Genomic DNA, 115,343 nt, shown 5'->3' on the forward strand with positions numbered 1-115,343 from the left:
ACTCCACCAACAAATCGGTTCATCTTCGTTAAACCAAGGGAATAGACCGTGTGTATATGCTTCAAATAAGGTAGAAGGGGAAAGATCTGCACCTATGCAAATAAAGCCATGTCCTTCTGGATCGGCTTCAATAGGATCTGGGAAAATATATTGTGATAAAGGCAGCGCTTGCATAGTTGCTAAAGTGAATAAGAATGATTCTAAATTAACGCAACTAGAGCGCGTTGACAATCTATTCTAAATTGTCAACGCAAGAGAATGTGGAGATTAGTTTAAATTATCGAGATATTTTTCAGCATCTAGTGCTGCCATACAGCCTGATCCTGCTGAAGTGATCGCTTGACGATAGATACTATCTGCTACATCACCAGCTGCAAATACACCTTCAATAGAAGCGGCTGTTGCATTGCCTGAAGTACCACTTTGAACTTGAATATATCCATCACGCAAGTTCAATTGGTTTTCAAACATGCTGGTATTTGGCTTGTGTCCAATTGCAACAAAGAGACCTTGAACTTGAATATCTTGAGTGCTTGCATCTTGTGTGGACTGAATTCGAACAGCAGTTACACCCGTTTTATCACCCAAAACTTCATCGACTTGATGATTCCAAATAATACTGATCTTACCTTCTTTCTCTTTTGCAAAAAGATGATCTTGTAAAATCTTTTCAGAACGCAAACTATCGCGACGGTGTACTAATGTGACGTGAGCAGCGATATTGGAAAGATACAGTGCTTCTTCAACGGCAGTATTACCACCACCAACCACCATGACATTTTGGTTTTTATAGAAGAAACCATCACAGGTTGCACAAGCACTTACACCTTGACCCATAAATGCAGTTTCAGATTCAAGACCTAAATATTGCGCAGTTGCCCCTGTTGCAATAATAAGAGCATCACACGTGTATTCTTCCATATCGCCTTTTAAGACAAATGGACGAGTTTTAAGATCTACTTCGTTGATGTGATCATAGACAATTTCTGTACCGAAACGTTCTGCATGAGCTTGCATACGCTCCATTAACACAGGACCAGTTAATCCTTCAGGGTCACCAGGCCAGTTATCAACTTCAGTGGTCGTTGTTAATTGACCACCTAATTGCAAGCCTGCAATCAGTGTCGGTTTAAGGTTGGCGCGCGCTGCATAAACTGCCGCGCTATAACCTGCAGGACCAGAACCCAAAATAATTAACCGTGAGTGACGAGCGCTCATTAAAGAACATCCTTTTTATATTGAAACTGTTAAAATTATACGTTAATCCACATCAAAGTGGGGTGGATAATATTGATAAACCTAATCGAATTGAGCTATATCATGGAGAGCATTTACTGATATTTCATCAATGTTTGCAACAACAATGGATGTTAACAACAACAGTAAACAATCGTGCATCTTTTTTGTAAGAACGAGTGCATAATATAAAACTTATTGATCAAGGTCAGTTAGACCTTAATCGATACCTACAAATAACAAATTGGGTTACAGGACTGTATATGGCTGCGGTGTCAAGTGTTTATGCACAACGCTTTTTAATGACATTATTTTTGATTTCTTTTGGCATTTATCTATTTCTTGCCACAGTAACCTACACACCTTTTGATCCAGGTTGGATGCATATTTCAAGTGATACGCAACAGGTCTCAAATGCAAGTGGTGTTGCAGGTGCTTGGATTGCAGATTTGTTATTCGGTTTTTTAGGGTGGGCAAGTTTGTTCATTCCTTTATTTCTATTTATCGAAGCAATTCAAGTATGGTGGCCTAGAAGTTTTTTAAATCGCCCATTCCGTTATGCAGCACAGTTCTTCTTGATTCTGTCCATTTCTAGTTTGTTGTATCTACATTGGAATGTCCCAGCAGATACTTTAGAAAATGCGGCAGGTGGTATCATTGGTTATGAGTTGGGTCAGAGCCTTTCTCAGCTTTTAACCATCTATGGCGCAACATTTTTTTTACTCACTTTTAGTATTTTATTATTCACTTTAGCTTTTGGTATTCAATGGAATAAAACTTGGGCAACATTAAAAAATACGCCAGCATATTTACAAGATTTGTTTTATAAAAATATACCTCAACACGAATCTGCTTATGATTTGACTGAACAATTAGTCCCAACAGAAACACCAACTATAAAGCAAAAAGCTCCACTCCAAGCGGCTGATTCAAATATTGTAGAGGCGAATGATGCATCCCAAAATACACAGCACAGCATTGCAGCTAAAACAGCATCGACAGACAATTCACATCATCAATTATTAGCCGAAAAACTATTTGCTGATGTTGTTGCCAAAGAGCAGCAAAGTGTTCAATCACAAGAAGTATTATCAACAGAAGATTTTGAGCAAACTTTAAAACAAGCACATCAACTTGCAGCCGATAGTCAGCGCTTAATTCAAACAGGTGAAGTATGGCGTGCATTACAACATGATGATGTGAGTCATAAACAAGAAATTGATGCACTTTTGCGAGCGGCAGATGATGCTATAAATCCTTCATCTCAATATGTACACTCAGCAACGGAAGTTTCTTCTGTAGCAGTGCAACGTCCTCATCAGAGTCCAGTCGATTGGAATGATGACCAAATATTCGATGAATTATTGGCTGCTGTTCCTAATAGTAAAACGGCTACGGATGTACATAAGCCATTTATTCAAGAACCGCGATCAACGGCTAGAAATGAAAGTGATGAAATTGACTATGATATTGAGTTAGATTCAATAGAAGTTCAATCTGTACCGCAAGCAACGGCAGTTCAGTCGCATCATACGATCAAAAACATGATCTCTGACGATAAGCAAAGTATTTTGGATGAAGGCTTTGATGAATTTGAAGATTTGTTAATTGAAGACAAACAACAGCAATCTGTATTGCAAACTCCGAGCTACGCGCAGTCTTCGGCTTTTGTAAAAGCACCTATTGAGATTGAAACGCCTAAAGAAAGTTTATCAAAAGAAGCATTTATTGAAGCATGGCAAGAAACTGCGGGTAAAATTGAAGAAAATTTTGATATCGAAGATGATTTTGATTTAGATGCGCCGTTAACAGATTCATTTGGTCGTCCAATGTCTCGTGCGATGCAAGTGGCTCAAAAACGTCGTGATTTACCAACTTTGCCAGGTTTAGAATTATTGGACAAGGTAGATCCGAATAAAAAGGTGAACTTTACAGCTGAACAATTAGCTCGTTTGTCTGAACTTCTAGAAATTAAATTACAAGAGTTTAACGTCAAAGCTCAAGTGATGGAGGCTCAACCTGGGCCTGTCGTGACACGTTTTGAACTAGATCTTGCACCGGGTGTAAAAGCATCTAAAGTGACCAATATTTCACGTGACTTAGCACGTTCAATGTCAATGGCATCTGTTCGTGTGGTTGAAGTGATTGCTGGAAAACCTTATATCGGCATTGAAGTCCCAAATAGCAGCCGTGAAATGGTTCGACTGATTGAGTTGTTAAAGACACCTGCATTTGAAGACCCAGCGGGTTTACTTTCGATGGCGATGGGGAAAGACATTTCAGGTAATCCTGTGATTACTGATTTGGGCAAAGCACCGCATATGTTAGTTGCGGGAACAACTGGTTCTGGTAAGTCAGTAGCTGTTAACTCAATGATTTTATCGATGTTGTTAAAATACACGCCTGATCAATTGCGTTTAATTCTAATCGACCCAAAACAGCTTGAATTAGCTAACTACAATGATATTCCACATTTATTAACACCTGTTGTTACAGATATGAAAGATGCTGTAAGCGCATTGAATTGGTGTGTCAATGAAATGGAGCGTCGTTATAAGCTAATGTCTTTTCTAAAAATTCGTAAATTGGCTGACTATAACCGCAAAGTGGAAGAAGCGATTGCCAATGGCGACGATTTGATTGATCCAACTTGGAAAGCCAGTGATTCAGTTGTAGGGGAGCGTGCACCACGATTAGCTCCTTTACCATCGATTGTGATTGTTGCTGATGAATTCGCTGACATGATTATGCAGGTTGGTAAAAAAGCTGAGGAGATGATTACTCGGCTTGCGCAGAAATCTCGTGCGGCAGGTATTCATTTACTACTTGCAACACAACGTCCATCAGTTGACGTCATCACAGGCTTGATTAAAGCGAATATCCCAACACGTGTTGCATTACGTGTAAACAGTAAGATTGACTCTCGAACGATTCTCGATGCAGGTGGAGCAGAAGACTTATTGGGGCATGGTGACATGCTATTCTTAGGGCCGGGTAAAATCGAGCCTGAGCGTGTGCATGGTGCTTTTATTAGTGATGATGAGGTGAACCGCATCTGTGACGCTTGGCGTGAACGTGGTGAACCAGATTATGTCGATGAAATCTTAACCCCATTTGATGAAGAACCAACTTCACGTGGTTTTGAAGATGGTGATGGTGACCCAAGTCGTGATGCACTTTATGATCAATGTGTTTCTTTTGTTTTAGAGACACGTAAGGCTTCAACTTCATCGTTACAACGTAAATTTAGTCTTGGCTATAACCGTGCGGCGCGTATCATTGATCAGATGGAAGAAAATGGGATCGTGAGCTCGATGGGAGCAAACGGTAAGCGCGATATTCTCGTTTAATAAGAATATTCCACTAATAAAGCCCCTCTTTAGGGGCTTTATTGTTATAGGTTTATCAATTTTATATAGTAATAATCACGTTTTTTATTTAAGCTTATTGTTTAAAAATTCAAGCTAAAGGGTGAGCCATGTTTGTTGCATTATGTACACTCATTTTTATTCATTTTTGTGCGCTTATCACTCCAGGACCTGATTTCTTCTTAGTTTCTCAAACCGCTGTCAGCCGTTCTCGTAAGGATGCGGTATTGGTTGCATTTGGTATCTGCTTGGGGGCGATGGTCTGGTCACTTTTAGCCTTGATGGGACTGAATATTATTTTTGAAAAGATGGCTTGGCTAAAACAAGGCCTTTTAGTCGCTGGTGGTTTATATTTATGTTGGTTGGGATACCAAATGCTTCGTTCAGCTTTTTCAAAAGGTGAGCAAAGTATCAAACAGATAGTATTACCTCAGTCGCCTTATTTGTTTTTTATGAAAGGTTTACTCACTAACTTATCGAATCCTAAAGCAGTGATTTATTTTGGTAGTGTATTTTCATTATTCTTAGCCAATCCTTTATTTGATCAGCATCACTCTTTGCTTTTTATTATTATTGCGATAGAAACCTTGCTATGGTTCTTAGTGGTAGCCTTTGTATTCTCATTACCTACATTTAGAACAGCATATCAAAATTTTGCAAAATGGATTGATGGTATTTCTGGTGGGATTTTTACCTTACTGGGCGTTTATTTGATTGGTAGTCGATAAAATAAAGAGATAAAAAAGCCTGCTTTAAGCAGGCTTTTTTATCTTAAGCAAATTTTGCTAAGACTTCTAAGAAACCATCTTTCTGACGTGGAAATTGAGCTATCACGTCATGAATACGCTGTCCTTCAGGATTAGTCGCATTTAAATCGCGACCATCAGCTAAAAATTTGGTAATCAAGCGCTCATAGTCGAAAGGGCGCATATGTTTGAACGCATGATAGAGTACATGGAAGTCAGCATTAACATCTGCTGGTGGAAGTTGGTTGAGGTAGGCAAAAACACGCTCATCTGACCATTCTTCATTGAAAGTTGCTGGCTGTGATAATGCCATGACAATCTCCTCAGTCTTAAAATAATAAAGGCAAAATACGGGACTGAATAATTAACAAAGCATGGCTTTGTTCAGTCGCAATGTATTTTGCCTTTATTTGCGAAAAATCGCTAATGAAAAAACTTCTATCGATCTTCAGGTAAATTGATATTCATTTCTAACATTTCGATATTTGCTTCTGAACGAACTTGCATTTGAATATGCTGTTCATCTACGCCACGAACGTAACGACTGACCACTTGCATGATTTCTTTTTTCATTTGGTCAATTTTGTCTTGGCTTAAGCGGCGGCCTAAACCTTGTTCAGATGCAACAATAACTTTTAAGCGATCTTTGGCAGTTTGTGCACTTGATGGTTTTTCATCACTGCTAAAAAGTTTACTCCAGAATCCTGCCATAATTACGCTCCAAATAGTCTAGCTAACCAACCTTTTGGCTGTACTGCAATGTGTCGATAAGGACGATCTTCGCCAAGGAAACGAGCGACTAAATCATCGTAGGCTTGACCAGCTTTTGCTTCGTCATAAAGTATAACAGGCTTACCTTCGTTCGATGCTTGAAGTACGCTTGGACACTCAGGAATAACACCCAAAGTCGGCACACGTAAAATATCTTTAGAAATATCATCAATCGTTAACATTTCTTGTTTGTCAGCACGTTCAGGGTTGAAACGTGTGATACAGAGATGTTTACGGATACGGCCTTCGTTGTGTTCAACTTTTTTAGTTTTACTATCAAGCATACCAATAATACGATCTGAGTCACGCACTGATGAAATCTCAGGGTTTGTCACAATGATTGCTTCATCAGCATGATACATTGCCAAGATCGCGCCACGCTCAATCCCCGCAGGTGAATCACAGATAATATAGTCAAACTCTTGAGCAAGTTCATCAATCACACGAGCAACGCCTTCATCACTCAAAGCATCTTTATCACGTGTTTGTGATGCAGGGAGAATGTACAAGTTTTCGATTTCTTTATCACGAATCAATGCTTGTTGTAAGCGAGCTTCATTATTGATGACATTGACAAAGTCATAAACGACACGGCGTTCACAGCCCATGATCAAATCGAGATTACGTAAACCTACATCGAAATCAATCACAACAGTTTTATGACCACGTAGGGCTAAACCTGTTGCAAAAGATGCGCTTGTTGTAGTTTTACCTACACCACCTTTGCCTGACGTTACGACAACAATTTTGGCCACCGAATCCACTCCTATTTATGGTCATACGGCCCTAAAAGGGCTTTTTGGGTGTTTAATAAGTTAAATTAAAACTGTAAGGCTTCAAATTCAAGCTCTTGCTTGTTATTTAAATAAATATGTACGGGTTTTTTGATCATATCTTTAGGAATATCATCTGCGACACAATATGTCCCTGCGATCGAGATTAACTCTGCTTCTAGTGAGTGACAAAAAATTCGAGCTGAAGTGTGCCCACCTGCACCTGCAATGACTCTACCACGAGCATTGCCATAAATGTGAATATTTCCAGACGCAATGACTTCAGAGCCACTATTCATACCCGCATTCAATATAATATCACCTTGATCCTGTACCAAACATTGTCCAGTACGCAAAATCTCATCATGATATGAGGTGATATGCGTAGTCGGTGTTTGTTTTTGTGGTGTTTGTATTTCTGGAGTTTCAGTATTTTTTTCAGGTGCTTGAGCAACGACTTGCTCTTTTGATGCTTTGATACGCTGTAATGGTTGATCAGCAGGCAGTACAGGAAATTGAATCGCCCGTGCTTCATCACCCAAGATACCATCAATCACCGCCATTGGTTGTAAACCAAGATCTATGAGTAGTTGAATTAATGCAATCAGCTCTTGTTCAACGGTACTGTCAATAATGACTAAAGTTCCAAGATAGGAACCTTCATTGAGGGTGCTTGTAAGTTGCTGGCGGATCGCATTATGGTCATTTGTGTCGAATGTTAATCGACTAAAATTCACCATTCTGCCCGTAATCCGTATATCAGCCATAATTTATCCTTAAGGGCTTTTTTAAGCACTCTATTGTGTTAAAGCATGTTGTAAATAAAAGCAAATGCTAGAACAAATTACAGGAATTCTCTAGCTAGATTGGTAAATTTTCTTGTAATCATTCTGCTTTTTTATCCAATTGATCATATTCATGCAAGGTTTGCTGCCATTGCTTGATTTTTACTTGTTTTCGTATGGCTGCGAGGCTCTCAAATACAACTGATTCAACCAATTCTTCTAAGTAGTGATTATCAATATTTAGCTCACTGACTTTTTCTGCGATCAATTGATAATTCTCATTTGGGTTGTGTGCAGAGCCTGCTGTAAAAGGTTCAATCAAACCAATACTAATATTTTCACCTAAACGTTGCCCAATAGTTTGAATCTGTTGTTCAATTCTTCCACCAACAAGAGGAATTAAACGTAATAACTGGGTCAGTTCAGGCGTATCTTCAATCGCTTGATTGACAATAATGCCTACTTTTTTCGTAATCATTGGTTGTTGTTCTTGCAATGTTTTTGCTAAGGATTCTTGTAGTAAAGAAGATAGCGCCACAGTAAACAATTGACGATGATGATCAACGAGATCATGAATAATTTTTTTATGACTCGAACTGGTTTCAAGCTCTTGTCGAACGCCATCTATGACCGAAATGACAACGCGATCAGAGAGTTCTTCCATGATGACACTATAGTAAAACGCTGCTTTAATACGAATGTTATCAGGTACAACCTTATACCCAAGCTCATGTAGGCGATATGCAATAATACCTGCGCGGAATAAACGTAGAAAACGTAAATGGGGAATAATCGCTAAGATTTCATACCAATGAATAAATGGAAAAAACCACCAACGAGCATGGTGTTTATTCACAATCGCAATTGCCCATCGCACGGCAAGTTCAGTGATTAAAAAAATAATAAACCATGCTTCGGTGATAATCACCCAAGGGTGTAAGTAACTACGATAAAACTCAAGCACATTAGGTAAATGGATTGTGTTAAAAAACCATTCGCCAATATTACTCATTAAAAAAAAGTTCATGCCTAAGCAGAACAAATTAAAAACAATAATAAACACCATGAAAATGTCATAAACAAGAAACAGTTTAAAAAACTTACTGTTTGGATTTACAAGGCTATATTTAGAGTTTTGTTTTGAGTCCTGCTGAGTCATGTGGTGAGTCAATTCCTAATGAGACTATTGATAATATTTAGATTTCATTTGTGAAATCAATTGGTCTTTCTCTGTCCAAATTTGGTCGACCCATTGCTGGAAACGTTCGCGGTAGATTGGATCATCTTCATAATTTCCACCAAGCACCCAATCTGGAATTTCTATTTTACGCAAATCTACAGCAATACGTGAGACATCACCTAACCAAAAATCACCATAATCTGGTGCACCATCAGGATAGACAATTGTCATATCAACCAAAGCATCAATCTTATCGCCTAAGATGTTTAAAGCCAATGCCAAGCCACCTGCTTTTGGCTTAAGTAAGTTTTGATAGGGTGATTGCTGTTTTGCTTGTTTTTCGGCAGTAAAGCGAGTGCCTTCAAGATAATTGAGTAGTGTAAAAGGCTGACTTAATAATTGTTCACAGGCTTTACGTGCTTCTAACATATCGCGATGTTTCAGTTCTGGGTTTTTAGCCACTTGTTCCTTTGAGTGACGTTTCATCATTGGGAAACCCAAAATCTTAAAGGCTTGCCCAACAAAAGGAATAAAGATGAGTTCCCACTTGGTAAAGAAGCGGGTGAGTGGCATACGTGTGAGACCAAAATATTGATTTACTGTGGTGTCCACCCAACTTTGATGATTACAAATCATCATATAACGACCTTGTAAATTCAGATCGAGCTTTTCATCAATACTAATTTCCCATTTAAGATTTGGTAAGACTTTTTCAATCAGTTGATTATTTATGCCAATCCAACTATTCGCCAACTGAATATTGGTTTCATCTACCTTTTTTGATTTTTTGAATAGCTTGGTGATACCTAATGTCAGGATAGGGGGCCCATGTAAAAAAGTACTTCCTGTGATCACAGAACCAACAGTAAGTCCTTTACTTACCCTTTCTAATAACGATGCTTTTTTATTTGTGGTAGACATAAATCAAACCTTGAGTGCTAATTTTCGATAAAACAATTCTTTTAACTATAAACAACAGATATTTAAATACAACTGTATATTTTTAAATGTTCACAATTTTCATATATTCCAGTACTTATAGATACAAAATCTGGGAAATTAAAATTTTTACCATAGAAGACTTAGATGATTACTTAATTTTTAATAATGTGATATATATCTCATAAGTGTGATTTTATGCAAAATAATAAACAGTGGAGAAAATGTGAGTATAAGATCAAGAAAAGTGCATCAAAATATTACAAAAATATAAATAAACTGTTTATTATTAACAAAATATCAATGGTCTGGCTTGATTTTATCATTCATTATTTGTTCAGACAACAAAATACATAGACAGGAGCTACGCAATGCGTGCATTAGTAATTTCAACATTAGTAGGGGCTGGATTGGTACTTTCTGGTTGCCAAACAATGAGTGGCCAAGGTAACGATATTGGTGGTGTTTCATACGACAAAGCTGCTTTAGGTGCTTTAATTGGTGCTGCTGCGGGTTATGGTGTATCTAAAGGTAATGCTAACTCATCATCTCAAAACAACCGTGCAATTGCAATTGGTGCGATTCTTGGTGGTGCAAGTGGTTTATATCTCGATAACAAAGAGAAAAAATTACGTGAGCAAATGGCAGGTACAGGTGTTGATGTAGGTCGTAATCCAGATGGTTCTGTTCAATTGATCATGCCGGGTAGCATTACATTTGATACCAATAAATCAAATATTAAACCTAACTTCTACGGCACTTTAAACAAAGTTGCACAAGTGTTGGCTGAAGATAACAAGAGTGCGATTCTTGTAACAGGTTATACAGATAATACAGGTAATGATTCAATCAACATTCCATTATCTCAAGCACGCGCTCAGTCAGTTAAAAATTATTTAGCTGGTCAAGGTGTTTCAGGTGGCCGTATTGATGCGCAAGGTTTAGGTTCTTCTAATCCAATCGCTTCAAATGCAACTGCTGCTGGTAAAGAACAAAACCGCCGTGTAGAAATTAGTATTTATGCAAAACAGTAATTATTACTGATTTAAAAGAACCACCTTCGGGTGGTTTTTTTATTGTGTCGAACAGCTTGCGACAAGCTATGGCGTGTTATTTGTATAAGGCATCATAATTTATACATATCCCAAGATTTACTATTGGGATTCTAAAACAGAGATGTCTATAATCATGCTCGAAAACGTGAGAGGTATTCCAAGATGTCATCTGCCAGTCAACTCAATGACAAGCAACTTGAAGCGATGAAATATGTTCAAGGGCCATTGTTGGTGCTTGCAGGTGCAGGTTCAGGTAAAACCTCCGTAATTACTCGAAAAGTTGCTTTCCTCGTACAGCAATGTGGTATTCCAGCACATCGTATTACTGCTATGACCTTTACCAATAAAGCTGCACGTGAGATGAAGGAGCGTGTCGGTAAATTATTGTCTCGTGAAGAAGCTAAAGGACTCTCAGTTTCGACTTTCCATACTTTTGGTCTGAATTTATTACGTTTAGAATTAAAAAACTTACCTCTTAAAGCCAACTTCTCGATTTTAGATGCAGACGACTGCAAACGAATTCTGATGGACTTAATGCAACGTGACAATTTATCAGGTGCAGAGAGTAAAGAACTCATCGCAAAAGCAATGAAAAAAATTTCAGATTGGAAAAATGATCTAGTCTTACCTGAGCAAGCCCATTCAACTTGTGAAACTGTTGATGATGTACAGTTGGCGCATTTGTATCAACTTTATGAACGTAACCTACGTGCCTATAATGCAGTCGATTTCGATGATTTGATTGTAATGCCTGCTCGCTTACTTCAAGAAAATGCTGAAGTCAGAGATAAATGGCAAAACCGTGTTCGCTATTTACTGGTAGATGAATATCAAGATACCAATACTGCACAATATACACTTGTAAAACTTCTCGTTGGTGTGATGGGGCAATTCACCGCAGTAGGTGATGATGATCAATCTATTTATGCATGGCGTGGTGCAAAGCCTGAGAATATGGCTTTATTAAAAGAAGATTTTCATAATTTAAAAGTCATCAAACTTGAGCAAAACTACCGTTCAACCAGCCGTATTCTAAAAGCAGCAAATGCTGTGATTGAAAACAATCCGCATATTTTCGATAAGAAATTGTGGAGTGACAAAGGGCATGGCGAAAATATTCGTGTGATCACGTGCCTAAATGATGATGATGAAGCTGAACGTGTTGTTAAAGATCTCATCACGCATAAATTGATGAATGGTAAAAATTGGAAAGACTATGCCATTTTATATCGTGGTAATTTCCAAGCACGTGTATTAGAAACGCAGCTACGTCAAATGCAAATCCCATATAAATTATCGGGTGGGCAATCGTTCTTTGCTCGTGCTGAGATTAAAGATGTGATGAGCTATTTACGCCTCATTATTAATCCTGAAGATGATAGTGCTTTCTTACGAATTATTAATACACCGAAGCGTGCAATTGGGCCTGTCACTTTAGAGAAACTCGGTTTATTCGCACAAGAGAATACCTTATCTTTGCTGACAGCATCTTCAGATCAGCGTTTGGCAATGGTCTTGCCGAAGAAGGCATCAACTCAATTGCATGAGTTTGCTGAATTTATCGCGACATTTACACGTGAATTACTCGACGATGATGAGCCAATGCCAAAGGTTCGTCAGATGATTAACGAAGCAGGTTATATCGATTATATCCGTGAACAGGCAGCGACGCCTGCTCAGGAAAAAACCAAGCTTGACAGTATTGAAAGCCTTTATAGCAGCATTCAAAATTTATTGAATCGCACTGATGATGTCGATGAGAAGAATATTGAAAGTGTGATTCGTAAACTGGTATTGCTCGATATGTTAGAGCAGCAGCAAGAAGAAGAAGACACGGATAAAGTGAACTTATTGACGCTACATGCTGCAAAAGGATTGGAATTTCCTTATGTGTATATGATTGGCTTGGAAGAAGAGCTATTACCACATAAAAACTCGATTGCTTCAGAAACCATTGAAGAAGAACGCCGTTTAATGTATGTGGGTATTACCCGTGCTCGACAAGGGCTTACCTTGACACTTGCTGAGCAGCGCAAAAACGGTGGTCAAATGCGTCAAATGACACCAAGCCGTTTCTTAGACGAATTACCACAAGATGATCTAGAGTGGCATGGTCGTAAAAAGAAACTCGCACCGAATGTTGATCCGAAAGAGCAAGCTCAGCAATATCTCGCGAATTTAAAAGCATTATTGAAACGTTAAGAAATAGTCAGTAGGAAGTTGTAATGAAAGTCCAAGTTAAAGTATTAGATGCTCGTTTAGGTCAAGAATGGGCATTGCCTTCATATGCCACAACGGGTTCAGCAGGTTTAGATTTACGTGCCTGTTTAGATACTGCAATTGATATTGCGGCTGGTGAAACGGTCTTAGTCAAAACAGGTCTAGCAATCTATATCGAAGATCCAAACTTTGCAGGTTTAATTTTACCGCGTTCAGGTCTTGGTCATAAACATGGTATTGTATTAGGAAACTTAGTCGGTTTAATTGATTCTGACTATCAAGGCGAGTTGATGATTTCGGTTTGGAATCGTGGGCAGAATACCTTCCATTTAGAGCCAGGTGAGCGTTTGGCTCAATACGTTTTAGTTCCTGTGGTACAAGCTGAATTTGAACAAGTGCAAGAATTTGTTGCGACTGAACGTGGTGCAGGTGGTTTTGGACATACAGGCCAACACTAATACTGCCTCCATTATCAATTTAAATGCAATGCTTTACTGAAAAGCGTTGCATTTGTCATATTGATTGTTCCCTAGATTTGTATTAAAAAGCAGCTGATGAATTACTTTAATTTTTCTGAACAAGGGTTAATTAATTTTTTAATAGTTCTGTTTTTTTTGAGTCAGCTAGTGATTATAAAAATAGGGGTTTACTGTGGATATAAAACATACATTTCCTCTGAATGTTTTTCGCGCTTATGATATCCGTGGAAAACTGAGCAACTTAACGCCTCATGTGATTCATTCAATTGCCTATGCTTTAGCACAACAATATAAAAATGCAGGACAAGATCGCGTTGTAATTGGCTATGATGCACGTCTAACCAGTCCGACTTATGCCAATATTATTCAACAAATTTTTCAAACACAGGGTTTAACAGTCACCAACATTGGATGTTGCTCATCGCCCATGATGTACTATATCGCGCGTGATTTTGGTGGGAACGGAATTATGGTGACTGCAAGCCATAACCCTAAATCAGATAATGGTATTAAATGGATTTTAAATGGTGAACCCCCAACGCCAGACGTGATTCAACAGGTTGGACAACTTGCACAAATTTCTTTGCCAAATGTTCAGCAAATGATTGATTCTGATCATGTGCTACATCAAATTGTGCCTTTGTATTGTTTGCAGTATCAGCAATCCTTATTAGATGATATTCAATTATCACGCCCTTTAAAAATTGTATTGGATGGTTTGCATGGATCAGCAGGTCGATGTGCAAAACTGGTTTTAGAAAAGTTAGGTTGTCAGGTCATTGCTTTACGTTGTGAAGCCAATGGGGATTTTCCTGATCATGCCCCAGATCCCTCACATGCTGAGCATTTAACAGATTTACAAGCAGCCATTATTTTAGAAAAAGCTGATCTAGGCATTGCTTTAGATGGTGATGGTGATCGCTTGGTGTTAGTCGATGAGCATGCCCATATTATTAGCCCAGACCGCTTATTGTCTTTATTCGCACAAATCTGTTTACAACAGCATCCACGTAAAGAAATTGTATTTGATGTGAAATGTTCTCAAATGGTGGCTGATACCGTACAACGTTTGAATGGACAAGCTAAAATGATTCGTACAGGAAGTAGTTTCTTGCGAACATATTTATCTCAGTCCAAAGGCAATGCGGTATTTGGTGGTGAATATGCAGGTCACTATGTCTTTAATGATGGTCGCGGTTTTGGTTATGACGATGGTCTATATGCAGCGCTAAGAGTCATGGAATACCTGACTCAATCAGACAAAGCAAACCTTTCTGCTTTATTAGCAATTTACCCTGAACGTTATTGTACTGAAGATACCTATATCAGCACCCATGATATAAACCCTAAACAAGTTTTAAATGATATTGAAATTCTAAGTCATCGTTTAGGCGCTCGTTTAAGTAAAATAGATGGGGTAAGGCTTGATTTTGACGATGGTTTTGGCATTATTCGAGCATCTAATACAGGTGAGTATTTCACGGTTCGTTTTGATGCAGATAATCCAAATCGATTACGTGAAATTCGCCAAGAATTTGTTTCTATGATGCAAGGTCAATATCCGCAAATTGCACAAGAACTCGCACAGGCTTAATAAGGAGAGGCGCATGTCACACGAGCATATCGGCATTGATAAAGCAAAAATTTTGATTGAAGCTTTGCCGTATATTCAACGTTTTGCAGGTAAAACGTTGGTTGTAAAATATGGTGGCAATGCAATGACTGATCCAGAGCTAGAAAGCTCTTTTGCTCGCGATATCGTGTTATTAAAAACAGTAGGTTTAAATCCAATCGTCGTACATGGTGGTGGTCCACAAGTTGATTCACTGCTTAAACGTTTAGGGCAAGAGTCTGATCGTATTGATGGGATGCGCGTCACCGATCAAGCCACGATGGAAGTGGTTGAAATGGTTCTCGGTGGTAGTGTTAATAAATCGATTGTCAATCTGATTAACCAACACGGCGGTCGTGCGATTGGTTTGACAGGTAAAGATGGTAATTTACTTCGTGCCCGTAAACTGCTTATGGAAAAACAAGAAGCTGATGGTTCAATTTCTCAAATTGATTTGGGTATGGTCGGTGAAGTGACTGGTGTTAAAACCGATGTACTGGAAATGTTTACTCAAGGGGATTTTATTCCTGTGATCGCACCATTAGGTGTGGATGAAGAAGGGAATACTTATAATATCAATGCTGATCTCGTCGCTGGAAAAGTTGCAGAAGCATTAGGCGCTGAGAAATTGATTCTTTTGACTAATATCACAGGCGTATTAGACGAAAATAAAAACTTATTAACTGGATTGAGTACACAAGAAGTAGATCGTTTAATTGAAACGGGTGTGATCTATGGCGGTATGATTCCTAAAGTCGGTTGTGCATTAGACGCGGTCAAAGGTGGTGTCGTGAGTGCACATATTGTAGATGGTCGTGTACCTCATGCAACATTATTAGAGATATTTACTGACCATGGCGTTGGTACATTGATTACCAATCGTGCGAAGCATTAATTTTTGAAAAGTTTGCACAACCTCATGGAATGTGTAAGATCACATATCTTGTGTATAGGTGTTTCTTTACTTTTCAAGGATGAATAGTAACAAAAATCTTTTGTTTGACTGACGGCACGTCCTTGATACCGCAGTCAAACGGGCTGCATCCATGCCGCCTCCGCGATAGTTAATAGATGTTGATATTGAATTTAAGTCATGATCTGTTCATCTTTTATTCATTGAAGTGTCATTGAAGCGATTTAAGGTAACTCTAGACATAAGGAGCTTTCATTATGCTAGAAAAATTAAATCATTATCGCCAGACATTAACTTCACCTTTACGTCAAAAGCCGTCACAAAACCAATTCCGTTTTGGGTGGGTGGATAATCTAAAAGAATTACAAGAAGTACAACGTTTTAGAGCAAATCAATTCTCTCATCAATTTGGTATCTCTTTTGAAGATGGGCTAGATCAAGATCTCTATGATTTTGGTTGTGAACATGCGGTGTTACGTGAAAAATGGACGGGTGAAATTGTTGCCTATACACGTCTTAAATTGTTTCAAGGTCATGAAATTGGGCAAAGTTATAGTGCTAAAGAGTTTGATGTCGTTCCAAACTTTTCACATTTGCCAAGTATCTTGGAAATAGGGCGGACGTGTGTACATCCGCAATTCCGTTCTGGAAAAGCTTTATCAATGCTATGGTTAAATTTAGTGCCAAAGGTACTATGGTCTATGCGTGCGAAGTATGTGATGGGATGCGTGAGTATTCATCTTGAAGATAACTTGGCGCGAGCTTATTACACCCATCGTCAAATTCAGCAATTGGCTGAGCATCAAATTATTGATATCCGTTCAAAACGTGCATTTGAACCTGAGAGACCAGAATATAGTTTCCCACAAGATGAACGGATGCCAAAATTATTTGATACATATCTAGGTATGCAATCTAAGCTCTCTAAACAAGCATTTTATGATGAAGATTTTAAATGTTTGGATTATTTTGTTTTCTTAGAAATTAACAAAATTGCCACTTCTTTTGTGATGAATAAAATGGTGCAGAGATAGTTATATCATTGTTAGGCTAATACTGAGCACATATTGAGATTTACAAGATGTCTGTACCTCATGCACAATAGACACAGATGTTAGATAGTTAGAAGATATGTGCCAGCTATTAGGAATGAATTGCGCGACTCCGACGGATATTACCTTTTCCTTTCGTGGATTTTCTCAACGAGCAGGGGTCACGTCTGATCATTGTGATGGCTTTGGTATCGCATTTTTTGAAGACAAAGCATGTCGTTTGTTTGTTGATAATCAATCTGCGGTTGAATCACCAATTGCAGATTTAGTTCGTAATTATCCTATTAAATCTCGTAATGTGATTGCACATATCCGAAAAGCAACACAAGGCAAAATTACGCTAGAAAATTCACATCCATTTCTACGTGAGTTATGGGGGCGACATTGGATTTTTGCGCATAACGGTGATCTACACGATTTTAATCCTCAGCTTAGTGGTCGCTTTGAACCTGTCGGTAATACAGACAGCGAACGTGCTTTTTGTTATTTATTAGATCAAATGGTTGAAGCATTCGGATATACAGAACCGTGTATAGAGAAAGTTTTTTCTCTATTAGAACGGATTTCACCTGAAATTGCTGAGCATGGTACGTTTAATTTTTGCCTATCCAATGGGCAAGCATTATTTAGTTATGCGACAACTAAACTGCATTGGTTAGTAAGAGAATATCCATTTCAACCTGCGCATTTAATTGATTTAGACGTCAAAGTAGATTTTAGCGAGGTAACAACACCTGAAGATCGTGTTGCTGTTATCACGACGGAACCACTCACACATAATGAATCATGGACTGCATATCAGCCAGGCGAAATGATTTTATTTCAGCACGGGAAACCCATTAAATATGCACTCACACGTGTTAAACGTCTCATTCGAGAAGCAGAAAATCCAAACCTAAAACGCGTGACGAGAGCGGATCAATATTAATAAGTATAATAAAAATTAATAGATGCTATATCATTTATTTATAGTATCTATTCTTAACTATTTATATTTTAATGAAATTATAATTATTTTTCTCGAATTGGTTAAAAAATACTTGAGTGTTTTAATCGGTTAAAATATTTAATTAAATATAAAACAACAGGTTAATTTATTTTATTGAAAATATTTGAAATCTGACAAAAATACTGTGTTTTTATTTAATTGTTTAGCCGATATTATGTCCTTATTCAATAAATCACATTGGTTTTAGGAATCGATATGGGCATGAAATGGTCTACCGAATATAATACAGGAATAGAGGTAATCGATGATCAACATCGACGTATTCTGGATTATATTAATGAAATCGCTGATTTAAAATATTCCCATGATCGTGTCAAAATGAAGAGTGTATTAGACAATATTATTGATTATACACAGTCGCATTTTACCTTTGAAGAAAGCTTGCAAGAAGAAGCAAATTATAAATATCGTGTGCCACATAAACGTGTGCATGATTTATTTATCAAAAAGATAGAGACTTATCGTGAACGTTTTGAATTAGGGCATGAAATTGATAAAGAATTGCATGAAGCACTTTCAAAATGGTTAATCAATCATATTCGGCATGATGATGCTGATTATGTAGGTGCTGTTAGAGAAAATATGGTTGGCATTATTAAAGAAAATGAAAAGAAAAAAGGCAAGAATTGGTTTTCTCGGTTCTTTGCTTGACAATAAAATAATAACAATAAGACCTCTTATGGTAGAAAAATAATAAGGTGAAGATGAGTAAAAAATAAGAGGTCAGATTTACATAATAATAACTAGGCGCGGCAAGTCATCTTTATGGTGATTTGCCTTTTTCTTTGGGTATCTTTTGTTTTGATTTTCAGACGTGACAAAGGCAAAATAGATTGAATATTTCATTGTAAGCTCCATAAAGAAGCACAATGAGTTCAAAGCTTTTTAAGGAATGCAGTATGCAGGACACAACTCTGTCACGCTGGCTTACACCAGTGATGGCGTTTTGCTTATCTTTTGTCATGATTGGCACATTAGCACCAACTGTGGGTATTCAAATTGATCGTCAATTTGATTTTTGGTTATTGTGGCTAGGAACCATGCTTTTATTAGCATTACCGATTGGTTTTCTTGAAATTGCCTTAGCGAAACGTTCACAGATGACCGCGTTACAAGCACTTTCTACTTTAACGCGTGATGCTGATGCTTCCCCGAAATGGCGTTTAGTAGGTTGGTTCGCTGTTGTTTTTGTTCCTTTCTTTGCAGGCAGTATGATAAATACCTCTGCTCACATTGTGACTGAGCAGCTTGCATTAAATCTTCCTGTTCAAATCCTTTTCGCTGTTTTTGCCGTTATAGCGCTTGGTTTATCTTTTATACCGCGCCAATTTTTAATTGGACTTACAACAATTGGAGTCATTGCTGCTTTTATTGGTGCAAATGTGATGGGAACTCAGTTAACGACTTGGCACTGGACAGGTATTGAGTTTAAAGAGTGGGGCAATGCTACAGTGCTTGCTTTAGTCGCAAGTGGTCTAGGTCTAGGATTGTATTGGCAAAGTAGTTTAGCGACAGTGAAGAAACAACAAGCGGTCACAAGTTCAGTCTTTCCGATCTGGGTCGCGCAGCTTATTGCTGTCATTGCATTTGGTTTCTTCTCTACCCAAGCGCAACTTCCAGCATTAGCGTGGGTTTTTGCTGCGATAATGTCTGCTGCATTATTGATCCAATTTGCTAAAGAGCAGTTAGCACAACGCCAACTTGCAATCATTATTCAATGGGGCATTATTCTCGCGGCAATTGCAGTTTGGGCTGTGCCACAAGTTGACCAAGTTTTTAATACTCTATTGATGATTTGGGGACTAGTGATTTGTTTGATTTATGCAGTTTTTGCAGGCTGGATTATGAAGATTAGCCATCTTCGTAAAGCTATGGGTTTTAGTAATGAATTATTTTATAACGTATGGCGTATTGCGGTACGTTTAGTTTTACCGCTTTCAATTTTGATTGCGATTGTCGCAGTTATTGGGCAAGTTTTATAATGGAACAGAAACAAGTTTGGGTTGCATTTGCGACACCTGAACAGCAATTTATGATTGCCGTTCCATTCAATGAAGGAATGACTGCACAACAAGCGATTGATGCAAGTGGTTTAGCAGAGCAGATAAAACTTCCAGAGATTTTAAATCTTGGGGTATTTGGTAGTAAGATTGAGATAGATACTGTTTTGCAAGTGGGTGATCGAGTAGAGATTTATCGTCCATTGACGATTAATCCTAAAGATATTCGACGCAAGCGTGCCGCAAAGAACCCTGTTGGGCGTTTTATTAAGGGTAATCGTTTTAGACCATCAACTTCATAAATAAAACCCCTCATGAATGATTCGGTGAGGGGTTTCTTTTTTGGAAACTATTTATAGTTTATAGTGGTGGCGCAGTCAGAATCGCTTCTTTTGATGCTGGTAAACCAGGTTGTGATTCGGGAATCGTATCTAAACCTTCTAGACGTTCTACATTACCATTCGCATCGAAATAAACTTTTAAGTGTTGACCACGCACTGCTGGTATTTTTGCTTTTTTCGCATAAGTCCCTGGGGTGTAGTTGTAGATATAGTCCCAACGTTGTGGATTTAATGGATCTGTAACAGTTGGACTACCCAGTAAGAAACGGACTTGCTGAAAGCTCATGCCGACTTGTACTTGTGATGCTTGTGCTTTAGTTAATGGTGTTCCCTGTGGAATATCGACTTTATAAACACCAAAGACTGAACAACCGCTAAGTACTGAAGTGACGAATAACGCCAGCATGATTTTTTGCATTTTGCTACACTATCCTGATAAATGATGATGCATTTGGTTCAAGGATAGATCATACTGCATCTAAACTCTATTGCCTATTCCAACTTAAGATTTGTTGAGAGACCTTTTTAAATGCCTATTTCCAATCAAGACTTACGCAAAGCTGGACTTAAAGTCACCCTTCCTCGTATTAAGATTTTGGAATTGTTAGAAAATTCAAAACAACATCATTTAAGTGCTGAAGATATTTATAAAACTTTGCTTGAACAAGGTGAAGATGTTGGTTTAGCAACCGTTTACCGAGTGTTAACACAATTTGAAGCGGCTGGCATTATCCAACGTCATCATTTTGAAAATAATCATTCAGTTTTTGAAATCATGCAAGAAGATCATCATGATCACCTTGTTTGCTTAAATTGCAACAAAGTTGTTGAATTTACGAATGATATTATTGAGAAAGAGCAGCATGCTGTTGCAGATCAGCATAATTTTGCCTTAACAGGTCATTCATTAAACTTATACGGTTATTGTAGTGATTCTGAATGCCAAGATGCTTATCGTAAAAAATGAGTTTGATTTAGTTAAAGCTTAGTACTTTACTAAAATTAAACAAATAAAAAGGAAGGTTCTAAAAAACCTTCCTTTTTTAATGTCTTAATTCGAATTATTGACCATCAAAGGTAATATTTCGGCTCGCACTCAATAACTGATCTGTACCTTCTTCTGAAAGTTTAATTGTGAGACGTAAGTCATTTGGCGAGTCAGCATGCTTCAGTGCATCTTTATACGTAATTTCACCTGCTTTGTATAAATCAAATAATGCTTGGTCAAAAGTCTGCATCCCCAATTCTCGAGAACGCTTCATGAGATCTTTGATTTCGTGTACTTCACCTTTGCGTATGTAGTCTGCCAAAAGTGGTGTATTAATCAGAATCTCAATTGCTGCGCGACGTGAATTACCATCTGGCGTTGGGATCAACTGTTGAGCAACCATCGCCTTGAGATTAAGTGATAAATCCATATGCAATTGAGGATGACGATCTGCTTCAAAGAAGTGGACAATGCGATCTAGTGCTTGGTTCGCATTATTTGCGTGTAGTGTTGCAAGTACTAAGTGACCTGTTTCCGCAAAAGCAATCGCATAGTCCATGGTTTCTCGAGAACGAATCTCACCAATCAAGATCACATCAGGTGCTTGGCGAAGCGTATTTTTTAATGCGACTTCAAATGAATCTGTATCAATCCCGACTTCACGTTGAGTGACAATACAACCCGCATGTTGATGTACGAATTCAATTGGGTCTTCAATGGTAATAATATGACCCTTTGAATTTTGGTTACGGTAACCAATCATCGAAGCTAATGAGGTTGATTTACCTGTACCTGTTGCGCCTACAAAGATAATGATACCGCGTTTGGTCATGGCGAGTTCTTTCAGCACGCTAGGGAGCTTGAGTTCATCCATGGTTGGAATAACAGTTTCAATACGACGTAAAACCATTCCAGGCATATCACGTTGTTGAAAGGCGCTTACACGGAAACGGGCTGTTTTCTCACGATTGACGATCGCAAAATTACACTCTCTTGTTTCAGCAAATTCTTTACGCTGCTTATCTGACATAATTGAATGAAGTAACTGACCAACGACTTCACCTGAGAGTTTAGACTTTGAAACAGGCACAATTTGACCGTTGATCTTCATTGATGGTTCAACATCTGCAGTGACAAATAAATCAGATGCACTTTGTTGAATCATTAAATTGAGTAAATCATTAAAGTCCATGATATTTCTCTAATCCGTTTATTATTATAGGAATGACTCAGGTTGTTTTGCTACGGTACGGGCAACTTGAGGACTAATAACACCTTTTGAAACCAAGGTCTTAAGACTTTGATCAAGTGTAGTCATACCGTAGTTTGCACCCGTTTGGATGGCAGAATACATCTGAGCTACTTTATTTTCACGTACAAGGTTACGAATTGCTGGAATTCCAATCATGATTTCATGTGCTGCAACACGACCACCGCCATTTTTCTTCAATAATGTTTGTGAAATAACGGCTTGTAGTGATTCAGAAAGCATGGCACGAACCATATCTTTTTCTTCGGCAGGGAATACGTCGATGACACGGTCAATTGTTTTCGCTGCAGAGGTCGTATGCAGTGTACCAAAAACCAAGTGACCCGTTTCCGCAGCAGTCAATGCCAGACGAATGGTTTCCAAATCACGCATCTCACCCACAAGGATAATGTCAGGGTCTTCACGCAGTGCTGAACGCAGTGCTTCATTGAAGCCATGTGTATCACGGTGCACTTCACGCTGGTTGATCAGGCATTTTTTAGATTGGTGTACAAATTCGATTGGGTCTTCAACCGTTAAAATGTGGTCATAGCGGTTTTCGTTGATATAGTCGATCATCGCAGCGAGCGTCGTTGATTTACCAGAACCCGTAGGTCCTGTGACCAAAACGATACCCCGTGGATAATCACAAATTTCTTTAAAAATTGAACCTAAACCAAGGTCTTCCATGGTTAAAACTTTAGATGGAATGGTACGGAATACCGCGCCAGCGCCACGGTTTTGGTTAAATGCGTTCACACGGAAACGTGCAATATTAGGCACTTCAAATGAAAAGTCAGTTTCTAGATCTTCTTCATAATCACGACGTTGTTTATCATTCATGATGTCATACACTAAGCGGTGTACATCTTTATGTTCTAGTGCTGGTAAATTAATACGACGGACTTCACCATCTACACGAATCATTGGTGGCATACCTGATGAAAGATGTAAGTCTGAAGCACCGTTTTTAACTGCAAATGCTAGTAATTCTGTAATATCCATGATTTCCCCGAAACAATCAAAATGCCTCACTCTTTTATAGAATAATATACGGCTTTCACTCTGTGTTACCAACATATTATAGAATGTGAGAGAAAAAAGATTTTGTAAGTGAGAACTGTGTCAATGAATAAATCTGAGCAATTCCGTCAATCTGTTTTAAATCAAATAGAGCAAGCTTGCCAGCAGGTGAAACGTGATCCTTCGACTGTACAATTGTTGGCTGTTTCAAAGACTCATCCGAGCCAAACCTTACGAGAAATGTATACTGTTGGTCAGCGTTGTTTTGGTGAAAATTATTTGCAAGAAGCCTTGACTAAAATTGATGAATTACAAGATTTAGATATTGAATGGCATTTTATTGGTCATGTACAACGCAATAAAACCAAGCATTTAGCAGAAACATTTGATTGGGTGCATGGAGTCGATCGCTTCATTATTGCAGAACGTTTATCCAAGCAACGTTTAGAAAATCAAAAACCGTTAAATATCTGTATTCAGGTAAATATTGATGGGCAAAATTCTAAAGATGGTTGCCAACCAAATGAGGTTTTAGAATTGGTTCACCAAATCAGTCAGCTTCCAAATATCCGTTTGCGTGGATTGATGGTGATTCCAGCACCTGAAAATCATGCCGCATTTGCTGATGCTAAAGTGCTATTTGAGCAAGTGAAAGCTCAACATGCACAGCCGCAAGACTGGGATACATTAAGTATGGGCATGTCTGCCGATCTCGAAGCTGCGATTGCAGCAGGTTCAACCATGGTTAGAGTAGGCACAGCATTGTTTGGTGCACGGGATTATTCAAATATTTCATAATGAGTTAATTACTTCTTTAGTTCAGAGAATAGAGAAGTAATTACAATTATATAAGATTTATACACTGTTGAAAAAAATGGCTTAATTTAGAATAATTCGTTGATCACTTATATGATGCTCATATTAAGCGATTAAAAATTATTTGCTCATAATGATAAGAACTCAATTTAGGGTTAATTTAAAATGAAAAAAATCTATTTCTTAATCTCATTTATTTTATGTTTATTTTTAGCTGCTTGCAGTAAAAAAGAAAGTGAAATCGTTACTGAGCAGAATGCTCAAGTTGCGGCAGATGAAAAACTGGGTACAAAATGGGGAGATGAAGTCACTTCACATGTGACTGAGGTGAATTTGACGCGTTTATCTGAACAGCCGATTGCTGAATCACAAGTCCGTTATGCTAATAAGCAATACCAAGGCAAAATGGTGAATAGTATTTCTTTGGCAGCAGGGAAAATTAGTTTTTCTGTTGTTAATGATAATAATCAAGAGCTTCCCTTATATAGAGATGGTCAAAATTATTATCTTTCAGGTAAAAATGGCCAGAGCTATCAATTAAAATATGAAAATCATACCGACAACACTTATGAAGTGGTTGCAAGTGTAGATGGTATGGATGTACTAAATGGAAGTACTGCTTCACGCAATAATTCTGGTTATGTATTACATCCGCACAGCGCAATTCAGATAGAAGGTTTCCGTAAGAGCGACTCCGCAGTGGCATCTTTTACTTTTAGTCAGCCTGAAGATGCTTATGCTGCAAATTCGGATCATGGTTCAATTCAAAATACAGGCATTATTGGAACAGCAATTTATCAACTTGAATCTCCTGATTCAAAAGATGACATAAAAGATTCATCTCAATATGCACTGCCACCTAAAGCCTTTCCTGCGGACAAAGAATAATTTAATAAATCAACAATATTGATGAATGTTTTGGTTGATTGAATCTATCCCACCACCTCAATCCGACTTGAACCTGATCCAATCGGTTGCACCTGAATCTGCACAGGAATACGCTCATGCATTTCTTGAATATGGGAAATTAAAATGACTTTACGCCCTTGGCTTTGCAGTTGGTCTAAGGCATTCATCACCATATGCAACGAAGAGGCATCCAGACTCCCAAAACCTTCATCAATAAACAGGGATTCGATTTTCATAGAACCAGAGGCCATATTGGCAATCGCCAAAGAAATCGCAAGGGCAGTCAGGAAAGACTCACCGCCAGACAGAGAGGCCACTGAACGAGTTTCTCCATCCATATCGTGGTCGATAATCGCCAAACTAAGTGAGTTATCCAAACGTTTTAAAGTATAACGCTGTGACAACATGCTGAGTTGTTGGTTGGCATATTCAAGCAGAATATCCAGATTATATTGCTGGGCTAAATCACGGAAATCCTTACCTTTGGAATCGCCAATTAAACTAGAAATCTTATTCCAACGGTGTTCCTGCTGCTGAATCTGTTGGATTTGATCTGCAAATTGTTTTTGTTTCGCTAAGTTTTGCTGATGCAATTCGATTTGAACTTTATATTGATCTCGTTGTTCAGCCAAAGTTTGCATATTTTCAATAAGTGTAGTGAGCTTAGAAATTAATATTTCAAATGCAATTTCAGGTTGATGTTCAAGGTGTTGTTTGAGTTGTTCTTGAACGGTTCTCATCCCTGCTTGTAGATCCGCATAAGTACGTTCAACTTTTAAAATATCTTGTTTTAATTGTTGTTCTTGCTCGTGAGAAATCGTACTTAGTTGTTCTAATATTGCATATGTAAAATCAGTATTTTGGTTTAACCATTGCTGAACATGGGTGGTCGCTTGCTCAGCTTGTTTTTGCAGTTGAGAGTTATGAGCAAGACATTCTTTTAGTACATTATTTGTAATTTCAAAATCTTGTCGGATTTGATCAAAACTTTGACGTGCATTTTTAAATTGCTTTTGTAGATGTTGTTGGTTTTGATCAAAATCGTCTAACCATTCATGTGGCTTTTCAACGGTATTTTGCGTGATTTCAAAAATAACTTGGATTGCAATATCGCTATTTTTTTTGCCTTCAATGGTTAAATTTTCAATATGCTTTGCAGCTGAATGAATTTTTTCCTGACCAAATTTAATTTGCTGTACACATTGTTGATGTTGTTGAGTGGTTTGATCGAGTTGTTTGTTCAGATCATTTCGCTGTTTTAATGTGAGCTGACGTTGTTGCAAGCAGTTTGAAACGTGTTCTGCGGCATTTAATGTAGATTGCATCCACATTTGTTTTTCTGTGTCATTCAACAAACTTACGATATGCTGAATATTTGATTCGGCTTGTTGAACATTCGATAAATGCTGCGTGGTTTGTTGAATCGATTGTACAAGCTCATGACGTCGCTTTTGAGCATTTCCATGTGAAGTTAAACAGTCTTCAAGCTGTTTTTGAGTTTGTTGAGTATGCTCTTTTTGAGCCTGAATGATTTGAGTTAACACATCATGATTTTTTGAAAAATCAAAGGTGATATGAAGCGTTATAAGTTGCTGTTCAAGCTCAGATAGAAGCTGTAGTCGTTGAGCTGTGAGAGTAGCCAGTTGTTTTGAATTGGCATCCATTGATGCTGTTTGCTGAGTGAATGTTGTTTGTAACTTTTGCCAAGTTTCAAACGCCACTTTTTCAAACTCAAGTGCTTGATGCTCTTGTTGTTCTTGTAGTTTCAATAACTCATCAGAAAAAGCTTCTTTTTCAGCATATGGGTGATGTTTGCTGCCACAAACTAAACAAGGTTCACCATCGACCAAATCCGCTCTCAGTTTTTCAATATTTTTAGTATTCAGTAAACGTTGCTGTTGCAAGATTTTTTGCAGTTGTTCACGTGTATTTTTTTGTTCTTGGTAATTCGTTTCGGCAGTTTTGAATTCAGTTTGAGTCTGTATAATTTGCTGATTTAGCGTATTTTCCCAGCTCGTTAATTTGCAATGTTCAGCATCAATCTGTTGAAAATTGTGCCATTGATGTTGAATCACATTGAATTGATTTAACTTTTGTACAAGCTGATCACGCTCGATGCCTAATGTTGTAATTTTTTGATTAAGTGCATCATCTTGACCGAATTGTATTGTTATTTCTTCAAGTTGTTTCTGTTTTGCCAAAAGTTGCTGATTGGCATGTTGCACATCACCATAATTTTTTTCAAATAGAGCGTAACTTTGAATAAAGCGTTGAATTTGAGAGATGTGTGCTGAAAGGGAATCATCCAAAGAACCAAAATGATTGGATGTTTCTAACTGCGCCGTATGTTGAGAAATACTGAGTTGTAATTGTTTAAGCTGATTTTGAACTAATTGTTCCTGATCAAGATGGGGAATCTGTTGATTCTCTAACTCTTTAATATCACTTTGAGCTTTACGAAGTTGCTCACCCAAAAGACGACGGTCAGCAATACGATCGCGTACCAATTTAATTTTGTCTTGATGTTGAGTCTCAAATTGTTGTAGTTGATTGTGCTCAGTATCTATTTTTTCAAAGGTAAATTTTTCAGTATTGTATTTCTGTTCAACTGTATTGAAATCTTGCTGTGCTTTGAGCAATTGATGTTGTAATTTGCCAAGATCAGCATTGAAATTCTTATGTTGAATGAAATATGGATGAATAGAAGCAAAGCGTTCAAGTTGGTGTAATTGTGCTTTTTGCGGGGCGAGTGCCTCTATATGTTGTTGTTGAAGGTGCAATTTTTGCTGACGATCTTGAATATCAGCTTCTAGTTTTTGTTTTTGCTCGAACCACTGTTGTTGTTGATTAAGCTGAACTTTGTCAGCTTCCAACTGTTGAACCTGTTGTTGTATCTGTTGGAATTGACTTTGTAATTCGGCAATTTCTTCATCAGAACGGATTTCAATATGACCTAACACATTTTCCAGTTGCTTGCGTTGGTTACTGATTTCACGGGTCTTTTCAAAAGCCAGTTGTCCAATTTTGGCAAAAATACTGGAATTGGTCAGATACTCGAGTAATTCACCACGTTCATTATCACGTGCCTTTAAAAAAGCGGTCACTTCGGACTGCGCCAACAGTACAGCACGAGTGAATTGCTCAAAACTCAGTTGAGTAATCTGTTGAATATGCGCTTCAACTGCTTTGGTTTTATCTGCAATCACCACGCCATCGGTCAGGCATTTGAGTGAGCGTTGTACACTTTGCAATTTGCCACTGGCATTTTCACGGGCACGTTTAATTTCCCAGCGTGCGAGGTAGTGTTTCTGATCTTGTGCCACAAAACACAGTTCGGCAAAACCATGCCCAGTTCCACGACGTAGAACCGTTAAAGGGGAGTTTGTGAGTAGTTCAGAACCATCGACATCTAACAGCTTGCCGTCACTTTCTTTAAGGCGGGGAATTTTATTAAATAACGCCAGACACATGGCATCTAAAATTGTAGATTTACCTGCACCCGTTTTTCCGACAATGGCAATCAGTCCTGCATTTGCTAAAGGCTCAGTTTCAAAATCAATAAAATGTTCACCTGCAAGCGATGCCAAATTTTTAAGTCGAATTGATAAAATTTTCACGGCAAATCCTTAAGCAGTTTGGTCATCTTCAAGTTTTTTCTGTGCTTCAGCAACGAGACTTAAAAAGTCTTTGGTCACTTCATCATCAGCGTGATAGCCCTTTTTCTCCCAAATTTGCTGAAATAGTTTTTCGGGTGTCGGAGGTTCTAAGCTAATACTCTGCTTGCTCTCTGCATTGCTTTCATTGGATAGATATTGTCTGGAAATGCGAACCAGTCGATAGCGATCTTTGGGCAATGCATCTTCAAATTGTTGTCGTAAATTGGGCTGTGGTGGCGTCGTGGTGTGATATTCGATATCGACATATTCACGTTGTTCAAGATTTTCGATCGGTTCATTTGGTAGATTGCGCAGACGTTGCATGACTACACTGAGTTCATCTTTAATTTTATGCAGTTGAATACTTCGGGGTATTGGCAAAGCTTCAAAGTTAAATGAATCTTCACTTTTTGTATGATCAATGGTGACTTCAACCACTTGATGTTTATAGTTGATTTCACTAAATGAAAGTGGAATGGGTGAGCCGCTATAACGAATATGGGGATGTTGTACTTTTTGTGGTTTATGCAGATGTCCAAGCGCTACATAATCAATACTGTCATCAAACAGCGTAGTCGAAAGCGCTTCTTCATTGCCAATAATAATGGGGCGTTCAGAATCCGAAGTTTCTCCACCTTGCATGTGGGCATGTGACATCAGGATTAGGGCTTGATCATCGGTTTTACGACGTTTGGCTTCCTCTATTAATTGTTGGTGTAGGTCGGCAATCGCATTTTGGCTATTGGTGGTGTGTTCATTAAAACCTGTGATTTCAGCTGAACGCAGGAATGGCAGGGCAATACACCATGCCACAATCTGTTTTTGTTGATCATAAATCGGCAAAATGAGACGTTCTAAATTAAGCGTTTTATCTTTGTTCCAACGAATCACACCGACTGTTTTGGCATTATATTTTTCTAATAAAGGTTCAACTTGTTCAATGCGATAACCTGAGTCATGATTGCCAGCAATCATTAAGGTTTGCATCTGTGGGGCAAGCTCATGGGCATCGGCAAGAAATTGATAGAGTTGTTTTTGTGCCTGTGAGCTCGGGTTGATTACATCAAAAACATCACCTGCGATGAATAATGCATGCGGCTGTTTGGCTTTGATCTGCTCAAGTAACCATGCCAAGAATTGTTCATGTTCGTAGTGGCGGGAATGATTATAAAAAAACTGCCCCAAATGCCAGTCAGACGTATGAAAAAAACGCACGGTCATAAATGAATCTAATGATGAAATGAATGAGAATAAGGTAGCACGGATTCAATCAAAAAGCAGAGCTTCGCTAAGTAGAAAATACCTACAAGATATGCCTTGATCATACTTAAACGATCAACTAGTTTGGTATCAAAGACATCATTATAAAATGAGGAAATAGAAAATGAGCTTAGGAAAAGTCAGCCGCGAAATTATTGATCATATTATGTTGATTGGCTTAGACCGAGTGGCAAAACGAAATGCCTTTGATAGTCATATGATTGCAGATTTATCTTTAGCTTTAACCGAATATGAAAATAATCCTAAACTACGTTGTGCTGTGATTTTTGCACATGGTGATCATTTCACGGCGGGTTTAGACCTTGTTGAATTACAACCCAAAATCCCTCAAGGAATTTTTAGTTTCGAAGAAGGTCAAATTAACCCTTGGGGTGTCGGTGGTCGGCATCGAACTAAACCTGTGATCGTAGCTGTGCAAGGGATTTGTTATACCGCTGGGGTCGAATTGATGTTGAATGCAGATGTCGTCGTCGCTAGCGAAGACACGATTTTTGGTCAGCTTGAAGTGCTACGTGGAATTATGCCTTTTGGTGGCGCAACCGTACGTTTTGTGCAGGCAGCAGGGTGGCAAAAAGCCATGCCATATTTATTGACAGGGAAAACCTTTGATACTCAGAAAGCCAATGAATTGAATCTCGTATCTGAAATTGTTGAAAAAGGTAAGCAGCTTGATCGCGCTATTGAGATTGCACAAGAAATTTGTATTGCTGCGCCACTTGCATTGCAAGCATTGTTGGCTTCAGCAACTGATGCGGTCACTCAGGGAGAGGTTTTTGCATTTCAGAATATGGACAGTTACCTTAAGCCATTATTTGCATCGCAAGATGCTCAAGAAGGCGTACGTGCCATGCTTGAGAAACGTCCACCACAGTTTAAAGGTCAATAAAAATAAACCGACAATTCATGTCATTGTGAATTGTCGGTAAATATTTCTAAAAATCAGAAGAAAGAAGTCGTGATCTGTTCCACTTCATTTGTTTCGTGAAACCAAATGAAAATAGATTCTGCCAATACATTTTGATTGAAAGCTTCTGGAAGAAAAATCAAATAATCACCGCAGCCATTGTGAGCGAAAGCAACTGCTTGTTCAGGGAAGCCATGCCATGTTCTTGCAAGTTTGGTTTCATGAACAATATGGTTGCATGTACGCATTTTTCTTTTTTGATCAGACTCATCAAAGAATGGAAAAAGTTGCCAATCATCTTCTGCAAGAAATAATTCACCACCATTTTCAATCATCATTTTATTTTTAAACGATGTAGGAAAAGTAAGATTCAATACTTGTTCAGCCGCAGTTATATACTGTTTGTCTATTGGGAATGGCATAACGATTTATCTTCGCTCAGGTTTATATTGTGATTGTATTCTTTTCAATGCATGAAATAGGTAGTGGTGTCTTTCTGGAGAGAGTCCAAGACCAAATGTGATAGGCTGATTTGCCTCAATGACAATTTGAGCTTGCTGTTTATTGGATGAGTTCGTTGAACGGTTTTCTCTAATTCGACTAACGTCATGCCAATTAAAGTATTTTGATTTTCCTATTCTGCCAATTCCAGTAAAAACACGTCCACCTTGTTGATTAATGGTGAGCTCGATTTTACCGAATAGCATCATCAGTGTAAGTGAACCAAAAATGATGGTTCCAATCAGAAAGGGGATACCAAATAAACTTTGTAAAAGGCTAAATTGTTGTTTTGCGATTTGAGTACCATAAATGCCACCCAATGAGCCACCAGACCAAATCAACATAAAGGGTACTAAAAAGAAGGCAATCGGGCTTCTTAGTGTTGCACCCAATTTTATTTCTTGCAGATTGTTTTTATACCAAGTACCACGTGGTGGTTGATTGATATCAAACGCATATGTTGGCGTATCAAAATTTTCAGAAACACGAAAAATATGATTGCAAACTTGGCATTTCCCCATATCCGTTTGGATATTGATATTTTCATTTACAACGTCAACCTGACAGTTTGGACATTTCATTTTTATAGTGCTTAACTTCCTTAGTTTTATGAATTTTAGTATAGCATTGTCATTTTGCATTCTCATCAATTTCATATCGAGCAAAGACGTGATGATCTAAATTCAGAAATAGCTTTGCCAATAACAGTTACAGCACCCAGTGGATGGTATGGCATCGGGCATTGCAATATACTGTCGTGAACACTTTTGTTTTAATAGGATAATATTCAATTGAAAGATTTTCTATTTTCCTAATAGTCTTAACTGAACACAGATGTGGATCGCATTGTGAACTTGAAAATTGAATTTCAATAGATATGACATGGTTTATATTCTGATTCTTTTATTTTTGAGCATTATAAAAAATAAAAACCGACGATTCGAGTGATGATAAATCGTCGGTCAAAATCTTTTTCAACGGCTTTGGCTGCTAACAAAGCCATTGTTAAAGATGGAGAGTCATAATGAAAGGTCACCGAAAAATATTGCGGATGCCGTGCAATGAACATTCGGTTGCTGCGACCTTGTACCCTATATAACGCTGCTAGGTGTGGATTGGTTGACATAAAAATGAAAAAAAAGTGAAAAAAATTTATAATTATTTTTGAAGTAGATTAGATTTGGTTTATTTACATGATTTCATTGCGTTTGTATTACCTTTGGTTTTTTATTGTGTGCTTGATTTCTAGCCTAATCGCTGGAGTCATCGCTGCAATTTTACCTAATAGCATTGGAGGAGTGCTTACAGCTATTCCTTATTTAATTGCAATGATTTTTGTTTTATTCAAATTTCTAAAAAAACAACATCGCGCACCAACCCTCTCGGAAAAGAAACGATTAAGCCTTGGATTTAGCCTCATTTTTTGGGGTTACAATGCATGTGGCTTACTTTTAGGATTGTTTATTTTTGCACGTAAAGATCCCGACGTTTGGCAAAATTTTATTTTATATTTCAAGCAACCCATGTTTTTAATTACTGTCGTTGCAATTTGGTTGATGATTGCAGCACCGTTATTTTTAATTACATATTGGTTTTATGGCGCACAAGCACAACGGATGGCGAACAAGATGTTTAAGGTATGAGTAAAGTTCACTTGTAATTCACCTGTATTCTGCTAAAACTTTTAATAAGATTCATTTTTGATAGATCAATCCATGAAAAAAATGACGGTATTGGTGACAGGTGCAAGTGGGTTTATTGGTTCTCATCTTTTACCTTTTCTATTGAAAAATAATTTTCAAGTGATTGCACTGACACGACAAAAAAATAAAGCTTCTTATGATTCAGATTTAACATGGGTGAATGATTTAGATGAAATCAAAGTCATTGAAATTAATTATGTGATCAATTTGGCTGGTGAAAATATTGGTCAAAAACGCTGGACTAATCAAAGAAAAAAACAACTGATACAAAGCCGAGTTGATATGACTGAACAGCTTTATCAATGGTTACAGCAAAAAAGTATTTTCCCCCAATGTATTATTTCTGGCTCAGCAATTGGCTATTATGGTATTGATCCTCAAGAGCATTGGGTGGATGTTTGTGATGAAAATATGCCTCCGCAAGCAATTTTTATGTCTGAACTTTGCCAAGCTTGGGAGCAAACTGCATTAAAATTTAATCAACAAAATACTAAAATTATCCGTTTAGGTGTTGTGTTTGGTAATGGTGGTATTTTGCCGCAGATGTTATTACCCATCAAATTAAATGTGATTGCCAAGATTGGATCAGGTCAGCAACCTATTGTTTGGATTCATATTCAAGATGTTTTAAGAGCAATCATTTTTTTACTTCAATTACAGGCTGATCAAAAAGTTTACAATTTAGTTGCTCCAGAACAAATCAATCAACAAGGTTTTGCTGATATTGCCGCACGAGTTTTGAAACGTAAACCTTTTATTACAATGCCTAAATGTGTGTTTGAATTAGCATTAGGCGAACAATCACAATTAATTTTAAATGGTCAATATGTAACGCCTCAGGCATTATGCAGTCATGGTTTTAAATTTCAGTATCCCAATTTAGAGCAAGCCTTAACTGAAGTTTTATTGGGTCACTAAATTTTGTTTCTTCAAACGACTTGGTGAATATGCACTTGGGTCAACAATTGGTGCTTGTTTTAAAATGAGTTGGCGTAACAATTGCGCTGAACCAGCCCCCATACATAGACCATTGCGGAAATGTCCGAAATTTGCCCATAAGTTGGCTATATCAGGCATTTCACCAATATAAGGAATGCCTTGAGGTGAACTAGGACGTAAACCTGCCCAACGGCTTACGATGGGGAATTGTTTTAACTCAGGAACCATATCTAAACATGCGCTTAAAATATCTTGCTGTGTTTGCTCATCCACAGCCGTACTAAAACCACAGTCAGCCATACTCGAACCACAGACAATATGACCATCTTGACGTGGAATGAGATACATCACACGGTTCATACACATAGTAGGCAACCAGTTTTCAGGTGTTTTGAACAGCAGCATTTGCCCCTGTATGGGATGCACAGGAATTTGTCGATGTATGTGTTCTTCCCAATATTGACTCCATGCACCTGAGGTTAGAACAACATGATCAGCATGAAAAACTTGACCATTTGAAGTTTGTATTCCGTGTACCGTTTTATTTTTAACAATCAGTTGATCAATCGAGCAGTGCTCAAAAAAACGAACGAAAGGATGCTGTTTAAGATAGCTGATGAGAGATTGTAATAAACGAGGATTACGTACATTCGACAGTTGTGGGAAATGAATGGCTTGTTGGAATTTTTCTGAAATATGAGGATTTACTGCTTCAAGTTGTTTGCGATTTAATAGGTCACATTGTTGCATTGGCTCATGATGAGTTGATGCGTAATTGAGTCCAACTTCAAAATCTTCTTGATCAAAAATCAACATACCTGTGTCGTGGATTTGAAAATCAATCCCCGTGATAGGCAGAAGTTTTTCATTCCACATTTGATACAGCGATTTACCGTATTGAGCAAGATGATTAACTTCTGGTGCATAACGCCACGGGTACATCGGGGAAAGAATTCCACCGCCTGCCCATGAGGCAGCCTGACCTGCTTGTTGTTGATCAAAAATATCAACAGAGCAACCTTGTTCAGCAAGTTCTAACGCTGACATCAAGCCGCTAATACCCGCACCAATAATGGCAATATGCATACTTTAGCCCAAGTTCAAGAAAATTAATCCTGAAATTTGATACTCGGAGACGTCATCCGCAACCTGCGTGGTATAAACAAGATAATGTTTTTGCAATAAAATTAAATAAATGCAAGAAATGAACAGGTTTTGCGGATGACAATGGTTTTGCCTACTTTTGTCGAAACAAAAGTAGGGCGAGCCTGAGCAAACCAAAGCGACTTAAGCTTTGGTATAGCGCAAGACGAAGTTGCTTATCCTGAAATTAAGATGAGAACTCAGCAAGACTCTGTTGTATATATTATCATATTAAAATCAATTAGATATTATCTCATCTCTTTGAGTTTACGCGCTGCTTCTTCGGCAAAATAGGTCCAAATACCATCTGCACCCGCACGACGGCAGCACATCAATGACTCTAAAATCACGCTTTCAGATAACCAACCATTTTGAATCGCCGCTGCAAGCATGGCGTATTCACCGCTGACTTGGTAGACAAAAGTCGGCACACCAAAAGTATCTTTCACTTCACGGACGACATCCAGATAAGGCATACCCGGTTTTACAATCACCATATCTGCACCTTCCTGAATATCAAGTGCAATTTCATGTAATGCCTCGGCACGATTGCCGACATCCATTTGATAATTATATTTATTTGCACCTTTTAAATTACTTGCTGAACCCACTGCATCACGGAAAGGACCGTAAAAGCTTGAAGCATATTTTGCTGAATACGCCATGATATTGGTATAGATAAAACCATTTTGTTCAAGTGCTTGGCGAATCGCACCAATGCGTCCATCCATCATATCACTAGGAGCAACAACATCAGCACCTGCTTGCGCATGACTTAAGGCTTGTTTGACTAGGCATTCAACCGTTTCATCATTTAAAACATAACCCGTTTCATCAATAATACCGTCTTGGCCATGAGTGGTATAAGGGTCAAGTGCGCCATCGGTAATCAATACCATTTCTGGTAATTCTTTTTTCAGTAAGCGGCAAGTGGCTTGAACCAAACCATTTTCATGCCATGCAGCTTCCGCCGTTAAACTTTTGTCTTCTTGTGGCGTTACTGGAAATAAAGCAAGCTTTGAAACACCGAGTTCGAGCAAATTTTCTGCTTTTTTGAGTAATAAATCAGCAGATAGACGCTGCACATTTGGCATGCTTGGAATATCTTGAGTTTGTTGTTGTCCTGGTAATACAAATACTGGATAAATCAAATGATTAGCTGTGAGTTGTGTTTCACTGACCATGGCACGAAGTTGGTCATTTTTACGGATACGGCGCATGCGAGTCGCGGGAAAAGCGGGACGATTGAACGTATAAGTCATAACAATCTCGATGTTCAGTATTACACTATAGGAATAATTGAAATATTTAAGTCATGCTAGGGAGAGCTTAGCGGCTAAGTTCAATTAAATATCCTCGCTATTGTAGCCCCATAATTTTAGATTTGTACAAAATAATGGGATGTTTATCGTTCCTTTGGATTTAGACAGCGTATGAATGATGTAAAGAAAAACTGGACAGGCAATATTCAGTTAGGTGCTAAAGCCGATCATGACGTGGTATTAAAGCAGCTTTGTAAAGCATTTAATTCTTCACCATTTTTTAAGCATTGTGGCATGAGCATGCGCGTTGTTGATGATCAAATTGAAGGTTATATCGAGATGCAGCCTGAGTTGGTCGGTAATGTAGCCTTCCAAATTTTGCATGGTGGTGTTGCTGCGACATTGCTGGATAGTATTGGTGGCGTGGTTGCAATGGAACAACTTTATCGCCGTGCAACCCCTGAAGATTTACCTGACACGATTAAGAAAGTATCGCGTTTAGCAACTGTAGATATGCGTGTTGATTATCTTGCTCCGGGTCGTGGTCAGTTTTTTACTGCACGTGCGGAAACATTACGCTTAGGACGTAAAGGCTGTACCATGCGTATGACGATGCTCAATGATGAAGCTAAACCAATTGCAACGGCAATTGCTTCTTACGCATTCTAAGTACAGTATTCGATATGAAAGCGTCTTTTGACGCTTTTTTATTGTTTAAATGAAAGTGAAGTAAAAATAATTATCAAAATATAAGAATTGAACGCATCAGTTATTTTTTTTATTCTCGTCATATGATTTTTTATCGTTAAAATGCGATTTAAATTTTTGTTTGTATTTTGATCTTAGGTTTTAACAATTGGTTAAGTTAAAAAAACTAGACTGATCTGCTGATTAAACCAAAAGTTAAAAATCCCTTTAATTTTCAGGAATAACATATGACTGACGCCCAAGCTAATCAACAAGATATTGCTGCTTATTCGGCATCAGATGATGCAATGAAAGCAAAACGTAAAAAGTTTTTAGGATTTTTCGCACTTATTCTTATCCTTGCAGCAATTTTGTATGCTATTTGGGCGTTGTTCTTTAATCATGCTGTCAGTACCGATAATGCTTATGTTGGTGCGGAAACGGCACAAATCACCTCAATGGTGAGTGGACAAGTCGCTGAAGTTTTGGTGAAAGATACCCAACAAGTTAAAAAGGGTGATGTTCTCGTTCGTGTAGATGAGCGTGACGCCAAAATCCAGTTGGCACAAGCACAAGCTGAATTGGCAAAAGCTCAACGCCAATACAAACAAAGCCAAGCGAATAGTAGCTCATTGAATTCTCAAGTTGTGGTTCGCAATGATGAAATTAATAGTGCACAAGCACAAGTAAGTAAAGCGCAAGCAGATTTTGATAAAGCGAACTTAGAATTAAAGCGTCGTAATGAACTTGCTGCTTCAGGAGCGATTTCTAAAGAGGAATTGAGCAAAGCGCAAAGTGCAGTATCGACGGCACAAGCAAGCTTAGATTTAGCTCAAGCGGGTTTAGCCCAAGCAACCTCAAGCCGTAAAGCCGCAGAAAGTACACTTGCTGCAAATGAAGCATTGATTCAAGGGGCAAATGAAGCATCAACACCTGATGTTTTGGTTGCAAAAGCCCATGTTGAGCAAGCTATGCTTGATTTAGAGCGTACTATTATTCGTGCGCCTGTTGATGGTGTGGTGACACGCAAGAATATTCAAATTGGACAACGTGTTGCACCAGGTACTGTGATGATGTCAGTAGTGCCTGTATCTGCGCTGTATGTCGACGCAAACTATAAAGAAAGTCAGCTTGCTAAAGTGAAAGCAGGACAGAAAGTAACGCTTCGTTCAGACCTGTATGGTGATGATGTAGTTTATCACGGTGTTGTTCAGGGATTTTCGGGTGGAACAGGAGCTGCTTTTGCTCTTATTCCCGCACAAAATGCGACAGGAAACTGGATTAAAGTAGTACAGCGTTTACCTGTACGTATTATGCTTGATCCAAAAGAACTTGCAGAACATCCATTGCGTGTAGGGTTGTCGATGCAAGCGGACATTGATCTCGCATCGAAGTAATCAGCCATGAAAACGCAGAATCCTTTTGCAGAACTTAGTGGCGGGCGATTACTGCTCGCCGCATTCGTCATTGCACTTTCTAACTTTATGGTGGTGCTTGATACCACCATTGCCAACGTTTCAGTCCCCCATATTACAGGGAACTTAGCTGTTTCTAGTTCACAAGGAACGTGGGTGATTACCTCTTATGCCGTTGCAGAAGCGATCTGTGTTCCACTCACAGGTTGGTTAGCTGGACGTTTTGGCACAGTTAGAGTTTTTGTCTTCGGGTTAATCGGCTTTACTATATTTTCATTTTTATGTGGTTTAGCAACTTCATTAGAAATGTTGGTATTTTTCCGTATTGGTCAAGGACTTTGTGGTGGTCCACTTATGCCACTCAGTCAAACCTTGTTAATGCGAATTTTCCCACCAGAAAAACATGCGCAAGCAATGGGGCTTTGGGCGATGACAACCGTCATTGGACCGATTTTAGGACCAATTTTAGGCGGACTTATTAGTGATAATCTATCATGGCATTGGATTTTCTTTATTAATATCCCTGTTGGAATTTTCTGTGTATTAGCGTCCATCCGCTTGTTGTCTGTAGCAGAAACTAAAACTGAGAAATTACGAATTGATGCAGTTGGTTTAGGTTTGTTAGTGCTTTGGATTGGTGCTTTACAATTGATGCTAGATCTTGGGCATGAACGAGATTGGTTTAACAGTACCAGTATTATTGTTTTGGCATTGACAGCAGTTGTTGGCTTTATTGTTTTCATGATTTGGGAACTCACAGAAAAGCATCCAGTGGTTAACCTGTATGTATTCCGTCATCGAGGTTTTGCCGTTTCTGTTTCAGCATTGGCATTTGGCTTCGGTGCATTCTTTGGCAGTATCGTTTTAATTCCGCAATGGTTGCAAATCAATTTGGGTTATACCGCCACGTGGGCAGGATATCTGACTGCAACTATGGGTTTTGGTAGTTTGACGATGTCGCCAATTGTTGCGAAGTTATCAACCAAATATGACCCAAGAGCATTGGCTAGTTTTGGGCTAGCATTGTTGGGTGTGGTTACGGTCATGCGAGCTTTTTGGGTTACAGATGCAGATTTTATGTCATTAGCATGGCCACAAATCTTACAAGGTTTTGCTGTACCATTTTTCTTTATTCCACTGTCAAATATTGCGATGGGTTCTGTCTTAGCTCAAGAAATGGCTTCTGCCGCAGGTCTAATGAATTTCTTGAGAACAATGGCAGGGGCGATTGGCGCTTCAATTGCAGTGACAATTTGGGATGATCACACGAAAGTAGCTCGTAGTGAAATGGTGAATAATTTGCACCCACAAGAAGTGCAAAATACGTTGCTTCAAAATGGTTTTTCACCTGATGCAACACTCGCCACGATTGCAAATTTAGTTGATAAAGAAGCGATTACGACTTCAGCTAATCATGTGTTTATGTTATTGGCAATTGTATTTATTTTTGCGAGTGCATTAATTTGGATGAGTCCAAAACCTAAAGTAATAACGGGTGGACCTGCACCACATTAATTTTGATAGATAATCAATTTTTCTTTAAAAAACTCGGATTGATTCATCCGAGTTTTTTATTTAAATCTGATATGAATGTCTATTCCGTCCAGTGGCTTTGTTGCACAAAGATTTGAAATGCAAAGCGTCCCTAATTGAGCCAAATTTAAGGCGTAACTTGGGTAAGGGGCGGCGTTTTATTTCTTCTCTTTTCATTTCTTTGTATCCCTGCGGTTTCAATTTTTCTTCAAGGATACACGTAGGGATACACGGCGAGCAATATTATATAAAGTTATGATCAGTTATATATAGGCAAGAAAAAAGGCTTAATCCCTTTAGAATCAAGCCTTTTTGTTTTAAAACTTGGCATATTTTGCCATGTTTTGTTAGGTATTTGGTGGAGATGGCGGGAGTTGAACCCGCGTCCGCCAGCACTACACTCGAGAATACTACATGCTTAGATATCGTCTATTGTTTTAACACCAAGCGACCCGACGAACAGGGTACAAGGTGCGATCCTCTAAGTTTGGTATAAAGCCCCGAGGCTTGACCTTATACGGACTTGTGTGCGTGCGCTTCGGTCGGGTTCACTGACCACAAGTATTCAGTGAAGCGGACAAGCTGCCCTTAGGCAGCTAGAGCGTAAGTTTCGTCGTTTGCGACTATTAAAATGCAAATTTTATTTACGAGAGAAAATGCGCTCTCGGCATGCATCTATGAGCTTCATCACCAGCGTCGAAGCCAATAACATCCCCATATATGAACGAACATCATAGCATAAATATTGAAAATTTAAATCTAAATTTACAGGCTTTGAGGTTTGTGGTTGAAAACTAATCTAATTGAAATCATAAATTAATAGCATATCTTTAAAGAATTAGCTTTTTAAGGTTTAGCTAAATTGGAACTTCAAAGAAGGAATATGCATTTATATCCCTTCATTAAAACAATTGCATATCACTTGGCAGCTTAGGTTAATGCCATCCACCACCTAAAGCCCGAATAATATCTACACTGGCAATCATTCGACTACCATGAAGCTGTGCAGCGAGTTGCTCTTGCTGCAAGATATTCCGATCCGATCCGATCCGATCCGATCCGAATCAATCACATCCAGATAGTTGATACTGCCTTCAAAATAACACAAATGTGAAAGCTGATTGGCATGTCGGGATGAACAAGTGCTTGACCATGTGCCTGTATGTACTGATACAGAATACATTGATCAGGCAGTTCATATACTGATTAAATCCTTATTTTACATTTTAAACTTTTTGGCGGTTTTGATTTGGGTGAGGGTGATACTGAAAGTCCTACTTTCGGCGGTTTTGGTTTAGGTGATGAACCTTAAAAGAATGTCTTTTCACTCTTAATGTATTTTTATGAAATAGAAAGCGATAAGTATTTTTATCGCCTTTTTACATTTTCAATACTAGTTATATACAGCGCTACAAATTTAAAGAAATATGAATATGCGAACATATTCAAACTGCTTAGTTTTGAGGATTTTACGGTTCATAAAAATTTTTATCAGTTTTTAGCTGTTTATTTTATCGGACTTTTGCCTGTATCACTTATGAGTTTTTTAAAATTAACTAATTTAAGATATGTGGATTCAAGCGATGATACTGTTTTTTAAGTGTTGAATTGCAGTATATGCATTCTTTGTTTGATCAACCAGTTGGAATCGTTTTGAAATTCTATTCTCAGTTACTTTAAGTAGAACAAAGTTTAGGTATTCATCGTAATAACGGGAGTTTTATGTTTTCACCCTATATCCATGCATTTGCATTGTTTTTTTCATTATTGAATCCGTTCCTGATGAGTGTCTACATGGTCGGGATGATTCGGAATACCGATGTAAAAGTATTTAATAAAGCATTGATTCAAGGGAGCTTAATCGCTTTTGCTGTTTTTGCATTATTCGCATGGGGGGGCGAGAATATTTTTAGTCGCTATCTAAATGTAAGATTTGAATCTTTCCAAATATTTGGTGGATTAATTTTTCTTGTAATTGGTTATCGTTATGTGTTTCAGGGTGCAGAAACAATCGGTGAAATGCGTGGCGCTCCTGAGCATTTGGCAGGTACGATTGCTATGCCTTTTATGATTGGACCGGGAACAATTAGTGCTGCGGTTGTCACAGGCGTGAGTGTTCCATTTGGAGGAGCAATTGCTGTGATTGCCCTCACATTGGCGTTAACTTGCAGTATTCTTATCGCGATGAAATACGGACACGATCATTTACGCTACAAGCATGCTAAGTATATTGATCGTTACTTTGACATTATGGGGCGTTTATCTGCCTTACTGATCGGTACAATTGCTGTCGATATGATCGTTAATGGTGTGATGGGACTCATTCGATCTACAAATTTAAATTAAATTATCAGATATAAAATTTTGTATGATCAGTATTTATTTGGTTGATAACATATTGTTAATTTTAGATAAAATCTAATAAAAAGGGGTTGTATGTAATCCTACTGAAATAATGTTTCGATCTATCATAAAAATAGTTGATGATGTTTTGTACATTTATACGTATTTTTACGTTGAGGAATGAACGATAATACACATGTTGTATTCTCCTATGAGTTCTCCTATGTATCCATTAGATCAATTGAACCAAGCACCTGATGATCAGTCAGAGCTTACAATGTCAGTTTTAATGACACCTGATATGGCAAACTTTTCAGGTAATGTTCATGGTGGAGCAATTTTAAAACTGCTTGACCAAGTTGCTTATGCTTGTGCAAGCCGTTATTCAGGCAGTTATGTTGTGACATTGTCTGTTGATAAAGTTAATTTTAAAGAGCCAATTTACGTTGGTGAATTAGTCACATTTTTAGCGAGTGTTAATCATGTAGGGCGTACTTCTATGGAAGTCGGCATTCGTGTAGAAGCACAAAATATTCAAAAGCGTACAATCAGACATACCAATACATGCTATTTCACCATGGTTGCTGTAGATGAGGAGCGTAAACCTAAAGTTGTTCCGATATTAAAATTAGATACGGATTGGAAGCGTTGTCGTTTCGAAGCTGCAGAACAGCGTAAGGACCTACGTTTACAAGAAGTACAGCAACCTTCTTGCAGTATTTTCAAGAAATCTAGCCAGTGTTGATTTATTCATTACATTCCTAGTGATCTAAAAAAAGATCGAACCGCAGCATGGTTCGATCTTTTTTTATTTGTAAAGATGAGTCAGATCATTACAAATGTTGTTCTAAAGGGTCTGGAGGAACCTGAAGATCAAATTATTTACTAGCGGTCGGAGCAGCCGTTGTTGCTGCATCACTTGCTGTTGTGTCTGTCGTAGCTGGATTTAGAGTTTCAGGTTGCTCCTGAGTTGATACCACGACTTTCTCTTCGGTGGTTTTGGTGCTATGTGATTTGTCATGAGCCGAAGCTGCAAATGTTGTTGCCGCTGTTAAAGCAAATGTTGTCGCAATTAAAGTCTTAATGAGTTTCATGTTTGGCATCCATATTTGAACTTAATTAAAAAATTACAGCTTCAATTCGAGAGATGAATCAGAACAAATCTTGAATTTCTGCATGAGGTTTATGCTAAGTGCCTAAGTTTTTTACAGCAATATTCTTAACAATCTTTTACGCCAAGCTTAACAATAGCGCATCATAAAACGCGGTTTTGTGATGTGCTTGTAAAGTTAAATGCCTGAACCTATCAGTAAAATGTATATAAATATGTATTTTTGATTAAAAAATAATCTACAATTTTACGTGTTCTAAACAAGATCTTTCTTTTGCAAAGAGTTTAATAATTGGATAAAACATTTAAATTTTAGTTTTAAATAGTATTTTTAGATTAATTTTGTGATTAAATTATCTTTATTTTTGTTTTAATTGAATTATTTCGTAAATTTAATTCTTTATTTTATTTCGCATATTTTTCACTTTAGAATGAAATAAATTTTTAATGCGAGTAAATCGTGAAGTTCATTGCTCCCAAAATTGTTCCTACTCACATTATTTCTGGTTTTTTAGGTGCAGGTAAAACAACGCTATTGCAGCATTTATTAACCCAAAAGCCTGAAAACGAAGTTTGGGCTGTTCTAATGAATGAGTTTGGGCAAATAGGTGTTGATCAACAACTGATTACCCAACAACAAGGCTATGCTGTCAAAGAACTACTTGGTGGATGCTTGTGCTGTAGCAGTCAACTTCCTATGCAAATTGCACTGGCTCGCTTACTCAGTGAAAGTAAACCTGATCGTTTATTTATCGAACCAACGGGGTTAGGTCATCCTGCACAATTACTGGAACAACTGACCGAGCCGCATTGGCAAAGCAGTTTAAATATGCGTGCTTTGGTAATCGTTGTGGATGGAAGTCGTCTACATGATGAAGATTGGGTTAAACAGAACTTATATACCGATCAACTGAAATCTGCACAAATCGTAGTCCTCTCACATATTGATTGTATGTCAGTAGCAGATCATCAAGCCTATGCAGCTTTAAAACAAGAATATGACACTTATGTCCAGCATTGGATTGAAGTTGAGTGTGGCAAAATTGAATTATCTCAGATTGATATTGTGCAACAACCTGTACAACGTAAGATCCAACCTTTACTCAAGCTACAACAAACACAGGCTATCGAGCCTCTGTTAGAAATAAAACAACTTCCATATCATTATGTAGAAACGGCTCAAGGTTATACCGTTGCAGGTTGGAAATTGCCTAAACGCTGGCAATTTAAATTTTTTGAACTCTTAGATTTGTTGTGTAAGCAACAAAATTGGATTCGCATCAAAGGCATATTTAATACGGATCAAGGTTGGAAAAGTTTTAATTTTAATCCTCAACAATTTAACTATAAGTCTGCCGAAGAGAGTATTGATAATCGAATTGAAATTATTTGCCAATCCGAACAAGATTGGTTGGTGTTTGAAACACAATTAATAAATTGTCGTCTTGATCTAACTGATGCTCAAAATGATTAAAGCCAACATTTTTTGTAATAAAATAGAGTATGCTTAGCGCCAAATTTGAGTACACCGTATTTAAGAGTATTTTTTATGGCGCTAAAAGCAACAATATATAAGGCAGATCTGAATATTGCCAATATGGATCAGCATATCTATGCAGATTATCAGCTAACACTTGCCTTACATCCGTCAGAGACTATTGAACGTTTGATGGTTCGTATTCTTGCTTATGCACGTTATGCCGATGAGCGATTAGAATTCACCAAAGATTTGTTTGAAACGGATGAGCCTGCGTTATGGCAAAAAGATTTAACAGGGCTTTTAGAAAATTGGATTGAAGTCGGTTGTCCATCTGAAGATAAAGTGAAAAAAGCTAGTGCTCGCTGTAAAAAAGTGGCTGTGATTACCTATGGCTCACAAGCTGCTGATTGGTGGCAAAAAAATACCAAGATTAAGACGTTGAGTAATGTGGAGGTCTGGCAATTAGCGCCTCAGACTACACAGGCACTTGAAGGCTTATGTGAACGCACGATGCAATTACAGCTTAATATTATGGATGGAGAGTGGACTTTGTTGAGCGATAAAGGTCAAGTCGATATTCAATGGTTACAATTGCAATAAATCAGGTTGGGAGTAAAAGATGAGCGCTGAATTACAAATTATTGATTTAAAAGTAGGTGAAGGTAAAGAAGCTGTTAAAGGTGCTTTAATCACAACACACTACACGGGGTGGTTAGAAGATGGTACTCAGTTCGATTCTTCAATTGACCGTGGGAATTATTTTGAGACTGTGATCGGTACAGGGCGAGTAATCAAAGGTTGGGATCAAGGCATCATGGGAATGCGCGTTGGTGGGAAACGTAAGTTAATCGTACCTGCACATTTAGCTTATGGTGAACGCAAAATGGGAAAAATTATTCCAGCAAATTCAAATCTGACTTTTGAAATTGAATTATTTGATGTTAAAACGCGCGACGAGTGATTTAGTCTCAATGATGCAAAGCATGATGGTATTGATTTGATTGCTTAATTCATGCTTTGCAAAAAAAAGTACAAAAACAATACAAATCAAAAAAATGATTTAATTCTAATATTTTGATTTTTAATATTTTTATTTTAATGTGCTTTTTTCAACAATCTGCTTAAAATGATTGATTCTGTAGATGGTTCTGTATATCTTTTAAAGAAAGGGCAATGTATTCTGAATCAAAGTTTTTATAATAAATGTGATGTTAATTTACCTTTTGGAAAAAATTGCTTTTAATGTTGCCATCCATGATCAGCAGATTCATAAACATGGCGAGGTAAATTATAAAAAATCTATGCTTGTGTTAACGAGCATCAAAAAATTGAGTGAGTGAGGCAGCTATGAATGATTATTTGGATATTACCGCTTCTGAGCTATTAAAAGAATTACATAATTTTTTCTTGATTAATACTTATAATGGCGCTGAAAATGGTTTTTGGGTCAATGAAAAAGCATTGATTGATAAAGATTATTGGATGGATGGAGAGAACAAGGTCGAGATTCTCCGAGAGTTGAGTCCTTCACATCAGCATTCACATCCTGACTATCGAATTACCTTATTATCTCCATTAGAAGGGAATGTCGTCTTGCTACAATACGATGGCGTGAATAAAAAAATTCAGACATTCCGTCGTGGTGAATGGGTAAACCGCTTATATAAATATTTTTATCAAAAAGAACGTTATTATTTACAACAACTTTCTGAGCATCCAAATTTTCAGCTCATTGAATATTAAGCTTATATATTTAGCTCATTAGGTTCTTAATACGTATCGTGTTAGGAACCTAATCACATATGGCTAAAATATTGATGTATATTGCGATAAAATTTATAAAATATTTTTTTAAGATTATTTTCAGTTTTTAAAATTATAAATACAATCCTTGCTCCCAGCTGACTCGCTAAAAATCTTATTTGTCCACAAATTGTAAGATGATTCATGCATGATTCGCGCTCAGCCATTTTCGAATATTGAGAAGATATCTCTATGACAACACGTTTAGTGTCTCCGACCTTAAAAACATTTTTAGGTCTAATGATTGCTTTAGTTGCGACTACAGCAACTTTTGCAGAAAATTCCAAAATTGATGCGACAACGTTAACCGTCATTGGTTATCATGAAATTACCGACCATAAAGATGCACTCATCCCAAGTTATGCAGTAACAGCACAACAATTCAGCGAGCACATCGATTGGTTACAAAATAATGGTTATCACTTTATTAATGTCGATCAACTGATTAAAGCACATCAGGGCAAATACACTTTACCAACTAAACCTGTGTTATTGACAGTAGATGATGGTTATCAGTCTTTTTATCAAAATGCCTATCCAATTGTACGTGCGAAAAAAATTCCAGTTGTATTAGCAGTTGTCGGTTCTTGGTTAGAACCAAAAGCTAATCAGAAAGTGGACTTTGGTGGGGAAGAGATTACGCGCAATAAAATTTTGAGTTGGAATGAACTCAAAGAAATGCAAAATAGTGGCTTAGTTGAGATTGCAAGTCATAGCTACCATTTGCATCGAGGAGTAAACGCAAACCCTCAAGGTAATTCAGAACCAGCAGCGATTACTCGAATTTATGATTCAAATACGAAAACTTATGAAAGTGATGCAAATTATCAAGCACGTGTTTATCAAGATTTAAAGAAAAATAATGAATTATTGCAGGCACACGGTTTACGTTCACCACGTGTCATGGTTTGGCCTTATGGTCGTTATAATATGCAATTAGTTCAAATTTCTAAACAATTGGGTATGCCGATTACCATTACTTTGGACGATGGTGCTGATCATGCCAAACAATCGATCCAAAATATGGGGCGTATTTTAATTCAAGGAAATATGTCAACCAATGCCTTGGCACAAGAAATAAAGAACCGCGAACTGAATTTGAACGATAATAATCGTCCGCAAAAGATCATGCATGTGGATTTAGATTACATCTATGATCCAGACCCACAACAACAGGAACGCAATTTAGGTAATCTGTTAGATCGTATCAATGGGATGGGAGTAAAGACAGTTTACTTACAAGCATTCTCAGATCCTGATGCTAATGGCTCTGCGGATATGGTGTATTTCCCAAATCGCCATATTCCAATGCGTGCGGATTTATTTAACCGAGTAGCTTGGCAAATTCAAACACGTACGCCAGTACAGCGTTTGTATGCTTGGATGCCTTTACTTGCATGGGAATTACCTAAATCAGATCCAGTGTCAAAGGATTTAGTTGTCACGCAACAAGCAAAAGCGGGCGAGCATTTGAATATGGGATATATCCGCTTAAGCCCATATTCACCAAAAGCAAGACAAACCATTAAAGAGATTTATCAAGATCTTGCAAAATCAACGCCATTTGATGGTCTGTTATTTCATGATGATGTGACATTATCTGATTATGAAGATGCAAGTCCTCAAGCACTAGCAGCCTATGCGAAACAAGGTTTGCCAACGGATCTGGCTAAAATACGAAATAATGACGACAAGTTACAGAAATGGACTGCTTATAAAACGCGTACCCTAGATGATTTTGCAATGGAGCTAGCGGGTGAGGTGCGTCGATATCAGCCTTATTTGATGACTGCACGTAATTTGTATGCGCAAGTTGCCCTTAACCCGTATGCCGAAAATTGGTACGCACAATCTTTGGAAGAGTCATTAAAACGCTATGATTTCACAGCGATTATGGCAATGCCTTATATGGAGCAATCAGATAATCCCGAAAAATTTTATACGGATATTATGAATCGAGTGAAACAGTATCCTAATGGGATTAAAAAGACGGTCATGGAGTTACAAGCAATTAATTGGCGTAATGATCAGAAGATCCCTTCAGAAGAAATGGCTGCAACGATTAAATCACTTTATCAACAAGGTGCGATGCACATTGCATATTATCCTGACGATCCGATTAAAGAACACCCAGATGTAGAAACTATGCGTAAGGCTTTTGCTTTAAAATCATCACAATTAGTACCATAACGGAGTAATGTGTCGATGAGTATAATTGCTTTATTATGGGCTTATGCCATTAAGTTTGTGTTTTATTATCCATTATTTATGTCTTATTTATGGATGGTAGGGGCAATTATTTTCTACTGGAAAGAGCGCCAAGATCCTCCATATCAGCAGCCAGAAACTTTGCCTGAATATCCTAAAGTTGCTGTACTCGTTCCTTGTTTTAACGAGGGTGATAATGCAGAAGAAACCATTAGTCATGCTTTGCAATTAGATTATCCAAACTTTGAAGTGATTGCGATTAATGATGGTAGTTCTGATAACACGGGCGAAGTGCTGGATCGTCTCGCGGCGCAGCATGAAAAATTACGTGTTGTGCATCTCGCTCAAAACCAAGGTAAAGCCATGGGACTGCAAGCGGGCAGTTTAATGACGGATGCAGAGTTCCTGATCGGGATTGATGGAGATGCTTTACTAGATCCTCATGCAGCACAGTGGATGATGCGCCATTTCCTCGAAGATCCAACTGTGGCAGCCGTAACAGGGAATCCACGTATTCGTACACGTTCAACATTATTGGGACGAATTCAGGTTGGTGAGTTTTCTTCGATTGTTGGCATGATTAAACGAGCGCAACGTACTTTTGGTCGTTTATTCACTGTCTCTGGTGTGATTACAGCCTTTCGTAAAAGTGCTGTACATCAAGTTGACTATTGGTCTCCCAATATGCTGACTGAGGATATTGATATCACTTGGAAATTACAACGTGCTGGTTGGGATGTTCGTTTTGAGCCAAATGCTTTGGTTTGGATTTTGATGCCTGAGACTTTCAATGGTTTGTGGAAACAACGTTTACGTTGGGCGATGGGTGGGGCACAAGTTCTGATAAAGAATATTGATGTGTTCTTTAAACCAAAACTTAATTTTCTCTGGCCATTAATGTTAGAGCTTTGCTTAACATTAGTATGGTCATATTTGATGCTGATTATGGCTGTCATGTGGTTGTTACATTTCGTATTTACAATACCAGCCCTTGCTATCGTCAGTTCACCTTTTTTACCATATGGTAGCGGAATTTTATTAGGTGCGACTTGCTTAATTCAGTTTGCTTTAAGCAAATGGATGGATAGTCGTTATGAACCAAGCTTAGGGAAAAATTATTATTGGATGATTTGGTACCCATTTGTGTTTTGGTTAATTACGATTACTGCTACAATCGTCGCCTTTCCAAAAGTGCTATTTCGCGCTGAAGAAAAACGCGCTCGTTGGATTAGCCCAGATCGTGGAATTCGCTGAGTCGCAAGATTCATTTTGCTGAGACTAGAAATGAAAGCAAATAGTTTGATTATCGATGTACGTCGCCAACTCCCATGGCATAAGCGTTATTTTTCTACGACCACAACAGCAATGATGTGGGCAGGTTGGCTGCTATTATGGCGACCATTTATTTTGGTTTGGGTGTTAATTGAACTGCAAAAAACGCATCTTGCACAACGTTTAATGGCTGCATTCAGTCAAGGTCTTGAGCACGGAATTACAGCACTTTTCATGTGTGCGGTAGCATTATTATTATGGGGGCTTTTACCTTCAAAACGCGTACATAAAAAACATGCAATTGAAAAAGCACTACCTGATTATGCACGTTATTTTGAGTTGCCTGAACAAGAAATTCAAGCTGGTCGCCAACAAAAAGTAACCACGCTGCATCATGATGAAAATGGTAAGATTATTCGAGTTGAGTGAAATTTATTCGATTGAGAAGTATAAATGCCTTAATTTTAATTAAGGCATTTTTTTATGCTTGTCTTAAATTTTAGACATAAAAAAACCAGCTTACGCTGGATTTTATTTGCACCATGTTTCATTAGTTGAAAAATGGTGCCCGAGGCCAGACTCGAACTGGCACGCTTTGTGGGCGGGGGATTTTAAATCCCCTGTGTCTACCGATTTCACCACTCGGGCATGTCCGCAATAATAGAGGAGACTTTAAAACTTGGCAAGAGTAAAAAGCATTAATTGCTTTCTTTTCAATCAATTCATGTGTTTATCAGATAAAAATTAAGCATTGTCATATAATTTTCATGATTATTTCATCAAACTGAGATCAAACTTTCATTTATACAACTTAGTTTTAATTACTCAAAGTAATAAAATTAAGGTAGCTATCCAAATGACAGCAAAAATTTCACGACGGGAACTCATTCAAAAAAGTTTATTCGGTTTTGGGGCATTGTCTTTATCTGCGGGATTTACAGGATGTAATGACAGTTCAGATCAAGAAACAGCGACATTACAAGTTAATTTTGAACATGGCGTTGCCAGCGGTGATCCACTACAGGATCGCGTGATTTTGTGGACACGCTTAACACCAAGTGATAGCAGTGCACGGTTGCAAGTCACTTGGGAAATTGCGTTAGATCAGCAATTCAAGCAAATCATTAAAACCGATAAAGTCACTACCGCTGCTGCACAAGACTTTACTGTAAAGGTAGATGCAATTGGATTAAAACCAAATCAAAGCTATTTTTATCGTTTTAGTTTTGGCGATAAGATTTCACCTATTGGGCAAACCAAGACTTTGCCAACCAGTACATCTAAAGTCAGTTTTGCAGTGTGTTCATGTTCGAATTATCCAGCAGGATATTTCTATGTTTACCGTGAAATGGCAAAACAAAATGTAGATGTAGTGATTCATCTAGGCGACTATATTTATGAGTATGGTGCTGATGGTTATGCGACAGAAGATGCAACGAAATTAGGGCGTACGCTTCCTGCGGATAATAATAAAGAAATTATTAAATTAGATGATTATCGCAAACGCTATGCTTTATATCGTAAAGATAAAGACTTACAAGCTTTACATCATCGCCATCCTTTTATTGTGATCTGGGATGACCACGAGTTAGCCAATGATACTTGGAGAGAGGGTGCTGACAATCATACTGAAGAAACAGCAAATGCAAAGAATGAAGGCAAATTCTCTGAAAGAAAATTAGCAGCATTACAAGCTTATTTTGAATGGATGCCAATTCGCCCAATTGATGATCAGCATATCAAGATTTATCGACAATTTGATTTTGGTAATCTCGTTCAGCTCACCATGTTGGATACACGCATTATCGCGCGTGATAAGCAATTAGATTATGCAGATTATATGACCGCAAATGGTTTGTTGAATGCTGCAAAATTCCAAGCGGACTTAACCAACCCTGCACGTACTTTGATGGGATATACCCAACGGGATTGGCTACTCGGAAAACTTCAACAATCTAATGCGACATGGAATGTTTTGGGTCAACAGATTCTGATGACTAAAATGCTGGTACCTGCTGAGTTACTGTTTGCGTTGGCAGAAATTACTGCGGGACATCCGAGTGATGAAACTTTGGAAAAAATGAATGCACAGATTACAGAGCTGATTACGCTGAAATTCCGTTTGCAAAAAGGTGATCCAACCTTAACCCCACAAGAAAAAGCGCGTGTCCAGACGGTTGCACCTTATAACTTAGATGCATGGGATGGTTATTTTGTTGAGCGTGAGATTGTATATGGCACTTTGGCACAGTTAAAGAAAAAAGTAGTGGTACTGGCAGGGGATACCCATAATGCGTGGTCATCGAATTTATACAGTAAAGATGGTGCTTTTGTCGGGGTGGAGTTGGCAACCAGTTCAGTATCTTCACCGGGCTTGGAAAAGTATTTGGATATTCCACTAGCACAGTTACAACAGTTTGAATTTGCCTTCACCACATTGATTGATGAGTTGAATTATTGCAACCTGAATCAACGTGGTTACTTAATTGTTCAATTTGATGAAACTCAGGTTCAGTCACAATGGATTTATGTCGATTCAATTAAGAAAGCTGAATATGTTGTTGATGCAGCTAGACAATATCAGCTCAGTTTTGATAAGAATTTGTTGCCAGTAAAAACGGCACAGCAAGTTGCGTAAACGATTGATACATCGAGCCAAACATTAATGTTTGGCTTTTTTATTTATTAAATTACAGACATAAAAAAACCAGCTTAGGCTGGATTTTTATTTGCACCATTTTTCATTAGTTGAAAAATGGTGCCCGAGGCCAGACTCGAACTGGCACGCTTTGTGGGCGGGGGATTTTAAATCCCCTGTGTCTACCGATTTCACCACTCGGGCTTTAAAACCAAATTTGGAGGCGGGGGTCGGAATCGAACCGGCGTACACGGAGTTGCAGTCCGCTGCATGACCATTCTGCCACCCCGCCATCATTTGGTGATGCACATATTAGCAACCTTTAGAAAAAAAACAATAGTGTTTGCCGTGAATATGCACATAAAAACAACATCTAAAAGAATATTGGTCAAATTATCATGTATTATTTACGCAATTGATTCATACCCACTTTGGAGATGCGCTGTGGCATTGGTTTTAGACGGTCGTGCGTTGGCAACACAAATCGAAGCTGATTTGTTAGTTCGTGTAGAAGCATTAAAAGCAAAAACGGGACGTACCCCAATTTTGGCAACAATTTTGGTTGGTGATGATGGTGCATCGGCAACGTATGTGCGTATGAAGGGTAATGCATGTCGCCGTGTCGGTATGGATTCACTGAAAGTTGAGCTTCCAAAAGAAACAACAACAGAGCAATTATTGGCTGAGATTGAAAAATTAAATGCTAATCCAGATGTACACGGTATTTTGTTGCAGCATCCAGTGCCTGAACAAATTGATGAAAGAGCATGCTTTGATGCGATTTCATTGGCGAAAGATGTTGATGGTGTAACTTGTCTTGGTTTTGGTCGTATGGCAATGGGTGAGGCAGCTTATGGTTCTGCAACTCCAGCAGGCATCATGACGATTTTAAAAGAAAACAAGATCGAAATCGCAGGTAAACATGCCGTAGTTGTTGGTCGCTCAGCGATTTTAGGCAAACCAATGGCAATGATGTTGTTACAAGCCAATGCAACAGTAACAATCTGCCATTCACGTACTCAGAATTTAGCTGAATTAGTCAAACAAGCAGATATTATTGTCGGTGCGGTGGGTAAAGCTGAGTTGATTCAAAAAGATTGGATCAAGCAAGGCGCAGTTGTTGTTGATGCTGGTTTCCATCCACGTGATGGTGGTGGTGTCGGTGATATTCAATTGGTGGGTATTGAAGAGGTTGCGTCTGCTTATACTCCCGTTCCAGGTGGTGTAGGGCCGATGACGATTACGACTTTAATTCGCCAAACTGTAGAAGCCGCTGAAAAAGCATTAGTTTAAAGATTAATAGCCCCTCGATAAGAGGGGTTTTTTTAGAATTAAAGATATATGAGTTGTACATTTCAATTTGCGAAAGCACCTGAACAATTGCTTAAAGCGTTGCATGATGTCATTCCAAGCACAGATTTATTAGCGCAGCAACTGCCCGAAACTCCAATTTCATTGTGGCTCATTCCACCTGTTTTTCCAACTGATCGTTTAGATGATGAAGTCATTCGTCGTATTTGGAATGAGACGCCGTATTGGATTTTCTGTTGGGCATCTGGTTTAGCGATGGCACAGTGGCTACTCGCTGAGCCACATCATGTTAAAGATAAAGTGGTCTTAGATTTTGGTGCAGGTTCGGGTGTAGTTGCAATTGCTGCAAAAATGGCAGGTGCTAAGCGTGTGATCTGTTGTGATATTGATCCAATAAGTCTTGCGTCATGTCGTGAAAATGCTTTGTTGAATGATGTTGAACTTGAGTACTTGGATGATTTATATAAAGCCGAGCAAGTGGATGTATTGCTTGCTGCGGACGTGCTGTATGACCAATGCAATCGTTTCTTCTTAGATGAGTTTCTTAAGTTCGCACCTGAAGTTTGGGTTGCCGATAGCCGAGTTAAAAACTTTAGTCACCCTCAATATATGAAAATTGATGAACGCAGTGCAACGACTTGGCCTGACTTAGATGAATCCAAAGAGTTTAGAAATGTGAGTTTTTATAAAACGCTGTGATTACAGCGTTTTTTTTAAGCATCAAAAATGATTAAACCAAAATTTTTGATTTTGAGCATTTGATAAATTAGGTTTTATGATAATGACTCTTTGCGATGATGATATGAGCATACCAGTCTACTTTTGGCGAAGATTTTTTCCGCTGTAGATCAGAATAAACTGGTGGGGACTCTGAGTGTACTGAACTGAAAGGAATTCAGTCTTAGTTTGAATAAACTGTATTTATCCATCTTTAGACAGATCTGAAGATGTTTGCTGATAATAAGATAAAGCAATGTTTTAAATGAAAGACATGGTCATGAATAATCTATTGTAATCAAATACCATATTACAGATATGGTATTTGATCTTTGATTTTGTTAAGAACAAGTATAGCGAATGACTTTAAGTGTAGTCGGGCGTGCTTCAAGTGCTTGGCGTGTTGCATAGCCTTCACTGTTATTGAAATCAGGTGAATTAGAAAGTCCAAAAGTTGCACGACTATTTCCAAGTTTTACAGCGTATTGTTCTTGTTGTGTAGGATTCATAATTTCATTGACGCTGAGTATTGAAATTTTATAAGTTTTTCCTACGCCTAAAACTTGGTTGCATGCATGTTGTAATTTCTTTTGATCTAAATCTTGATTGGTACGTGCTGCAAGGGTGTAAGCAATCGTGGCTGAAGTTGTTGTTTTATTTTCTATTTGATAGCCCGTCACGCCGTTAAATTTGTGTGGTGTACTTTGACATGCAGTGATCACAAGTGCACTTGTAACGATAATGAATAAATTGGTTTTTTTCATATCTATGATCCTATTATTTCCATAATTAGTATGGCATAAAATAAGGTTGTTATTGTGAGTAATCTTTGAAATTGGCGCTATTCATCGTATTGAGGTTCAAAGTTAAAGAAAGAATTTTCGTTTTCGAACAATTTTGCATATAATCTGCCAAGTTTTTTATTTAATACAGAAGTCGTTGCTTTATTGCAGTATTTTTGCCCGTTTTAACGGGCATTTAGTTTATTGGTCTGCTATAAGGCAAGTCTGGATAGGTGTGTCATGATCTCTACAGATAGTCAAAAAAAATATGTGGTTGCGTTTGACCAAGGTACAACAAGTTCACGAGCAATCGTGTTGGATCATGATGCAAATGTTATCAGTATTGCTCAGCGTGAATTTACGCAAATTTACCCACAGCCAGGTTGGGTTGAGCATGATCCTATGGAAATATGGGCAACTCAAAGTGCAGTTTGGGTTGAAGCGCTAGCACAAGCTGGTATTTCAAGTGACCAAATTGCTGGAATCGGGATTACTAACCAACGTGAAACCACGATCATTTGGGACAAGAAAACTGGTAAGCCGATTTATAATGCTATTGTTTGGCAAAGCCGTCAAAGCAATGAAATTTGTAATCAATTACATCAAGATGGTTGGGATGATTATGTTCGAAAAGTAACGGGTCTAGTGATTGATCCATATTTTTCAGCGACAAAAATTAAATGGATTCTTGATCGTGTTGAAGGAAGCCGTGAGCGTGCAGAACGCGGTGAGCTTTTGTTTGGTACAGTCGATACGTGGTTGATTTGGAAATTGACCAATGGTCAAGTTCATGTGACTGACTATACCAATGCTTCACGTACAATGTTGTTTAATATAGAAACATTGGAATGGGATGACAAACTTTTAGAAGCCTTAAATATTCCTAAAGTCATGTTACCTGAGGTTCGTGGTTCTTCTGAAGTGTATGGATACACACATACCATTAGCGGTCAAGAAGTTGGAATCCCAATTGCAGGTATTGCGGGGGATCAACAAGCGGCATTATTTGGACAAATGTGTGTAGAGGTTGGGCAGGCTAAAAATACCTATGGGACGGGTTGTTTCTTATTGATGAACACAGGGAAGCGTATTGTTCAATCTGAACATGGTTTACTGACGACGATTGCATGTGGTGCAAAAGGTGAAGTGAACTACGCTCTAGAAGGTGCTGTGTTTAATGGTGGATCATGTGTGCAATGGCTGCGCGACGAGCTTAAAGCAATCAATGATTCTTATGATTCTGAGTATTATGCAACCAAAGTAAAAGACAGTAATGGCGTGTATGTTGTTCCTGCCTTTACAGGTTTAGGTGCGCCATATTGGGATCCAACTGCTCGTGGTGCAATTCTCGGAATCACACGTGGTGTGAGTATTGAACATATTATTCGTGCGACACTAGAGTCGATTGCTTATCAAACACGTGATGTATTAGATGCAATGCAACAAGATTCTGGCGAAAAGTTGCGTACACTACGCGTAGATGGTGGTGTAACAGCAAATAACTTCCTGATGCAATTCCAAGCGGATATTCTTTCGACTTCAGTTGAACGTCCAGCAATGAAAGAAACCACGGGAATGGGAGCTGCCTTTTTGGCTGGTTTAGCTGTCGGTTTTTGGTCGGATTTAAACGAGTTGAAGAGTAGGATGTCAATCGAACGAACCTTTACACCAGAGTGCAGTCAGGATCAAACTGAAAAACTGTACAAAGGTTGGCTAAAAGCTGTCGGACGTACTCGAGATTGGGCAGAAGATTAAGCTAAAATAGTCGGATATAATATGCCGTAAATAACACAGGATTGATGAGCATGAGCTTGATACTACGCCAACAAAAAACCATCGAATTAGTACGAGAGCGTGGTTATATTAGTATTGAAGAACTTGCTCAACATTTCGATGTTACACCTCAAACTATTCGTCGTGATATCAATCAATTGGCAGATGAAGGGTTATTACGGCGTTATCATGGCGGCGCTGCGCATGATTCGAGTGTTGAAAATACAGAATATACAATGCGTGTCGGGCATATGCTTGAGCAAAAAAGAACAATTGCTGAAGCTGTTGCTGCTGCTGTTCCAGATCATGCTTCATTATTTATTAATATTGGTACAACAACTGAAGCAATTGCTCATGCCTTACTCAATCACACGGGCTTAAAAGTTATTACTAATAACCTGAATGTTGCAAAAATCCTCAGTACCAAAGAAGACTTTGAAGTGTTGATTGCCAGTGGTCGTGTGCGTCCAGATGGTGGCGTCATTGGTCAAGCAACCGCTGATTTTTTTAAACAGTTTAAAGCGGATTATGCGCTTATTGGGATTAGTGGAATTGAAGAAGATGGCACATTGCTTGATTTTGACTTTCAGGAAGTGTGTGTCTCTCAAGAAATTCTTTCAAGTGCACGCCAAGTTTTTTTAGCTGCGGATAGCAGTAAATTTGGGCGTAATGCGATGATTCGACTAGGCTCACTTAAGCAAGTGGATTGTATTTTTACGGATCAACAACCGAATGAAGAATTTATAAAAACCATCCGAGACTTAGATGTTGGTTTGATTGTTGCTAAATAAATCTTCATTTTCGAAAAATTGTTACTTCTCTTGAGTTAATCAATTTAACTCAAGATTTATTCAATAAAAATTATATTTTTCTTATAAATAAATGCGATTACTGTGTTTCTAAACTTTTAGTCTCTCCACTGAATTTTACCATTTATCTAAAAATGTCGATAGATTGGCATTTTTTGATCTTTTTTTCATTGTTTATTTTCGATTTATATGTTTAAATTTTCATTATCGAAAAATAATGAAAATTTGCGGTGATTTATGCAAACTTCTCCTCAGACAAACGAAAGAATTTATGACCTTGCTGTGATTGGTGGTGGTATCAATGGTGTTGGTATTGCAGCTGATGCTTCAGGACGTGGTTTGTCGGTATTCTTGTGTGAAAAAGACGATTTAGCCAGTCATACTTCGTCTGCAAGCAGTAAGCTTATTCATGGTGGTTTACGTTATTTAGAGCACAAAGAATTCCGTTTAGTGCGTGAAGCATTAGCTGAACGTGAAGTGCTATTGGCTAAAGCTCCACACATTATTCGCCCAATGCGTTTTATTATGCCGCATCGCCCACATCTTCGCCCTGCATGGTTGATTCGCACGGGTTTGTTCTTCTATGACCATTTAGGTAAGCGTGAGAAATTATTGGGTTCAAATAATGTCTATTTTAAAGAAGATAGCCCTTTAAATTCTGCGATAACACGTGGTTTTGAATATTCTGATTGTGCGGTTGATGATGCTCGTTTGGTCGTGCTCAATGCGATGCATGCCCGTGAAAAGGGTGCTGATATTGTAACTCGTACTCGTTGTTTGTCTGCACGAAGAGATGGGCAGTATTGGGTTGTTGATTTAGAAAATGAACATGGTCAATTCCAAATTAAAGCAAAGGTATTGGTCAATGCTGCTGGACCTTGGGTCGCACAATTCATCAAACAAGATTTAGAGCTCAAATCACCTTACGGTATTCGCTTGATTCAAGGTAGTCATATTATTGTGCCGAAGCTGTATGAAGGCGACAAAGCATTTATTATGCAAAATGATGATCGCCGTATTGTGTTCGCAATTCCGTATTTAGATCAATACACCATGATTGGAACTACAGATCGTGAATATCAAGGTGATCCTGCGCAAGTACAAATTACTCAAGCAGAAACAGACTATTTGCTTGAAGTGAGCAATGCACATTTCAAAAAACAACTTACTCAAGCGGATGTTATTTGGACATTTGCTGGGGTACGTCCACTTTGTGATGATGAATCGGATAATCCCTCTGCAATTACGCGTGACTATACTTTAGCTTTATCTCAAGAGAACGATGAACAAGCACCATTGCTTTCAGTATTTGGTGGAAAGTTAACGACTTATCGAAAATTAGCTGAGTCGGCTATGCAGCAGTTAAAAGCATTTTTCCCTGAAATGAAGGGGAGTTGGACTGCAACAGAAGCTTTACCTGGTGGCGAAAATATGGAGTCTGTTGAACAGTTGATGCGAGAAATTCGTGCACAAGTCACTGATGCATCAGAAGCTTTAGTTAAGCGTTGGGCATCAGCTTATGGCTCACGTATTTGGAATATTCTAGGCGAGAAAAGTTCTGTTGAGCAACTTGGACAGCACTTTGGGCAAGGTTTGTATGCACGTGAAGTGGATTATTTATGTACTGCTGAATGGGTAACTACCAGTCAGGATGTATTGTGGAGACGTTCTAAACTAGGACTTAATTTCACGAAAAAAGAAACTGAAGCTTTGGATGCCTATCTGATTGTAAACACTCATAGCAACGAAGCGGCTTAAAAAATCGTATAGCAGTATCAAAGCCCTGTCTAAAAAGCCCTTTATCTAAATAACCTGAGTTCGGCGAACTCAGGTTATTTACTGATAGAAGTATAGGGTTGTTTTTTGGAGTGCGAATGTTGTTATTTATTTGATGCATTGATGATTTAAATTATTTATTAATTGATACTTGATTTTAGAGTGTTTTGATAAAAACCGAACATGGGAAAATTACTCATTTGGTTATTTGGGGGCTGAGTGGGGTTGTTGTCGTAGCAGCTAATTGCATGCAATTAGCGCTCCGTTAAATAGACACGAGGCATCTATTTAACGCCTGAGTTAGGCGCTCTTAAGTGCATAGTTCCCATCATTTGTGGAAATATCTCCATAGCTGTTAGCTGGGTAATAAAGGAACGATCCTAAATAGCAAAGTTCGTTTCCGTTCTTAATAACTAGCTCATAAGAATGCCCATCTTTCCACTTTCCAGATGCTTCTAGTACTAAATAAGTATCTTCTTGAGCAATTGAAGTTTCGTCAATTTTCATTCCATAGAAATTGATATATTTCCATATATCAGACTTTGATTCCAATAAAGGTTCAATCAAACCAACAGCATGCTTAAAGCTTTCACAAGCAAGGAAAAATGCAGATTCGATCTTAGACTTAAGATCTTCATTGAAGTTTAACGACTCAATTAGATTTAAGTGTTGATGATTGATTTCCCGGAAGTCATCAATGTGTAATCCTATGTATTCATTTGTTAGGGGAAACCATACTTCTCCTTCCAGAGAATAATCACTCATTTTCAAATTTTTTACGGTTTCCATAGATTCCTCCTTGTCCACCTAACTTAAAATTAACTGGCACGTCCCCACAGCAAACTCAAACCTGAGACGTACCTCAGAACGATAAAAAAAGACACTGTAATTGGTTGGGTGCTTGTCGCTGTTGATGCAGAAGTTAGTTTTGTTAGCGGTTATTTGAAATTTTTTTCTCAAGATATTCAATTCCTTTTAGAATTTCATTTCTATTTTTTGATAATTTTAACCATTTCGGCAGCCTACTTTCTAAATTAGCAGTAGACCAACCAGTCTGTTGATTTTCTTGCCTCTCTCTTAGTGATGCGCCTATATAAGATTTCAGCCAAGATAGATGTTCAAGATTGTAAGCCCACAACTCCTCGCCACAACAAGCTACATTAAGCCACAAAGGAAAGTGAAAACACCAATCTGTGTTTGCTCCTATCCCTAAAACTCCTTTCTTATAGTTTTCAGCATTATTAGAAAACATCCTTACATCAGCTTGAGTGCAAGACCAGTCTTTAACATATCCACAATTCGAGCAACTAATCCTTGTTATTGTTTCATCTGGCGATGCTGCAACTATCGCCATTTTTTGACATTTTGGACAATGCACAAAGAAATGAGTAGCAAAACTCTCTAAGAAAGTTGAACCATCCTTGAATCTATTATTCATAAAAATCTAACGCCGAGTTATGCTAAACTTTTCATTTCAATGGGAAATGAAGACCGCTTTTCAAGATTTTTTAAATACTCCAATACCGATTCTGGCAACATTAAACCATGCGATTGCGCCCAAGTAAAAACATGATACGCATAAATATCAGCGATAGTAAAACATGAGCATATATACCCAGAGCTAGAGATTTGCGAATACAAAGGCTTTATATTGTTAGTTACGCGCAGAATTGATTCAGCATAAGTGCCTTCTGGCCAAGTATAAAAAGCCTTTAAAGAAGATGCTTGCTGAGCAACCCAAAGATATGACTCAACTTCTGAAAGTAAGTAGTAGATAAAATTACGAAACCTATAGATTTCCTTTGCATCAAAAGGAATAAGATCAGCTCTTGAAGCAAGAGAAACAAGGTACTCCATGATTGCTAGTGATTCTGTGTAAAGCTCGCCGTTGTGTTCAATAGCAGGAACTTTCCCCAATGGATTAAACTTTTTTATTTCCCTTGGTGTAATACGAATAACTTGGTGCTCTAAACCAAGTTCATTCAAAAGCCAAAGAATGCGCTCCGCTCTTGATCGAAATGTATAAGCATATAAAGTTAACAATTAAATCTGGTCTCTATTCGTGGTAAGCATAACTTTCCGCGTAAGGTGCAAGCACCCACAGCAAAATTAATAAAAACTCAGTAATCACTGAAATCAAAAATGGCCAACAAATTGGCTGGGTGCTTGTCGCACTTGACGCGCAAGTTAGATTTATTGATGATACGACCGCGTAACAATTAAACGAGAAAATTTATAAGCTAGCTCTCTAATTTTTTTAATTATTTCATCTTTATCTTCTGAAATAGGATTGTTAAATTCGAACCGTTCGTCCCATCGAAAATTATCAATTTTTTCATCTGTTGGAGCATTTGACCAATATATAGCACCTACATTATATCTTCTAAGATGTAACTGTTTAATCATAGCTTTAATTTCATCAGCATGTCCTGTAATGTGTGAAGATAAAATACAGACATCAGCATCTTTAAAATGCTTTTCAAAAAACTCTTCAACAGAACCATACAAATCAATTTTCTCCTGATAGCTCCTATTCATTGTTGAAAGTGTTTTTAATTTTCTTGGACTGTCTGGATGATTGATGTTATGAATTAAATTAACATCCAATCTACTGATTTCATATCCACACAACTCTTTAATTAAAGCTTTTTGAAAAGTGGTTTTTCCTGTTTGGTCATTGCCAATTAAAATATATGCCCATTTTGATAACATAGAACCCCCAAATCTAACTACCCGCGTAAGGCGTAAACACCCCACAACAAAATAAACAAAAACTCAGTAATCACTGAATCCGAAAATTGCCCCGTAAGCGGCTGGGTGCTTGTCACACTTGACGCGCAAGTTGGGCAGATAAAAGTGCAAAGTTATTTTAACTAGCTAATGGTAAATAAAAATAACTTCAACTTTTTCAAAGAACATAGCACGAATTAATTTTATTGATGAGTCTTGCATTACTTGATAATAAAATACCTCTTGGTTTTGGCCATGCTTTTCCTTATCTGAGAAAGTCGCTTCTAATACAAAAGCAATCTCACTATTGGCCTTATTTATATTTTGATTATCTGTTTTTAAACCATTTAAATAATGTACACTAATATTATTAAGCCATTTTTCTTGGAAATGATAAAAATGAATTCCTCTAGCAATGTGATCAAATTGAGATGATACCCTTATAGGGTCAAGGTAAAACTCACAAGTTTGATGCTTAACTCCTTTTTCATCAATTATTTGCACAGGCTTTGAATTTTTGACCAACTCAATCCATACATGGGGTTTTCTCTCAAGTATTCTTATTAATTTGGTGTTTTGATGAATTGATGCAGCCTCACTTGTTGTGAAGATGGCAGCCATGTACATAAGGAAAAACTCATCCTCTTTGGATTTTGCTGAATTATGAATATTACAGGATGGGACTTTTATTAATCCCTTTCTGTAATCTTTAGCATCAGGAGAGTCTTTTTTTTCAGGAAAGATGCACTTTGGAGGAACATGCTCGTCTGATGTTTGCGGAGAGGCACACATATAACATGTTTTCATAACTTCCTCATCAAACACCGATTGGCACCCAACTACTCTTATGCGGCAGAAGTGACACATAATATTCCAAATTCTGCTGCATAAAACACCTGATTGATTAAAAAATTAGGCAAAAATAATTGATTTATTTGAACTTAAAATTATCATTAAATAATAAAAATAACAAGGATAATAAAATGCCAGTTCAACAGCCCAAATTGCTTGATTTAGTTAGGCAGCGTATCCGTTATAAGCATATGAGTTATAGGGGTGGGTAGGTCTGTTATTTAAGATATCTCTAGTCGTGGTGAAACCAAAATCTTCGATTTTCGATGTGTCACCACTTTGATGGTTTGTGGTGTTTCTTTGGTTGGGGGATAGAACTATTGCTTTCTCAACTACCTAAAAATGTATTGCACTTCTTTACTAAATCCGTCAAATAAAAAGGTCGCCGAAGCGACTTTTTAGTAAGTTATGTCCAGTCAAATGTAAATAGGACACGTCGAGTTTCGGGTTGGTAAAACATCAAGATATTGTCGGCACCATGATTGCAATACTCCCAACCTGATGCTGAGGCAATGAAATAATAACGTCGTTGCTGTTGATCAAAGATGTGTACAAAACAGTTGTCATCTTGTTCAATATTTTCCAGTTTAAGTTGTTCTTCAATCGGATAGCACCAGTTGCCATATTCAGCATCACCACCCAGTTGATTGAGTAAAATGGTGGGTTTGTTATTTTGATAATTGACATCAGAAGTACTAATCACTCTTTTTTGTTCTAAGAAGCGGTATTTGACCTGTCGAAAATCTTCATGCATTTCTTGGCTATGAGTCAAAACCTCAGTATATGAAGGATGACTTTTATTCTCTAAAATAAAATAGTGTTGATCAGCTAGCCAATGGTATTGTGACTGTTCATCCAGCTGTAAAATAAACCAATTTTCATGCGCAAATTCATTATGGAACTCAGCAGTCTCTGAGCCGATATAACACTCATAAGGTTCAATTGGATTGACTAAATGAATCCAACCTTGCCATTCAGGATTGATCTGGGCAAGGTCAATTGAAATGAGGGGGAGTAAATGTTTTGCGAGAAAGGCATCTTTGTTTGTAAAGACGATGTCTGAGGCTGGGAGTAATTTTAAAAAATCTTGTGCAGTTGTAATCTCTTGTTGCATAACTTTTCCTGTTTAAATCGATGTGATACAGATCTCTTTATATTTTTTTAACGGACTTTTGCTGGCTTATTAAAGTCTTAACTTGTTTATCTTCGATGGATGAAAATCACTTTTAAGGCTGTTAGTTTATTATAGTTTTGCAGCTTAAGATGACAAAAAGGCCGCCGTAGCGACCTTTTTATGTCAATTATGATTAAGCAGATTTAACAGCTGCTAATAATTCATTTTGACGATCTTTAAGTGCTTGTGGTAAACGATCACCGAGTTTAGTAAATAACTCAGTGTGGCTTTCAAGCTCTTTGATCCATTGGTCTTTGTCTTGTGCTGTAACAGTTTCGAATTGTTCTTTAGAGAAGTCGATACCTGTCCAGTTCAACTGTTCGTAAGTTGGAACATAACCGATTGGTGTTTCAGTCGCTTCAGCACGACCTTCACAACGATCAATAATCCACTCAAGAACACGCATGTTTTGACCGAAACCAGGCCATACGAAGTTGCCTTCAGCATCGCGACGGAACCAGTTTACATTGAAGATTTTTGGTAATTTGTTACCAGCAGCTTCTGCTTTAGCGCCAACTTCTTGACCAAGTTGTAACCAGTGACCAAAGTAGTCAGCCATGTTATAACCAGCGAAAGGAAGCATTGCAAATGGGTCACGGCGAACAATACCTTGTTGACCAACAGCAGCAGCAGTTGTTTCTGAACCCATTGTTGCAGCTTTATAAACGCCATCAACCCAGTCAAAAGCTTCAGTTACTAAAGGTACTGTATCTGCACGACGACCACCGAAGATGAATGCAGAGATTGGTACACCTGCTGGATTTTCCCAGTCAGCATCAATAGAAGGGCATTGACCAGCTGAAACTGTAAAGCGAGCATTTGGATGAGCCGCTTTTTCACCTTCAACGTGAGGCTGACCTTTCCAGTTGGTTAAGTTTGCTGGAACTTCTTTAGAAAGACCTTCCCACCAAATTTCACCGTTATCTGTTACAGCAACGTTCGTATAGATAACATCTTTAGTTAATGTCGCCATACAGTTCGGGTTGGTTTTGGTATTTGTACCAGGTGCAACACCGAAGAAACCTGCTTCTGGATTGATTGCATATAAACGACCATCTTCACCTGGTTTGATCCAAGCAATATCGTCACCTACAGTTTCAATCTTCCAACCTTCATAACCTGCTGGTGGAATCAACATAGCAAAGTTCGTTTTACCACATGCAGAAGGGAATGCCGCAGCGATGTAGTGTTTCTCACCTTGTGGATTGGTTACGCCTAAAATAAGCATGTGCTCAGCTAACCAACCTTGCTCACGACCCATTGCAGAAGCAATACGTAAAGCTAGGCATTTTTTACCAAGTAAAGCATTACCACCATAACCAGAACCGTAAGACCAGATTTCACGAGTTTCTGGGTAATGAACAATGTATTTTTCATTGTTACATGGCCAAGCGACATCTTTTTGACCATCTTTCAATGGAGCAGCAACCGTATGAACACATGGGATAAACTCACCATCTGTACCTAATACGTCATAAACTGCTTTACCCATACGCGCCATTTTTGTCATGCTGACAGCAACGTAAGGTGAATCTGTTAATTCGATACCGATGTGTGCAATATGGCTTCCTAAAGGACCCATAGAGAAAGGAACGACGTACATGGTACGACCTTCCATTGCGCCATCAAATAAGCCGTTTAATTTCGCACGCATTTCAGCAGGCGCAACCCAGTTGTTTGTTGCACCAGCATCTTCTTGATTTTCAGAGCAGATATATGTGCGATCTTCAACACGAGCAACATCAGAAGGGTCAGAATTTGCAAGATAAGAACCAGGATGTTTTTCTTGGTTAAGTTGTTGCATGGTGCCGTTAGCGATCATCAAGTCGATCAGACGTTGATATTCTTCCGCGCTTCCGTCACACCATTCGATTTTTGCTGGTTTGGTTAATTTTGCAATTTCTTCCACCCATGCAATAAGCTTAGGGTGACGAACGAATTCTGGTGCGTTCACTTGGGTCATGGTGATGCCTTTTTAAAGTGTGTACGACGTACAATTCTATTCATTGGATGACAATGAAAATAGATGAAGTAAAAAAAGTGGCTGTATTAAAGCATAAAATCGTAAAAAAAATAAGACTACCGTGCTTAATAGAGTCTTAATCTAAGAGTGTATACTTATGGGTAACATATTGTTTTTGCGTAAATTGAGTATTTTTTAGTTCTATATGTAATTTTTTTATGTGTATTATTTTTATTTTAAATTATTATTAAAAACAATTAGATAGATTTGTTTATTTTTTTTTGAGAATTATTATTGATAAATTGAATAATGCTCATCCAAAATTTACATAAACAAACTTTTAATTGTTGATTTTATAAACAAAAATACTGGTGATTTATCTTTAAGGCTGTTACGTATGATTCAGAATTTACGGCCCTTGTCCATAATTTACAATCAAAAATCTGGCTTTCATGCAGCACAGCAAGAAGACCAGTATGAAGCTCTTATGGCTTTTTGGAGTCAGAAAGGATTTGAAATTCAGGTGTTTGAATTAAATTCGCACATGAATTTTGATGAAATGATGAATAATGTTTTATCTCGACATCAACAGGAGGATGCGCGTGGGGTAGTTGTTGCTGCAGGTGGTGATGGTACATTAAATGCCGTAGCAAAAAAGTTAATGCATACCAATATTCCAATGGGAATAATGCCCTTAGGTACGTTTAATTATGTTGCACGTGCTTTAGATATTCCGATTGATGTGGCTCTAGCAGCAGAAGTAATCGCAGTGGGTCAACCGCGCGAAGTTCATGTTGCAACGATTAATGATCAAATTTATTTGAACAATGCCAGTTTAGGTTTGTATCCTTTATTCATTAAGAAGCGTGAACTTTATAACCAGTATTTAGGGCGCTTTCCATTACATGCTTATACTTCGGCGTTAGATGTGTTACTGCGCGAACATAAATCATTAAAACTCGCACTCACTGTGGATGGGAAAAAATATCCTGTAGCTACTCCGTTAATATTCTTTGGTAATAATCAGTTGCAATTAGAGGATATGAAATTAAGAGTTGCCGAGTGTGCTGCAAAAGGCAAGTTAGCTGGAGTTGTTGTTGCTAAAAGTGACCGAATCAGTTTATTAAAAATGCTATGGAAACTTGTTCAAGGTGAAATTGATCAAGCATCGGACGTCTATTCTTTTTGTGCCGAACAAATACAGGTTGACTGTAAAAAGGCCAAACTTACTGTTGCAGTCGATGGGGAATTAGTGGATATGCAACCACCTTTAAAATTCTCAGTAAAAAAAACAGCCTTGAAAGTGATGGTTCCAAATGTTGTTACACCTATCTGATCTACATTTTGGTACTGAACGTGAAGAATGTATTCAAGCGATACGACTGTTTTGCCAACAAAAAGGCCCAGAGGCAATTGTAATCAGTGGCGATTTAACCCAGCGTGCGCGTTTCAAGCAATTTTATGATTGCCGTCAGTTTTTAGATTCTTTGCATATTCCATATCTTGTTGTGCCGGGTAATCATGATATTCCGCTTTATCATGTCTGGAATCGCTTCTTCTCTCCATTTGTACGTTACCAAGCATTTTTTGGCCGTTTAGAGTCCACTTTAGAAACGGAGCATTTTTATATTGTTGGCATGAATAGTATTCGTCGGAGATACCACACCCGAGGGCATATTTCCCTTGAGCAAATTCATGAAACGGATACCAAGCTAAAAAATGCACCCAAAAATAAAATAAAATTGGTCACTTTCCATCAGCCTTTTTATACCTTCCCAAATGAGCATGGAGATAAGGATTGTCCTGTGCTTGCTAAAATTGCATTAGAACGTTGGGGTGAGACAGGGTTGTTTGGTTTATTACATGGGCATCTACACAAAGTTGCTGTTCATGATTTAAATCAAATTTTTCAATTGGGATTCAACCATCCTATTTTAGATATTCATGCTGGAACAGCAACTTCAAATCGTTTGCGTTTTGGGTTTTCAAATAGTTTTAACGTGATTTTAGATGACGGAACAATTGAGCATTATTGGTTTGATGAAAAACAGAAAATCTTTCTTCGATCATGAAATGCTGCTTAATTCGGCAAGATCATGTGATTGTGTTGAAAAAAACATCTTTAAATAGATTTTTTTTTAATTTCCCCCTTGAAGCCATTTTTTTTAACCCCACAAAAGTGGCATATCAAATTTTGTTATGGCGCTTTTGTCTTGTCATAACAATTTATCAAAAAAGACTAAGTCTGATGGAGTTAAATATGAGCAACATTCGTCCATTACATGATCGTGTTGTGATTCGTCGCGTAGAAGAAGAAACTAAAACGGCTGGTGGTATTTTACTTCCAGGTTCTGCTGCTGAGAAACCTTCTCAAGGTGAAATCATTGCAGTAGGTAATGGTCAGATCACTGACAATGGCGTTCGTGCTTTAGACGTTAAAGTAGGTGACAAAGTATTGTTCGGTACTTATGCAGGTACAACGGTAAAAGTAAGTGGTGAAGAACTCTTGATCATGAAAGAGTCGGACATCTTAGCTGTGCTTGAAGGCTAACTCGACACATAACTCAAATTTATTTTCAGATTCAGTATTTAAAAAGATTCGGAGTTTAACATGTCAGCTAAAGACGTAAAATTTGGTGATTCAGCTCGCTCAAAAATGATTGCAGGCGTAAACGTACTTGCAGATGCAGTAAAAGTAACTTTAGGTCCTAAAGGCCGTAACGTTGTGATCGACCGTTCTTTCGGTGCGCCACACATCACTAAAGATGGTGTAACAGTTGCGAAAGAAATTTCTTTAAAAGACAAGTTTGAAAACATGGGTGCTCAACTTGTTCGTGAAGTTTCTTCTAAAACCAATGATATCGCAGGTGACGGTACAACAACTGCAACTGTTCTTGCTCAAGCAATTTTAAATGAAGGGATCAAATCTGTAACTGCAGGTATGAACCCAATGGATTTAAAACGTGGTATCGACATCGCAGTAAAAACGGTTGTTGAAAATATCCGTACCAATGCAAAACCTGCTGATGATTTCAAAGCAATTGAACAAGTAGGTTCAATCTCTGCAAACTCTGACACAACTGTTGGTAAGTTGATTGCACAAGCAATGGAAAAAGTAGGTAAAGAAGGTGTTATCACTGTAGAAGAAGGTTCTGGCTTCGAAGACGCTTTAGACGTTGTAGAAGGTATGCAGTTCGACCGTGGTTATATCTCTCCATACTTCGCGAACAAGCAAGATACTTTAACTGCTGAACTTGAAAATCCTTTCATTCTTCTTGTTGATAAAAAAATCAGCAATATCCGTGAATTGATTACTGTATTAGAAGCTGTTGCTAAAACAGGTAAACCACTTCTTATCATCGCTGAAGATGTTGAAGGCGAAGCGCTTGCTACACTTGTTGTGAACAATATGCGCGGTATTATCAAAGTATGTGCAGTGAAAGCCCCTGGTTTTGGTGACCGTCGTAAAGCAATGCTTCAAGACATCGCGATCTTGACTGGCGCGACTGTGATTTCTGAAGAAGTAGGCATGTCTTTAGAGCAAGCTTCTCTTCAAGACCTTGGTACTGCACACAAAATCACTGTATCTAAAGAAAACACAGTGATTGTTGATGGTGCGGGTAATGCTGCACAAATTGCTGAACGTGTTCAACAGATCCGTGCGCAAATCGAAGAATCAACCTCTGAATACGACAAAGAAAAACTTCAAGAACGCGTTGCTAAATTAGCTGGCGGTGTTGCAGTCATCAAAATTGGTGCAGCAACTGAAGTTGAGATGAAAGAGAAGAAAGATCGTGTGGATGATGCACTTCACGCAACTCGCGCAGCAGTTGAAGAAGGTGTTGTTGCTGGTGGTGGTGTTGCACTGGTACGTGCTGTAAACGTATTGGATGGCTTAAAAGGCGCGAACGAAGACCAAACAGCAGGTATCAACATTTTACGTCGTGCGATCGAAGCGCCACTTCGTCAAATCGTTTCGAATGCAGGTGATGAGCCATCAGTTGTAATTAATGCAGTTAAAGCGGGTGAAGGTAACTTCGGCTATAACGCTGCAACTGGTGAATATGGCGATATGTTGGAAATGGGTATCCTTGACCCTGCTAAAGTAACGCGTTCTGCACTTGAGCACGCAGCTTCTGTTGCTGGTTTGATGTTAACAACTGAATGCATGATTACTGACATTCCAGAAGATAAACCAGCTGGTCCAGATATGGGTGGTATGGGTGGTATGGGCGGAATGATGTAAACTGCTCACTGATATCTTAAGTTTTTGTAATTTAATATGATTTAAGATATTGATATTTAACTTACTCACGATGTTACTCACATATGAGTTTGTTACAAAAAAGGTCACAAATGTTATTTGTGACCTTTTTAATTTTATAGACCTACTACATCTTTTAAAAAAGACGTCATTATATTAGATAAGAATTTAACTATTGGATGAATGAGAATATTCAAAAAAAGCGCCTGAGAAAAATCAGGCGCTTTTGACTTAGAGCAACATCTATTTCATTCTAACGTAAGAATTGAGTCTTCCTCATTTAGAATACAGGTAAGGACATAGCTATTAAGCCAGTAGTTTTTACGTCCATCTTTGATTGGTCTTTTCACGCGACCGGTTTTAATTCGATCATATAACTCTTTTTCAGATATATTCATTCTTAATGCAAATTCCGCAGTTGATACACGTCGCTCTGTATTAGTAAGGTCTATAGATATACCCATTAAATCTCTCCTACAATATAATTTTAAGAGGAAATCTCTTGAACTGAAGGCTATCAAATTAATTAAAAAAAAGATGAGATATGTTTAAAAAATCAAAAAAAAGACTTATTTCTTTTATTATATCAGTAAATAATCTTTTGTTCGTTGTAGATAATAACAACGTCGACTGCTTAGCTCATTTAAAATAAATGAGCTAAACGTATAATGCTTTATCTTTTAATTTTATTTCTTATTTTTAAAGGGATTATTGTGGTCTAATAAAATGACATTTTTCTTATTATTGAAATCTCTTCCTTTTTCTGAGAGTTTAAATTGTTCAATTTCGGACTTTGAAAACAATTCTTTTCTAAAATAATCTTTAGTTTGATAAAGCTCTATCATTTTAAGTGTATTCTCAAGATAATTCATTTCATTATTTTGTGATTTAAAAAATGATATAAGCACACTTCCCAGAAAAAATTTCTCATGATTCTCTTGCTTTCGATCTTTTATCTTCTTTTTTTCTTGTCTGTAAGGACTTTGAAATGAATTTTTGATTTCATTATGTGCTTTTTGTTTTATTAAATCAGGAACTCTTCGATTGTAGTTTCTTAGCATTTTTAATGCGATTTTTCTTCTTTCATCAGTCTGAAAAAACGGATATTCATAGCCACTATATTCAACGATATCATTTTCAATATCAGAGCGATCAGTCTTTTTGATTGAGCAGATAGTGTCCATTACTTCTTCTAATCTATTTAATTCTAAAACTTTATGATATTTATTCCTCAAATTTTTAATGTCTTCTTCTGTAAATTGATTTGCAGTTTTTGATCGAATCAATTGTAGTATTAACTCATCTGAATGAGTACGTTTTGCTATTTGCCTCAAGTATGTTTCAACACTTAAAATAATTTCATCTACTGTTAATCTAGTTCTACCCATTTTTAAACCATCTGCATTTAAGAAAATGTTGGTATATCACAGAGTCTAAAAAAAAATTGTCATAAGTTGAGGTTTTCAAAAAAAACTACTCTTCTGTTAGTTTTAACTGTTAATTTATGGCTGTTAATGGCGGGGCAGATAAAAAATCTTTTTTGCGAATGCAAAAAAGATTTTTTATATCTCGTTTCCGTGTCTTTTAAATTTCGCTTCGCTCTCTTTAAAAGACACTTCTCCTCGTGCTGCGCAGCACTTTTAGTTTTAAGTAATTGATTATTAATTAATTTATGTGTTACTCATGTTTGTAGATTTACTGTTTCTACATAATTATTCATCTGTTACCACATACTTCAAATAATTAAGCTATTGTTTTTGTTGAAAAAATTAAAAAAAGTTGGTGTGGTGTTACTCATGCGTTTTAATTGAAAATTTTTTTCATTTTTCTTCACGAAACGAATCATGAATTTTTAAAATTTTGTAGGATCCGATATTCCAATTAAATTAATATCGGAAGTAAAAATGTATTATTTTCATTTAAGTCACAACGTTAAAGGTGAGAGTCAAATAAAATTGAGTGATGGTGATTCAAAGTATCGACTCTCAAAAAGTGCATATCACTATATTACGCGTACTTTATATTTTTCAAAGCATAAAAGTGACATTGAAGAGCTTGAATATTGTGCATCTTATAATATGCCGATTTGGTCTGAAAATAATCCTGAAAAGTTTTGGTATGCAGCAGATCAATATACAAGTGAGACTAGACGAACCTCATCACATATTACAATCGCTTTGCCAAAAGAACTGGATAAAAATCGCCGTATAGAGTTGTCTGAAAGATTAATGCATGAGTTTTGTGGTCAATATAAAATGCCATCAACAATCGCAATTCATAATCATGTCGCCGCACTGGATGGAAGTTCTGAGCAACCACATTTACATTTATTATTTTCAGAAAAAAGTATGTTGGATAATATTCAACGTTCCCCAGAGCAGTTCTTTAAGCAATATCGTCAAAAAAATCCTGAAAAAGGAGGTGCATTAAAAATCACGGCTGATGTGCTTGGATTTGGTCGTAATATATTATTTCACTACCGAACACAAACTGAAAAAATAATAAATGAATTTTTAGAAAAATATGCACCCACAAAAATTATAGAAATTCATGGTATGGAAATCGAAGTGAGCAGTGCAGTATCGTGCTTATCTAATGAAGATTATAATAAAAAACATGGAACCAATTTAAAAACAGTCCCACAAATTCCAAGGTCGTTACTCTATAGCACTGATCCAGAAGATCAAGACAAGGTAGCAGAATATAGAAAGAACATTTGGCAAATACGTCAAAACAACTTATGCGAACGCTATAAAAATGAGTATGAATTAGCCTTAGTTAGAAAACGTGAACAGCAAAATCAGAATAAGCCACAACTTGATCAATCTAACAATTTTGATTTTGACTTCTAATATATCCTCATCAATAAACCAAAGATGATGACGGCTCACAAACAAGCTCAATGGAATGTATTATTCCTCCTTCAGCCTCTAATTAAATCAGTTGATCTGTCTATATATATTCTATGGACGGATCAACTGAATTGGTCTTAGTGCAATTTGACCTATTTCTTAAAATAGTTTTCCATCTGTAATTGTTCAAGCGTATGCCATTGATAACGCTCATGTCCTGCAAAATTTTGTTTGATATATACAATGTGTTGAAGAATTCGCTTCTGATACTTTAACAGTTGTTGAATACGCTGATCATCATAAGCAATATCTACTCGTTGTTGCCTCAGTGCTTGATAAAAGCAGCGGTAGTCCATATCCATATTTTTTAATATTTCCTTGGATGCCGCAGGGTGGAGTGGTTGGCTTAATCCTGCAACTGAATAAGATTCACGCATGACAAAGTCGGGGCGTATACGGGATTCCTTTGCCACTTTTAATGTTGGTGCAAATGTATTTGATTTAACCTTGATATTTTGAAATGCCTGTTGAATCGAATTAATTAATGCACTCGGTTGAATAGTATGTGCTGTTGCTGGCTTTTGTAATCTTGGTGCAGCGACTGGAGCAGAAATGGGTGATTTCACTTTAGCCTGATGATCTTGTTGACTGTCGACTTTGATGAATTGTTTGAGTTTCTTATAGTTAATCGTATAGAAATTGGTTTGTAGCCATTTATTCTGTGCTAATTTTTCAATCACAAGAATTCCAGCTTGCTTTAACTTTGCTACGATTCTTTTAATCGTTGAGATGCTATATACACCGAGCGTGGTTTGCCACTGTTCATAACTATGGAACCAATACTTTTTTCCATTAAAGGTTTTTCCTTCGTTATTTTCTAAAAAGTAATGCAGCTTCTGTAAAAAATTGGCGGCAGCCACGCCAAACGCTTTTGCAAGCGTTGGCGAAGCAATCAGAGGATAGTCTCCAGAAATCAGGAGGTTATTATTATTGGTCTTGGACATGATTCGCCCCACGTAGCACACGTTGTGCACGTTCAATCATCTTGTGACGTTGATGTGTACGAAATGCCCAGAGCGACGATAAATTGTTATTTTGATTGAGCTTTGCGACTTCAAGAATTTGCTCATCATTCATTTCATGCATACACTCACGAATAATTTGATGCGCTTGCTCAAGCTCATTGAGCAGGGAGTTTGCAGTATCAACCGCAATATAAAGATTGGCGAGTGTTTGACGCTGAGGGTTTGAAATAGTTTTGCCAAGTTCAACAATCAGTTGCGAGGCTAGTTTTTTGGGTGTGCAAGAGTTTGCACCATGAAGAATTGCGTTCATAGTCGTTTCCTTGTAGATAAGTTTTAACACTTACCGCCAGCACTTTCCTACGGTGATGGTGGCAGCTTAACAGGAGTAGGAAATACCGTTCTACAAGGTACGGCCAGCATAAAGCTGTCCTGTCAAGCCGCCATAACGACAGCTAAACAATAGACAAAAAAATAGTCGCATAAGCGACATTTGTTTGCGCTTGTAGATATTATCAGGTTTCCTACGCCTGAACACAGATTTTGCTGTGTAGAGTTAGCTTAACTGGGTATCGCTTGAGCTGTCAACGCTGTAATGGGATCTTTTTACATATCTTCACATTAATTAATTGATTGATTCTGCTGGAGATATTTTTAATTTCTGACGGCTGGGAATTTGATTGTGAAACGAACATATAGCTGTGTATTGAGCACAAACTTTAATGTTTGATGTGTTTTAAAAGAAGTGATGCAAATGATGATCAGAATTTCTAATCAAGCAAATTGAAGCTGATTCGCTAAAAGAATGAGTTAAATAAATTAATGATTGTTTAGGGCTTCAACTACTGTTAAGACTTTCTCTAAGCCTTTTCTGTTCTGAATTTGCTGAGTGGGGACACCATTGGTTGCAGTATTGAATGCATTCATAAAATAATCAATCCATTCCGAGTCACCGCCCGTGAGTGCTGATAAGCCTTGATAAAGTCGTATCAGCAATAATCCAGTTTTGCCTTGAGAAGATGTGGGTTCTAATACAGCTGAGAATTTGATTTGGTTCATCGACATGAGATCGAGACCCATCACAGCAGCCAGTTGAGTATTGCTAAGACCAAGTAAATTCGCGGTTTTCAAGACGGCTTCTGCTAAAACCATTGTTGTACTGGTTGAGTTCATTCAATCGACCCGCTGAGCTTTGCTGATTATTTATTCTATCGCATTTAATAGGATATTACTGAAGAAGAGGGAACTTCAGTTTGCTCGCTTTAAATCAGCCTTTGCAAATTTCAATCTTCTCATTAACAGCTCATTAGGCATTGATTCATCTCAATGCTTCGAATGAAAAAGCTGAGCCGCGCCTGATTTAATTCTTTATTTTATTGTTTTATTTTAATAGAGAACAACAGTCCATTTTAGCCTCATCCATCAAAGCAAAATGAGCTAATCGATCGGACGAATTTGACCTTATGGGAAAAATCAAAGACTTAATGCGATTACATTTGGCGAATCTAATTGTCTAGATTTTAGTGCGTTGTAAAATTGACTAAAGCGCTGGATAAAATTAATATGGGCTCGCTGGCCTACATTGCCAGTCGGTTTTGACAGACCGTTGATCCAGCACAGAGAATAGCCTGCCTATTTTTTGTGGACCTTCTCGTCCCCCTTTTTATCTTTATGGTAGGACAGAAGGGGGACACCTTCGGGTGTGCTGGTTCCTTGGATCCCAGTCTGTCAACCCTCTTTTGTTCTGCCACCATTATTTGACAGTGATATGGCAGAACTTCTTAAGATTCAAGGAGCTTCTCATGCTGTACCATTTTTTTCTAATTTGTGCCTCACCCCATGTTCAACCTTGTTGTGTTTTGCAACGAGGGCGATACGGCTAACTATTATTATTCGTCTGTATTCAAACAACATTTTTACAAGAACAATCCAACGGTGGATGGCTAAGTCACGCCTATAAAAAATAAACCTTTTTATATCTGCTGGTGATTGTGCATTGCATTGAACATGCGGGAAACAACCATGACTGAATTAAGCAAACCCAAAATCATACCCATTGAACACCGCCCACAAAAATCTAAGCTCTTTATAAAATGTGTGGTCTTACCCATCGTGATCTTTCTCATCGTTGCCAAAATCTTCTCGTTTGGTGCTTTCGGTTACATCTTCTTTGGCTTTGACCTGTTCTGGTTTGTGATCCTTTACTACCTTTATGAATATGGAAATACCTACTTTGACGGGATGACTGAACAACTCAAGCGTCAAGGAGAAACTTTTAACTATCAAAACCGTGGTGTTTGGATTAATAGCCAAGATAAAACCATTATTCTGTTTGATCAGCCTGATCAACGCCTCGTGAAATATCCCTTTGATTACATCACCTCTGTCGGACACTACAACTTAGTCGAAGATAACTTTAGAACCACGACCACTGTGATCAGCAATCCAATGATGGGAACACATGTCAATCAACAGGTCCATCGCACACCGATGAAACGAGAGTTTCAAGTCAATATCGGCACACGAGATCCGTTCAAACCGAATTACAGCTTAAAAGTCCTATTTCCTTGGCGTAGTCCACAAATGGCCAGTGAAATCCGTCAGCTACTATCAGCGGATCATTATCAATAACCGATGTTAAACGATTAAAAATAAATAAGTATTTTACACGAGTATTTCTTGCGGGCAGCCAAAGCCCGTAGGAGATGCGAGGATGATTAAAATGAAATTTCGATTTAAACCACTACTGATCAGCAGTATGACCTTATTGATCATGCAGACTGTGACGGCTCAACCCGTGTCTACATCTAAGCCATTCACCTTAGAGCAGGGCTTAACTTGTCTGGATTGGGCTAAGAACGAACAATCCTTGAATAACAGTTTGGCCTTGATGGGCACTGAAATGAAATGGCCAACTGGAATCACGTCATTACAGCAACAATTTCAACAGCAGTACCGCAAACAAAAGAGCAGCGTCATCAATGATCCTGATGATGAAAATTTCTGTGAAGATTGTCCTGAAACAGAAGTTTATTTACCCAACAGCAAAAGCAATCCCATCAAAAAGATTGAAACCTTAGTGCACGTCAGTGTTGCAGGGGCAAAAACCGCAATCTATCGTGCTGATCACATTAATAGCACCAAACAAAAGATCGAGGATGGATTAAAGATTCAATTTAGTCACTATAGCGGACAACAATTGAAAAGCTTTAAACAGCAGTGGGATAAAGCTTCGATGCATGATGATCAAAACAGAAGCAAGACCCACAAAGTCTTTCAGCAATATCCACATTTAAAGGTCTTTGATGGGGAAGTCTTCCACAATCAAAAGGTCTATACCCCTAAACAAATTTATATCTATAGCCAGCCCTATAAACGAGATGTATCTGATCCGAATGACATGATTGCTTTTATTAGCCTTTATGACAATCCCATTAATCCATCACAACACATCTTACAGTGTGGTTTTATTGACAATGTGTTTTAACAAATAAATTAAGAGTCTATTCAAATGAAAAAATTAATATTTGCAGGATTATGTTTAAGTCTTTCAACCTTGGCTAGTGCTGGTGTAAAAGAAAGCTTAGTTGGTAAACGACTAGTCTTAGATTTACCCGATGTAGAATGTGCAGGCTTGTCCTTTTCCAAGAATGGAAAAGATGCTGCAATGTATGCCGAAATAGGGCAATGCCAAGATCCATTACCATTAAGAGTAAGATGGTTAGATGATAAGACTTTTATTTTGATTGAGAAAGTACGAACCAATGAAATTTCTCCACCACGTACTTATTTATATAGAGTACACAGTTTTAATCTTGATCACGTAAAACTGACTCAAATTTGGACAGGGTGGGGCGATTCAAGGGATGATACTTTAGGTTATTATATATTTAAATAATATAAACTAAATCAACCAAATATAAAGAGATAAACAACAATGAATTGTGGGATTTAAAACAATGAACTACTACGCAGAGGACCCCTTCTAGGTAATGTGACCTAGGAGGCAATATGAAAAAGCTGAAATTTCAGTAACTACAACCTGAAAATACTCATCCTAATGACAGTATACGAGAACGATACCATCATCTGAGAAATGTGTATCATAAAAAGTTCAGCACACGTCAAGAGCGTTTTTTTATTTTCTTCATTTGATTGAATATAAGAACTATCCTTTAAAACTTCGTGTTGCACGAGGTACGGGCTTGCCTGAAGAATGGGATGATCTGCCAGCTTATGTCTATAAAGTTGCAAAAAGCTGGAAGCATAATTCTAGAAGACGGAAGCAAAATTATAGAAAGAAAATACAAATTAATCCTAAATCTATTTGACCTCACTGATCCTGAACTATCAAAGTTTAAGTAAAATTATGGTTACTATTCTATAATAGGCATTAATTACTTTTCATTAAGTCTTTAAAAACTAATGGCTTTGTTTCTTGCATATTCTTTTCCAACTGGACATCTAGTGGCGTATAGAAGTGGACACTGATTCTACTTTTAGTTGGACGCTTTTACTTGTTAAAAAATTTATGACTTAGGACTAATGCTCCAAAACTTCAAATCCCAAACTTTTTAATTCTGTTTTTTCTAGTGGTTTTAATTTTTTAACACACCAGACTAAAATATGCTTTGGTCTAGATGATGCAACATAAGCAAATCTTGCCGCCTCAGATGTTTTATCTCCAATCCAATGAGACCAATGTGCACCGTCTCCTCCCTTTGTAGGACTAGAAATTAGCATCGTTACTTCATGTGTCTCACCTTTTACACCATGGATAGTTGATTTCCTAAATTTGATATCCAATGAATGATTTTTTCGATGATAGTTAGAGATGCAACTAGTTGCTTTACCACTTGGAGATTGAATTTGAAGGTTTGATTTTTTTAATTCTTCATAAATTTCAGGAAGTACAAATTCTTGTTTATATAAATTAATGATTACAGCATTAAGCTTTTTGCGCCAATCCGTCCATGAGCTAGTTTTTAATTTTAGACCATTACTCAATAAGTGCTGAATAGAGTTATAAAGAAATAACTTCCAATCTAATTCTGATTCAATAATTTGAGGGCAATTATAGTCGCTTGATTTAGTTTCTAACTGAACTTTATTTTTAATATACTCTGAAAATTCAACCAAAGATTGATTAATTGCTGTATAGCTTGTTTCATCAAAATTTAAAAGAGAGCTTAGTAAAAATTCTGATGAAAGCTTTGGTGTATTATCTACAATGTACAATTGATTTAAAGTCTGATGGCCTCTAGCAACTAAAACTCGATTGCTATACTGTTTTGTTAATTCATTAAAATGTGGAATAACTTCACTAGGTGAATTATTATACTGAAGTACAATACATGATTGCTTATCCGAATCAAAACTAGCTTCGATAAAGCTAGATTTCATTATGTTTGTAGCAATATTTACAATTTTTTGACAGCTTCGAAAGTTTTTAGTTAATTTAATTTCTCGAAAGCCATTTTCAGAGATAAAGCTAATAATGTCATTAGGATCAACATCCCTAAACTCATATATTGATTGATTTAGATCTCCTACAAAATGTAGTTTGCTCCCATTCAACATCATGGCCTTTAATATGTTTAATTGTTCAAAGGATAGGTCTTGGCATTCATCAACAATAATAAGTTGAAACCTTTTTGCTATTTTTTTTGCATATTGTTGTGTGTCATTTCGTTCATTAAGAATTGATTCTGCGAGATATTCTATGTCTTTGTGTGTTAAAAAACCTGCATTAAGACACTGGTTCTTCGCTTTATAAATATCATCAATTTGCCATTGTTCAAAGCTCATAGCATTGAGAACTCTATTGCGTATTTGATCTGACGTATGAAATTTCAACTTATCAGTTCTACCATCAATTTCTATATGATGCCCTGAAATTCTTTTATGATCATAGCTATACTTTGTTAAAAAGAATAATTGTGAATCATTATTAACTACTTTAAATGAATAATCCCCATTATCTCCTTTATATCCAGAAATATCTTTTGAAAGAGGATTAACAATATTCTTAAAAATAAAACTATCAAATGTTCCAATGAAATGTGGGTAGGTAGTGTTATTGTCAATTTTTTCTTTGATTCGATGTTCAATTTCTTTAGCAGCACTTTTAGTAAAGGATAGAACAGCTATACCACTAGGAAAATTTGCCCAACTCTCGATTTCATTTGCTACTCGTTGAGCAATAGTTTCCGTTTTTCCACTTCCAGGGCAAGCATTTAAGAAAACGTTCTCTGTAATTTCTGTATATTCAATATAGCTGAGTTGCTCATCTGTATATTTCATCCCACTACTCCTCAACAGAAGAATTTTCTAATGAACAAGCCCAAAGAATTGCATCTTCAATATATTTAGGTACTTTTAGTTCAACTCCCTCTAAAGAAATTTTATCCGCTAAAATTTGAGCAAAATATCCCTTACCGATATTGTCATCATCTATTCTTTTTAATATTTCAAAGGCATAGCTTGCTTTATTTTCTGGAGTAATTTTTGAGTAATCAGCCTCAAATATTGTCTGTAACCCTTTTTTTACAGTTCCTTCCGATGGCCAAAGATCATAAATAATTTTAGCCATAACTTTTGCATTATCCTCTTCCATTGCTATGTCATATTCTAACGTTTTATATCCAGCTACAAAGAGACGAGCATAGTTAGAACTATTAATACTTTTCACTAATTTGAGGGCATGATTTTTTCCTTTTATTTTATTTTTTTCATAAGGCGGCTTATGATCATATTTTACTTGTTTTTTTTCTTCTTTACCCGTCTTTGAATTTTTTACTATCTCTTCTAAATAATAATGTTGCTCAGGATCTAAATCTGTAATGCCTGCACAACGAATTGGAATATTTAAGCCGTCTTGATCTTCTTGGACATCTAGTACACCTGTAATATTACAATAAAGACGCATAAAATGATTAAAGTAAATACCATTAAGATTAATTACTGAAACCCCATAGTCTTCAATGTTATCAATCTCTTTATCTTTCAATACTGTTTTAGCAAGTTCAGGGATGAGCATTTGTTCAGCTATACCTTCAACTAAGATTACTCCACTTGCAAAAAGTAGATTGGATTTTGTGATATCCAACCATCGATTGAGAAAGTTTAAATTATTGGGTGCAAGACCACATTCAGCTAGAGCAGTAGCGGTAGGGTTATCGTGCTTAGTTAAATGTATGATCTTATCTAGCTTCACACTTGAAGCTAAAACTGTCGAGTGAGTCGTAACAATAACTTGTACATTATGTTCATTTGCCACTGTTTCAAGATGATCTAAAAGACGAACCTGTAACTGAGGATGTAAATGTGCTTCAGGCTCCTCAATCAGTAAAAGTCTATATAATGATTCCTCTTTAGTTAACGCTAGTTCTGCGAGAATAGAAGCAATATATAATAAGTTATTATATCCAAGACTATTCTGGCATAAATCTCTGAATTGATCTGCTTCAGCAGTTGTTATTTTAGGAAAGAATATTAATCTCAAATTTTCAACAATTTTAGAAAATTCATTTTCAACAAACTGTATATGTGTTGATTGGCTAAAATTCTGTCCAACTGCCTTTAACAAGTGTTCTGTGATTAATCTATTTGCTTCTTTTATACTTGAACCTTCTTCTTCAATAAGAGATTTATTAAAGTCTTTAAATTTATCTTCTAATGGATGTTTCTTTTCAGCTTTCTTACATTCTTTCAGTTGCGCAGCTTCAATAAATTTTAACAATTTTGATAAGCGAGATTGTCGTCCATTTACTAGTTTTGATTCCGCATCACGTAATGGAGGTAAATAAATACAATGAATTTTGTCAAATAGCTCAATATCAAATTGGGATGATTTAGAATTCCCACCCCAAAAACTTTTTTTGAAGCGACCACGTAATTCCTTATTTAAAACCTCTAAGTTTAAAATTACGGGTGGTGTTTCAAAAAGTATGCTGACATTAAATGAAGCCATTATTGATGTAAAAAAAGGTTAAGTCGAAAGCTTTAAAATGGTTTTCAATCTTTTTTGAAAAATTACAACTCCTTCTAAAACCGCGCCTAATTCGATGCCTTATTTTGCAATTATTACCTTCAATACCTACAGTAAAAAATTTACCAATACTTTGCTTGCAGTTTTTAAAAGCAGTTATGAAACTGTCCCAATGATCACTTGCAATTCGGGTGTAGTGAATACCTAATTGTTTAAGCTTTGTCTTCAATCGTTGAACTGTAGCTAAGTCTCTTTTACCCCAAACATAAGCAACAATCTCACCTGTTTCTCGATGGTAGGCGTAAATAAGCCATTGTTTATTATTTTTATTTCCCACAAAAGTCCAAAACTCATCAACTTCAAGAGACTCATAATGACTTTGTTTAGGCTGAATTTGGTAGGTCGATTCGGTTAAAGTACGTAAAACTTTACCGATACTGATTCGCTCAACTTCAGCGATATCTCGTATACCACTACCTCTGACCATCAACTGTAATATTTTTCGAGTAATGCCTGAATTACATCCTAGATAGCTCAGAGCATGGTCACCAATAAACTGACGTTTACAGTCTTTGCACTGATAGTTTTGTTTCCCATCTACTTTGATGCCATTTTTCTTTATACTGTCACTGAGGCAGGTTGGACATTTGATTTCTAGAGTTATTCGCATTTCTCTATTTTATCAAAATTCAACCTGCTTTGTTTCAGCATACTTTTTGAAACACCACCGAATTGTTTGATAGGAAGCAAAGAAAATGCCAAAAGATTTTGTTTATGATGATGCAACTGCGTTAGTACAATCCATCCAAAATGGACAAATCAGTAGCCGTGAATTGCTGGAATCACAGATTGAACGGATTAATAAATACAACAAACACATCAATAGTTGTGTTGCATTTGATTATGACAATGCAAGGATTTTAGCAGATCAGGCTGACCTCGCCATCAAGCGACAAGCCCCACTTGGTAAATTACATGGCATTCCGATGACCATCAAAGATGCCTTTAAAGTGAAAGGCATGCCGTGTACCGATGGCAATCCAGAATTCCAACACTATGTCCCCACCGAAAATGCTGTTTCGGTCAATAAATTGGTCGGTGCTGGAGCCATTCCTTTTGCAAAAACCAATGTACCCTTTAAATGTGCAGATATTCAAACCTACAACAAATTTTATGGTACTGCCAATAATCCATGGAATTTAAATCTCACAACAGGCGGCTCATCAGGTGGTTCTGCTGCGGCACTAGCATCGGGATTTACACCGATTGAGCTTGGTAGTGATATTGGTGGTTCTATTCGAACACCAGCACATTTTTGTGGTGTCTATGGTCATAAATCCACCTATGGATTGATTGATTTCAGAGGACACATCATGAATTACGAGGACGAGTTATCCCAACCTGACCTTGCCGTCATTGGTCCAATGGCTCGTTCAGCACGGGACTTAAGTTTATTATTAGATGTTTTAGTCGAGCCAAATGCGGATGACTTTAGAGCTTTTAAACTCAAGGAATCTGAAAAACAAACCATTCAAGAGTTTAAAGTATTATTCTGGATGGATGATGAATCGTGTCCAATCGATTCACGCCTAAAGAAAAAATACGATCAACTTTTGCAAACCCTGCAAACTGCCAAGGTTAACGTGGATGTAGGTCGTCCAAAAAATTGGGATTTTGATGAAATATTTAAATCCTACGCCACTCGATTGATCAGCCAAATGACTTTTGCAGATCCTAAACTAAGTCGATTGTCCATGTCGGCATCTACGCCATTAATCAAATTACTTAATGGTAAAGCAGGCATTCCGCCTTTGGCCTATGGATTTACACAAGGTGCTAACCTGAGTCATGCAGAATGGCTTGCCAAATATGAAGAGTCATTGCATATCAAGCAAAAATGTCTTGAAATTTTTGCAGAATACGACGTCATTATTTGCCCACCTATTTTGACTCTAGCGTTTGAACACAATCATAAAGAACCTTTGGTGTTTCGCACGCTACAAGTCGATGGAAGAAAACGTTTCTATCTTGAGTTATTCAAATGGATTTCGCCAGCAACTGTATTTGGGTTGCCATCAACCTCTGCACCGATAGGCTTATCTGAGGACAATCTACCAGTCAATATTCAAATATTGGGACAACCGTATGCAGACAAAGTCACCATTAAATTTGCTGAACTGCTTGCACAAATTACGGATGGATTCCAAAAACCGCCTTTGGATTTTTAGTTGCACTATCCATCATAGCGTAATTTAACAGTCTTTCACCGACTAGAAATCAATTGATTGACGATGTTTTGTTGTTTTAACACAGTTATGAACTAAACCATTTGGTGGTGTTTCAAAAAGTATGCTGAAACAAAGCAGGTTGAATTTTGATAAAATAGAGAAATGCGAATAACTCTAGAAATCAAATGTCCAACCTGCCTCAGTGACAGTATAAAGAAAAATGGCATCAAAGTAGATGGGAAACAAAACTATCAGTGCAAAGACTGTAAACGTCAGTTTATTGGTGACCATGCTCTGAGCTATCTAGGATGTAATTCAGGCATTACTCGAAAAATATTACAGTTGATGGTCAGAGGTAGTGGTATACGAGATATCGCTGAAGTTGAGCGAATCAGTATCGGTAAAGTTTTACGTACTTTAACCGAATCGACCTACCAAATTCAGCCTAAACAAAGTCATTATGAGTCTCTTGAAGTTGATGAGTTTTGGACTTTTGTGGGAAATAAAAATAATAAACAATGGCTTATTTACGCCTACCATCGAGAAACAGGTGAGATTGTTGCTTATGTTTGGGGTAAAAGAGACTTAGCTACAGTTCAACGATTGAAGACAAAGCTTAAACAATTAGGTATTCACTACACCCGAATTGCAAGTGATCATTGGGACAGTTTCATAACTGCTTTTAAAAACTGCAAGCAAAGTATTGGTAAATTTTTTACTGTAGGTATTGAAGGTAATAATTGCAAAATAAGGCATCGAATTAGGCGCGGTTTTAGAAGGAGTTGTAATTTTTCAAAAAAGATTGAAAACCATTTTAAAGCTTTCGACTTAACCTTTTTTTACATCAATAATGGCTTCATTTAATGTCAGCATACTTTTTGAAACACCACCAAATTACGTTATTTTTAGCATCACTCCACTGTAGAAATGCTATAGGTTCAGCCTTCACTAAATCATCAAATTCGACTTTTATTTTGAATGAGTCAGAAGCTATCGACTTTTCTTTAAAAGGTTTATTAAAGTCGTCTGAAGAAACATTATATGAACCTGACTCAGTGTCGATAAATAGCTGACGAAATGAGTTAATAATACTTGTTTTACCAGCCCCATTTTCTCCAACAATTACATTTAATCCTTTTCTAAAGTTAATTTCAAAATGCTCTGAAAAACAACGATACCCTTTAATTGATAATTTTTTAATATGCACTGCTATACCTATTTAATTATTTAAACCTTACGCCACCGCTTCATTAAATGCTTCAACAACCCCAAATATATTGTCAGCATCAGCATCACTAAACACACCATCAATCCCTTCATAGTGGATCTGATTAAACGGTGGTTCATATAACTGCGCTGCTTCTAGCACCCCATTTTGAGTTAAATGATCAATTAGCATTTCCACAAAACGAATCTGCTTCTCGTTATAGGTTGAACCTTGCAGATATTTTGAGAATGCTTGTTGTACAGCCTGACGATCCAACCCAATTAAAGATCGAATAAATAACGGTAAGGATTTTTCAGTCCCAAAACATTCTTCAAATTTATCTCGGCTTTCAACTTCTTGCGCTTCAAAAACAAAGCGTTCTAACTCACTTAGATCGGTCGGTGTCAGTGCTAAACCACGCTTGAGCTTGGCAATGGTAATGTGGTCTTCATTCGCCTTAATAAAGCTCTCTACACGCTTGCGGTACTGGGCAAGGTTTACGCCACTTGAAACGACTGGTATATCGACTGCTTGCATTTCTCCAATTTCATCATCAAGCATGGAGTAGACAATAGTTGAGGTCGATTTTTCAATCAGTTTCACCAAGCCACGAATACGTTTACGCATCGCTTCGAGCATTGGCAAGGTAATGCCTTTCCAATATTCCACGGTTTGAATATCTTGAATCAGCGCAATCTGTTCTGCAACAACAGGAATATTTTCTTTGCTTTCCAGCTTAGAAGCAATTTCAATCACTTTATTGGCATAACTCTGAATCGCTGTATTGTTCTTTTCCAATACTGCCAACTCAAGGTTGTAGCAAAGCATATCAAACAATTTAGCTTCTAAAGTTTCAGGCTCAAGCTGATTAGGTAATTTAGAGATGTGTTCTCGTAATGTACCGATGGCAAGATCATCTAAGTTGTTCCAAGCATCATCATTTTTGAAATGCTCAACATGCTCAAGTTCAGATTTCACAATGAAGTTGTCATTGTTCATGGACTTAACTTCAGTCTGTAAACTTTGACGCATATCTTGCTGTACAGCTTTTAGCTCTTCGGTGGCATCGTCCTTCGCATTGAGCAGACTCAGGATATTTAAACGTGCTTTAAACAAGCGTTGTCCGAGTGGCTCTGTGGTCGATACAGGCGCACCATCAGGGTTTTCATTGAAGTATTCAAAGTTAGAGCAATAGTCGAAGATAAAGAATTCTTTTTTATCATCTTCAGGGCTAAACAGTTCTTTGCAGAGGCGTGTACCACGCCCAATCATCTGCATAAATTTCACTTTAGAGCGAACCGCTTTAAAGAATACGAGATTGACGACTTCAGGCACATCAATGCCTGTATCGAGCATATCCACTGAAATCGCAATCTGTGGCTCAGGTAAATCTTTCTTGCTAAAGTCATCAATTAAGCTTTGCGGATACTTGGTGGCATGGGTAATGACACGGGCAAACTTGCCATCATATTGCGGATAGTTTTCGTTAAAGCGGTCAGCAATAAATTGAGCATGTTTTTGATTAACGGCAAAGATAATAGTTTTACCCAAACGATCTCCACCTTCAGTTTTAATGCCATTTTCCATCAAGTGCTTGAGCATGAGATCAATCGTGCCTGTATTAAACAGCTCTTTATTAATCTTGGATGCTGAAACTTCTTCGGGTGCTTCTTCATCGCCCCAATTTAGACTATCCCAATGTTGTTTTTCTTCTTCGGAAAGTTCGTCATATTTCACGCCTTCACGCATGAATTTAAGTGGGACAGAATAGGCTTTTGGTGGCACAAGATAGCCATCGGCAATGGCTTGATCGAGGTCGTAGTAATCAGTTGGGACACCGCTTTCTAAGCCAAACAGTGCGTATGTATCACGATCTACTTCATCTCGTGGCGTTGCAGTTAAACCAACAAGCAAACTATCGAAGTATTTAAAAATCTCGCCAAATTTTTGATAAACGCTACGGTGTGCTTCATCAATAATAATCAGGTCAAACATGCCTGTACCGAATTGTCGTGTACCATCGGCATTTTTTTCGTCAATTAAGCCGATCATAGTTTGATAGGTCGAGAAATAGACTCGACCCACTTGGTTCTTATCTTCAAGTAAATTGACGAATGAGGCATCTTTTAAATTGGCTTTAAAAGCGTTGTGTGCCTGATTGACCAATGAAGTGCGGTCTGCAAGGAATAAGGCTTTTTGTACCACATTGGCTTTCATCAGCACATCGACTAGTGCAATGGCGGTACGTGTTTTACCTGTTCCTGTTGCCATAATCAGTAAGCCTGCACGTTCTTTACGTTGATAGGCTGCAAGCATGGCTTTGATGGCACGAGTTTGGTAGTAACGCTCGACAATATCCGCATTGATCGGGAAGCTACTTAAATCAGGGTTATTTTTGCGTCTTTCGATCAAGCGTTTGAGTTCTGCTTGTGTGTAAAAGCCATGAACTAAGCGTGGTGGACCACCTTGCACATCATTCCAGATTCGGGTTTTGTAACCATTGGTATAGAAGATTACAGGGCGTTGTCCTGTTTGTTGCTCTAAACAGTCTGCATAGAGTTTGGCTTGCTGCTGACCAATATCAGGGTCGGTTGATGTGCGTTTGGCTTCAACCACAGCCAAAGGCAAGCCATTGGCATCATATAGCACATAATCCACTGCACCTTTACCCGATGGGCTTGGCATACCTGTTACAGCAACTTCCTCTCGAACCGATGTGCCAATTTCCCAACCCGCTTCTTCAAGCATGAGGTCAATTTTAAGTTTTCGAGTTTCGTCTTCTTTATAGTCGGTATGGTCTTCGATTTTGCTGTTGGCAATTTTGGCTTGTTCAACGTCTGCACGTTTTTGTGCAAGTTCAGCATCTATATTTGCAAGTAATTTTTCACGCTCTTCTAAACTGGCGGACAGTTCAAATAGTTTTTGTTCACGTTCCCGTAAAGCTTTATGTTGTTCAGCAAACTGTTTTTCTTTGGCTTCTGTTTCTTTTTGCAGTTGTTCTTTGTTGGCGGTGATTTGCTGAGTATTGTCAGCATTTGGTATGAGTTTTGGGTTAAATAAAATCGACTGTGAACGGTCTTTTGACGGTGAACCATAGTTACGTTCAAACCAGACATACATCAGAAATAAATGGCTGATGTGTTTTACGGTTTCTTCGGTGGTGAGCTGTTTGAACTTTTTCCCATGTACGGCACTGTTGCCGACCATGCGGATATTGTCCATTTTATCCCAAATATAGGGCGGAATCAGGTCTTTAAATTTGAGATCGTTGAGTAAGTTATGCAGTGATGCATCATAAGGTTGGGTGAGTTTTTTGTCGTATTGATAGAGCCATAGAACAAGGTTTTCGAGTGATGAACGTGCCGCAGCAAGGGCAAACTGAGGGGAAATATACACGAGCTTTTCAGCTTCTTTAGCAGTGGCTGCTAAGCTTTTAAATTCAGGTTCTAAAAACGAGAAGTTACTCATGTATATATTCCCTTAAATATTAAATTAAATTTTATAGATTCTTGATATTAAGTAATTTACTTATGTGTTAAAGAAAAAAAGTTTAACATTATTCGAGCATATTCCATTTTATCTGATGCAACTGTAACACTAAGTCCATCATAAATATTGTCTTCATTTGGTCGAAATTTTGCGACCCCATTGGTTTGATATTGTCCTTTTAATTGATACTGATAATAAACAGTTTGTTGATTCGCTCTTACTATGTGTACAGGTGGTGTTGTCCCACTAAACTTAGTACCATATAGTTGATGATTTTGCCTTGCAGCTTCTGGGAAAAATGGTGTTGCGGCATCAAGTCCACAACCGACACAAGCAGGGACAGCATATAAACTTAGGTTTGACTTTTGATCTGCTGATGCAAGTGCTAAAACGGTGTTGCCATTTACACCAATAGCACCTTTCAATCGTGTCCATTCAGCAGGTGCTAAGATCCATTCTTCTGTTTCAGCAATGTTATATACCCTCATGCTGGCAGCAAGTTTTTTTGGTAAATCCATTGCGAAATAGCACTTTGACTTATTACAACTTGCTGTAGGTCTATGTGGTGCATCAGTTTCATCCGTACCCATAGGGACACTAATTGAATAAGCAGGGACTTGTGCACCATTTTTAAATATTGCTGTACCTATAGATGTTATAGGATGCATTTTTCTTTGATCATTTACGCTGATATCAATTTTTACAGGAGAAAATTGATATTTCTCTGCAATGCTGGTGGTTGAGAAAAAAATTAAGCCAACGGCTGCGATTAATTTAAATTTCATAGCTATCCTTGTATTTATAAAGTACCGTTAAATGCTTGGTTTTGTAGTGATGAAAATAAATTCATCTCATCAGCAAGTTGGTGATTTTTTTGAAGTGCTTTAACTTGTGATTTTACAGATTGATATTTCTTTTGAATTTCTAATGGTGGAACTATAAATTCAAATTCTTTAAATACTGACATTGGTGGGAAGTTAGGAATCGCTGCTCCACGAAAGTCACCATAAAAAGCTTTTTTAAAACTTGGGTGCATAAAAATATCAATAAAAATATCATTTAAAATAATACTTTGATTTAGTGATATTTTCAGCAGGGCTTGATTAATAATTCCTGCAGGGGAACCTTCTGGGACTTCTGCAAGTCTTCCTAAATTTACACCAGAACAACTTACGATAATGTCCTTAGGTTTAACATTAAAAGCTTTCAACTCTTTATATTTATCTTCATCAATGAAATATCGCTGAAAACTAAAATCATTATTCAAAGCATGGTATTGTTCATAAACTAAATACCCTGATTCAACAAAAATTTCCTTTTTTAACGCTCCACCAAATGGTCCTCTTTTCAAAGAATACTTCTCGTTATTTAACATTTTTTCAATTGTTAATTTATCCCAGCCTTTAGGATTACTGACAGGATCGCCAAACATATCAATAAAGGTGGCTTGTAAAAGCTGATCTAACTTTTCAATCGCTTGCTGACGTTTTTGGCGCAATTCATCCGCTTGATCTAAAATTGAAGCAATTCGGCGTTGTTCTGCAAGTGGTGGGAGTGGAACGTCTAAATCCTTAATTACGCCTTGAGAAATATTTGGCTGACCACCGCCAACTCGACGGCTCAACAGATACGATTTTGATGCTTCTAAAAATCTGTATAGATAATTAACATCACAAACATTTTCATCAGGTTGAATATTACAAATAGCTTGGTTCGTTGTTGCATCAAAAGTAAGCTGAGAAACCTCTCCAACTGTTGCGCCATACATAGCAATCAGTAAAGAACCTTTTGAGACTAATTTAGCTGAGGATTTTTCTACTGCCAAATCAGTTATATATTCTTCAACTTCAGTAATATAACGATTTTTTAATTCACCTGATTTAACCCAAGGAATTGTACCATTTTCAAAAAATGCATTATTTGAACGAGAAGGTGTACCGCCACTACCTGTTTTACAAAATGTACTTATTTTTTTAACAGGAATTGTCATTTCAACAACTCCTTAAGCGTAGCCATTCCTTTTAAAATATCCTGCTCAAGCACTTCTAAATCCGCCAAAATCTTACTTGGGGCTTCATATTCCACTTGTTCATACACCACTTCCTTATAACGGTTAATCGACAGGTCATAACCATTGGCAGCAATATCGGCTTTATCCACCATAAAGCTTTGCTCTGTGGTTTTACGGTCTTTTTCACCCTCTAAGTTTTTAAAACGCGCAATGATGTCAGGAATGTTGTTATTTTCATGCTTAGACGCATCGAGTTCATTACGCTTATCATCCAGCGAGTAACCATCCGCCTGCATATCATAAAACCAAACTTTATCCGTACCGCCCGACATGGTTTTGGTGAAAATCATAATGGCAGTGGAAACCCCAGCATAAGGCTTAAATACACCAGAAGGCATCGAAATAATCGCTTCAAGCTTTTGCTCTTCCACAATCTTCTGACGCAATGCCTTATGTGCCGTAGATGAACCAAAGAGCACACCATCAGGCACGATCACCGCAGCACGACCGCCCGTTTTCAGCAAACGTAAGAACAACGCCAAAAAGAGTAATTCGGTTTTTTTAGTTTTTACGACAGCTTGAATATTCTTGGCACAGCTTTCATTGTCCAAACTACCTGCAAATGGTGGATTGGCGAGAATCAGGCTGTATTTACTTTCAATATGTGAATGCGTTTCACTCAAAGAATCACGGTTTTCAATACGTGGGTTTTCTACACCGTGCAGCATCATGTTCATGGAACCAATGCGAAGCATGGTGCTGTCAAAATCATAGCCAAAAAAAGTTTCTTCACTAAAGCGTTTAGCTGCTTCAGGGTTGGCAAAAATTTCAGTAGAGTAATGATCGTTTAGGTATTCACTTGCAGCAACAAGGAAGCCTGCTGTACCACATGCAGGGTCACAAATGGTATCAGTTGGCTTCGGCTGCATCAGCTCTACAATCATTTTGATGATATGGCGAGGTGTACGGAACTGACCATTTTGACCTGCTGAGGCAATCTTACCGAGCATATACTCGTAAATATCACCCTTTGTATCTTTGTCATCCATTGGCACATCAGCAACCAAATCCACCACTTTGGTTAAAAGAGCAGGTGTAGGAATGGTAAAACGAGCATCCTTCATGTGATGGCTATATGTCGTTTCGTCTTCAGCACCCAAATTCTTAATGAACGGAAAGACTTCATTCGCAACGGTGCTATATAGCGTTGCAGCATCGCCCAAAGTGATGAATTTCGACCAACGTAAATGATCTTGCTCAGGTGTGAAAATTGGATGTTCTACAGGCTTCTTTAAACGATTAGCTTTCTTCTCTTTTGTAATCTGAATTTCATCTAGTCGGCGAATAAACAGCAAATACGTCATTTGTTCCATAACTTCGAGTGGATTGGAAATACCACCACTCCAAAATGCATTCCAAATCTGGTCAATTTTGCTTTTAATTTCGCCTGTAATCACGTATAAGACTCTCAAATTTCTTTGTGCTTATTGTGTTTGAAAACAAGAATAAAATCCACAAAACCACAGAAAAGTACGTCAGTGGTTGTCGTATTTAAGAGATTAACCAATAAATTTACACTGCATCAATCCAAGTCTCATAAACTGAGTATCCTTTCTTTTTAAGCTTTTCATATACGCTATAAAAATAAGCATCTACTGCTGCTATTTGATTTTGTTGCTCTTCAGTCAAATTATCTATTCTGAAAGAAATATCATTAGGAGCACGATCTAAAATTTCTTCTAGGCATTGAGCCATAAAATTTTTTTCATCATAGAATGTTTCTATATGATAATCATTATCAATAACTCGCTGAATATCGCATTCAAATTGACTAATGTGAGATCTACACTCATTTGCCCATTCAAAAAGATTTTTAGAAAAATCTAAACCTTTTAAAATTTTTTCATATTCCTCTATTTCTGAGATAAAAGTTCTATTAGCTTGAATATAAGATTTAAAATTAATCGGCAAATCTTCAATTTCAGATTTAATAAAAAATAATCCTTTCCTACGATTATTCTGGCTGCGTTTTTTGGGATTTTGAAATTTTTTTGTATCTTGAAGTAGTGTATCAGGTGTATGCTTATTTTCTATACGATTTTCAACGCTTTCTAAGATGCCTTCAAAGTTAAACTTTTGTGCTTTACAAAGAATCGAGCCTTCAATTTCTAGCTCGAAAAACTCATGATCATATATCACTTTAGTAAAAATGATGTCATCTCCATCATCATCACCAGTTGAGCCTTTAAATTTTTTACCGATAATATTTTCAGCGATATAATTATCACCATTCCTTTTAGCTGTGCCTTCAAATAACCACATTTCAGAATTTCCAGCCCCATAAGTCGATTTCATTGAGAAGGGGATTTCATCCTCTCTAAGTATGAGCTCAATTACTTCAAGGCGATGACTTATATCTTCTAATTCATAAAAATCAAGATCGCCCTTAAATTTATTATTCATGTTTTTAAATCTCGTTAGATTTGTGTTTCAAAACTATAAATATAGCTGTAAGTGATACATGTAGGTGCGTCAGTTGTTTATGAAACAAAGCCCCAACTATCTACATGATCAGCCCACCATTGCATCATAGTTTTACGATCATTTAACCATTGAGCATGATTGTATGTCGCCCGTGTTTTATTATCCGAAACGTGGGCAAGCTGTATTTCAACCCAATCCTTGTTAAAACCATTCTCATTTGCAATTGTCGATGCTGTTGCCCTTAGGGCATGCATGGTGAATTCTAATTTCATATTATGAAGGGCAGTATTTAATGTAGTTTTGCCCATCATTTCTCCATCTTCACCTGCAAAAATATATTCGCTATTGGGGTAAAGAGCAAATTGCTCTTTAATGATTTGTATGGCTTGATTTGATAAAGGAACAACATGCATTCTGTTCTTTTTCATATTACGCTTTCCAGCCAAAATATCAGCCTGTGATACTGCTGGAATAGTCCACGTCCTATCTTCAAAATTAATATATTCCTTTTTGCCTCGACGTATTTCAATGCTTCTAAGCCATGTATATGTTGCCACTTTGATAGCATTTCTTGTACTAGTAGAGCCACCGTATGTATTGAGCTTAGACATAAGTTCTCTTTTTTCAGAATCAGTCAATGGTCTGGCATGTGTTACTTCTGGCTGCTTAATGTAACCTCTAAGGACGTAGGTAGGGTCAATAGAAATACGTTTTGTGATAATTGAATATTCCATGACTTCACCTATTATTTGCCTGACAAAAATTCCCTTAACTTCCCCTGTACCTCTTCCTGATTTTTTGATTCTTGCCATAGTACTATCAAGAACATTTTTAATATCAATCGAGTCAATCTCATGGATAGGTTTGTTACCAATTAGAGGATAAACATCTCTCTCAAAATAACTAGTTCGGCGTTGTTCCCATTCCTTTGATTGTTGAGTTTTTCGAGAATTCATAAATTCGTTGGCGACTAAACGGAATGTACCATTATTTGCTTTGATTGCTTCAAGGCGTTCTTTTTTCTGGTGGCTTATTGGGTCAACTCCTTTAGCGAGTTGTTCTCGATATTCCATTGTTTTCAAGCGAGCGTATGCTAAAGTAATTTCGGGATATTGACCGATTGTGAGCATTTTTGCTTTTGTAAAAAATCGGTAGCGAAAACGCCAAAATTTGCTACCAGATGGGCGGATTTCTATACAGAGTCCTGAATGATCAGCCACGCGGTATAATTCTTCACGTGGTTTTAAGCTTTTGATTTTAAGATCGTTTAGCATATGTTGTGAGTAACGGTATTTTTGAAAGTGCTTACTCACAATCTTACTCACAAAAATTGGTAATTGCATGTATCACATTGTTATGTAAAGTTAGAATAAAAATATTTTTAAATCAATTGGATAGGTTGTAATGTAATTTGTATTTAGTGAAGGTTACATCGTTAACCGGCATGATGTAATTACATCTTCTTCCTAGATTAAAAAAATCCCTGCTAATGCAGGGATTTTTTTTATTTATAATGACTTATCGAAATAAAATAATCATCCATGTAAAAAATATAATCGCAAGAGAAACAAATTGCGCAGCACTGCCCATGTCTTTTGCATTTTTAGAAAGTTGGTGTTTTTCTAAAGAAATACGATCAACTACAGCTTCAATTGCTGAATTAAATAGTTCAACAATAATTGCAAGCAAACAAACAGCCACCATGAGTGCTTGTTCTAGGGCTGATACATCAACAAAAAAACTGATTGGGATCAAAATCAAATTAAGTAAAAGGACTTGTCTAAATGCAGCTTCATGACTAAACGCTGCTTTAAACCCTGCAAGGGAATAGCCTGTTGCATTAAAAATACGTTTGATACCACTTTTGCCTTTGTAGGGAGAGTAAGGCGTCATAATAAAACTGCTTATGAAGAAAACACTACTATTATAAAATTAAAAATAAGACAGAGGATTGGCAATAAGTCGCATGATTGCATTAAAAATGTAGTGTTTATGGCCATTTTAACCGCAACATTCAGATTTGATTTGTCAATTTCCTTTGCGCTAAGGATAATAAGCACATACAAATCGATGGAAAGTATTGCATGAAAATTATCGCAGATGAAAATTTGGCATTTACCGATTATTTCTTTGCGGAATTTGCAGAAATACAGCATAAAGCAGGGCGTACACTCACGCATGTAGATGTACAGGATGCAGATGCACTTTTGGTTCGGTCTGTGACCAAAGTGAATCATGCCTTAATTGATCAGACCAAGATTCAATTTGTGGGTAGTGCGACAATTGGCACAGACCATCTAGATATTCAAGCTTTGGAACAGCAGCATATTGCATGGAGTAATGCTGCGGGCTGCAATGCGCAAGCCGTTGCTGAATATGTGATTACTGCTTTATTGCATTTGAATATCGACTTATTAGAACAAGAGAAAGCTTTTACATTAGCAATTGTTGGCTTAGGCAATGTAGGGAGTCGACTCGCAGTGATGGCTCAATTGTTGGGTTGGAATGTGATTGGCTATGACCCTTATGTGCAATTAAGTCATATTGAAAATGTTTCATTTCATGAGGTGTTAAAACGGGCAGATGCGATTTCAATTCATGTGCCTTTAACTTTAGCTGGTGATTATCCAACTCAACACTTGTTTAATGATGCTACGTTTGCTGCAATGAAAGCATCCGCAATTTTGATTAATAGTGCGCGTGGGCCCGTGATTCAACAATCTGCATTGATGAGCGATATTAAAAAAAACAATCGTAAAGTTGTCTTGGATGTCTTCGAGTTTGAACCAGAAATTCCTGAAATTTTATTAAATATGTTGGCTTTAGCAACCCCACATATTGCAGGGTATAGCCTTGAAGGCAAAGCGAGAGGAACGCAGATGATTTATGAGGCATTTTGCGATAAATTTTCTTATGAAGCCTCAAAGCGTTTTGAGAGTCAATTGCCTCAAGTAGAACAATATTTCGGGCAGCAGGATTTAAAAGCTGCGCTTAAACAACATCTCACTCAGATTTACGATATTGCTGAAGATGATAAACAATTAAGAGCTTGTGTTCAAAATGCTAAAGTTGAACAAAAAGCATTTGATTTACTTCGTAAAAACTATCCTTTACGCCGTGAATGGGCGGCACACGGTGGACCAAAAGCATGAGCCAAGATATGAAATCCTATCAACCGACTTGTTCTATTGAGGCATTAAAAGCACGTGCAGAGATGTATCAAAAGATTCGTCAGTTTTTTGCGGATCGTAAGGTATTAGAGGTTGAAACGCCTGTTTTGTCTCAAGCAGCTGTAACCGATGTTCATTTGGCATCTGTACAAGTACAACGTCATATTCATGGCAAATTAAATACTCAATACTTACAGACTTCACCTGAATTTCCAATGAAACGTTTATTGGCCAGTGGTAGCGGAGCAATTTATCAAATCTGTAAAGTATTCCGTGATGATGAGCATGGGCGTAAGCATAATAGCGAATTTACCATGCTGGAATGGTATCGACCAGGTTTAGATTTAAGAGGTTTAATGCATGAAACAGCGGATTTACTAGAAGTGTGTTTGGCACATCGTTTTGGTGAAGTTCGTCCGTATATTTTGAGTTATAAGCATGCTTTTCAAGATCGTTTAGATATTAATCCTTTACAAGCGACTTTAAAACAACTTAAAGAAACTGCGAATCGTGTAGGACTCAATCTTGATTTAGGAAATGATCGTTTGGGTTATATGGATTTATTGTTTTCACATTTTGTTGAACCAAGTTTAGGCTTTGATGCACCTGTATTTTTAACCGATTTCCCGCCTGAAATGGCATCTTTGGCTAAGGTAAAAACAGATGAGGATGGTGAATTAGTCGCAGCACGCTTCGAGATATACATTGAGGGTTTAGAGCTGGCCAATGCCTATGATGAGCTTTTAGATGCCAAAGTTTTAGCTGAACGTTTTGATGCCGATAATATCGAGCGTGCTCAACAAGGATTACCCATTATTCCAACGGATCAACATTTGTTAGCAGCGTTACCAGACATGCCAGAGTGTTCAGGAATTGCACTTGGAATTGATCGTTTACTGATGGTTGTGATGAATAAGATGAAAATTGATCAAGTGATTAGCTTCCCAGCGGAGATTGCTTAAAAACTTTGATCTTTACATGCTTATAAAAACTGCATCAATAATTGAATTAACTCACTTTGCCGATGCGTTTTGGTTTTCTTGAAAATCGCTTGTAGATGTTTTTTGACAGTATCAGCCTGAATATCGTGTGAGAGAGCAATTTCTTTGGTGGTTTTACCCTCAAGTAATTGCTCACATATTTTGTGTTCTACAGGTGTGAACATAAAAAGCTGAGTACATATTTCTCGTTGATATTTAGGTTTATGTTTTAAACCAGAAAATGTGGCGAGTAAAACTGGACGTAGACCAAAAATCTTGTGAGTTTTTTCTGGACTTAATAAATCCAGTGTTAAGAATAAATGATCATCAACCATCATAATTTTGCTACGTTCAGCGTAGCTTAAGTCATGATGGCGCTTATGTTGGCGTTCTAGCTCAATCAGGTTTAACTCAAATTGTTGTTGGCTACTATCATTAAATACAAAACGACGTTGTTTGATTTGGATCAGTTTACTATTTTCCAATAGCTGTTTTGCTTCTGTATTTAATTCAAGAATATCTCCATTCAAATTAATAATCGCAATTGGCTGATTCATTTTTTGAATTAATTGTGACCCGAGTAAGGTCATTGTCGAGTATTCAAAATGATGTCGATATTGTTGAATTTTCTGCTGTAGTACCGGTAATAATTCATAAATCGGCTGTAATTCAGAACAACTCAAAGCACCTCGTTCGGGGCTAGTCAAAAATGAAAGTATGATACAAACTTTATGATCATAAAGAATTTGTATTGCTGAACAAAAACGTAAATTTAGAGGTTTTAATACTTGTTGATAGACTTGAGTTTGAAGAATTTCATCTTCTGTGAAATGTTGAAAACAATGCATCCAACCTTGCATTGGAGCCACTAACATTTTGTTTAAGCGAGGATCATCATCTATATCTAAACGAATTTGTTTTAGTGCGGCTTGTTCAAGTTGATGTTCATCAAAATCAACGCCATGATGAACACTAAAAGATAGCGCTTGTACTTCAAGATCAACTGCGAGTAGTTGAGAGGCTTGTAGATTAAAATGTTGATTCAGTTGTTCTAATAAAATAATCCAATCATCAGCATGCTGCACCTTATTTAAGATTTCCATGACAGTGCTTTGTTGGCTTAGATCCATTCAAAAATCTCATTAAAATAAATAGAATACATTTCCATTTAGTTTATATGGGTTTTAATTAAATGAAATCAGTAACTGAAATATATTCTAGTTTTATTTATACAATTTGATGAGATGAATCATTTGAAAGAAAAAATTGAAAGAAAAAATTGAAAGAAAAAATTGAAAGAAAAAATTGAAAGAAAAAATTGAATAAACTTTACGGTTTGATAAAAATGCCTAAGCCTTATCAAAGCCTAGGCGAGATTGAATTTAACAACGTCCTTTTTTAGCCTGTCCTGGAGGACAAAAATCACCATGACGATCATGGTGATTGTCTGGGTCAACAATCCACGCTGCCATGAGGAGTATGCACTGCATAGGCAGATAAGCTAAATGTGATTAAAGTGCTGAAGCAAAGTAGTATTATTTTCATCATTACATCCTATTTTTATTGCTTTCTTATTTACTTTAAATTGATCCAAACTTTTCGACTAGCGTAATGACGCATGTTTTGAATAGAGATTTGAATCATTCGACTGTACGTAAAATAGTTCTAAATCCCACATGGGTTGCTGCCAAATCAAACTCTTGTGGATAACGACTACTGTTTCGATAGCGGGCGCAAAAGTTGGAGGCACATAAAAAAGAACCGCCTTTAAGTACATATTGCGTTGCGGTACTATTTTTTTGACGCAGTTCCGCATAATTACCCATGTGTTGATCATGTGCGCCGTGATAAGCAGAAGAGGTCCATTCCCAGACATTGCCAATCATATCGAATAACTTAAAAGCATTAGAAGGATAACAGCCGACAGGCGCCACACTTTGAAAATGGTCCTCAACGCTATTCTGGAAAGGAAACTCACCTTGCCAATAATTGGCTTGTGGATGTTGATGTGTATCTTGTGGCGCTTGGTGTAAAGGAGTATCGCTTTTCGAACCTGCTTTGGCTGCATATTCCCATTCTTGCTCAGTAGGTAAATCCCGACCTAACCAAACAGCATAGTGCTCAGCATCATTTTTAGTGACATAGCGAACAGGTTCAGAAGGAAGAGGGGCTTGACCTGCTGCACCATTAGGATTTTTCCATGTGTAATCTGCTTTGAGTTGCCACCATTGGTTTTGAGTGTTCACATTCGGTGAAAATACCGCAGCCTGTTTTTGTTTTTCTGCATCGGTGATGTAGTTTGTAGCTTTCACAAAACTAGAAAATTGGGCAACCGTCACTTCAGTTTGGTCGATCCAAAAACCATCTACTTGACGTTGTGGTTTGCCAAAATTCAATTCATCAGGATAGGCAAGATTTGAACCCAGTTGAAACGAACCTTTAGGAACCCACACCATCCCAGAGGTTTTACTGTTTTGCCATGCATTGGGTAAGCCTGAATATTGTTGGCATTGTTGTAATGTGCCAAGTTGTGTCTGTGTCTGTGTCTGTGTCTGTGTCTGTGTCTGTGTTTGTGTCTGTGTCTGTGTCTGTGTCGTGGTTTGGGTATGTGGATGACGGCTATCAGGCGTAACTTTACTACAGCCTGTCACAAGGGACAGGCTGCTAAGTGAAACTAAAAAGATAATCCACTTCATTTAAGGAAATATTCCTTAACACCATTTTGTTGGGTGTATTGGTTATACACATTCACCAATTCTTGTAACTTGGCTGGATTATCCTGAGCAAGGTTTTGCGTTTCACCTCGATCATTTTTGAGGTTATACAATTCCCAAGACCCAGTTCCTAGTTCTGATTTGCCTTGTAATGCAATTTTCCAGTCGCCTTGACGAGCATATTTACTACCATGTAGTTCATCTGCGAAATTAAAGTTCACTGGGCGAATGGCTTGGGCTTTATTGTCGAGTACAGGTTTCCATGAATAACCGCTTGGCGTATTGATTTGACGGCCTTTGTATTGACCTTGTGGGACGGCAATATTTGCGTAGTCGAGCACGGTTGGGAACACATCCAAGACTGAGGCAAAACCATGATGAGTGGCTTGAGCTTTACTTTGATAGGGTAGTTTTACAATTGCAGGTGCGGTAGTTGCACCTTCGCCCGCTGTATCTTTCCATAAATGAAATGGTGCAGCGCTGACTTCTGCCCAACGTGGTCCAACATAGTGATAAGAGTTCGCTGCACCGACATTACTGGTACTGTTATCAAAACCTGATTCCGCTCCATAATTGCCACGAATAAAGCCTTCTGCACCATTATCCGAAACGAAGAAGATTAAGGTATTGTCATATAGATTATTACGTTTCAGATATTGAATCACACGACCAATATTGGCATCCAAATTTTCGACCATGCCTGCATAGATTTCCATTCTGCGCGCTTCTAAAGCTTTTTGCTCAGTTGAAAGCTCATTCCACTTGCCATATTTTTGCGGTACATTTTGTGTGGCGATTGGTTCAGCTGCTTTAAAGTTTGCTGGAATTAATCCGAGTTGTTTTTGACGGGCTATGCGTGCATCGCGGATTACATCATAGCCTGCATCATAAACCCCACGATAACGGTCACGATATTCAGCGGGTGCTTGCAAAGGCCAATGTGGTGCGGTGTAAGCAGCATAGGCAAAGAACGGCTTGCCTGAGTTTTTACCTGATTCTAGATAGCTGATCAGTTTGTCGGTGAAGTATTTGGTAGAGAAGAAATCATCAGGTAAGGATGAAATCGGAACTTGTTTGCCGTCTTCTGTATAAGTTGCATTACGCTTATAGGCATTCGGTGATTGTTTAAAATGTAGGTCTAAGCCTTGTAATAGGGTAAATGAATGATCAAAACCTTTGGCATGTGCATTGGTTGCATCGGTTAAACCCAAGTGCCATTTACCACTGATATAGGTTCGGTAGCCATTGTCTTTCAATACTTCTGCAATAGAGAGAGAACGCTCATTCAAATAGCCCTCATAACCAGCTTGACCTTTTAGATGCTTAGGTGTGAGTTCAGCCATTGCACCAATTCCCGCTAGATGATGGTCAGTCCCCGAAATCAATTGCGAGCGTGTTGGTGAGCAGGTCGGGGCAGTATGATAATCCGTTAAAATACGACCTGCTCGGGTTAGTTCATCAATATTTGGTGTATGAATTTCCCCACCAAAAGCGCCTAAATCGGAATAGCCTAAGTCATCAGCCATAATAAACAAAATATTGGGTTGCTTCTTGGTTTCAACCACAGTATTTGAATTATCAGAATCATTGCTGCAAGCTGAAATTGACAAGCTAAATAATGCAATAGAAAGTGTGCTAAGGAGACTGTTACGAGACATTAGAATCGACTTAATTTTATAGAAGAATTATGGCGAGTTTAGAGCGATGATTTTTATGATAAAAATAATTAAAATTTGATTATTAATCTTAAAAAAAGAAAAGCCCCAAAAAAGGGGCATGTATGATAAAAATTAAAATGGTATTTGAGTGAGTTGATTTAAAAAGTGCGGCAGCACTTTAGGTTCTAATAAAATTGTCATGACAACACCATACGCTGCTCCCCATAAGTGAGCACTATGGTTGATATTTGTGTTGCCTCTTTTGCCAGACCAAATACTATAAGCGACATATAAAATGGCAAAAATAATCGCAGGAACGGGAATAAAGAAAACGAAAATGAGCTTCCATGGTTGAAACAGAATATAAGCAAACAATACTGCAGAAACAGCACCAGACGCACCTAAACTTGCCCAATGAATATCATGTCGATGTTTTAAATAACTTGGTAAAATTGCTGCAATTAATCCACCTAAATAAAATAAGACAAAGCCTGTGTCATAAAAAAACTGACGATAAAAGCTTTCTATAATATTGCCAAAGAAGAACAGCGTGATCATGTTAAAGAGTAAATGAGTACCATCAGCATGAACAAAACCATGTGTGATAAAGCGGTCATACTGTCCACGTTGCAGTGCAGGTGGCCAAAAAATTAAACGATTCATCACCGTTTGATTTGAGAAGGCTAACAAGGAAATCGCAACTGTAATGATGATCAGTGTCACAGTATGACTAAAGGGTAGATGTAACATAAATGTTTTAAAATTGATCAGTGTCTTAGCAATAATGCCATCAAAAACTTAATAAACAATGATCTTGCATAGAATTCCTACAAAAATGGTTGATTTTTTTTTATTACACTCCATCTTCGGTTAAGATAACGACATCAGCTTGAGGAATATTGTTATGTCGACTGAGAACACCAACACTGCCATTGCAGAAGAAATCCCAAACCTTTTGATTACTCCATCTGCGCAAGAGTATTTAAGTGATTTATTATCAAAGCAAAATACTCCAGGGATTGGCGTTCGTGTTTTTGTAGAGCATCCAGGTACACCGCGTGCAGAATGTTGTATGGCATATAGCGCACCTGATGAAGTGGTACCAACAGACTACAAACAGGAATATCCTGATTTTCCTGCTTATGTTGATGCACCATCCATTCCATATTTATTAGATGCTGTCATTGACTACAACAAAGATCGTTTTGGTGGTCAATTAACTTTCCGTGCACCAAATTCGAAAGTGCCGCGTGTTGGCCCAGATGCATCAATTGAAGAACGAATTACCTATATTTTACAATCTGAGATCAATCCAGGTTTAGAAGGTCATGGCGGTAATTGTAGTTTAGTTGAAGTAAAAGATGATCCTGAGCATGGGCTTACTGCTGTATTAAAATTTGGTGGTGGTTGCCAAGGTTGCTCAGCAATTGATGTTACCCTTAAACAAGGTGTTGAAACGACATTACAACAGCATGTTCCAGAATTAAAGCGTGTGGTTGACCAAACTGATCACTCTCAGTCAGAAGGTGCGTACTTCAAGTAATAAAACTTGAAATTTATTGCATTATAAAAGCCCTGAATAGGGCTTTTTTATTGTTTATTTAGTCAAATTTTATTTGATCATTATGTTCGTGAATGTGTAAGTTGAATTAAATAATGAAAATACAAATAATAATTATTATCATTTATATTGAGTTTTATTGTTTCTTTGTTAGAATCTAGCGTAGTTTTTTAGCAAATCTTATGATTTATCCTAATTAGGTGGGAATATGTCTAATAAAATAGCACGCCATACATTACTCGCGACTTCGATTCTGAGTGGCATGATGACGTTTGCATATGCAGCAGAAACTACAGTTAATCAAAGTGGATTGGTTGAAAAATCAAATGAAAACGATGTTGTTAAACTGGAGACAATTGTTCTAACAGCAGAGGAACAAATTAAACAATCTCTCGGAGTTTCTAAGATCACTGCTGAAGATTTAGAAAAAATTCCAGTACGTAATGATATTTCTGAATACGTTCGTCGTATGCCAGGCGTTAACTTAACAGGGAATAGTGCAACAGGTCAGCGTGGAAATAATCGTCAAATTGATATTCGTGGTATGGGGCCTGAGAATACACTCATTTTGATTGATGGAAAGCCTGTTTCCTCACGTAACTCTGTACGCTATGGTTGGAAAGGAGAGCGTGACACACGGGGAGATTCAAATTGGGTACCAGTAGAAGCAATCGAGTCTATTGAGGTTTTACGAGGTCCAGCAGCAGCTCGTTATGGTTCTGGAGCGGCGGGTGGTGTCGTCAATATTATTACTAAGAAAGTAACGAATGAGACACATGGTTCCATTGAGCTATATAGCAATCAACCTGAAGATTCAAAAGAAGGCGATTCTACTCGAGCAAGTTTCAATCTAAGTGGTCCAATCATTAAAGACATTTTATCTTATCGTTTATATGGTAATTACAATAAAACTGATGCAGATGCAGTAGATATTAATAAATCAATTGGCAGTCAGGCTGCTGGTCGAGAAGGGGTTAAAAATAAAGATATTGCTGGGCGCTTAGCTTGGCAAGCAACTGATGAACAAACAGTATTGCTTGATATTTCTTCTGGTCGCCAAGGCAATATTTATTCTGGAGACTCTCAATTAAATTCAAATGCAGAAACCGATCCAATTCTTTCTCAACTTATCGGGAAAGAAACCAATACCATGTATCGAGATAGCTTGGCGCTAACTCATGAAGGAGATTGGGATTGGGGCAAAAGCAAATTGGTTGCGCAGTACGATAAAACACGTAATAAAAGACTTCCAGAGGGTTTAGCAGGAAGTGTTGAAGGAAAAATTAATAATTTAAATGATCGTGTTACATCTAAACTAGACACTTTTAGATTGAATGGTGAGCTAAATATTCCACTTGAGTATTATCTACCCCAAGCATTGACCTTAGGTGTCGAATGGGTGGAAGATAAATTCACTGATCGGACTTCTACAATACAAGGCAAGGATCAAAGTGGTGCTGGCTATGGCGATCAGCTTGCTAAAGGTGATCGTAGTAAAATGGAATCACGAATTGCATCGGCATATATTGAAGATAATTTCAAACTTACAGATATGACCGATGTTGTGGTCGGTTTACGTTTTGATGATCACAGTAAATCAGGCTCAAACTGGAGTCCAAGTTTAAACATAACGCAAAAACTAAATGATCATTTTACTTTGAAAGGGGGGATTGCCAAAGCCTATAAAGCCCCGAATATGTACCAAAATGCTGAAGGTTATTTATTAAGTACCAATGGTAATGGTTGTCCAGCAAATATTGCTTCGCGCTGTTTATTACAAGGTAATGGCGATTTAAAACCAGAAACTTCAATCAACAAAGAAATTGGGATTCAATTCCAAAAAGATGTTGTGAATGCTAGCTTAGCTTGGTTCCGTAATGATTATAAAAATAAGATTGTTGCTGGAACAGACATTGTTGGGACTGTGAATGGTTCAAGTACAAGTGCAAATGGAGGGGTTACGCAAACGACTTGGAATATTCTTCGTTGGGATAATACACCAGAGGCATTGATTCAAGGGTTTGAAGGGAGTTTAGGACTAGATTATGGCAATATCCGCTGGACCAACAATTTCACTTATATGATGGACTCTAAGGATAAGAAAACAGGAAATCCTTTGTCACTTGTTCCAAAGTATACGATTAACTCAATTTTCGATTATGACATTACGGATCAATTGGATGTGAATTTTGTTTACACTCAATATGGTCGTCAAAAATCACGTCAATTCGCAGAAAATAGGATTGAAGCAGGTGTGGGTTCAGGTGGTACAAGTAGTGCGATTAAGCCAAGTGATGTAAAAAGTTATAGCTTAGTCGGTTTAAATATGGGCTATAAATTTAACAGTCAATTCAGCACTCGTCTTGGTGTAAGTAATTTATTTGATAAACAAATTTTAAGAGATAGTAACTCAATCAGTCAAACATATAACGAACCGGGTCGGGCTTATTATGCAAGTTTAAAATATTCATTCTAAGCAAACAACGATAAAGCAAGGCACTTTAAGTGCCTTGTTTTTTTAGTATTTCATTGACTTGTTCTGAGTAATAAAATTTTTCTAGATGTGCGCGTGCACGTTGTTTTAAATATCCAGTTTGAATCACTTGCTGTAGCACGGGCGTGAGTAAGTTATTTAATTCATTCTGAATTAAATCTTCATCAATATTTAGATCACGCAGTAACAAATCGAAAGTTCTCTCTTGGTTTCTTGCGTACCACGCATAGACTCCATCATGAATCTGCTGTTTCAAGTAAGGCGTTTGGCGAATATGATCCCAAATTTCATGACCTAATCCCACGGTTTTAGGTAAGTCTTGAACTTCAAAGTAGTTTCGTAATACTGAAATCGGCATCAGTTTAATTTTATGCCAAAGATTTGCTTGGAAGTGATAGAGCTTGTCATCATTAAAATGTTGATTTAAAACTCTTTCACTCATTTGGCTGATCTTTAAAATATTCTTTTGCAGATAATGTCCAATGGTCTCATTGAGATTTGAATCTGTGACTGACTCTAAAACGGATTTACCCATTTTCATAAAATGCCCTACGCCAGGAACGCGTTTAGACATGACTGAATTATCTAGATAATCTTGAATTGAATGCTGGATAAGCTGCGTAATCAGAGCTGAAAAAGCAGGGTTGTTGACGATGGTCTTAATTAAATCTTGGCGATGTCTCGTTTTGCTCGCAACATATTGTGCAATTGAGTCGATGGTCAATACAGGAATAACCTCTTCAATCCTGGTGGTATCATTGAGTGGATGAATGAGAGCGAAACGAATATGTTCAGCAATTTGCTCAATTAAAAATGAACTGGCTGGCGTAGCGAGAATTTGTTTCTCGATCAGTTTAAAAATCTGTTCAAATGACCAAATATGTTGTAGTTGTTGTAAACGTAACCAATGATATAACTGTTTAAATTCATATTGAATCGTTTCGGTTTGTGCAAACTCTTGATCTAGAAAATCAAGTTGTGCATCTATTAATTGTTCTATCATTGGATGTTTAGACATAAAATCTCAAATTCTTAATTAAGTTTATGGTGAAGGGGCAGTTGCAGGCTTTTGTGTTTGGATCTTGCTCAAGAACGGTAAATATTGTTGAACGACCAATTGATCTGCTTCCAAGATGGGCATATGCCCCACATTATCTAAAATCACAGGTGCTTGCGCATTTTTCAATAATGATTTTAACTCAGGTGCTACTTCGACATTAATAATTTTATCTTGCTTACCCCATAAAATCAGGGTGGGAGCATCAATTGATTTTGCAAGCAGAGCAAAAGAATCAGGGGTAAATAATTTATTGAGTGCGATCACTTGATCTACCATCTTCTGTGTTTGCTCAACTTGACCAATCATCATTTTTTCCTGTGCTTGAGCAATTTCTTTTGGAATAAATGGCGGAGCATACATCGCCTGTTGCATCAAGAAATTAAAGTCACCTTTTTTACTGACGATCATATTTTTCACATGGTTCGGATCTTTGAGATAAGGTGTTGTTGCTGACTTATATACACCTGCCGCATCAACCAAGAATAGGCTTTTCGTTTCAAAAGGATATTGACCTGCGTATAGCATTGCAATCGATCCACCAAGTGAGTGACCTGCAATATGTGCTGGACCTGTCAAATTTGCGGCTTCGATAAAACGACGTAATTTTTCAGTCACATTCGGAACTGAATAATCAAAGTCTTTAGGAACTTGCGTTTCGCCACTTGCAGGTAAGTCAGGGATAATAACATGGTAATTTGCCGTTAATGCATGTGCGACACGATTCCAGTTATCACGACTACCTGCTAAACCGTGAATTAAAATGACGATCGGCTTTCCTGCTTGACCACCTTCACTATATGACCACGTAATATCGCCCACTTTTAATGTCTTGGTTTGTAAGCCAGCCCAAGTACGTTCTTGTTGTAATAAGTTTTGAAAACTCATTTCTATTTCAGCAGCTTGAGTAGAACTTACAGCAATAGTTGCTAAGCTGAATGAGAGCAAAGTGGCAGTGATCGTTTTTCGGAATGGTGTTGAAAACAGTGTTTTGATCATGATTGTTCTATCCTTGATTTATTTTTAAACCAATTGATTATTCTAGAAGTTTGGAGTGGAGTCATTTGCATAATCTACAGATGTATGGAAATTCTTGCCAATGAAATCATAAATTTTCCACGATTTAACTGATTAAAAGATTACTCATCAATGATGATAGTTTCTATTTTTGTCAGTGACTTTCGAAGATGCGCACATTAAACTATTTGCTCATGTCAATCATAGATGGATGTACGCATGCTCACCGCTCAAGAAGCCTTAGAACGTTTAAAATCTGGTAATGCTCGTTTTGTTAAAGGGGAAACGACCCAGCAAAAATTGCTCACTCACCAAGAGCGTGCTGAAATGGCAAGTGAACAAAATCCTTTTGCTATCGTCTTAGGATGTTCTGATTCGCGTGTACCTGCCGAAATGGTATTTGATCAAGGTTTAGGTGATTTATTCGTTATCCGAGTTGCTGGAAATATTGTTGCACCCTCTCAGGTTGGTAGCGTTGAATTTGCAGCAGAGCGTTATGATTGTGCAGTCGTCGTCGTATTAGGTCATAGTCACTGTGGTGCAATTCAAGCAACCATTGGTACTCTAATGAATCCTGATCAACCGCCGTCATCAAATTTGATGTCGATTGTGAACCGAGTACGTCCTTCAGTAGAAATTTTGATGCAAACTGACTTAAAAGATGATTTGAAAAAATTATCTGCACATGCAGTTCGCTCAAATGTATTTGCTTCTGTTAATCAATTACGTCATGGATCAACCGTGTTAGAAAACTTAATTGAAAAAGGTAAAATGATCGTGGTTGGGGCAGAATATTCGCTTGAAACAGGTGAAGTGACGTTCTTTGATTTTTAATTAAAATCGAAGACTCTAAAAAATAAGAGGTGCCTAAAGGGCACCTTTTATATAGGGATAAGCCAAATTTAACAGGATAGGTTGGGCTTTGGCGTTTGGGTGAATTTGATCATTTTGGATTAAATGTTTATGTCCCGCGACACCTTCGAGGAAGAAGGGAAGTAATTTGATTTTAAATTGCTGACTTACAACTTTATAATTATTTTCAAAAGCTGTGCTATAGGCTGTCCCATAATTTGGTGGTATTTTCATACCGAACAGTAAAACTGAAGCTTTCTGTTTTTGGCTGAGTTGTACCAATTGTGCTAAATTTTTTTGAATCATTTGGGGGGGGTGACCACGTAAGCCATCATTTCCACCTAACTCAATTACAACAATTTCAGGCTGATAAGTTTGTAATAATTTAGGCAATCTTGCCAAAGCACCACTTGTAGTTTCACCACTGACGCTTGCATTGACCACTTTATGCTGTTTCGGATACTGTTGATCTAAACGCTGTTGTAATAGGTTTACCCAGCCTTGTTTGGCATCTATGCCATAACCTGCACTGAGACTGTCACCCAAAATTAAAATAGTCTTTGCTGAAACGAGTGTTGGTAATACGCCAATCGTGATGATTCCAAATGTTTTGGATAGCGAAAATAAAACTTTAGATATTTGCATCGCACTTCAAATTTGTCCTCAAGGATACGTGACATCATGCCACAACCGATTATTTCTGCCCAAAAAGTTACACAAAATATCCACATTAATCAGCAAACATTAACCATTTTGAAAAATATTGATTTAGATATTTATCAGGGAGAGCAGATTGCGATTACGGGGCGTTCAGGTTCTGGCAAATCAACATTATTAGGCATTTTAGCGACGCTTGATCGACCGAGCATGGGGGAGTTATGGGTCTGTGGACAAGCGGTACATACCTTAACAGAAGAACAACGTGCTCAAGTTCGCTTAGAAAACATTGGTTTCGTTTTTCAATCTTTTCAGCTTTTACCACAGCTTAGTGCACTCGAAAATGTGATGTTACCCTTACGTCTTCAACCTGATTTCAATTTTAAGCAAGCTGAAAAAAAGGCATTGCAATGGCTAGAGCGTGTTGGATTAGTTCGCCAAGCACAGCAAACGCCTAAAGTTTTATCGGGTGGTGAGCAACAACGTGTTGCGATTGCTCGAGCCTTAATTGCTGAGCCTAAGATTATTTTTGCAGATGAACCGACAGGTAATCTGGATGGGCAAACCGCAGCAGAAATTGAGCAACTGTTATTTGATTTAAACAAAGAACTAGGAACAACTTTAATCCTTGTAACGCATGATCAAAATTTGGCAGCCTTGTGTCAACGACATGTCAAATTGCTTGATGGTCAAATCCAAGAAATTATAAAAGTGCAGGAGGGCGTATGAGTTCAGTCCTCAAGCCACTGCTTTTGCAAAGCTTCCGTACAGGAGGATTGTATTTATTGATCATTGCTCTGTCTTTGGCAATCAGTGCCACCACCGCATTAAAATTTAGTAATACTCAAGTTCAAAATGCCATTTCATTGCAAGCTGCTGAAATGCTGGGTGCAGATTTAGTTTTGTCTGATAATGACCCTATCCAATCAAAGTGGATACAAAAGGCCCAACAACTTCATCTAAAACAGACACCTGTCACTTTGTTTGGATCAATGGCACATACCCAAGATCAATTTGTGATGGTCAATGTCAAAGCTGTCGATGAACATTTTCCGCTACGTGGTAAATTAGAGATCCAACCGAGAGCGAAATCTATTCAACAAGGTGAAGTTTGGTTAAGTCCAAGAGCAATTGATCTATTAAAAGTAAAAGTGGGGGATCAGGTTGCAATTGCTGATGGCAAGTTTAAGGTCACAGGTATCATTGAGCATGATTCTAATCAGGAATTGGGCTTCTCAGGTTTTTCACCAACTGTGATTATTCATCAAGCAGATATTGCGAAAACCAATGCTATTCAGGTTGGGAGTCGGATTGATTATCGTCTGTTGATGGCGGGTGAGCCAAAACAAGTTGAAACATTTAAGACCGTTTTTAAACAAGAAACCAAGCATGAATCTGATCCCAAAGTTGATCAAAATCGTGGTCAGCAAGCAGAGAATAGTGAACAAAGTTCATTGAAACTACGTGATGCGAGTCAATCCAATACTCGTTTGATGAAACCCATTGAAAATCTGGATACCTTTCTACAGCTTGCCAACCTTTTAACGATTCTGTTGTGTGGGATTGCGATTGCTTTAACTAGCCAACGTTATGTGCAACAAAATCAGGATCATATTGCTTTGATGCGTTGTCTCGGTGCGAGTAAACGACAGATATTAGTCGCTTATATGATATTGCTTGCGATTGTCAGTGCCTTATCAATTGTGATTGGAAGCTTAATCGGAATCGCGTTGGGATATGGTTTGTTGCAATTGATGTTGCAACTGATTCCACAATTACAACTCAGCTTTGCTATTGCTGATTTGCTTATGGCATTACCCATTGCAATTTTTACTAGTGTTATGGTGTTAATTGGTTTTATTTTGCCAAGCATTTGGGAGTTACTGAATACGCCACCAATTCGTGTTATTCGTCAGCAAGAGCGTTCACGTAAATCCTATATCATGATGTTTAGTGTCGGTATTGCGAGTTTGGTCATATTTAGTTTGGTGCTGAGTGATAATTTAAAGCTAAGCTTATTGGTCTTATCTGCCATATTAGTACTTTGTGTGACTCTATTTGCTGTGATTTGGTCATTACTGAGAGCAATTAAGCAGTTGAAACATCCCTTATCTGCTTATGTTCGAATCCCACATCAGACAGCCTTGCAAATTACTGCGCTTGCATTAGGTCTAAGCTTAATAACGGTTCTAAGTGTTTTAAGAACGGATTTATTAGAGCGTTGGCAGCAGCAATTGCCTGAAGGTACACCGAATCAATTCGTCTATGGTTTACCTCCTTTTGATATGCCACAGTTCAAACAACAGCTTGAGCAGAATAAGTGGCAAACGACGCCTCTTTATCCCAATATTCGGGGGCGTTTAATTGCTAAAAATGGACAGGCATTTAGCACTGAATTAATTCAACAAAATAATTCTTTACGGCGTGAGTTGAATTTGACACAAGCGGAACTTTATCCAAAAGATAATCTTATTACTCAAGGGAATCCAAAGTTCACCCAAGTTGGACAAGTGTCGGTAGAAGAAAAATTGGCTACTGAGTTAGGGATCAAAGTCGGTGATCAGCTGAGCTTTAGCTTAGCTGAAGGATCATTGAATGCCAAAGTGATTAACCTACGTTCAGTTGAGTGGGAGAGTTTTAGCCCTAATTTTTTCTTTATTTTTTCGCCCAAAACCATGGATGAAAATGCAGGAAGCTATTTAGGCAGTTTTTATGTTCCTACTGCAGATCAGCCGAAAATGGTACGCTTGATTGAACAATTTACCAATACTGTATTTATTGATGTGGGGCGTGTTTTAGATGAAGTGAAACGTTTAATGAATATATTGGTTCAGGTGGTGACAGTCTTGGCAATATTGGTTGGTTTGTCAGGTATCTTGGTTTTAATTGCTTGTCTAAATGTTTTAATGGATGAGCGTCGTAAAGAAGTGGCATTATTACGATCTTTTGGTGTCGCAAAAAATAAATTAAAACAGATGCTCAGTTTAGAAATCGGTTTTATTGGCTTGGTGGCAGGAATTGTGGCATGCCTTTTTGCTGAAGCGATTAGTGCGATTGCCAGTTACAAGATGCAAATGGCAATTCAATTTCATCCTGAAATTTGGTTAATTTTACCGCTCAGTATGATGCTGTTATGTATGTTGATTGGTCGATACCGACTCAGTTATTTATGTGATATTCCACCGTTACAGAGTTTGAGAGAGATGAACCAATCTTAAAAACTTAACTGGTTTTGACGCAGGATTTCACTCCATAAGGGATGAAGTCCTGTGCTTAACTCATTACAGTAAACATAAAATCCGAGCGTTAATAAACTAGCTAAAACCAGTGCAATGATTTGTAAGATAACTGGATGCTGAGTTTTATGACTGAAATACCAAGAGCCTGCAAGTAAAGCACCCATGATCATTCCACCGATATGTGCTGCATTATTAATACCTGAAACAGTAAAACCAAAGGCAAGGTTGATAGCCATAATCAATAATAATGACTTTTTATCTAACCAAAAACGTTGTTGGGGCAAAGGTGGAAATAAAGAAACAGTTGTGAGTGCAGCACCTAAACCCATCACTGCACCAGATGCACCAGCACTGATATGTGGAATGAGGGACGATTAAAGTCCCGCAAGGCGATCGAAATGTTGTAATAATTCATAACCGTCTCGAATACTGAGATAACTGGAAAGAACGCTACCCATTAAACCCGCGAGAAAATACAGCGCAATATAATAACGACGACCAAAAAGTGGTTCAGCAACACTCCCGAAAATATACAGTGCCCACATATTCAGCATTAAATGGATCAGACCGAAATGGAAAAACATACTGCTAAACAGACGTTCGGGCTGTCCAGAGAAGGTGAGTGGTGTAAAATCTGCTCCCCAAGTAATTGCATCCATAGGGGAAGGGTCGGTAATATTCACACCTGAAAGAATTTGCCAGCCAAATAAACCAACATTGATGGCAATTAATAATGCTGTAAACCACCATATCTGTATTTGCAACTTTTGAGTAATTTGTGGTGGAGTGGTTTCAGTCATATGTTTATGCAAGTTATTACGATATAAAAATAGCTTAGCATGAATTTGTTGCCCAAGGAGTGATGCGCTTTAATGAAAGCCTTTTTAGCACGTGCAGTGATGTTGATTATCGGTATCATTCTTCTCATTCAGCTTTGGATTTTTAGTAGCTTGGTGTGGTGGAGAACGCAGCCTGTTGAAACAACGATGTTTATGCGTTGGGATTACCTGACTGACTTTAAGCCAATTCAACAAGACTGGCGTGATTATGATGATATTAGTGATAACTTTAAGCATGCAATTTTGGCTGCTGAAGATGCTAAATTTATTCATCATCATGGTTTCGATTGGGCTGGGATTCAATTTGCATTAGAGCGTAATAATGAAA

At 37.6% G+C, this 115,343-nt stretch carries 103 protein-coding genes, 3 tRNA genes, 1 other RNA gene and 4 pseudogenes (2 of these 111 cut by a window edge); 55 read left to right on the forward strand and 56 right to left on the reverse strand.

All coding sequences use genetic code 11. The features are described from left to right. Positions 1–174, reverse strand: partial view of a leucyl/phenylalanyl-tRNA--protein transferase gene (gene aat / locus O1449_RS03595; protein ID WP_269239665.1) — the start only. It extends 558 nt beyond the left edge of the window; the window shows 174 of its 732 coding nt (coding positions 1–174); the start codon lies at positions 172–174; its stop codon lies beyond the left edge, outside the window. Between the two features lie 93 nt (positions 175–267). Next, entirely contained in the window at positions 268–1,218 is a 951-nt protein-coding gene (gene trxB, locus O1449_RS03600; protein WP_018679648.1) for a thioredoxin-disulfide reductase, read from the reverse strand. A 281-nt stretch (positions 1,219–1,499) separates the two neighbouring features. Here trxB and O1449_RS03605 point away from each other — a divergent pair, with 281 nt between their 5' ends. Next, positions 1,500–4,586 (forward strand): DNA translocase FtsK 4TM domain-containing protein, encoded by a 3,087-nt coding sequence (locus O1449_RS03605; RefSeq protein WP_269239193.1) that lies wholly within the window; start codon positions 1,500–1,502, stop codon positions 4,584–4,586. A 128-nt stretch (positions 4,587–4,714) separates the two neighbouring features. Beyond that, positions 4,715–5,332: a threonine export protein RhtC gene (rhtC, locus tag O1449_RS03610; RefSeq protein WP_004663452.1), complete on the forward strand. Its 618-nt coding sequence runs from the start codon at positions 4,715–4,717 to the stop codon at positions 5,330–5,332. A 43-nt stretch (positions 5,333–5,375) separates the two neighbouring features. Here the strand turns inward: rhtC and O1449_RS03615 are convergent, their stop codons facing one another. From O1449_RS03615 to O1449_RS03640, 6 genes are all read right to left on the reverse strand, one after another. Next, positions 5,376–5,663 (reverse strand): PA4642 family protein, encoded by a 288-nt coding sequence (locus O1449_RS03615; protein WP_005158274.1) that lies wholly within the window; start codon positions 5,661–5,663, stop codon positions 5,376–5,378. Between the two features lie 125 nt (positions 5,664–5,788). Next, positions 5,789–6,061: a cell division topological specificity factor MinE gene (gene minE / locus O1449_RS03620; RefSeq protein WP_004663449.1), complete on the reverse strand. Its 273-nt coding sequence runs from the start codon at positions 6,059–6,061 to the stop codon at positions 5,789–5,791. A 2-nt stretch (positions 6,062–6,063) separates the two neighbouring features. Beyond that, complete coding sequence (gene minD / locus O1449_RS03625) at positions 6,064–6,876, reverse strand: septum site-determining protein MinD (RefSeq protein ID WP_269229772.1); 813 nt, start codon at positions 6,874–6,876, stop codon at positions 6,064–6,066. A 65-nt stretch (positions 6,877–6,941) separates the two neighbouring features. Then, positions 6,942–7,661, reverse strand: coding sequence for a septum site-determining protein MinC (gene minC / locus O1449_RS03630; protein ID WP_005217839.1), 720 nt, complete (start codon positions 7,659–7,661; stop codon positions 6,942–6,944). A 118-nt stretch (positions 7,662–7,779) separates the two neighbouring features. Next, positions 7,780–8,838, reverse strand: a complete 1,059-nt coding sequence (locus O1449_RS03635; protein ID WP_269239194.1) for a preprotein translocase subunit SecA — start codon at positions 8,836–8,838, stop codon at positions 7,780–7,782. A 24-nt stretch (positions 8,839–8,862) separates the two neighbouring features. Beyond that, positions 8,863–9,780, reverse strand: a complete 918-nt coding sequence (locus tag O1449_RS03640) for an acyltransferase (protein ID WP_269229774.1) — start codon at positions 9,778–9,780, stop codon at positions 8,863–8,865. A 389-nt stretch (positions 9,781–10,169) separates the two neighbouring features. Between O1449_RS03640 and O1449_RS03645 the strand changes: the two genes are divergently transcribed. The 10 genes from O1449_RS03645 to O1449_RS03690 all read left to right on the forward strand — a co-directional run bounded on the left by O1449_RS03645 (position 10,170) and on the right by O1449_RS03690 (position 20,440). Then, entirely contained in the window at positions 10,170–10,832 is a 663-nt protein-coding gene (locus tag O1449_RS03645; protein WP_269229775.1) for an OmpA family protein, read from the forward strand. 183 nt (positions 10,833–11,015) lie between these two features. Then, positions 11,016–13,055 (forward strand): DNA helicase Rep, encoded by a 2,040-nt coding sequence (rep, locus tag O1449_RS03650; protein ID WP_269239195.1) that lies wholly within the window; start codon positions 11,016–11,018, stop codon positions 13,053–13,055. Positions 13,056–13,078: 23 nt separating this feature from the next. Continuing rightward, positions 13,079–13,531, forward strand: a complete 453-nt coding sequence (gene dut, locus O1449_RS03655) for a dUTP diphosphatase (protein ID WP_269239196.1) — start codon at positions 13,079–13,081, stop codon at positions 13,529–13,531. Between the two features lie 193 nt (positions 13,532–13,724). Beyond that, a complete protein-coding gene (locus O1449_RS03660) occupies positions 13,725–15,146 on the forward strand; it encodes a phosphomannomutase/phosphoglucomutase (protein ID WP_269239197.1) in 1,422 nt (473 codons plus the stop codon). Positions 15,147–15,159: 13 nt separating this feature from the next. Further along, positions 15,160–16,059, forward strand: a complete 900-nt coding sequence (gene argB / locus O1449_RS03665; protein WP_269229778.1) for an acetylglutamate kinase — start codon at positions 15,160–15,162, stop codon at positions 16,057–16,059. Positions 16,060–16,334: 275 nt separating this feature from the next. Next, a complete protein-coding gene (locus O1449_RS03670; protein ID WP_269229779.1) occupies positions 16,335–17,111 on the forward strand; it encodes a GNAT family N-acetyltransferase in 777 nt (258 codons plus the stop codon). A 97-nt stretch (positions 17,112–17,208) separates the two neighbouring features. Further along, on the forward strand, positions 17,209–18,057 hold the full coding sequence (locus O1449_RS03675; RefSeq protein WP_269229780.1) for a class II glutamine amidotransferase: 849 nt from the start codon (positions 17,209–17,211) through the stop codon (positions 18,055–18,057). 276 nt (positions 18,058–18,333) lie between these two features. Beyond that, entirely contained in the window at positions 18,334–18,789 is a 456-nt protein-coding gene (locus tag O1449_RS03680) for a bacteriohemerythrin (protein ID WP_269229781.1), read from the forward strand. Positions 18,790–19,037: 248 nt separating this feature from the next. After that, the gene (locus O1449_RS03685) at positions 19,038–20,120 is read left to right on the forward strand and encodes a hypothetical protein (RefSeq protein ID WP_269239198.1); all 1,083 of its coding nucleotides are present in this window, start codon (positions 19,038–19,040) and stop codon (positions 20,118–20,120) included. Then, a complete protein-coding gene (locus O1449_RS03690; RefSeq protein WP_269239199.1) occupies positions 20,120–20,440 on the forward strand; it encodes an RnfH family protein in 321 nt (106 codons plus the stop codon). The genes O1449_RS03685 and O1449_RS03690 overlap by 1 nt, the downstream gene beginning before the upstream one ends. Before the next feature lie 58 nt (positions 20,441–20,498). Here O1449_RS03690 and O1449_RS03695 read toward each other — a convergent pair whose 3' ends face one another. Continuing rightward, on the reverse strand, positions 20,499–20,897 hold the full coding sequence (locus O1449_RS03695; RefSeq protein WP_269229784.1) for an outer membrane protein assembly factor BamE: 399 nt from the start codon (positions 20,895–20,897) through the stop codon (positions 20,499–20,501). Between the two features lie 111 nt (positions 20,898–21,008). Between O1449_RS03695 and fur the strand changes: the two genes are divergently transcribed. Next, positions 21,009–21,446: a ferric iron uptake transcriptional regulator gene (gene fur, locus O1449_RS03700; protein WP_004663428.1), complete on the forward strand. Its 438-nt coding sequence runs from the start codon at positions 21,009–21,011 to the stop codon at positions 21,444–21,446. A 94-nt stretch (positions 21,447–21,540) separates the two neighbouring features. Here the strand turns inward: fur and O1449_RS03705 are convergent, their stop codons facing one another. After that, on the reverse strand, positions 21,541–22,659 hold the full coding sequence (locus tag O1449_RS03705) for a PilT/PilU family type 4a pilus ATPase (RefSeq protein ID WP_005158228.1): 1,119 nt from the start codon (positions 22,657–22,659) through the stop codon (positions 21,541–21,543). Between the two features lie 24 nt (positions 22,660–22,683). After that, entirely contained in the window at positions 22,684–23,721 is a 1,038-nt protein-coding gene (locus O1449_RS03710) for a type IV pilus twitching motility protein PilT (protein ID WP_087544931.1), read from the reverse strand. Between the two features lie 123 nt (positions 23,722–23,844). On the opposite strand from O1449_RS03710, the gene O1449_RS03715 reads away from it, so the two are divergent. Together O1449_RS03715 and O1449_RS03720 are read left to right on the forward strand one after the other, a co-directional pair. Next, entirely contained in the window at positions 23,845–24,537 is a 693-nt protein-coding gene (locus O1449_RS03715; protein WP_269239200.1) for a YggS family pyridoxal phosphate-dependent enzyme, read from the forward strand. A 183-nt stretch (positions 24,538–24,720) separates the two neighbouring features. Next, positions 24,721–25,443, forward strand: coding sequence for a hypothetical protein (locus O1449_RS03720; protein WP_269239201.1), 723 nt, complete (start codon positions 24,721–24,723; stop codon positions 25,441–25,443). A 44-nt stretch (positions 25,444–25,487) separates the two neighbouring features. Here the strand turns inward: O1449_RS03720 and O1449_RS03725 are convergent, their stop codons facing one another. Together O1449_RS03725 and O1449_RS03730 are read right to left on the reverse strand one after the other, a co-directional pair. Then, complete coding sequence (locus O1449_RS03725) at positions 25,488–29,081, reverse strand: AAA family ATPase (protein ID WP_269239202.1); 3,594 nt, start codon at positions 29,079–29,081, stop codon at positions 25,488–25,490. 9 nt (positions 29,082–29,090) lie between these two features. Then, positions 29,091–30,341, reverse strand: coding sequence for an exonuclease SbcCD subunit D (locus O1449_RS03730; RefSeq protein WP_269239203.1), 1,251 nt, complete (start codon positions 30,339–30,341; stop codon positions 29,091–29,093). A gap of 163 nt (positions 30,342–30,504) precedes the next feature. Here O1449_RS03730 and O1449_RS03735 point away from each other — a divergent pair, with 163 nt between their 5' ends. Beyond that, a complete protein-coding gene (locus O1449_RS03735; RefSeq protein ID WP_269239204.1) occupies positions 30,505–31,287 on the forward strand; it encodes a crotonase/enoyl-CoA hydratase family protein in 783 nt (260 codons plus the stop codon). 53 nt (positions 31,288–31,340) lie between these two features. On the opposite strand, the gene O1449_RS03740 is transcribed toward O1449_RS03735, so the two are convergent. Together O1449_RS03740 and O1449_RS03745 are read right to left on the reverse strand one after the other, a co-directional pair. Then, positions 31,341–31,727 (reverse strand): SMI1/KNR4 family protein, encoded by a 387-nt coding sequence (locus tag O1449_RS03740; protein WP_269229791.1) that lies wholly within the window; start codon positions 31,725–31,727, stop codon positions 31,341–31,343. Positions 31,728–31,733: 6 nt separating this feature from the next. Then, complete coding sequence (locus O1449_RS03745) at positions 31,734–32,387, reverse strand: hypothetical protein (RefSeq protein ID WP_269239666.1); 654 nt, start codon at positions 32,385–32,387, stop codon at positions 31,734–31,736. Between the two features lie 612 nt (positions 32,388–32,999). On the opposite strand from O1449_RS03745, the gene O1449_RS03750 reads away from it, so the two are divergent. Then, on the forward strand, positions 33,000–33,449 hold the full coding sequence (locus tag O1449_RS03750; RefSeq protein ID WP_269239205.1) for an ABZJ_00895 family protein: 450 nt from the start codon (positions 33,000–33,002) through the stop codon (positions 33,447–33,449). A 72-nt stretch (positions 33,450–33,521) separates the two neighbouring features. Then, positions 33,522–34,427, forward strand: a complete 906-nt coding sequence (locus tag O1449_RS03755; protein WP_269239206.1) for a TIGR01777 family oxidoreductase — start codon at positions 33,522–33,524, stop codon at positions 34,425–34,427. Here the strand turns inward: O1449_RS03755 and thiO are convergent. Together thiO and hemB are read right to left on the reverse strand one after the other, a co-directional pair. Continuing rightward, on the reverse strand, positions 34,413–35,534 hold the full coding sequence (thiO, locus tag O1449_RS03760) for a glycine oxidase ThiO (RefSeq protein ID WP_269239207.1): 1,122 nt from the start codon (positions 35,532–35,534) through the stop codon (positions 34,413–34,415). The genes O1449_RS03755 and thiO overlap by 15 nt on opposite strands. A 305-nt stretch (positions 35,535–35,839) precedes the next feature. Beyond that, positions 35,840–36,853 carry a porphobilinogen synthase gene (gene hemB, locus O1449_RS03765; protein WP_269239208.1) on the reverse strand — a complete coding sequence of 338 codons (1,014 nt, stop codon included), beginning with the start codon at positions 36,851–36,853 and terminating at the stop codon, positions 35,840–35,842. A 171-nt stretch (positions 36,854–37,024) separates the two neighbouring features. On the opposite strand from hemB, the gene O1449_RS03770 reads away from it, so the two are divergent. The 3 genes from O1449_RS03770 to O1449_RS03780 all read left to right on the forward strand — a co-directional run bounded on the left by O1449_RS03770 (position 37,025) and on the right by O1449_RS03780 (position 40,470). Then, on the forward strand, positions 37,025–37,522 hold the full coding sequence (locus tag O1449_RS03770) for a thioesterase family protein (protein ID WP_004663409.1): 498 nt from the start codon (positions 37,025–37,027) through the stop codon (positions 37,520–37,522). 266 nt (positions 37,523–37,788) lie between these two features. After that, positions 37,789–38,937, forward strand: a complete 1,149-nt coding sequence (locus O1449_RS03775; protein WP_269239209.1) for an HlyD family secretion protein — start codon at positions 37,789–37,791, stop codon at positions 38,935–38,937. A 6-nt stretch (positions 38,938–38,943) separates the two neighbouring features. Further along, positions 38,944–40,470: a DHA2 family efflux MFS transporter permease subunit gene (locus tag O1449_RS03780; protein ID WP_269239210.1), complete on the forward strand. Its 1,527-nt coding sequence runs from the start codon at positions 38,944–38,946 to the stop codon at positions 40,468–40,470. Positions 40,471–40,844: 374 nt separating this feature from the next. On the opposite strand, the gene ssrA is transcribed toward O1449_RS03780, so the two are convergent. Together ssrA and O1449_RS03790 are read right to left on the reverse strand one after the other, a co-directional pair. After that, positions 40,845–41,204: a transfer-messenger RNA gene (gene ssrA / locus O1449_RS03785) on the reverse strand. A gap of 219 nt (positions 41,205–41,423) precedes the next feature. Then, positions 41,424–41,682, reverse strand: a pseudogene (locus O1449_RS03790) (RND transporter); the annotation flags it as partial. A 528-nt stretch (positions 41,683–42,210) separates the two neighbouring features. Between O1449_RS03790 and O1449_RS03795 the strand changes: the two are divergent. Both O1449_RS03795 and O1449_RS03800 read left to right on the forward strand, forming a co-directional pair. Beyond that, complete coding sequence (locus tag O1449_RS03795) at positions 42,211–42,834, forward strand: MarC family protein (RefSeq protein ID WP_269229805.1); 624 nt, start codon at positions 42,211–42,213, stop codon at positions 42,832–42,834. Between the two features lie 220 nt (positions 42,835–43,054). Then, on the forward strand, positions 43,055–43,576 hold the full coding sequence (locus tag O1449_RS03800) for an acyl-CoA thioesterase (protein WP_269230412.1): 522 nt from the start codon (positions 43,055–43,057) through the stop codon (positions 43,574–43,576). 133 nt (positions 43,577–43,709) lie between these two features. Here O1449_RS03800 and O1449_RS03805 read toward each other — a convergent pair whose 3' ends face one another. After that, on the reverse strand, positions 43,710–43,925 hold the full coding sequence (locus O1449_RS03805) for a hypothetical protein (protein WP_004663393.1): 216 nt from the start codon (positions 43,923–43,925) through the stop codon (positions 43,710–43,712). A gap of 477 nt (positions 43,926–44,402) precedes the next feature. On the opposite strand from O1449_RS03805, the gene O1449_RS03810 reads away from it, so the two are divergent. The 7 genes from O1449_RS03810 to pgaD all read left to right on the forward strand — a co-directional run bounded on the left by O1449_RS03810 (position 44,403) and on the right by pgaD (position 51,134). Continuing rightward, the gene (locus tag O1449_RS03810) at positions 44,403–45,416 is read left to right on the forward strand and encodes a CobW family GTP-binding protein (RefSeq protein WP_269239211.1); all 1,014 of its coding nucleotides are present in this window, start codon (positions 44,403–44,405) and stop codon (positions 45,414–45,416) included. Positions 45,417–45,491: 75 nt separating this feature from the next. Further along, positions 45,492–46,022: a YaeQ family protein gene (locus O1449_RS03815; protein WP_004663390.1), complete on the forward strand. Its 531-nt coding sequence runs from the start codon at positions 45,492–45,494 to the stop codon at positions 46,020–46,022. A gap of 19 nt (positions 46,023–46,041) precedes the next feature. Beyond that, the gene (locus O1449_RS03820) at positions 46,042–46,383 is read left to right on the forward strand and encodes an FKBP-type peptidyl-prolyl cis-trans isomerase (RefSeq protein ID WP_005217778.1); all 342 of its coding nucleotides are present in this window, start codon (positions 46,042–46,044) and stop codon (positions 46,381–46,383) included. Between the two features lie 386 nt (positions 46,384–46,769). Further along, a complete protein-coding gene (locus O1449_RS03825; protein WP_269229808.1) occupies positions 46,770–47,165 on the forward strand; it encodes a hypothetical protein in 396 nt (131 codons plus the stop codon). Positions 47,166–47,417: 252 nt separating this feature from the next. Further along, positions 47,418–49,415, forward strand: coding sequence for a poly-beta-1,6-N-acetyl-D-glucosamine N-deacetylase PgaB (pgaB, locus tag O1449_RS03830; protein WP_269239212.1), 1,998 nt, complete (start codon positions 47,418–47,420; stop codon positions 49,413–49,415). Between the two features lie 15 nt (positions 49,416–49,430). Then, entirely contained in the window at positions 49,431–50,687 is a 1,257-nt protein-coding gene (gene pgaC / locus O1449_RS03835) for a poly-beta-1,6-N-acetyl-D-glucosamine synthase (protein ID WP_269239213.1), read from the forward strand. Positions 50,688–50,717: 30 nt separating this feature from the next. Next, a complete protein-coding gene (gene pgaD / locus O1449_RS03840) occupies positions 50,718–51,134 on the forward strand; it encodes a poly-beta-1,6-N-acetyl-D-glucosamine biosynthesis protein PgaD (protein ID WP_005158127.1) in 417 nt (138 codons plus the stop codon). Between the two features lie 133 nt (positions 51,135–51,267). On the opposite strand, the gene O1449_RS03845 is transcribed toward pgaD, so the two are convergent. Continuing rightward, positions 51,268–51,353 (reverse strand) — tRNA-Leu (locus O1449_RS03845). A 208-nt stretch (positions 51,354–51,561) separates the two neighbouring features. On the opposite strand from O1449_RS03845, the gene O1449_RS03850 reads away from it, so the two are divergent. Beyond that, complete coding sequence (locus O1449_RS03850; RefSeq protein ID WP_269239214.1) at positions 51,562–53,343, forward strand: alkaline phosphatase D family protein; 1,782 nt, start codon at positions 51,562–51,564, stop codon at positions 53,341–53,343. Positions 53,344–53,461: 118 nt separating this feature from the next. On the opposite strand, the gene O1449_RS03855 is transcribed toward O1449_RS03850, so the two are convergent. Continuing rightward, positions 53,462–53,547 (reverse strand) — tRNA-Leu (locus O1449_RS03855). 14 nt (positions 53,548–53,561) lie between these two features. Further along, positions 53,562–53,635: transfer RNA gene (locus O1449_RS03860), tRNA-Cys, on the reverse strand. A gap of 152 nt (positions 53,636–53,787) precedes the next feature. Here O1449_RS03860 and folD point away from each other — a divergent pair. Both folD and O1449_RS03870 read left to right on the forward strand, forming a co-directional pair. Then, positions 53,788–54,636, forward strand: coding sequence for a bifunctional methylenetetrahydrofolate dehydrogenase/methenyltetrahydrofolate cyclohydrolase FolD (folD, locus tag O1449_RS03865; protein WP_269239215.1), 849 nt, complete (start codon positions 53,788–53,790; stop codon positions 54,634–54,636). 48 nt (positions 54,637–54,684) lie between these two features. After that, a complete protein-coding gene (locus O1449_RS03870; protein WP_269239216.1) occupies positions 54,685–55,353 on the forward strand; it encodes a class I SAM-dependent methyltransferase in 669 nt (222 codons plus the stop codon). A gap of 359 nt (positions 55,354–55,712) precedes the next feature. Here the strand turns inward: O1449_RS03870 and O1449_RS03875 are convergent, their stop codons facing one another. Next, on the reverse strand, positions 55,713–56,135 hold the full coding sequence (locus tag O1449_RS03875) for a hypothetical protein (protein WP_269239217.1): 423 nt from the start codon (positions 56,133–56,135) through the stop codon (positions 55,713–55,715). Positions 56,136–56,393: 258 nt separating this feature from the next. On the opposite strand from O1449_RS03875, the gene glpK reads away from it, so the two are divergent. From glpK to glpD, 3 genes are all read left to right on the forward strand, one after another. Further along, entirely contained in the window at positions 56,394–57,908 is a 1,515-nt protein-coding gene (gene glpK, locus O1449_RS03880) for a glycerol kinase GlpK (protein WP_269239218.1), read from the forward strand. Between the two features lie 50 nt (positions 57,909–57,958). Beyond that, positions 57,959–58,717, forward strand: coding sequence for a DeoR/GlpR family DNA-binding transcription regulator (locus tag O1449_RS03885; RefSeq protein ID WP_269229816.1), 759 nt, complete (start codon positions 57,959–57,961; stop codon positions 58,715–58,717). 255 nt (positions 58,718–58,972) lie between these two features. Next, positions 58,973–60,493, forward strand: a complete 1,521-nt coding sequence (gene glpD / locus O1449_RS03890) for a glycerol-3-phosphate dehydrogenase (RefSeq protein ID WP_269229817.1) — start codon at positions 58,973–58,975, stop codon at positions 60,491–60,493. Between the two features lie 318 nt (positions 60,494–60,811). On the opposite strand, the gene O1449_RS03895 is transcribed toward glpD, so the two are convergent. The 7 genes from O1449_RS03895 to O1449_RS03925 form a co-directional block, all read right to left on the reverse strand. After that, a complete protein-coding gene (locus tag O1449_RS03895; RefSeq protein WP_269239219.1) occupies positions 60,812–61,300 on the reverse strand; it encodes a DUF6985 domain-containing protein in 489 nt (162 codons plus the stop codon). 142 nt (positions 61,301–61,442) lie between these two features. After that, the gene (locus O1449_RS03900) at positions 61,443–61,949 is read right to left on the reverse strand and encodes a hypothetical protein (RefSeq protein WP_269239220.1); all 507 of its coding nucleotides are present in this window, start codon (positions 61,947–61,949) and stop codon (positions 61,443–61,445) included. Positions 61,950–61,966: 17 nt separating this feature from the next. Next, on the reverse strand, positions 61,967–62,554 hold the full coding sequence (locus O1449_RS03905) for a glutathione S-transferase family protein (RefSeq protein ID WP_269229820.1): 588 nt from the start codon (positions 62,552–62,554) through the stop codon (positions 61,967–61,969). 150 nt (positions 62,555–62,704) lie between these two features. Then, entirely contained in the window at positions 62,705–63,223 is a 519-nt protein-coding gene (locus O1449_RS03910) for a hypothetical protein (protein ID WP_269239221.1), read from the reverse strand. A 165-nt stretch (positions 63,224–63,388) separates the two neighbouring features. Next, positions 63,389–64,066: a hypothetical protein gene (locus O1449_RS03915; RefSeq protein ID WP_269239222.1), complete on the reverse strand. Its 678-nt coding sequence runs from the start codon at positions 64,064–64,066 to the stop codon at positions 63,389–63,391. Between the two features lie 433 nt (positions 64,067–64,499). Further along, on the reverse strand, positions 64,500–65,207 hold the full coding sequence (locus tag O1449_RS03920) for a hypothetical protein (RefSeq protein ID WP_269239223.1): 708 nt from the start codon (positions 65,205–65,207) through the stop codon (positions 64,500–64,502). Between the two features lie 193 nt (positions 65,208–65,400). After that, positions 65,401–67,230, reverse strand: a complete 1,830-nt coding sequence (locus O1449_RS03925) for a phosphoenolpyruvate carboxykinase (GTP) (RefSeq protein ID WP_005158109.1) — start codon at positions 67,228–67,230, stop codon at positions 65,401–65,403. A 397-nt stretch (positions 67,231–67,627) separates the two neighbouring features. On the opposite strand from O1449_RS03925, the gene O1449_RS03930 reads away from it, so the two are divergent. The 4 genes from O1449_RS03930 to groL all read left to right on the forward strand — a co-directional run bounded on the left by O1449_RS03930 (position 67,628) and on the right by groL (position 71,476). Further along, on the forward strand, positions 67,628–68,566 hold the full coding sequence (locus O1449_RS03930; RefSeq protein ID WP_269239224.1) for a diacylglycerol/lipid kinase family protein: 939 nt from the start codon (positions 67,628–67,630) through the stop codon (positions 68,564–68,566). Continuing rightward, complete coding sequence (locus tag O1449_RS03935) at positions 68,547–69,302, forward strand: metallophosphoesterase family protein (protein ID WP_269239225.1); 756 nt, start codon at positions 68,547–68,549, stop codon at positions 69,300–69,302. Before O1449_RS03930 ends, O1449_RS03935 begins: the two co-directional genes overlap by 20 nt. 188 nt (positions 69,303–69,490) lie before the next feature. Continuing rightward, a complete protein-coding gene (locus tag O1449_RS03940) occupies positions 69,491–69,781 on the forward strand; it encodes a co-chaperone GroES (RefSeq protein WP_005144860.1) in 291 nt (96 codons plus the stop codon). A 60-nt stretch (positions 69,782–69,841) separates the two neighbouring features. Beyond that, positions 69,842–71,476, forward strand: a complete 1,635-nt coding sequence (gene groL / locus O1449_RS03945) for a chaperonin GroEL (RefSeq protein ID WP_004663351.1) — start codon at positions 69,842–69,844, stop codon at positions 71,474–71,476. A 266-nt stretch (positions 71,477–71,742) separates the two neighbouring features. On the opposite strand, the gene O1449_RS03950 is transcribed toward groL, so the two are convergent. Together O1449_RS03950 and O1449_RS03955 are read right to left on the reverse strand one after the other, a co-directional pair. Beyond that, positions 71,743–71,958: a hypothetical protein gene (locus O1449_RS03950; RefSeq protein WP_075315968.1), complete on the reverse strand. Its 216-nt coding sequence runs from the start codon at positions 71,956–71,958 to the stop codon at positions 71,743–71,745. A 222-nt stretch (positions 71,959–72,180) separates the two neighbouring features. After that, positions 72,181–72,882 (reverse strand): hypothetical protein, encoded by a 702-nt coding sequence (locus O1449_RS03955; protein WP_075315967.1) that lies wholly within the window; start codon positions 72,880–72,882, stop codon positions 72,181–72,183. A gap of 516 nt (positions 72,883–73,398) precedes the next feature. Between O1449_RS03955 and O1449_RS03960 the strand changes: the two genes are divergently transcribed. Then, positions 73,399–74,346 (forward strand): MobA/MobL family protein, encoded by a 948-nt coding sequence (locus tag O1449_RS03960; RefSeq protein ID WP_075315966.1) that lies wholly within the window; start codon positions 73,399–73,401, stop codon positions 74,344–74,346. Positions 74,347–74,498: 152 nt separating this feature from the next. Here the strand turns inward: O1449_RS03960 and O1449_RS03965 are convergent, their stop codons facing one another. The 3 genes from O1449_RS03965 to O1449_RS03975 form a co-directional block, all read right to left on the reverse strand. Continuing rightward, positions 74,499–75,350: a hypothetical protein gene (locus tag O1449_RS03965; protein WP_075315965.1), complete on the reverse strand. Its 852-nt coding sequence runs from the start codon at positions 75,348–75,350 to the stop codon at positions 74,499–74,501. Beyond that, positions 75,334–75,681, reverse strand: coding sequence for a hypothetical protein (locus tag O1449_RS03970; RefSeq protein WP_075315964.1), 348 nt, complete (start codon positions 75,679–75,681; stop codon positions 75,334–75,336). Before O1449_RS03970 ends, O1449_RS03965 begins: the two co-directional genes overlap by 17 nt. Positions 75,682–76,187: 506 nt before the next feature. Continuing rightward, positions 76,188–76,541 (reverse strand): DUF2384 domain-containing protein, encoded by a 354-nt coding sequence (locus tag O1449_RS03975; RefSeq protein WP_075315963.1) that lies wholly within the window; start codon positions 76,539–76,541, stop codon positions 76,188–76,190. Positions 76,542–77,390: 849 nt separating this feature from the next. Here O1449_RS03975 and O1449_RS03980 point away from each other — a divergent pair. The 4 genes and pseudogenes from O1449_RS03980 (at position 77,391) to O1449_RS03995 (ending at position 79,699) form a co-directional block, all read left to right on the forward strand. After that, entirely contained in the window at positions 77,391–77,999 is a 609-nt protein-coding gene (locus O1449_RS03980) for a hypothetical protein (protein WP_002159601.1), read from the forward strand. 91 nt (positions 78,000–78,090) lie between these two features. Then, positions 78,091–78,855, forward strand: coding sequence for a hypothetical protein (locus O1449_RS03985; RefSeq protein WP_269239226.1), 765 nt, complete (start codon positions 78,091–78,093; stop codon positions 78,853–78,855). Positions 78,856–78,879: 24 nt separating this feature from the next. Next, positions 78,880–79,266 carry a hypothetical protein gene (locus O1449_RS03990; RefSeq protein WP_075315961.1) on the forward strand — a complete coding sequence of 129 codons (387 nt, stop codon included), beginning with the start codon at positions 78,880–78,882 and terminating at the stop codon, positions 79,264–79,266. Positions 79,267–79,436: 170 nt separating this feature from the next. Then, positions 79,437–79,699 (forward strand): annotated as a pseudogene (locus O1449_RS03995) (hypothetical protein). 211 nt (positions 79,700–79,910) lie between these two features. On the opposite strand, the gene O1449_RS04000 reads toward O1449_RS03995, so the two are convergent. The 3 genes from O1449_RS04000 to O1449_RS04010 are packed head-to-tail and all read right to left on the reverse strand — an operon-like array spanning position 79,911 to position 84,028. Then, positions 79,911–81,671 carry a UvrD-helicase domain-containing protein gene (locus O1449_RS04000; protein ID WP_075315955.1) on the reverse strand — a complete coding sequence of 587 codons (1,761 nt, stop codon included), beginning with the start codon at positions 81,669–81,671 and terminating at the stop codon, positions 79,911–79,913. 4 nt (positions 81,672–81,675) lie between these two features. Then, positions 81,676–83,340, reverse strand: coding sequence for an ATP-dependent nuclease (locus tag O1449_RS04005; RefSeq protein ID WP_269239227.1), 1,665 nt, complete (start codon positions 83,338–83,340; stop codon positions 81,676–81,678). Beyond that, positions 83,327–84,028, reverse strand: a complete 702-nt coding sequence (locus O1449_RS04010) for an IS1-like element ISPa14 family transposase (RefSeq protein ID WP_001223318.1) — start codon at positions 84,026–84,028, stop codon at positions 83,327–83,329. Before O1449_RS04010 ends, O1449_RS04005 begins: the two co-directional genes overlap by 14 nt. Before the next feature lie 85 nt (positions 84,029–84,113). Between O1449_RS04010 and O1449_RS04015 the strand changes: the two genes are divergently transcribed. Together O1449_RS04015 and O1449_RS04020 are read left to right on the forward strand one after the other, a co-directional pair. After that, on the forward strand, positions 84,114–85,586 hold the full coding sequence (locus O1449_RS04015) for an amidase family protein (protein WP_104919197.1): 1,473 nt from the start codon (positions 84,114–84,116) through the stop codon (positions 85,584–85,586). Between the two features lie 162 nt (positions 85,587–85,748). Then, the gene (locus O1449_RS04020) at positions 85,749–86,450 is read left to right on the forward strand and encodes an IS1-like element ISPa14 family transposase (RefSeq protein WP_001223318.1); all 702 of its coding nucleotides are present in this window, start codon (positions 85,749–85,751) and stop codon (positions 86,448–86,450) included. On the opposite strand, the gene O1449_RS04025 is transcribed toward O1449_RS04020, so the two are convergent. From O1449_RS04025 to O1449_RS04060, 8 genes are all read right to left on the reverse strand, one after another. Then, the gene (locus O1449_RS04025; RefSeq protein WP_269239228.1) at positions 86,443–86,793 is read right to left on the reverse strand and encodes an ATP-dependent nuclease; all 351 of its coding nucleotides are present in this window, start codon (positions 86,791–86,793) and stop codon (positions 86,443–86,445) included. The two genes, O1449_RS04020 and O1449_RS04025, sit on opposite strands and share 8 nt — an antisense overlap. Positions 86,794–86,820: 27 nt before the next feature. Next, positions 86,821–90,261 carry a DEAD/DEAH box helicase family protein gene (locus O1449_RS04030; protein ID WP_075315953.1) on the reverse strand — a complete coding sequence of 1,147 codons (3,441 nt, stop codon included), beginning with the start codon at positions 90,259–90,261 and terminating at the stop codon, positions 86,821–86,823. A 56-nt stretch (positions 90,262–90,317) separates the two neighbouring features. Then, positions 90,318–91,067 (reverse strand): DUF4850 domain-containing protein, encoded by a 750-nt coding sequence (locus O1449_RS04035; RefSeq protein WP_075315952.1) that lies wholly within the window; start codon positions 91,065–91,067, stop codon positions 90,318–90,320. 14 nt (positions 91,068–91,081) lie between these two features. Next, positions 91,082–92,272, reverse strand: coding sequence for a restriction endonuclease subunit S (locus O1449_RS04040; RefSeq protein ID WP_075315951.1), 1,191 nt, complete (start codon positions 92,270–92,272; stop codon positions 91,082–91,084). Continuing rightward, positions 92,269–93,750: a type I restriction-modification system subunit M gene (locus tag O1449_RS04045; protein WP_075315950.1), complete on the reverse strand. Its 1,482-nt coding sequence runs from the start codon at positions 93,748–93,750 to the stop codon at positions 92,269–92,271. Before O1449_RS04045 ends, O1449_RS04040 begins: the two co-directional genes overlap by 4 nt. Before the next feature lie 115 nt (positions 93,751–93,865). Continuing rightward, complete coding sequence (locus tag O1449_RS04050; protein WP_269239229.1) at positions 93,866–94,756, reverse strand: hypothetical protein; 891 nt, start codon at positions 94,754–94,756, stop codon at positions 93,866–93,868. A 77-nt stretch (positions 94,757–94,833) separates the two neighbouring features. Beyond that, entirely contained in the window at positions 94,834–96,051 is a 1,218-nt protein-coding gene (locus O1449_RS04055) for a tyrosine-type recombinase/integrase (RefSeq protein ID WP_269239667.1), read from the reverse strand. A 244-nt stretch (positions 96,052–96,295) separates the two neighbouring features. After that, positions 96,296–96,670 carry a diacylglycerol kinase gene (locus O1449_RS04060; RefSeq protein ID WP_269239230.1) on the reverse strand — a complete coding sequence of 125 codons (375 nt, stop codon included), beginning with the start codon at positions 96,668–96,670 and terminating at the stop codon, positions 96,296–96,298. Positions 96,671–96,861: 191 nt separating this feature from the next. On the opposite strand from O1449_RS04060, the gene O1449_RS04065 reads away from it, so the two are divergent. Together O1449_RS04065 and epmA are read left to right on the forward strand one after the other, a co-directional pair. Further along, positions 96,862–97,929: a 4-phosphoerythronate dehydrogenase gene (locus O1449_RS04065; protein WP_269239231.1), complete on the forward strand. Its 1,068-nt coding sequence runs from the start codon at positions 96,862–96,864 to the stop codon at positions 97,927–97,929. Further along, a complete protein-coding gene (epmA, locus tag O1449_RS04070) occupies positions 97,926–98,909 on the forward strand; it encodes an EF-P lysine aminoacylase EpmA (RefSeq protein ID WP_269239232.1) in 984 nt (327 codons plus the stop codon). Before O1449_RS04065 ends, epmA begins: the two co-directional genes overlap by 4 nt. A 20-nt stretch (positions 98,910–98,929) precedes the next feature. On the opposite strand, the gene O1449_RS04075 is transcribed toward epmA, so the two are convergent. The 5 genes and pseudogenes from O1449_RS04075 to O1449_RS04095 form a co-directional block, all read right to left on the reverse strand. Next, positions 98,930–100,057 (reverse strand): helix-turn-helix transcriptional regulator, encoded by a 1,128-nt coding sequence (locus tag O1449_RS04075; protein WP_269239233.1) that lies wholly within the window; start codon positions 100,055–100,057, stop codon positions 98,930–98,932. Between the two features lie 252 nt (positions 100,058–100,309). Then, a pseudogene (locus O1449_RS04080) lies at positions 100,310–100,472 on the reverse strand (hypothetical protein). Positions 100,473–100,567: 95 nt separating this feature from the next. Beyond that, the gene (locus tag O1449_RS04085; RefSeq protein ID WP_269239234.1) at positions 100,568–101,623 is read right to left on the reverse strand and encodes a formylglycine-generating enzyme family protein; all 1,056 of its coding nucleotides are present in this window, start codon (positions 101,621–101,623) and stop codon (positions 100,568–100,570) included. Next, positions 101,620–103,299, reverse strand: coding sequence for an arylsulfatase (locus O1449_RS04090; protein ID WP_269239235.1), 1,680 nt, complete (start codon positions 103,297–103,299; stop codon positions 101,620–101,622). Before O1449_RS04090 ends, O1449_RS04085 begins: the two co-directional genes overlap by 4 nt. Before the next feature lie 132 nt (positions 103,300–103,431). Then, complete coding sequence (locus tag O1449_RS04095) at positions 103,432–104,049, reverse strand: rhomboid family intramembrane serine protease (RefSeq protein ID WP_269239236.1); 618 nt, start codon at positions 104,047–104,049, stop codon at positions 103,432–103,434. A gap of 154 nt (positions 104,050–104,203) precedes the next feature. Here O1449_RS04095 and nfuA point away from each other — a divergent pair, with 154 nt between their 5' ends. Further along, positions 104,204–104,842: a Fe-S biogenesis protein NfuA gene (nfuA, locus tag O1449_RS04100; protein WP_004663326.1), complete on the forward strand. Its 639-nt coding sequence runs from the start codon at positions 104,204–104,206 to the stop codon at positions 104,840–104,842. Positions 104,843–105,068: 226 nt separating this feature from the next. Continuing rightward, positions 105,069–107,336 carry a TonB-dependent siderophore receptor gene (locus tag O1449_RS04105; protein ID WP_269229840.1) on the forward strand — a complete coding sequence of 756 codons (2,268 nt, stop codon included), beginning with the start codon at positions 105,069–105,071 and terminating at the stop codon, positions 107,334–107,336. A gap of 25 nt (positions 107,337–107,361) precedes the next feature. On the opposite strand, the gene O1449_RS04110 is transcribed toward O1449_RS04105, so the two are convergent. Both O1449_RS04110 and O1449_RS04115 read right to left on the reverse strand, forming a co-directional pair. After that, positions 107,362–108,372, reverse strand: a complete 1,011-nt coding sequence (locus O1449_RS04110; RefSeq protein ID WP_269239237.1) for a hypothetical protein — start codon at positions 108,370–108,372, stop codon at positions 107,362–107,364. Positions 108,373–108,396: 24 nt separating this feature from the next. After that, the gene (locus O1449_RS04115) at positions 108,397–109,410 is read right to left on the reverse strand and encodes an alpha/beta fold hydrolase (protein WP_269239238.1); all 1,014 of its coding nucleotides are present in this window, start codon (positions 109,408–109,410) and stop codon (positions 108,397–108,399) included. A 237-nt stretch (positions 109,411–109,647) separates the two neighbouring features. Here O1449_RS04115 and O1449_RS04120 point away from each other — a divergent pair, with 237 nt between their 5' ends. Continuing rightward, complete coding sequence (locus O1449_RS04120; protein WP_269229843.1) at positions 109,648–110,262, forward strand: carbonic anhydrase; 615 nt, start codon at positions 109,648–109,650, stop codon at positions 110,260–110,262. A gap of 33 nt (positions 110,263–110,295) precedes the next feature. Here O1449_RS04120 and O1449_RS04125 read toward each other — a convergent pair whose 3' ends face one another. Further along, entirely contained in the window at positions 110,296–110,925 is a 630-nt protein-coding gene (locus O1449_RS04125; RefSeq protein WP_269239239.1) for an arylesterase, read from the reverse strand. 36 nt (positions 110,926–110,961) lie between these two features. On the opposite strand from O1449_RS04125, the gene O1449_RS04130 reads away from it, so the two are divergent. Together O1449_RS04130 and O1449_RS04135 are read left to right on the forward strand one after the other, a co-directional pair. Beyond that, positions 110,962–111,666, forward strand: a complete 705-nt coding sequence (locus O1449_RS04130; protein WP_269239240.1) for an ABC transporter ATP-binding protein — start codon at positions 110,962–110,964, stop codon at positions 111,664–111,666. Then, the gene (locus O1449_RS04135) at positions 111,663–114,155 is read left to right on the forward strand and encodes an ABC transporter permease (protein ID WP_269239241.1); all 2,493 of its coding nucleotides are present in this window, start codon (positions 111,663–111,665) and stop codon (positions 114,153–114,155) included. The genes O1449_RS04130 and O1449_RS04135 overlap by 4 nt, the downstream gene beginning before the upstream one ends. On the opposite strand, the pseudogene O1449_RS04140 reads toward O1449_RS04135, so the two are convergent. Further along, positions 114,152–114,976, reverse strand: a pseudogene (locus tag O1449_RS04140) (rhomboid family intramembrane serine protease). The gene O1449_RS04135 and the pseudogene O1449_RS04140 sit on opposite strands and share 4 nt — an antisense overlap. A 72-nt stretch (positions 114,977–115,048) precedes the next feature. Between O1449_RS04140 and mtgA the strand changes: the two are divergent. Beyond that, positions 115,049–115,343, forward strand: the 5' portion of a protein-coding gene (gene mtgA / locus O1449_RS04145) for a monofunctional biosynthetic peptidoglycan transglycosylase (RefSeq protein ID WP_004663315.1). 380 nt of this gene lie beyond the right edge of the window; 295 of the gene's 675 nt are visible here — the first part of the coding sequence; its start codon is at positions 115,049–115,051; its stop codon lies off the right edge, out of view.

Origin of the sequence: Acinetobacter sp. TR3, assembly GCF_027105055.1 — a bacterium.
Taxonomy (GTDB): domain Bacteria; phylum Pseudomonadota; class Gammaproteobacteria; order Pseudomonadales; family Moraxellaceae; genus Acinetobacter.

Bases quoted from the DNA above. Each gene is read 5' to 3' on its own strand.
- O1449_RS03940 (WP_005144860.1), top strand. From the start codon at position 69,491: ATGAGCAACATTCGTCCATTACATGATCGTGTTGTGATTCGTCGCGTA.
- fur (WP_004663428.1), top strand. From the start codon at position 21,009: ATGCCTATTTCCAATCAAGACTTACGCAAAGCTGGACTTAAAGTCACC.
- rep (WP_269239195.1), top strand. From the start codon at position 11,016: ATGTCATCTGCCAGTCAACTCAATGACAAGCAACTTGAAGCGATGAAA.
- nfuA (WP_004663326.1), top strand. From the start codon at position 104,204: ATGTCGACTGAGAACACCAACACTGCCATTGCAGAAGAAATCCCAAAC.
- glpD (WP_269229817.1), top strand. From the start codon at position 58,973: ATGCAAACTTCTCCTCAGACAAACGAAAGAATTTATGACCTTGCTGTG.
- O1449_RS04015 (WP_104919197.1), top strand. From the start codon at position 84,114: ATGCCAAAAGATTTTGTTTATGATGATGCAACTGCGTTAGTACAATCC.
- O1449_RS03950 (WP_075315968.1), bottom strand. From the start codon at position 71,958: ATGGGTATATCTATAGACCTTACTAATACAGAGCGACGTGTATCAACT.
- O1449_RS03615 (WP_005158274.1), bottom strand. From the start codon at position 5,663: ATGGCATTATCACAGCCAGCAACTTTCAATGAAGAATGGTCAGATGAG.
- O1449_RS03775 (WP_269239209.1), top strand. From the start codon at position 37,789: ATGACTGACGCCCAAGCTAATCAACAAGATATTGCTGCTTATTCGGCA.
- O1449_RS03640 (WP_269229774.1), bottom strand. From the start codon at position 9,780: ATGTCTACCACAAATAAAAAAGCATCGTTATTAGAAAGGGTAAGTAAA.
- O1449_RS03965 (WP_075315965.1), bottom strand. From the start codon at position 75,350: ATGTCCAAGACCAATAATAATAACCTCCTGATTTCTGGAGACTATCCT.
- O1449_RS04065 (WP_269239231.1), top strand. From the start codon at position 96,862: ATGAAAATTATCGCAGATGAAAATTTGGCATTTACCGATTATTTCTTT.
- O1449_RS04005 (WP_269239227.1), bottom strand. From the start codon at position 83,340: ATGGCTTCATTTAATGTCAGCATACTTTTTGAAACACCACCCGTAATT.
- O1449_RS03955 (WP_075315967.1), bottom strand. From the start codon at position 72,882: ATGGGTAGAACTAGATTAACAGTAGATGAAATTATTTTAAGTGTTGAA.
- O1449_RS03750 (WP_269239205.1), top strand. From the start codon at position 33,000: ATGATTTCATTGCGTTTGTATTACCTTTGGTTTTTTATTGTGTGCTTG.
- glpK (WP_269239218.1), top strand. From the start codon at position 56,394: ATGATCTCTACAGATAGTCAAAAAAAATATGTGGTTGCGTTTGACCAA.
- O1449_RS03800 (WP_269230412.1), top strand. From the start codon at position 43,055: ATGTATCCATTAGATCAATTGAACCAAGCACCTGATGATCAGTCAGAG.
- O1449_RS04010 (WP_001223318.1), bottom strand. From the start codon at position 84,028: ATGCGAATAACTCTAGAAATCAAATGTCCAACCTGCCTCAGTGACAGT.
- O1449_RS03990 (WP_075315961.1), top strand. From the start codon at position 78,880: ATGAAAAAATTAATATTTGCAGGATTATGTTTAAGTCTTTCAACCTTG.
- O1449_RS03680 (WP_269229781.1), top strand. From the start codon at position 18,334: ATGGGCATGAAATGGTCTACCGAATATAATACAGGAATAGAGGTAATC.
- O1449_RS04050 (WP_269239229.1), bottom strand. From the start codon at position 94,756: ATGAATAATAAATTTAAGGGCGATCTTGATTTTTATGAATTAGAAGAT.
- O1449_RS03930 (WP_269239224.1), top strand. From the start codon at position 67,628: ATGATTCAGAATTTACGGCCCTTGTCCATAATTTACAATCAAAAATCT.
- dut (WP_269239196.1), top strand. From the start codon at position 13,079: ATGAAAGTCCAAGTTAAAGTATTAGATGCTCGTTTAGGTCAAGAATGG.
- O1449_RS03780 (WP_269239210.1), top strand. From the start codon at position 38,944: ATGAAAACGCAGAATCCTTTTGCAGAACTTAGTGGCGGGCGATTACTG.
- O1449_RS04130 (WP_269239240.1), top strand. From the start codon at position 110,962: ATGCCACAACCGATTATTTCTGCCCAAAAAGTTACACAAAATATCCAC.
- groL (WP_004663351.1), top strand. From the start codon at position 69,842: ATGTCAGCTAAAGACGTAAAATTTGGTGATTCAGCTCGCTCAAAAATG.
- O1449_RS04055 (WP_269239667.1), bottom strand. From the start codon at position 96,051: ATGCTAAACGATCTTAAAATCAAAAGCTTAAAACCACGTGAAGAATTA.
- O1449_RS04135 (WP_269239241.1), top strand. From the start codon at position 111,663: ATGAGTTCAGTCCTCAAGCCACTGCTTTTGCAAAGCTTCCGTACAGGA.
- O1449_RS04120 (WP_269229843.1), top strand. From the start codon at position 109,648: ATGCTCACCGCTCAAGAAGCCTTAGAACGTTTAAAATCTGGTAATGCT.
- O1449_RS03745 (WP_269239666.1), bottom strand. From the start codon at position 32,387: ATGAAATGTCCAAACTGTCAGGTTGACGTTGTAAATGAAAATATCAAT.
- minC (WP_005217839.1), bottom strand. From the start codon at position 7,661: ATGGCTGATATACGGATTACGGGCAGAATGGTGAATTTTAGTCGATTA.
- O1449_RS03705 (WP_005158228.1), bottom strand. From the start codon at position 22,659: ATGGACTTTAATGATTTACTCAATTTAATGATTCAACAAAGTGCATCT.
- O1449_RS03795 (WP_269229805.1), top strand. From the start codon at position 42,211: ATGTTTTCACCCTATATCCATGCATTTGCATTGTTTTTTTCATTATTG.
- O1449_RS04115 (WP_269239238.1), bottom strand. From the start codon at position 109,410: ATGATCAAAACACTGTTTTCAACACCATTCCGAAAAACGATCACTGCC.
- O1449_RS03900 (WP_269239220.1), bottom strand. From the start codon at position 61,949: ATGAATAATAGATTCAAGGATGGTTCAACTTTCTTAGAGAGTTTTGCT.
- rhtC (WP_004663452.1), top strand. From the start codon at position 4,715: ATGTTTGTTGCATTATGTACACTCATTTTTATTCATTTTTGTGCGCTT.
- O1449_RS03740 (WP_269229791.1), bottom strand. From the start codon at position 31,727: ATGCCATTCCCAATAGACAAACAGTATATAACTGCGGCTGAACAAGTA.
- O1449_RS03885 (WP_269229816.1), top strand. From the start codon at position 57,959: ATGAGCTTGATACTACGCCAACAAAAAACCATCGAATTAGTACGAGAG.
- O1449_RS04110 (WP_269239237.1), bottom strand. From the start codon at position 108,372: ATGTCTAAACATCCAATGATAGAACAATTAATAGATGCACAACTTGAT.
- O1449_RS03825 (WP_269229808.1), top strand. From the start codon at position 46,770: ATGAATGATTATTTGGATATTACCGCTTCTGAGCTATTAAAAGAATTA.
- O1449_RS03710 (WP_087544931.1), bottom strand. From the start codon at position 23,721: ATGGATATTACAGAATTACTAGCATTTGCAGTTAAAAACGGTGCTTCA.
- pgaD (WP_005158127.1), top strand. From the start codon at position 50,718: ATGAAAGCAAATAGTTTGATTATCGATGTACGTCGCCAACTCCCATGG.
- O1449_RS03850 (WP_269239214.1), top strand. From the start codon at position 51,562: ATGACAGCAAAAATTTCACGACGGGAACTCATTCAAAAAAGTTTATTC.
- O1449_RS03730 (WP_269239203.1), bottom strand. From the start codon at position 30,341: ATGACCGTGCGTTTTTTTCATACGTCTGACTGGCATTTGGGGCAGTTT.
- O1449_RS04095 (WP_269239236.1), bottom strand. From the start codon at position 104,049: ATGTTACATCTACCCTTTAGTCATACTGTGACACTGATCATCATTACA.
- O1449_RS03690 (WP_269239199.1), top strand. From the start codon at position 20,120: ATGGAACAGAAACAAGTTTGGGTTGCATTTGCGACACCTGAACAGCAA.
- pgaC (WP_269239213.1), top strand. From the start codon at position 49,431: ATGAGTATAATTGCTTTATTATGGGCTTATGCCATTAAGTTTGTGTTT.
- O1449_RS04085 (WP_269239234.1), bottom strand. From the start codon at position 101,623: ATGAAGTGGATTATCTTTTTAGTTTCACTTAGCAGCCTGTCCCTTGTG.
- O1449_RS03805 (WP_004663393.1), bottom strand. From the start codon at position 43,925: ATGAAACTCATTAAGACTTTAATTGCGACAACATTTGCTTTAACAGCG.
- O1449_RS03675 (WP_269229780.1), top strand. From the start codon at position 17,209: ATGTGCCAGCTATTAGGAATGAATTGCGCGACTCCGACGGATATTACC.
- O1449_RS03935 (WP_269239225.1), top strand. From the start codon at position 68,547: ATGTTGTTACACCTATCTGATCTACATTTTGGTACTGAACGTGAAGAA.
- O1449_RS04125 (WP_269239239.1), bottom strand. From the start codon at position 110,925: ATGCAAATATCTAAAGTTTTATTTTCGCTATCCAAAACATTTGGAATC.
- O1449_RS03820 (WP_005217778.1), top strand. From the start codon at position 46,042: ATGAGCGCTGAATTACAAATTATTGATTTAAAAGTAGGTGAAGGTAAA.
- O1449_RS03635 (WP_269239194.1), bottom strand. From the start codon at position 8,838: ATGACTCAGCAGGACTCAAAACAAAACTCTAAATATAGCCTTGTAAAT.
- O1449_RS03925 (WP_005158109.1), bottom strand. From the start codon at position 67,230: ATGACCCAAGTGAACGCACCAGAATTCGTTCGTCACCCTAAGCTTATT.
- O1449_RS03910 (WP_269239221.1), bottom strand. From the start codon at position 63,223: ATGTTATCAAAATGGGCATATATTTTAATTGGCAATGACCAAACAGGA.
- trxB (WP_018679648.1), bottom strand. From the start codon at position 1,218: ATGAGCGCTCGTCACTCACGGTTAATTATTTTGGGTTCTGGTCCTGCA.
- O1449_RS03770 (WP_004663409.1), top strand. From the start codon at position 37,025: ATGAATGATGTAAAGAAAAACTGGACAGGCAATATTCAGTTAGGTGCT.
- O1449_RS03670 (WP_269229779.1), top strand. From the start codon at position 16,335: ATGCTAGAAAAATTAAATCATTATCGCCAGACATTAACTTCACCTTTA.
- O1449_RS03815 (WP_004663390.1), top strand. From the start codon at position 45,492: ATGGCGCTAAAAGCAACAATATATAAGGCAGATCTGAATATTGCCAAT.
- O1449_RS04030 (WP_075315953.1), bottom strand. From the start codon at position 90,261: ATGAGTAACTTCTCGTTTTTAGAACCTGAATTTAAAAGCTTAGCAGCC.
- O1449_RS03970 (WP_075315964.1), bottom strand. From the start codon at position 75,681: ATGAACGCAATTCTTCATGGTGCAAACTCTTGCACACCCAAAAAACTA.
- O1449_RS03695 (WP_269229784.1), bottom strand. From the start codon at position 20,897: ATGCAAAAAATCATGCTGGCGTTATTCGTCACTTCAGTACTTAGCGGT.
- O1449_RS03985 (WP_269239226.1), top strand. From the start codon at position 78,091: ATGAAATTTCGATTTAAACCACTACTGATCAGCAGTATGACCTTATTG.
- O1449_RS04020 (WP_001223318.1), top strand. From the start codon at position 85,749: ATGCGAATAACTCTAGAAATCAAATGTCCAACCTGCCTCAGTGACAGT.
- O1449_RS04090 (WP_269239235.1), bottom strand. From the start codon at position 103,299: ATGTCTCGTAACAGTCTCCTTAGCACACTTTCTATTGCATTATTTAGC.
- O1449_RS03755 (WP_269239206.1), top strand. From the start codon at position 33,522: ATGAAAAAAATGACGGTATTGGTGACAGGTGCAAGTGGGTTTATTGGT.
- minE (WP_004663449.1), bottom strand. From the start codon at position 6,061: ATGGCAGGATTCTGGAGTAAACTTTTTAGCAGTGATGAAAAACCATCA.
- O1449_RS03735 (WP_269239204.1), top strand. From the start codon at position 30,505: ATGAGCTTAGGAAAAGTCAGCCGCGAAATTATTGATCATATTATGTTG.
- O1449_RS03870 (WP_269239216.1), top strand. From the start codon at position 54,685: ATGAGTTGTACATTTCAATTTGCGAAAGCACCTGAACAATTGCTTAAA.
- O1449_RS03720 (WP_269239201.1), top strand. From the start codon at position 24,721: ATGAAAAAAATCTATTTCTTAATCTCATTTATTTTATGTTTATTTTTA.
- O1449_RS03605 (WP_269239193.1), top strand. From the start codon at position 1,500: ATGGCTGCGGTGTCAAGTGTTTATGCACAACGCTTTTTAATGACATTA.
- O1449_RS03980 (WP_002159601.1), top strand. From the start codon at position 77,391: ATGACTGAATTAAGCAAACCCAAAATCATACCCATTGAACACCGCCCA.
- O1449_RS03975 (WP_075315963.1), bottom strand. From the start codon at position 76,541: ATGAACTCAACCAGTACAACAATGGTTTTAGCAGAAGCCGTCTTGAAA.
- O1449_RS04060 (WP_269239230.1), bottom strand. From the start codon at position 96,670: ATGACGCCTTACTCTCCCTACAAAGGCAAAAGTGGTATCAAACGTATT.
- O1449_RS04035 (WP_075315952.1), bottom strand. From the start codon at position 91,067: ATGAAATTTAAATTAATCGCAGCCGTTGGCTTAATTTTTTTCTCAACC.
- O1449_RS04040 (WP_075315951.1), bottom strand. From the start codon at position 92,272: ATGACAATTCCTGTTAAAAAAATAAGTACATTTTGTAAAACAGGTAGT.
- O1449_RS03960 (WP_075315966.1), top strand. From the start codon at position 73,399: ATGTATTATTTTCATTTAAGTCACAACGTTAAAGGTGAGAGTCAAATA.
- O1449_RS03920 (WP_269239223.1), bottom strand. From the start codon at position 65,207: ATGCAACAAGAGATTACAACTGCACAAGATTTTTTAAAATTACTCCCA.
- O1449_RS04105 (WP_269229840.1), top strand. From the start codon at position 105,069: ATGTCTAATAAAATAGCACGCCATACATTACTCGCGACTTCGATTCTG.
- argB (WP_269229778.1), top strand. From the start codon at position 15,160: ATGTCACACGAGCATATCGGCATTGATAAAGCAAAAATTTTGATTGAA.
- epmA (WP_269239232.1), top strand. From the start codon at position 97,926: ATGAGCCAAGATATGAAATCCTATCAACCGACTTGTTCTATTGAGGCA.
- O1449_RS04075 (WP_269239233.1), bottom strand. From the start codon at position 100,057: ATGGATCTAAGCCAACAAAGCACTGTCATGGAAATCTTAAATAAGGTG.
- O1449_RS03645 (WP_269229775.1), top strand. From the start codon at position 10,170: ATGCGTGCATTAGTAATTTCAACATTAGTAGGGGCTGGATTGGTACTT.
- O1449_RS04000 (WP_075315955.1), bottom strand. From the start codon at position 81,671: ATGAAATATACAGATGAGCAACTCAGCTATATTGAATATACAGAAATT.
- pgaB (WP_269239212.1), top strand. From the start codon at position 47,418: ATGACAACACGTTTAGTGTCTCCGACCTTAAAAACATTTTTAGGTCTA.
- thiO (WP_269239207.1), bottom strand. From the start codon at position 35,534: ATGCATATTGCCATTATTGGTGCGGGTATTAGCGGCTTGATGTCAGCG.
- O1449_RS03875 (WP_269239217.1), bottom strand. From the start codon at position 56,135: ATGAAAAAAACCAATTTATTCATTATCGTTACAAGTGCACTTGTGATC.
- O1449_RS03715 (WP_269239200.1), top strand. From the start codon at position 23,845: ATGAATAAATCTGAGCAATTCCGTCAATCTGTTTTAAATCAAATAGAG.
- hemB (WP_269239208.1), bottom strand. From the start codon at position 36,853: ATGACTTATACGTTCAATCGTCCCGCTTTTCCCGCGACTCGCATGCGC.
- O1449_RS03685 (WP_269239198.1), top strand. From the start codon at position 19,038: ATGCAGGACACAACTCTGTCACGCTGGCTTACACCAGTGATGGCGTTT.
- O1449_RS03895 (WP_269239219.1), bottom strand. From the start codon at position 61,300: ATGGAAACCGTAAAAAATTTGAAAATGAGTGATTATTCTCTGGAAGGA.